Annotated in this window: 113 protein-coding genes, 4 tRNA genes and 3 pseudogenes (2 of these 120 cut by a window edge); 64 read left to right on the top strand and 56 right to left on the bottom strand. The window is 48.3% G+C overall.

Annotated features, from left to right (window positions below):
• Positions 1 to 133 carry the final stretch of an asparagine synthase (glutamine-hydrolyzing) gene (gene asnB, locus HQRW_RS10805; RefSeq protein ID WP_014556612.1) on the top strand. 1763 nt of this gene lie to the left of the window's left edge, so 133 of the gene's 1896 nt are visible here — the last part of the coding sequence; its start codon lies beyond the left edge, outside the window; it ends in the stop codon at positions 131 to 133.
• Between the two features lie 71 nt (positions 134 to 204).
• On the opposite strand, the gene HQRW_RS10800 is transcribed toward asnB, so the two are convergent.
• Positions 205 to 1296, bottom strand: a complete 1092-nt coding sequence (locus HQRW_RS10800) for a glycosyltransferase family 4 protein (protein WP_014556611.1) — start codon at positions 1294 to 1296, stop codon at positions 205 to 207.
• A gap of 1003 nt (positions 1297 to 2299) precedes the next feature.
• Between HQRW_RS10800 and HQRW_RS15310 the strand changes: the two genes are divergently transcribed.
• Positions 2300 to 3320 (top strand): IS630 family transposase gene (locus HQRW_RS15310; RefSeq protein WP_149031554.1). Its coding sequence is split into 2 segments (ribosomal slippage): positions 2300 to 2800 and positions 2802 to 3320, totalling 1020 coding nucleotides; the frame shifts between segments, so codons are not numbered across the junction.
• 107 nt (positions 3321 to 3427) lie between these two features.
• Here the strand turns inward: HQRW_RS15310 and HQRW_RS10785 are convergent.
• Positions 3428 to 4891, bottom strand: coding sequence for a sugar transferase (locus HQRW_RS10785; protein ID WP_014556608.1), 1464 nt, complete (start codon positions 4889 to 4891; stop codon positions 3428 to 3430).
• A gap of 349 nt (positions 4892 to 5240) precedes the next feature.
• On the opposite strand from HQRW_RS10785, the gene HQRW_RS10775 reads away from it, so the two are divergent.
• Positions 5241 to 5324 (top strand) — tRNA-Ser (locus HQRW_RS10775).
• A gap of 211 nt (positions 5325 to 5535) precedes the next feature.
• On the opposite strand, the gene HQRW_RS10770 is transcribed toward HQRW_RS10775, so the two are convergent.
• Positions 5536 to 6072 carry a hypothetical protein gene (locus HQRW_RS10770; RefSeq protein ID WP_231852314.1) on the bottom strand — a complete coding sequence of 179 codons (537 nt, stop codon included), beginning with the start codon at positions 6070 to 6072 and terminating at the stop codon, positions 5536 to 5538.
• 466 nt (positions 6073 to 6538) lie between these two features.
• On the bottom strand, positions 6539 to 7387 hold the full coding sequence (locus tag HQRW_RS10765; protein WP_014556607.1) for a hypothetical protein: 849 nt from the start codon (positions 7385 to 7387) through the stop codon (positions 6539 to 6541).
• Positions 7388 to 8096: 709 nt separating this feature from the next.
• On the opposite strand from HQRW_RS10765, the gene HQRW_RS10760 reads away from it, so the two are divergent.
• Positions 8097 to 8420, top strand: coding sequence for a DUF5785 family protein (locus tag HQRW_RS10760; RefSeq protein WP_014556606.1), 324 nt, complete (start codon positions 8097 to 8099; stop codon positions 8418 to 8420).
• A gap of 755 nt (positions 8421 to 9175) precedes the next feature.
• Here HQRW_RS10760 and HQRW_RS15900 read toward each other — a convergent pair.
• Both HQRW_RS15900 and HQRW_RS10755 read right to left on the bottom strand, forming a co-directional pair.
• Complete coding sequence (locus HQRW_RS15900) at positions 9176 to 9325, bottom strand: hypothetical protein (RefSeq protein ID WP_158307757.1); 150 nt, start codon at positions 9323 to 9325, stop codon at positions 9176 to 9178.
• A gap of 303 nt (positions 9326 to 9628) precedes the next feature.
• On the bottom strand, positions 9629 to 10846 hold the full coding sequence (locus HQRW_RS10755; protein WP_014555765.1) for an IS701-like element ISHwa4 family transposase: 1218 nt from the start codon (positions 10844 to 10846) through the stop codon (positions 9629 to 9631).
• Positions 10847 to 10979: 133 nt separating this feature from the next.
• Between HQRW_RS10755 and HQRW_RS10750 the strand changes: the two genes are divergently transcribed.
• The 3 genes from HQRW_RS10750 (at position 10980) to HQRW_RS10740 (ending at position 13557) form a co-directional block, all read left to right on the top strand.
• Positions 10980 to 11261, top strand: a complete 282-nt coding sequence (locus tag HQRW_RS10750; protein ID WP_394324562.1) for a DUF433 domain-containing protein — start codon at positions 10980 to 10982, stop codon at positions 11259 to 11261.
• Positions 11262 to 11612: a DUF5615 family PIN-like protein gene (locus tag HQRW_RS10745; protein WP_014556604.1), complete on the top strand. Its 351-nt coding sequence runs from the start codon at positions 11262 to 11264 to the stop codon at positions 11610 to 11612.
• Between the two features lie 568 nt (positions 11613 to 12180).
• Positions 12181 to 13557, top strand: a complete 1377-nt coding sequence (locus HQRW_RS10740) for an ABC transporter substrate-binding protein (RefSeq protein WP_014556603.1) — start codon at positions 12181 to 12183, stop codon at positions 13555 to 13557.
• A 263-nt stretch (positions 13558 to 13820) separates the two neighbouring features.
• Here HQRW_RS10740 and HQRW_RS10735 read toward each other — a convergent pair whose 3' ends face one another.
• The 3 genes from HQRW_RS10735 to HQRW_RS10725 all read right to left on the bottom strand — a co-directional run bounded on the left by HQRW_RS10735 (position 13821) and on the right by HQRW_RS10725 (position 16509).
• Entirely contained in the window at positions 13821 to 14807 is a 987-nt protein-coding gene (locus HQRW_RS10735) for an SDR family oxidoreductase (RefSeq protein ID WP_014556602.1), read from the bottom strand.
• Between the two features lie 46 nt (positions 14808 to 14853).
• Positions 14854 to 15636, bottom strand: a complete 783-nt coding sequence (gene aglF, locus HQRW_RS10730) for a UTP--glucose-1-phosphate uridylyltransferase AglF (RefSeq protein WP_014556601.1) — start codon at positions 15634 to 15636, stop codon at positions 14854 to 14856.
• 171 nt (positions 15637 to 15807) lie between these two features.
• Positions 15808 to 16509 carry a nucleotidyltransferase family protein gene (locus HQRW_RS10725; RefSeq protein ID WP_014556600.1) on the bottom strand — a complete coding sequence of 234 codons (702 nt, stop codon included), beginning with the start codon at positions 16507 to 16509 and terminating at the stop codon, positions 15808 to 15810.
• 312 nt (positions 16510 to 16821) lie between these two features.
• Here HQRW_RS10725 and HQRW_RS10720 point away from each other — a divergent pair, with 312 nt between their 5' ends.
• On the top strand, positions 16822 to 17457 hold the full coding sequence (locus HQRW_RS10720) for a uracil-DNA glycosylase (RefSeq protein WP_014556599.1): 636 nt from the start codon (positions 16822 to 16824) through the stop codon (positions 17455 to 17457).
• Positions 17458 to 17556: 99 nt separating this feature from the next.
• Positions 17557 to 18315 (top strand): hypothetical protein, encoded by a 759-nt coding sequence (locus HQRW_RS10715; protein ID WP_014556598.1) that lies wholly within the window; start codon positions 17557 to 17559, stop codon positions 18313 to 18315.
• Positions 18316 to 18664: 349 nt separating this feature from the next.
• On the opposite strand, the gene HQRW_RS10710 is transcribed toward HQRW_RS10715, so the two are convergent.
• The gene (locus HQRW_RS10710) at positions 18665 to 19033 is read right to left on the bottom strand and encodes a hypothetical protein (protein WP_149031553.1); all 369 of its coding nucleotides are present in this window, start codon (positions 19031 to 19033) and stop codon (positions 18665 to 18667) included.
• 252 nt (positions 19034 to 19285) lie between these two features.
• Here HQRW_RS10710 and HQRW_RS10705 point away from each other — a divergent pair, with 252 nt between their 5' ends.
• Entirely contained in the window at positions 19286 to 19576 is a 291-nt protein-coding gene (locus HQRW_RS10705; RefSeq protein WP_014556596.1) for a ribbon-helix-helix domain-containing protein, read from the top strand.
• Complete coding sequence (locus HQRW_RS10700) at positions 19573 to 19836, top strand: type II toxin-antitoxin system RelE family toxin (RefSeq protein ID WP_014556595.1); 264 nt, start codon at positions 19573 to 19575, stop codon at positions 19834 to 19836. Before HQRW_RS10705 ends, HQRW_RS10700 begins: the two co-directional genes overlap by 4 nt.
• Before the next feature lie 194 nt (positions 19837 to 20030).
• Here the strand turns inward: HQRW_RS10700 and HQRW_RS10695 are convergent, their stop codons facing one another.
• The 4 genes from HQRW_RS10695 to HQRW_RS10680 are packed head-to-tail and all read right to left on the bottom strand — an operon-like array spanning position 20031 to position 24256.
• Positions 20031 to 20870, bottom strand: coding sequence for an ABC transporter ATP-binding protein (locus HQRW_RS10695; RefSeq protein ID WP_014556594.1), 840 nt, complete (start codon positions 20868 to 20870; stop codon positions 20031 to 20033).
• On the bottom strand, positions 20867 to 21727 hold the full coding sequence (locus HQRW_RS10690) for an ABC transporter ATP-binding protein (RefSeq protein ID WP_014556593.1): 861 nt from the start codon (positions 21725 to 21727) through the stop codon (positions 20867 to 20869). The genes HQRW_RS10695 and HQRW_RS10690 overlap by 4 nt, the downstream gene beginning before the upstream one ends.
• Complete coding sequence (locus HQRW_RS10685; protein WP_014556592.1) at positions 21720 to 23153, bottom strand: branched-chain amino acid ABC transporter permease; 1434 nt, start codon at positions 23151 to 23153, stop codon at positions 21720 to 21722. Before HQRW_RS10685 ends, HQRW_RS10690 begins: the two co-directional genes overlap by 8 nt.
• Positions 23150 to 24256: a branched-chain amino acid ABC transporter permease gene (locus HQRW_RS10680; protein WP_014556591.1), complete on the bottom strand. Its 1107-nt coding sequence runs from the start codon at positions 24254 to 24256 to the stop codon at positions 23150 to 23152. The genes HQRW_RS10685 and HQRW_RS10680 overlap by 4 nt, the downstream gene beginning before the upstream one ends.
• Before the next feature lie 272 nt (positions 24257 to 24528).
• On the opposite strand from HQRW_RS10680, the gene HQRW_RS10675 reads away from it, so the two are divergent.
• The 3 genes from HQRW_RS10675 (at position 24529) to HQRW_RS10660 (ending at position 28509) form a co-directional block, all read left to right on the top strand.
• Entirely contained in the window at positions 24529 to 25035 is a 507-nt protein-coding gene (locus HQRW_RS10675; protein ID WP_014556590.1) for a GNAT family N-acetyltransferase, read from the top strand.
• A 141-nt stretch (positions 25036 to 25176) separates the two neighbouring features.
• A tRNA-Thr gene (locus tag HQRW_RS10670) sits at positions 25177 to 25250 on the top strand.
• A 1993-nt stretch (positions 25251 to 27243) separates the two neighbouring features.
• Positions 27244 to 28509, top strand: coding sequence for an orc1/cdc6 family replication initiation protein (locus HQRW_RS10660; RefSeq protein WP_231852313.1), 1266 nt, complete (start codon positions 27244 to 27246; stop codon positions 28507 to 28509).
• A 644-nt stretch (positions 28510 to 29153) separates the two neighbouring features.
• Here HQRW_RS10660 and HQRW_RS10650 read toward each other — a convergent pair.
• The 5 genes from HQRW_RS10650 to HQRW_RS10630 all read right to left on the bottom strand — a co-directional run bounded on the left by HQRW_RS10650 (position 29154) and on the right by HQRW_RS10630 (position 33003).
• Complete coding sequence (locus HQRW_RS10650) at positions 29154 to 29459, bottom strand: DUF555 domain-containing protein (protein WP_049891998.1); 306 nt, start codon at positions 29457 to 29459, stop codon at positions 29154 to 29156.
• 45 nt (positions 29460 to 29504) lie between these two features.
• Entirely contained in the window at positions 29505 to 29753 is a 249-nt protein-coding gene (locus tag HQRW_RS10645; protein WP_231852311.1) for a hypothetical protein, read from the bottom strand.
• A gap of 5 nt (positions 29754 to 29758) precedes the next feature.
• A complete protein-coding gene (locus HQRW_RS10640) occupies positions 29759 to 30064 on the bottom strand; it encodes a hypothetical protein (protein WP_049891992.1) in 306 nt (101 codons plus the stop codon).
• Positions 30061 to 30687, bottom strand: coding sequence for a DUF7437 domain-containing protein (locus tag HQRW_RS10635; RefSeq protein ID WP_014556585.1), 627 nt, complete (start codon positions 30685 to 30687; stop codon positions 30061 to 30063). The genes HQRW_RS10640 and HQRW_RS10635 overlap by 4 nt, the downstream gene beginning before the upstream one ends.
• 960 nt (positions 30688 to 31647) lie before the next feature.
• A complete protein-coding gene (locus tag HQRW_RS10630) occupies positions 31648 to 33003 on the bottom strand; it encodes a Cdc6/Cdc18 family protein (RefSeq protein ID WP_014556584.1) in 1356 nt (451 codons plus the stop codon).
• 608 nt (positions 33004 to 33611) lie between these two features.
• On the opposite strand from HQRW_RS10630, the pseudogene HQRW_RS16530 reads away from it, so the two are divergent.
• From HQRW_RS16530 to HQRW_RS15895, 3 genes and pseudogenes are all read left to right on the top strand, one after another.
• A pseudogene (locus tag HQRW_RS16530) lies at positions 33612 to 33806 on the top strand (helix-turn-helix domain-containing protein); the annotation flags it as partial.
• Between the two features lie 701 nt (positions 33807 to 34507).
• Positions 34508 to 36313: an SWIM zinc finger family protein gene (locus HQRW_RS10625; RefSeq protein WP_014556583.1), complete on the top strand. Its 1806-nt coding sequence runs from the start codon at positions 34508 to 34510 to the stop codon at positions 36311 to 36313.
• Between the two features lie 146 nt (positions 36314 to 36459).
• Positions 36460 to 36609 carry a hypothetical protein gene (locus HQRW_RS15895; RefSeq protein WP_158307756.1) on the top strand — a complete coding sequence of 50 codons (150 nt, stop codon included), beginning with the start codon at positions 36460 to 36462 and terminating at the stop codon, positions 36607 to 36609.
• 323 nt (positions 36610 to 36932) lie between these two features.
• Here HQRW_RS15895 and HQRW_RS10620 read toward each other — a convergent pair.
• Both HQRW_RS10620 and HQRW_RS15890 read right to left on the bottom strand, forming a co-directional pair.
• Positions 36933 to 38190, bottom strand: a pseudogene (locus tag HQRW_RS10620) (IS4 family transposase).
• Between the two features lie 18 nt (positions 38191 to 38208).
• Positions 38209 to 38358: a hypothetical protein gene (locus HQRW_RS15890; protein WP_158307755.1), complete on the bottom strand. Its 150-nt coding sequence runs from the start codon at positions 38356 to 38358 to the stop codon at positions 38209 to 38211.
• Positions 38359 to 38780: 422 nt separating this feature from the next.
• On the opposite strand from HQRW_RS15890, the gene HQRW_RS10615 reads away from it, so the two are divergent.
• Positions 38781 to 39518 carry a cytidylyltransferase domain-containing protein gene (locus HQRW_RS10615; RefSeq protein WP_197535312.1) on the top strand — a complete coding sequence of 246 codons (738 nt, stop codon included), beginning with the start codon at positions 38781 to 38783 and terminating at the stop codon, positions 39516 to 39518.
• Between the two features lie 7 nt (positions 39519 to 39525).
• Positions 39526 to 40527 (top strand): UDP-2,4-diacetamido-2,4,6-trideoxy-beta-L-altropyranose hydrolase, encoded by a 1002-nt coding sequence (pseG, locus tag HQRW_RS10610; RefSeq protein ID WP_014556580.1) that lies wholly within the window; start codon positions 39526 to 39528, stop codon positions 40525 to 40527.
• Between the two features lie 648 nt (positions 40528 to 41175).
• Here pseG and HQRW_RS10605 read toward each other — a convergent pair.
• Entirely contained in the window at positions 41176 to 41853 is a 678-nt protein-coding gene (locus HQRW_RS10605; protein WP_014556579.1) for a metallophosphoesterase family protein, read from the bottom strand.
• Between the two features lie 49 nt (positions 41854 to 41902).
• Between HQRW_RS10605 and HQRW_RS10600 the strand changes: the two genes are divergently transcribed.
• From HQRW_RS10600 to HQRW_RS10595, 3 genes and pseudogenes are all read left to right on the top strand, one after another.
• Positions 41903 to 42898: an ATP-grasp domain-containing protein gene (locus HQRW_RS10600; protein ID WP_014556578.1), complete on the top strand. Its 996-nt coding sequence runs from the start codon at positions 41903 to 41905 to the stop codon at positions 42896 to 42898.
• Positions 42783 to 43199, top strand: a pseudogene (locus HQRW_RS16990) (PEP-utilizing enzyme); the annotation flags it as partial. The gene HQRW_RS10600 and the pseudogene HQRW_RS16990, both read left to right, overlap by 116 nt.
• Positions 43200 to 43205: 6 nt before the next feature.
• Positions 43206 to 44168 (top strand): putative PEP-binding protein, encoded by a 963-nt coding sequence (locus HQRW_RS10595; protein WP_049891990.1) that lies wholly within the window; start codon positions 43206 to 43208, stop codon positions 44166 to 44168.
• Between the two features lie 19 nt (positions 44169 to 44187).
• Here the strand turns inward: HQRW_RS10595 and HQRW_RS10590 are convergent, their stop codons facing one another.
• The 5 genes from HQRW_RS10590 to HQRW_RS10565 all read right to left on the bottom strand — a co-directional run bounded on the left by HQRW_RS10590 (position 44188) and on the right by HQRW_RS10565 (position 50616).
• A complete protein-coding gene (locus HQRW_RS10590; protein ID WP_014556576.1) occupies positions 44188 to 45237 on the bottom strand; it encodes an N-acetylneuraminate synthase family protein in 1050 nt (349 codons plus the stop codon).
• A 666-nt stretch (positions 45238 to 45903) separates the two neighbouring features.
• Positions 45904 to 47094 (bottom strand): DegT/DnrJ/EryC1/StrS family aminotransferase, encoded by a 1191-nt coding sequence (locus HQRW_RS10585; RefSeq protein WP_014556575.1) that lies wholly within the window; start codon positions 47092 to 47094, stop codon positions 45904 to 45906.
• Positions 47094 to 48050, bottom strand: a complete 957-nt coding sequence (locus tag HQRW_RS10580) for a dTDP-glucose 4,6-dehydratase (RefSeq protein ID WP_014556574.1) — start codon at positions 48048 to 48050, stop codon at positions 47094 to 47096. Before HQRW_RS10580 ends, HQRW_RS10585 begins: the two co-directional genes overlap by 1 nt.
• The gene (locus HQRW_RS10575) at positions 48050 to 49075 is read right to left on the bottom strand and encodes an SDR family NAD(P)-dependent oxidoreductase (protein ID WP_014556573.1); all 1026 of its coding nucleotides are present in this window, start codon (positions 49073 to 49075) and stop codon (positions 48050 to 48052) included. Before HQRW_RS10575 ends, HQRW_RS10580 begins: the two co-directional genes overlap by 1 nt.
• A gap of 500 nt (positions 49076 to 49575) precedes the next feature.
• Positions 49576 to 50616 (bottom strand): Mrp/NBP35 family ATP-binding protein, encoded by a 1041-nt coding sequence (locus tag HQRW_RS10565; RefSeq protein WP_014556572.1) that lies wholly within the window; start codon positions 50614 to 50616, stop codon positions 49576 to 49578.
• A gap of 144 nt (positions 50617 to 50760) precedes the next feature.
• Between HQRW_RS10565 and moaA the strand changes: the two genes are divergently transcribed.
• From moaA to HQRW_RS10550, 3 genes are all read left to right on the top strand, one after another.
• A complete protein-coding gene (moaA, locus tag HQRW_RS10560) occupies positions 50761 to 51732 on the top strand; it encodes a GTP 3',8-cyclase MoaA (RefSeq protein ID WP_014556571.1) in 972 nt (323 codons plus the stop codon).
• A gap of 154 nt (positions 51733 to 51886) precedes the next feature.
• A complete protein-coding gene (locus tag HQRW_RS10555) occupies positions 51887 to 53104 on the top strand; it encodes an IS701-like element ISHwa4 family transposase (RefSeq protein WP_014555765.1) in 1218 nt (405 codons plus the stop codon).
• Between the two features lie 195 nt (positions 53105 to 53299).
• Entirely contained in the window at positions 53300 to 54004 is a 705-nt protein-coding gene (locus tag HQRW_RS10550; protein WP_014556570.1) for a type 1 glutamine amidotransferase, read from the top strand.
• Positions 54005 to 54055: 51 nt separating this feature from the next.
• On the opposite strand, the gene HQRW_RS10545 is transcribed toward HQRW_RS10550, so the two are convergent.
• The gene (locus HQRW_RS10545; RefSeq protein WP_014556569.1) at positions 54056 to 56542 is read right to left on the bottom strand and encodes an STT3 domain-containing protein; all 2487 of its coding nucleotides are present in this window, start codon (positions 56540 to 56542) and stop codon (positions 54056 to 54058) included.
• A 403-nt stretch (positions 56543 to 56945) separates the two neighbouring features.
• On the opposite strand from HQRW_RS10545, the gene HQRW_RS10540 reads away from it, so the two are divergent.
• From HQRW_RS10540 to HQRW_RS10470, 14 genes are all read left to right on the top strand, one after another.
• A tRNA-Ser gene (locus HQRW_RS10540) sits at positions 56946 to 57030 on the top strand.
• Between the two features lie 58 nt (positions 57031 to 57088).
• Complete coding sequence (locus HQRW_RS10535; RefSeq protein ID WP_014556568.1) at positions 57089 to 57610, top strand: 30S ribosomal protein S13; 522 nt, start codon at positions 57089 to 57091, stop codon at positions 57608 to 57610.
• A gap of 15 nt (positions 57611 to 57625) precedes the next feature.
• A complete protein-coding gene (locus HQRW_RS10530) occupies positions 57626 to 58153 on the top strand; it encodes a 30S ribosomal protein S4 (RefSeq protein WP_011572157.1) in 528 nt (175 codons plus the stop codon).
• 6 nt (positions 58154 to 58159) lie between these two features.
• A complete protein-coding gene (locus HQRW_RS10525) occupies positions 58160 to 58555 on the top strand; it encodes a 30S ribosomal protein S11 (RefSeq protein WP_011572156.1) in 396 nt (131 codons plus the stop codon).
• A gap of 6 nt (positions 58556 to 58561) precedes the next feature.
• Positions 58562 to 59350, top strand: coding sequence for a DNA-directed RNA polymerase subunit D (locus HQRW_RS10520; RefSeq protein WP_014556567.1), 789 nt, complete (start codon positions 58562 to 58564; stop codon positions 59348 to 59350).
• Positions 59351 to 59681: 331 nt separating this feature from the next.
• Positions 59682 to 59766: transfer RNA gene (locus tag HQRW_RS10515), tRNA-Leu, on the top strand.
• A gap of 38 nt (positions 59767 to 59804) precedes the next feature.
• Positions 59805 to 60155, top strand: a complete 351-nt coding sequence (locus HQRW_RS10510; protein ID WP_011572154.1) for a 50S ribosomal protein L18e — start codon at positions 59805 to 59807, stop codon at positions 60153 to 60155.
• Entirely contained in the window at positions 60152 to 60589 is a 438-nt protein-coding gene (locus tag HQRW_RS10505; protein WP_014556566.1) for a 50S ribosomal protein L13, read from the top strand. Before HQRW_RS10510 ends, HQRW_RS10505 begins: the two co-directional genes overlap by 4 nt.
• Positions 60583 to 60981 carry a 30S ribosomal protein S9 gene (locus HQRW_RS10500; protein WP_011572152.1) on the top strand — a complete coding sequence of 133 codons (399 nt, stop codon included), beginning with the start codon at positions 60583 to 60585 and terminating at the stop codon, positions 60979 to 60981. Before HQRW_RS10505 ends, HQRW_RS10500 begins: the two co-directional genes overlap by 7 nt.
• Positions 60982 to 60993: 12 nt before the next feature.
• A complete protein-coding gene (locus tag HQRW_RS10495; protein ID WP_011572151.1) occupies positions 60994 to 61188 on the top strand; it encodes a DNA-directed RNA polymerase subunit N in 195 nt (64 codons plus the stop codon).
• Positions 61189 to 61642: 454 nt separating this feature from the next.
• Positions 61643 to 61840, top strand: a complete 198-nt coding sequence (locus tag HQRW_RS10485; protein WP_011572150.1) for a DNA-directed RNA polymerase subunit K — start codon at positions 61643 to 61645, stop codon at positions 61838 to 61840.
• A gap of 2 nt (positions 61841 to 61842) precedes the next feature.
• On the top strand, positions 61843 to 63048 hold the full coding sequence (gene eno / locus HQRW_RS10480) for a phosphopyruvate hydratase (protein ID WP_014556565.1): 1206 nt from the start codon (positions 61843 to 61845) through the stop codon (positions 63046 to 63048).
• The gene (rpsB, locus tag HQRW_RS10475; RefSeq protein ID WP_011572148.1) at positions 63045 to 63884 is read left to right on the top strand and encodes a 30S ribosomal protein S2; all 840 of its coding nucleotides are present in this window, start codon (positions 63045 to 63047) and stop codon (positions 63882 to 63884) included. The genes eno and rpsB overlap by 4 nt, the downstream gene beginning before the upstream one ends.
• A 219-nt stretch (positions 63885 to 64103) precedes the next feature.
• Positions 64104 to 65111: a zinc-dependent metalloprotease gene (locus HQRW_RS10470; protein ID WP_014556564.1), complete on the top strand. Its 1008-nt coding sequence runs from the start codon at positions 64104 to 64106 to the stop codon at positions 65109 to 65111.
• Positions 65112 to 65284: 173 nt separating this feature from the next.
• On the opposite strand, the gene HQRW_RS10465 is transcribed toward HQRW_RS10470, so the two are convergent.
• The 4 genes from HQRW_RS10465 to HQRW_RS10450 all read right to left on the bottom strand — a co-directional run bounded on the left by HQRW_RS10465 (position 65285) and on the right by HQRW_RS10450 (position 69446).
• Positions 65285 to 67093: an ABC transporter ATP-binding protein gene (locus HQRW_RS10465; protein WP_014556563.1), complete on the bottom strand. Its 1809-nt coding sequence runs from the start codon at positions 67091 to 67093 to the stop codon at positions 65285 to 65287.
• A 169-nt stretch (positions 67094 to 67262) separates the two neighbouring features.
• Positions 67263 to 67511 (bottom strand): hypothetical protein, encoded by a 249-nt coding sequence (locus tag HQRW_RS10460; protein ID WP_231852310.1) that lies wholly within the window; start codon positions 67509 to 67511, stop codon positions 67263 to 67265.
• Between the two features lie 112 nt (positions 67512 to 67623).
• Entirely contained in the window at positions 67624 to 68199 is a 576-nt protein-coding gene (locus HQRW_RS10455; protein ID WP_014556561.1) for a hypothetical protein, read from the bottom strand.
• 29 nt (positions 68200 to 68228) lie between these two features.
• Complete coding sequence (locus HQRW_RS10450) at positions 68229 to 69446, bottom strand: IS701-like element ISHwa4 family transposase (protein WP_014555765.1); 1218 nt, start codon at positions 69444 to 69446, stop codon at positions 68229 to 68231.
• Between the two features lie 184 nt (positions 69447 to 69630).
• Here HQRW_RS10450 and HQRW_RS10445 point away from each other — a divergent pair, with 184 nt between their 5' ends.
• A complete protein-coding gene (locus HQRW_RS10445) occupies positions 69631 to 72453 on the top strand; it encodes an AAA domain-containing protein (protein ID WP_014556560.1) in 2823 nt (940 codons plus the stop codon).
• Between the two features lie 207 nt (positions 72454 to 72660).
• On the opposite strand, the gene HQRW_RS10440 is transcribed toward HQRW_RS10445, so the two are convergent.
• A complete protein-coding gene (locus HQRW_RS10440; protein WP_014556559.1) occupies positions 72661 to 75558 on the bottom strand; it encodes an ATP-dependent helicase in 2898 nt (965 codons plus the stop codon).
• Positions 75559 to 75689: 131 nt separating this feature from the next.
• Between HQRW_RS10440 and HQRW_RS10435 the strand changes: the two genes are divergently transcribed.
• Positions 75690 to 76547, top strand: coding sequence for an MBL fold metallo-hydrolase (locus tag HQRW_RS10435; protein WP_014556558.1), 858 nt, complete (start codon positions 75690 to 75692; stop codon positions 76545 to 76547).
• Positions 76548 to 76612: 65 nt separating this feature from the next.
• On the opposite strand, the gene HQRW_RS10430 is transcribed toward HQRW_RS10435, so the two are convergent.
• On the bottom strand, positions 76613 to 77503 hold the full coding sequence (locus tag HQRW_RS10430) for an isopentenyl phosphate kinase (protein WP_014556557.1): 891 nt from the start codon (positions 77501 to 77503) through the stop codon (positions 76613 to 76615).
• 2 nt (positions 77504 to 77505) lie between these two features.
• Positions 77506 to 78522: a mevalonate kinase gene (mvk, locus tag HQRW_RS10425; protein WP_014556556.1), complete on the bottom strand. Its 1017-nt coding sequence runs from the start codon at positions 78520 to 78522 to the stop codon at positions 77506 to 77508.
• Between the two features lie 231 nt (positions 78523 to 78753).
• Between mvk and HQRW_RS10415 the strand changes: the two genes are divergently transcribed.
• Complete coding sequence (locus HQRW_RS10415) at positions 78754 to 79824, top strand: M20/M25/M40 family metallo-hydrolase (protein WP_014556554.1); 1071 nt, start codon at positions 78754 to 78756, stop codon at positions 79822 to 79824.
• A 135-nt stretch (positions 79825 to 79959) separates the two neighbouring features.
• Positions 79960 to 80433, top strand: a complete 474-nt coding sequence (locus tag HQRW_RS10410; RefSeq protein WP_011572137.1) for a 50S ribosomal protein L11 — start codon at positions 79960 to 79962, stop codon at positions 80431 to 80433.
• A 257-nt stretch (positions 80434 to 80690) separates the two neighbouring features.
• Here HQRW_RS10410 and msrB read toward each other — a convergent pair whose 3' ends face one another.
• Positions 80691 to 81146 carry a peptide-methionine (R)-S-oxide reductase MsrB gene (msrB, locus tag HQRW_RS10405; RefSeq protein ID WP_014556553.1) on the bottom strand — a complete coding sequence of 152 codons (456 nt, stop codon included), beginning with the start codon at positions 81144 to 81146 and terminating at the stop codon, positions 80691 to 80693.
• 221 nt (positions 81147 to 81367) lie between these two features.
• On the opposite strand from msrB, the gene HQRW_RS10400 reads away from it, so the two are divergent.
• The 4 genes from HQRW_RS10400 (at position 81368) to HQRW_RS10385 (ending at position 84127) form a co-directional block, all read left to right on the top strand.
• A complete protein-coding gene (locus tag HQRW_RS10400) occupies positions 81368 to 82477 on the top strand; it encodes a pyridoxal-phosphate-dependent aminotransferase family protein (RefSeq protein WP_014556552.1) in 1110 nt (369 codons plus the stop codon).
• A 320-nt stretch (positions 82478 to 82797) separates the two neighbouring features.
• Complete coding sequence (locus HQRW_RS10395; RefSeq protein WP_014556551.1) at positions 82798 to 83079, top strand: toxin-antitoxin system TumE family protein; 282 nt, start codon at positions 82798 to 82800, stop codon at positions 83077 to 83079.
• The gene (locus tag HQRW_RS10390) at positions 83076 to 83504 is read left to right on the top strand and encodes an HVO_A0114 family putative DNA-binding protein (protein WP_014556550.1); all 429 of its coding nucleotides are present in this window, start codon (positions 83076 to 83078) and stop codon (positions 83502 to 83504) included. The genes HQRW_RS10395 and HQRW_RS10390 overlap by 4 nt, the downstream gene beginning before the upstream one ends.
• Before the next feature lie 125 nt (positions 83505 to 83629).
• Positions 83630 to 84127, top strand: a complete 498-nt coding sequence (locus HQRW_RS10385; protein WP_014556549.1) for a hypothetical protein — start codon at positions 83630 to 83632, stop codon at positions 84125 to 84127.
• 94 nt (positions 84128 to 84221) lie between these two features.
• On the opposite strand, the gene HQRW_RS10380 is transcribed toward HQRW_RS10385, so the two are convergent.
• The gene (locus HQRW_RS10380) at positions 84222 to 84710 is read right to left on the bottom strand and encodes a surface glycoprotein (RefSeq protein ID WP_014556548.1); all 489 of its coding nucleotides are present in this window, start codon (positions 84708 to 84710) and stop codon (positions 84222 to 84224) included.
• A gap of 258 nt (positions 84711 to 84968) precedes the next feature.
• On the opposite strand from HQRW_RS10380, the gene HQRW_RS10375 reads away from it, so the two are divergent.
• Entirely contained in the window at positions 84969 to 85226 is a 258-nt protein-coding gene (locus HQRW_RS10375; RefSeq protein WP_014556547.1) for an AbrB/MazE/SpoVT family DNA-binding domain-containing protein, read from the top strand.
• The gene (locus HQRW_RS10370) at positions 85226 to 85669 is read left to right on the top strand and encodes a type II toxin-antitoxin system VapC family toxin (RefSeq protein ID WP_014556546.1); all 444 of its coding nucleotides are present in this window, start codon (positions 85226 to 85228) and stop codon (positions 85667 to 85669) included. Before HQRW_RS10375 ends, HQRW_RS10370 begins: the two co-directional genes overlap by 1 nt.
• Before the next feature lie 195 nt (positions 85670 to 85864).
• Here HQRW_RS10370 and HQRW_RS10365 read toward each other — a convergent pair whose 3' ends face one another.
• The 3 genes from HQRW_RS10365 to HQRW_RS15885 are packed head-to-tail and all read right to left on the bottom strand — an operon-like array spanning position 85865 to position 86841.
• Positions 85865 to 86323, bottom strand: coding sequence for an HVO_A0114 family putative DNA-binding protein (locus HQRW_RS10365; RefSeq protein ID WP_014556545.1), 459 nt, complete (start codon positions 86321 to 86323; stop codon positions 85865 to 85867).
• Positions 86324 to 86360: 37 nt separating this feature from the next.
• Positions 86361 to 86615, bottom strand: a complete 255-nt coding sequence (locus HQRW_RS10360) for a toxin-antitoxin system TumE family protein (protein ID WP_014556544.1) — start codon at positions 86613 to 86615, stop codon at positions 86361 to 86363.
• A 49-nt stretch (positions 86616 to 86664) separates the two neighbouring features.
• Positions 86665 to 86841, bottom strand: coding sequence for a hypothetical protein (locus HQRW_RS15885; protein ID WP_158307753.1), 177 nt, complete (start codon positions 86839 to 86841; stop codon positions 86665 to 86667).
• Positions 86842 to 86896: 55 nt separating this feature from the next.
• Between HQRW_RS15885 and HQRW_RS10355 the strand changes: the two genes are divergently transcribed.
• Both HQRW_RS10355 and HQRW_RS10350 read left to right on the top strand, forming a co-directional pair.
• The gene (locus tag HQRW_RS10355; protein ID WP_014556543.1) at positions 86897 to 87196 is read left to right on the top strand and encodes a DUF433 domain-containing protein; all 300 of its coding nucleotides are present in this window, start codon (positions 86897 to 86899) and stop codon (positions 87194 to 87196) included.
• A 5-nt stretch (positions 87197 to 87201) separates the two neighbouring features.
• Positions 87202 to 87528 carry a DUF5615 family PIN-like protein gene (locus tag HQRW_RS10350; protein ID WP_014556542.1) on the top strand — a complete coding sequence of 109 codons (327 nt, stop codon included), beginning with the start codon at positions 87202 to 87204 and terminating at the stop codon, positions 87526 to 87528.
• 14 nt (positions 87529 to 87542) lie between these two features.
• On the opposite strand, the gene HQRW_RS10345 is transcribed toward HQRW_RS10350, so the two are convergent.
• The 5 genes from HQRW_RS10345 to HQRW_RS10325 form a co-directional block, all read right to left on the bottom strand.
• Positions 87543 to 88025: a tyrosine-type recombinase/integrase gene (locus HQRW_RS10345; protein ID WP_077260083.1), complete on the bottom strand. Its 483-nt coding sequence runs from the start codon at positions 88023 to 88025 to the stop codon at positions 87543 to 87545.
• Positions 88022 to 88411, bottom strand: coding sequence for a hypothetical protein (locus HQRW_RS10340; protein ID WP_049891977.1), 390 nt, complete (start codon positions 88409 to 88411; stop codon positions 88022 to 88024). Before HQRW_RS10340 ends, HQRW_RS10345 begins: the two co-directional genes overlap by 4 nt.
• Positions 88412 to 89043: 632 nt before the next feature.
• Positions 89044 to 90135, bottom strand: a complete 1092-nt coding sequence (locus HQRW_RS10335) for a hypothetical protein (RefSeq protein WP_149031552.1) — start codon at positions 90133 to 90135, stop codon at positions 89044 to 89046.
• Positions 90098 to 91294 (bottom strand): NAD(P)/FAD-dependent oxidoreductase, encoded by a 1197-nt coding sequence (locus HQRW_RS10330; protein ID WP_014556540.1) that lies wholly within the window; start codon positions 91292 to 91294, stop codon positions 90098 to 90100. Before HQRW_RS10330 ends, HQRW_RS10335 begins: the two co-directional genes overlap by 38 nt.
• A gap of 584 nt (positions 91295 to 91878) precedes the next feature.
• A complete protein-coding gene (locus HQRW_RS10325; protein ID WP_014556539.1) occupies positions 91879 to 93312 on the bottom strand; it encodes an NAD(P)/FAD-dependent oxidoreductase in 1434 nt (477 codons plus the stop codon).
• Positions 93313 to 93466: 154 nt separating this feature from the next.
• On the opposite strand from HQRW_RS10325, the gene HQRW_RS10320 reads away from it, so the two are divergent.
• A complete protein-coding gene (locus HQRW_RS10320; protein ID WP_014556538.1) occupies positions 93467 to 94480 on the top strand; it encodes a D-2-hydroxyacid dehydrogenase in 1014 nt (337 codons plus the stop codon).
• Between the two features lie 321 nt (positions 94481 to 94801).
• Here the strand turns inward: HQRW_RS10320 and HQRW_RS16525 are convergent, their stop codons facing one another.
• The 5 genes from HQRW_RS16525 to asd form a co-directional block, all read right to left on the bottom strand.
• Positions 94802 to 94996: a DUF5615 family PIN-like protein gene (locus tag HQRW_RS16525; protein WP_231852309.1), complete on the bottom strand. Its 195-nt coding sequence runs from the start codon at positions 94994 to 94996 to the stop codon at positions 94802 to 94804.
• Entirely contained in the window at positions 94996 to 95277 is a 282-nt protein-coding gene (locus HQRW_RS10310) for a DUF433 domain-containing protein (RefSeq protein ID WP_014556536.1), read from the bottom strand. Before HQRW_RS10310 ends, HQRW_RS16525 begins: the two co-directional genes overlap by 1 nt.
• Before the next feature lie 342 nt (positions 95278 to 95619).
• Complete coding sequence (locus HQRW_RS10305) at positions 95620 to 96339, bottom strand: hypothetical protein (protein WP_014556535.1); 720 nt, start codon at positions 96337 to 96339, stop codon at positions 95620 to 95622.
• Positions 96340 to 96491: 152 nt separating this feature from the next.
• Positions 96492 to 98855 carry an HsdR family type I site-specific deoxyribonuclease gene (locus HQRW_RS10300; protein WP_197535311.1) on the bottom strand — a complete coding sequence of 788 codons (2364 nt, stop codon included), beginning with the start codon at positions 98853 to 98855 and terminating at the stop codon, positions 96492 to 96494.
• A gap of 152 nt (positions 98856 to 99007) precedes the next feature.
• Complete coding sequence (gene asd / locus HQRW_RS10295) at positions 99008 to 100042, bottom strand: aspartate-semialdehyde dehydrogenase (RefSeq protein ID WP_014556533.1); 1035 nt, start codon at positions 100040 to 100042, stop codon at positions 99008 to 99010.
• Positions 100043 to 100324: 282 nt separating this feature from the next.
• Here asd and HQRW_RS10290 point away from each other — a divergent pair, with 282 nt between their 5' ends.
• Together HQRW_RS10290 and HQRW_RS10285 are read left to right on the top strand one after the other, a co-directional pair.
• Entirely contained in the window at positions 100325 to 102169 is a 1845-nt protein-coding gene (locus HQRW_RS10290) for an acetyl-CoA carboxylase biotin carboxylase subunit (RefSeq protein WP_014556532.1), read from the top strand.
• 182 nt (positions 102170 to 102351) lie between these two features.
• Positions 102352 to 103323, top strand: a complete 972-nt coding sequence (locus HQRW_RS10285) for a biotin--[acetyl-CoA-carboxylase] ligase (protein WP_014556531.1) — start codon at positions 102352 to 102354, stop codon at positions 103321 to 103323.
• A 302-nt stretch (positions 103324 to 103625) separates the two neighbouring features.
• Here HQRW_RS10285 and HQRW_RS10280 read toward each other — a convergent pair whose 3' ends face one another.
• On the bottom strand, positions 103626 to 103907 hold the full coding sequence (locus tag HQRW_RS10280) for a hypothetical protein (RefSeq protein ID WP_049891975.1): 282 nt from the start codon (positions 103905 to 103907) through the stop codon (positions 103626 to 103628).
• 306 nt (positions 103908 to 104213) lie between these two features.
• On the opposite strand from HQRW_RS10280, the gene HQRW_RS10275 reads away from it, so the two are divergent.
• From HQRW_RS10275 to HQRW_RS10255, 6 genes are all read left to right on the top strand, one after another.
• Positions 104214 to 104852, top strand: coding sequence for a 50S ribosomal protein L1 (locus tag HQRW_RS10275; RefSeq protein WP_014556529.1), 639 nt, complete (start codon positions 104214 to 104216; stop codon positions 104850 to 104852).
• Positions 104849 to 105934, top strand: a complete 1086-nt coding sequence (locus HQRW_RS10270) for a 50S ribosomal protein L10 (protein ID WP_014556528.1) — start codon at positions 104849 to 104851, stop codon at positions 105932 to 105934. The genes HQRW_RS10275 and HQRW_RS10270 overlap by 4 nt, the downstream gene beginning before the upstream one ends.
• Positions 105935 to 106045: 111 nt before the next feature.
• A complete protein-coding gene (gene rpl12p, locus HQRW_RS10265; RefSeq protein WP_011572119.1) occupies positions 106046 to 106390 on the top strand; it encodes a 50S ribosomal protein P1 in 345 nt (114 codons plus the stop codon).
• 226 nt (positions 106391 to 106616) lie between these two features.
• On the top strand, positions 106617 to 107978 hold the full coding sequence (locus tag HQRW_RS10260) for a tripartite tricarboxylate transporter permease (protein WP_014556527.1): 1362 nt from the start codon (positions 106617 to 106619) through the stop codon (positions 107976 to 107978).
• Positions 107979 to 108160: 182 nt separating this feature from the next.
• The gene (locus HQRW_RS15140) at positions 108161 to 108340 is read left to right on the top strand and encodes an HVO_2753 family zinc finger protein (protein WP_011572117.1); all 180 of its coding nucleotides are present in this window, start codon (positions 108161 to 108163) and stop codon (positions 108338 to 108340) included.
• Positions 108341 to 108342: 2 nt separating this feature from the next.
• Positions 108343 to 108609 (top strand): elongation factor 1-beta, encoded by a 267-nt coding sequence (locus tag HQRW_RS10255; RefSeq protein ID WP_011572116.1) that lies wholly within the window; start codon positions 108343 to 108345, stop codon positions 108607 to 108609.
• A 180-nt stretch (positions 108610 to 108789) separates the two neighbouring features.
• Here HQRW_RS10255 and HQRW_RS10250 read toward each other — a convergent pair whose 3' ends face one another.
• Positions 108790 to 109065 carry a hypothetical protein gene (locus HQRW_RS10250; protein ID WP_011572115.1) on the bottom strand — a complete coding sequence of 92 codons (276 nt, stop codon included), beginning with the start codon at positions 109063 to 109065 and terminating at the stop codon, positions 108790 to 108792.
• Positions 109066 to 109187: 122 nt separating this feature from the next.
• Between HQRW_RS10250 and HQRW_RS10245 the strand changes: the two genes are divergently transcribed.
• The 3 genes from HQRW_RS10245 to HQRW_RS10235 all read left to right on the top strand — a co-directional run bounded on the left by HQRW_RS10245 (position 109188) and on the right by HQRW_RS10235 (position 110706).
• On the top strand, positions 109188 to 109478 hold the full coding sequence (locus tag HQRW_RS10245) for a 50S ribosomal protein L21e (protein ID WP_014556526.1): 291 nt from the start codon (positions 109188 to 109190) through the stop codon (positions 109476 to 109478).
• Between the two features lie 112 nt (positions 109479 to 109590).
• Positions 109591 to 109947, top strand: a complete 357-nt coding sequence (locus HQRW_RS10240; RefSeq protein WP_011572113.1) for an RNA polymerase Rpb4 family protein — start codon at positions 109591 to 109593, stop codon at positions 109945 to 109947.
• 111 nt (positions 109948 to 110058) lie between these two features.
• On the top strand, positions 110059 to 110706 hold the full coding sequence (locus tag HQRW_RS10235; RefSeq protein ID WP_014556525.1) for a DUF655 domain-containing protein: 648 nt from the start codon (positions 110059 to 110061) through the stop codon (positions 110704 to 110706).
• A 188-nt stretch (positions 110707 to 110894) separates the two neighbouring features.
• Here the strand turns inward: HQRW_RS10235 and purF are convergent, their stop codons facing one another.
• The 4 genes from purF to HQRW_RS10225 form a co-directional block, all read right to left on the bottom strand.
• Complete coding sequence (gene purF, locus HQRW_RS10230) at positions 110895 to 112880, bottom strand: amidophosphoribosyltransferase (RefSeq protein ID WP_014556524.1); 1986 nt, start codon at positions 112878 to 112880, stop codon at positions 110895 to 110897.
• A 130-nt stretch (positions 112881 to 113010) separates the two neighbouring features.
• A complete protein-coding gene (locus HQRW_RS16730; protein WP_269448457.1) occupies positions 113011 to 113139 on the bottom strand; it encodes a hypothetical protein in 129 nt (42 codons plus the stop codon).
• Between the two features lie 448 nt (positions 113140 to 113587).
• Positions 113588 to 113764 carry a 50S ribosomal protein L37e gene (locus tag HQRW_RS15135; protein WP_011572110.1) on the bottom strand — a complete coding sequence of 59 codons (177 nt, stop codon included), beginning with the start codon at positions 113762 to 113764 and terminating at the stop codon, positions 113588 to 113590.
• Positions 113761 to 113994 (bottom strand): LSM domain-containing protein, encoded by a 234-nt coding sequence (locus tag HQRW_RS10225; protein WP_014556523.1) that lies wholly within the window; start codon positions 113992 to 113994, stop codon positions 113761 to 113763. The genes HQRW_RS15135 and HQRW_RS10225 overlap by 4 nt, the downstream gene beginning before the upstream one ends.
• Before the next feature lie 583 nt (positions 113995 to 114577).
• Between HQRW_RS10225 and HQRW_RS10220 the strand changes: the two genes are divergently transcribed.
• Positions 114578 to 115343 carry the 5' portion of a ribonuclease J gene (locus tag HQRW_RS10220; protein WP_011572108.1) on the top strand. The gene runs 587 nt beyond the window's last position, so 766 of the gene's 1353 nt are visible here — the first part of the coding sequence; its start codon is at positions 114578 to 114580; its stop codon lies off the right edge, out of view.

Below are 115343 nucleotides of genomic sequence, written 5' to 3'. Positions count from 1 at the left end.
GTCGATATTGAAAGCGCTTGAAGAACATCAGACAGGCAATTCTGATCACGAAAAATTCCTCTGGAGCGCATATGTTTTCGCTCGTTGGCATAACCGGATGATTGATTCTAAGATGCTTTCGCCTTCGTCGTAGACTATTTTCAAATTCGACACTGAGAGGCTTTACTCTGGCTCCACAGCTATGTACATTCGATACGGAGAGGGCTACGACAATGCAATCCTTTGCAATGCTGCTGTCGTTTCCTCAACCGTCTGTTTCCACTGAAACGCGCTATCTAAGAAACCAACCGTGGATCGATCCAAAACGCTAGATAGCCGATCACCAAATAAAGTACCGTCTCCAGATCCCACATACGCTACAGCCTCACCAAACGCCGATCGAACCTGCGGAAGATCCGAACTCACGACGGGAACGCCCGACGACAGTGCCTCCATGATCGTTCGTGGCACGCCCTCGGCGCGACTTGGCAATACCAACACATCGGCCGACCGATACACGCTGGGCATCTCTTCGTAGGGAACCTGCCCGAGAAACGTCACTCCCTCTCTAACACCCAACTCCGCTGCTCGATGTTCTAACGCCTCGCGTAGTGGCCCCTCTCCACAGAGATACAGTTCTGCATCTGGCTTTGACTCTGTGACCTTCGCAAACGCCTCAACCGCCAGTTGTGGTCGTTTCCCCTCAACGAACCGTCCAACAAATAATACGACTGGTCCATCAGCATCGATCGATTCACTCTCGGCACCATCGGTCGTGAACCGCTCGGTATCGATCCCATTCGAGACAACCGCAATCGGACTCCGAACACCGAGGTCACGCACGCGACATTTATCCTCTTCCGTATAACAAAAGATTTGATCGGCTTGATTGAATGTCCAGCGACCAACTGTCTGCAGATACAATTTAAAAACCCACTCCGGCGCATTTTGACTAAACAACCCGTGGTTTGTGATTGCCAATGGTGTGTGCCCTAGGTGTCGTTTCACTGCCGCTAAATTTGTTGCAAAATATAAATGTGAGTGTGCGTGGATTACATCAAAGTTATCCGCGTTCTGTAGATACTGTGCCAACCCGAGACTAATATGGTTTCCTAGTGGTGAACAGAATGAATCAAACCGAACCACAGTATACCCATCGCGTTCTTCAATGTGTGGCAATGAACTGTCTTGCCGGATCGTGAGTAACGTCACATCGTGACCCATTTTGGTTTGATCCCGACTCAGAGCATGGGTGTGGTAGGACGCACCACCTTTCACCTCAGGATATGTTTTCTGGGTTACCCGGAGAATGCGCATCTTTGTTCCCAATATTTGTCCAGATATAATGAAACTGCTGATAGAGAGACGAGCGTATATCCCCTCTCTCCCTTACGGGAGTAAGTCGCGTCATTGTTCGAGAGGGCTTTGCGGCTTGATTCAAGATGATTCACTCAACATGTATTTGCGGAACAAAAATATTGAGGCTGTCTAGCAGTGAGTGTGGCTACGGCCATTGATATATAAACTAGCCTTTTAAATAACAACATCACTGCAATCCAAAGCCAAGGACTAGAATCAGGATGAAAGCAAAAAAGCTCAGCAACAAAATAAAGTGCCGATCGCATCGTCCACTTCTTCTGACATCTTATCATTGCTCTGAGGTTGGCTCGGGCAAGCTAAATGGCCTAACTGAAACACCTGGGTTTGAGTGTGAGTTTTCGGTAGCAGACCTGAAAGGCGTGACCACCTCATAGGTATTAGTGCGAGTCTTTACCGCCGTGATTATCCGTGCCGTGATATGAGACGCTGAACCCGCGTCATTCGACACCGCCGGTGAAACTATTCGAACTAATCACTATCAGAGCATGTAATTACCGGCAGACCTATAATTCATGACTCGTCAATTCATAACTCGAACCGTTCCCTCATCATTTGCGTGCTTTTTATATCGAGGAAACCATAATAAATATGACTTTTCAAAGATTTCAGGTCATTTATGAATCGCTTCTGAGGTGGGACTCGAATCCCCACGGTGCTGCAGATCCGACTGAGTAAATATCGTCGTATCATTTGAATAATAAATTAGGTCTTATACGCGATGGTGTATTCATATAGATATTTAAACAGATTCATTCTAAGATTATCGAGTCGCGCAGGTAGCACTGGAGCTTTCTCCAGTAAACGATCACGAGAGTCGTGTGTGTGAACCTGATTACACAGCCGAGAGATTGTCAAATACTACTAGTTTAGTGTGCTCAGTCACTGTCTCAACAATACTTGACGCCGAAAGTTTTGATACACGGAGGAACCTTGTTTATGTATGGTCAAGGACGGGAACAAGATTCCCGATCTTTCAGTTGAGCGCGTCCGCGAGCAACTCGCGGACGAGCGTGATCCGAAAGCAATCAAGCGTCTTACTGCTGCACGCGAATATCTCGCTGGGCTATCTCCAGGTGGTATTGAGGAAAAATACGGGTGGCCTCGTCAGACAGTGTACAACTGGTTAGATCGCTTCGAAGAGCGCGACTTTGAAGACGCGCTCTATGACGACGAACGGTCAGGAAGACCACCTGAACTCTCTGACGAACAGTTCCACCAATTTGCTGAAACACTCAACCAATCACCCGAAGAGGCTGGATACGACGTGGCTGCTTGGTCGAGTATACTTGCTCAACAACACCTCATATCTGAGTTTGATGTTGCACATTCCCGGCGTCACGTTCAGCGACTAATGAGAGAGGCCGAGGTTTCCTGGAAGAAACCTCGGCCAGAACCAGCCTCAGCTGATGAGGAAGATCTTGAGCGGTACGACGACGAGCTCAAAAAAAGTCGGGAGACGGGATGAAGACAGGCTGGTCGTAACGATTGATCAGTTCAGGAAATCGGTTGGAGCTGATCTCAGATATGCGTGGTTTCCGATTGACGAGAGGCCGACAGTGAAGGTGTCGGCCTCTCGTGATGGAATCAATTTCTTGGGCGGTCTCACCGAGGACGGTGAGACACTGTTTTTGGAATGCGCTGGTTCGTTCACCAAGGAAACAACGGTTCGATTTCTCAAATCACTTCAGGCAAGATTCGGAGAGAAGCTGCTCGTGGTTCTCGACAAGGGTTCCTATTTCACAGCGAAGAAAGTCAAAGAATTTGCCGAGAAATCGAAGCTAGAGCTTCTATATCTCCCGACTGGGATGGCTAAGCTGAACCCAACCAAAGAGTGTTGGCGGCAACTCAGATCAGCTCTTGGTAATCAGTACTTTGGAGAAATTGACGAACTTCGAAGTGAGATCCGCTCAGCGATGAACGAGATTAATCCGCCCGGAGTGTATCAGTATCTCTGTCGGTGAGTAAAGGTGGCTTCTGATGAATCCCGCCAGCCAAAAGTATCCGCTTATTCTGAACTATCGACGTGTTGACTCCAGTCAGAATGCGTACTCATAGTTCCGCAACAGTTTCAATCGTCTGAATCCTCCCTTGAGCGACCGAGCACAACACTCACTGCATCAAGAATGACTATCCAGATTTGTCGTATCACAATCTTCATATCATAAATGAAAGACTGCTCGCGGACGTACTGGATGTCGTATCGGAGTTTTACCTGCGGTTCGTGACCGGTCGCGTCATTGATCTGTGCCAGCCCAGTCAATCCTGGCTTAATGAACCAGCGCTTACTCCAGTCTACTTCAGTAGTCTGAATTTCCATATCAATCTCCGGTCGCTCCGGTCGCGGCCCGACCACACTCATATCCCCTCGTAAGATCGACCATAACTGTGGAATTTCATCGAGGTGTGTCGCCCGAAGAAATCGACCAACCCGAGTCACCCGAGGATCAATCCCACCCGTATCCTCTTCGCTCAATTTGACACCTGTTTCGGCTTCTGCATCTGGAATCATGCTCCGAAATTTATATATCGGGAACGTCTCGCCAAATGTCGCGGTTCGGTCCTGTTGATATAGCACTGGTCCTAGACTGTCAAGCTTGATCGCCACTGCAATCACCACGATTACTGGCGTCAACACAAAGAGCCCGCTCGCTGCAAAGACCATATCGAAGACTCGCTTAAGTACGTATTCTTGGATATCCCATGGCTCAATCGCAACATCAACCAGTGGCCCCTCGGGTTCTGCTGTCGCAGTCAATACCGTATCTGCACACGCTTGATGCATCTTTACCCTAATCCCATGGTCATAACACCTATCAAGCGCTCCAAAGAACTCCGCTCGGTCGGTCTCTGCGAATGCTAGTACCACGGTGTCGATATCGTATTCAATCAGCGTCTCCTCCAGCCGTGATAACCCACCGAGTCGATCAATTCCAATCGCCTCATAGCCACCATCAGAGACGACCGATGTTTCTGATCCTCTCTTGCTAACCTCACTCCCACTACTGACTGCCAGTGTCGGTGTCGGACACAGATATCCCAACAGCGAGAGATTACTCTCTTGAGTAATACTCGCAATCTGCTCGAAGTCATCACCTACGATAATCGTTCGCTGGCTGTCTGTTTCAGGTCGCCGCAACCACACTAACCAGGTAGGCAGTATCACGAGCAGAATCGGTGTCGCAGCCACAAGCGTGAGCCGCGGGAGTTTATACGTATAATCGAAATATCCGATTGTCGCAAGTGCAAAGACGGCAGCGAACACGCGTTTATGCGCCGACATAACGATGTCAAGGATTCGTCGTGGTCGCGGCTTGTACAATGGGAGAAGCGCTCCAGTGACAGCCAGAACGGTCAATCCGACCTCAATCAGGTACTCCGATCCCCCAGGTGGATCCGGTGGCAATCGCGAGAGCACTGGCATCATTCCGAGCCATGACTGTACCGTCCCGCTATTCACAATAACCACCGCCGCTGCAGTGAGCAACGCAACCCCCACAGTGCTCGCAGCTCGATACTGCCATCCGGAATTCATCTATTCTTGTGTGTCAATCCAATAGAAGTAATAGTTTTGTTTCGCTCATCGGTAGGCATGGTCCGATAAAAGTGTAAGAACATACACTCGCCTGAAATTATCCTGAGTTTCTCTACGAATACCCTCTTGACACAGGTCTGAAAGAGTCCTCTTATACGATGATACACGACTCCACGGAGCTTGCTGATCATGAGTCCATTAGAAAGGTTCACCAACGCAACAAAGTGACTAATCTGATCTCGTGAAAAAAAGAGCAACCACACGAACATCACAATCAATAATAAAACACCGACCGTTCTCGACCGCGACCGACAATCATTAATCATCGGAACATACTATAATAAGCATAGGTGGGATGGCGGAGTGGACTAACGCGCCTGCCTTGAGAGCAGGTGGCCATATGGCCTCCTGGGTTCAAATCCCAGTCCCACCGCATGCGTTTCTTCTCGACGGTCTCTAATACACAATAGAGTATTATGTAGTCTTAATCGACAATACTGTTCATTAGTCTCAAAGCACTACCCACATCCTCACAAACACCAGCACAAATCTACAGAAAAAAGTTGGATTATCACCAGATCATGACATCAAAAATACCGAATATTCGATACTAAACTGTCTCTAGTATTTAATTTCGAATACAGCTAATCAGCATCCGCAGCGACTGGTGTATCGCGATTGAGTTTGTCTCGACGGCTTTCATTGAGCGCATCACAGACACCACCCTGTCCAGTCATATTCGTCTGTGCAAGCCTTCCTCGTCGATGGACGAGCTCAAAGTTCTCAACCGAGACCGGTTCGCCCTCAGGTGTGCGAAACAGCGTGTCATTCTCTGAGGTAATATATTCGACTGTTCGCGCCTTTCGGAGATACCGATCAAGCGGACGCGCTGGAACAGTCACTGCAAATGATTCCGATTCAAGATAGACAGCCGCAAATGCATGCTTAGAGCGGCGATCATCACCAGTGTGAATATCGATATCTGCTGGCGTTAATCCACAGATCTGTGCCGGTGTGATATCAGCCTCAAGCAGTGATTCGACTGCTTCATACTGGCGTGAGAGACGCGCCTTATTATCAAGCGTTGCGCGGACAGAGGCGACCTCACCATCGGCGTCTGGGAATGATGCATCGAATGATTGTCGAGCATTCACGCCCTTATTGATTTCATGTTGATACATACGCTCACGGAGTCGGATGACTGCCCGATTCATGCCAGCAATTGATTTAGCGTGAATGGCATCGGTTAGCTTCAGTGTCCGAGTTCACTGTCGGATCCAGTGTGACATCAGAATTCTCCTTGACCGTGTCTACCTCAAACGCGCGAGTCGTGTTTGAGTCGGCAAAAATCGTATTCTTGTCTCTATTCAGTCACCAACCTGCGAAATATTCTGGTTGAAAACCATTGTATGACACGCTCTCCACATCCAGAGTGAATATAGGATATCGGTTCTGACCGTTTCATTCTTCTGAACATCACCCTTGCCAGCGGGAAAACTTCTTATCTAGGAACCACCTAAATTAAACCAAGACTAACAATGACCTTCCACGAACAACTCCGCTTATTAGAAGAGCGGTATGACGTAACCGAGAGCGAATATGCCCGGGAGCTTGGGCGCACTGTCGCGAATCTTCAAGACTAACGCGTTATTCTGTCTCTTCAAGGAACGAGACGAACTCCGCTTTTCTGATACCTTCGGTACTGGTGAGTTCGTCGTGTCCAGCACGTGTGGCGGATTCGACGAGGAAGTCCGTACAGAGTTCGGTATGCACATCGCCATAGTGCGCGTACGCTTCTGAACGGGTGAAATTGAGGTCGTACTCCGTAAGAACAATCTCGATACCATTCTTCCGTGCGACGGTATCACACCCCCAATCAGAAAGTAACGAGAACGCAGTCGTGTTCCGTCTCACCGTGAGAAGTCGCTTCGATTCGGTAATGTATCCGTTGACCCACGCCTTCCAGTCGTACGCTTCGGTTGCAAAGTCAGGAAATGAAAATCCGGTTTCGATGCTCTCCAGATACCACTGAGCAATACCGATTGAAGTTCGATGATTCGCGTTGGGTAGCGCATATTTCAGAATCAGCGTGGACATAAGTTGCCCTGCGACATCGACAGCGGTACCGTTCCAATCAACGTGTTCGATGGCGTCGGGAATCCGCTCTAATTCGATCTGCTTGTAAATTTCGAGCTTCGCTTCCTCTTCCAACTGCTTTTCATCGACGATCTCCTCGAATATCTGAAGCAACCGCACCGTAATTGTCCGGTCCTGCGGTGACATCTCATCGAGGACATCTTCGAACTCGTCGTCGAGGTCCTCAACCGTACCGCTCGCTCCGTGATTCGTATATAGTACAAAGAACTCCTCATCGAAATCATAGCGCTCAATAATCGCATCTTGCCCGGATATCGTTATTTCATCTCTATCTTGAGTGACATACGCGAGAGAATATTGAGTATCCTCGGGATGATGATAGTAGACGCGGGCAGTCATCTTATTGACATAGGGGACTGACCGAATTAAAACACACTACGTCCACGTCGTTCCGGCCTTGACAGCAAGCGACAGCTTATATATCGGATCTAAATATCTGCAGTATCCCGTCTTCCTGCGGCGTTCCACAAAGAACTCATTATCGACGAAATTACCGATCCTGGGTCATCATCAAATGATTCAATACCCTCCAACGGATCTGCAATTCTTCTTTCACTTCTCTGGCGTGGTGTTCGTCCCGCGGCAGAGCTTGTTGATGTTGTCGTGTGAGACGTTCGCGGTGTTGAGCAGGTCGATGAACACGTCCTCGACGCCGATGTCGCTGACCTCCTAGATGATGCTGTAAATCTCCCAGACGACCTCCCCCGTGGACCATGATCTCACGCGCTGAACCTTCTCGTGGTGGTTGTCGTCTCTCCTAATCTATGATGGGTCGTATTTGTTCCTCAGAAAACGTATATCTCTATGACTATTTGACACTCAGATATACTTACTCACTGTTTATGTGTCTATCTATTATATTTCATGTCACCAATTCATACACTCTGATTGATCCTATTACATATCCGGTATACCCAATCAACATTCCCTCTATATTGACTCATCTATCGCGGTATAGAGCCGATAAAGAACGTGCAGAGATATCGCTGATGTACATATAGCCCAATCATTCCGTAACGGCTTTGTCATAGAGTGCAAACGCGAGTATATGGAGTGGCCACATGATCCCGATGGAGAGCAGGGCTCAGAAGGGCGTCGAAAGTATGGGCATGCCGTGATTGCAAAGAAAGTAAACGAAGATGAGGATTTCCCGCTTGATTGCGACGCATTCGTCAGCGAATACGGCAATCACCCAGTTCGTATTGATAATGAGACCGTTATTTCGGTTGCTGACGTGTTCGAACACGTTGAAGAAGCAGAGTTCGTGGACTTTATCGAATTTCATCAAGCACTTGGACGTGCGATGCGCCAGGGTGACCTTTGGTCGTATGAGGGTGCAGAGGAATTTGTTGGGACCGAAAGCGAGGCTTGAGATCGTCTGCTTCTCTAAATCTATCTTTGCCGGTCGTCACTGTGCTGATCTCACAGCTCAGAGTCATCCCGTATAGACGTAATTGATGGATACCGTCGTGTGCGATGAATAATCAAATCGATTGCTCAGCGGAATCCCAACAGAGTCACCAAAGACACTTGTGCTGTGTATTTCCCAGTAATTGGTTGAATTGTAATTGGTGAATCACCACAGATCGAGTCATGTGTGACGTCCGTGAGCACCGACGTTTGTGACTTCACCTCACCCGAGAGCATCTGCCTTATTACGCTTGAACATATAGGCTTCGAGAGACAGAGACGTTGGGAAGACACCACACTTCTCGGGACTCACTTACCCGGCATTCATGCATATGTATTACCTGACCCGCTGTACCCTGTCTCAAAAAGAGGAAAATTCGGATGACGATGGTGAGCAACGAGTATTATACTCTCACAGACTACACATGAGTACACACAGCAGTTTTCCTGAGTTATTTTGACGTGTATGCTTAGAGATCCGACACAGACACAGCAGTTTTCCCGAGTTATTTCGACGAGTATATCCATGTATCTGACACAGACACAGCGGTTTTCCTGAGTTATTTCGACGAGCATATCCATGTATCTGACACAGACACAGCGGTTTTCCTGAGTTATTTCGACGAGTATATCTGTGTACCTGGCAAAGACACAGCGGTTTTCCTGAGTTATTTCAACGAGTGTGCCCAAGGATCTAACATAGACACAGCAGTTTTGCTAGCTTACCCCACGTGTGCTGACTTGTTTCCACTCAAGCCCATTTGCTTCAATTGCCTCCTTGATTTTCGAGGGATCAATATCATCGCTAAACTCGTGTTCGTTCCACTGTCCGCCAGCAGCACATGCGTTACGGTCAATCGTATTCACAATTCTCGTTTGCCTGTCGTACCTGTTCCTTTTGAATTCTGCTTTGTGAGAGGTGACTACGATCAGTCAGTCAAAAGTGTATACCAACTGATAGAACTCAACAAAACTTGTGTGAGAGATATCTCTATAAATTGCTTCAATCTGAACCATCTTCCAAGCAGCACATATAATCGAACTGAAATAAGCTCGATACTCTGTCGAAGTTTTCAGGCTGGATGCGAAGCGTGTATGCAGCACGTCACGAGCCGAGAATTGAGACTCTTTGATTCGGTCAATGTAGACAGTGAACTCGACTCTGCACGTTTATAAACTACCCTCAGAATGGAGAAAGAGGTGGTCAATGTCTTCCATCAGTCCATCGAGATCGCGGTCTGGTTGATCGCGCACCCAGGAAAACATGTTGTAGATCGTCTCCTTGAGACCGTGTTCGAGTTGTGATCGGAGCGACGAGGCTTTCGAGACAAGTCGCTCCGAGGCGCTCGATTCCGGACCAAGCCGAAGAAGGCTGTAGGCCAGCATCTGAAGGTGCCAGTGACGACTGGCACCGTCAGAATCACGAACCTCGCAGTCTCCTAAGCCAAGATCCTCTTTCGAGTCCTCGAAGAATGTCTCTACTCGCCATCTGTACGAATAGCTCCGAATAATGTGTGCCGAAGGCGCGTCAATCTTGCTCGTCGCAAGATACTTTACTGGATTCTCTTTGTCCTCATCGGTAACCTTCTCTGTGATTACCAGCCGAACTTCACCTAATTTCGAGACAGGGACTGTCTTAGTCCAAATTTTGTACGTTTCACCGTCAACTTCTCGCTCTTCCTTGTCGATGCACTCTTCGAGCGCATCGACGCGTCTCTCTTTGTTCGCGTAGGTCACCTGTCGGTTGCCCCGTAGTGGTCCAATCCAGTCCTTGCCGTGTGATTCGACGTGTTCGATCAGACCGGAGTCATGAGCAAACCATGCATCGAAGAGGTAGGTGCCCGCAGGCACACCTACCTCTTCTTCTAATTCCGTGATTATCTCTCGTGCGAGGTCGTATTTTGTCTCCTGTTCGTCTTCCTCGTCCTCGTCGTCGACCTTCTCGTACTGGCGAAAAGCAAGTGGATAGGACGTTTTATCATCGGTATAGAACGCGTAGACGAGGTTCTGTCCCCAAACAGGCTCACCCTCAGAGTGATCGTAGAACTCTCCAGCACCGGGAAGGGACTTCCCGGTTCGCTGGATGACTGAATCGTCAATAACGATATAGCCGTTTTGTGACCAGCGTGTCTCTCCGTGTTTTTGCAGTTCCTCTAACCGCTCGTGATTGAGCTGATCCTCATCCCAATCGTATTCGGTGATGAACTTGTTGAGTGCTCGGTCACTTCCGGCAGGAAGGACCTCTCGTGCAATTCCGGTTACAGTCTTGCTGCGGCCCGCAGCAAGACCTGTCACGTACGTTTTGGCGTGAGTCGTTTGATGATATGATAGCGAGTCGAATTCATCCAGCACGTCGGTGCACGAGAGGAAATCCGTAATCGGCAGCATCAAGTTTCAATGCTGCCTACATCACGCCCCTATTTAAACGTGCAGAGCCGAGCAGTGAAGTGACCATTCCATTTATCTAAATGTAAGCGCGTATTTTAATCTAATATAGATGTCTCAGCAGGAGACCCGCATTGTGCGGGACATACTCGACGAACCGCACATTAATGGGCGACGTATTCCAGTTCTGACTATCGCCGAGAGAGTCGAAGGTCGTGGACTCAAACCACAAACCGTCGCGGACCGGCACGATCTTACTGTCTCGGAGGTGTACGCTGCGTTGTTATACTACCACGACCATCCCCGAGAGTTCGAGAAGCTCCGGCGGGAACGGGAGCAAATCATGGCTGACGTAGAGGACGAGATAACCCGACCCGAGGGCATCATTCCGGGCTTCACCCCACCGAGAGAGGAGTAGATGCAGTGGGCATTTTTTATTGACGCAAACCTCGAACCGCGCACTGCTGAAATTCTTCGAGAAGAGAACTACCGGGCCGAATACTCTGATTATGTACTTCATGAGGATGCTGACGATTATAATGATATACTTCCCTATGTTCAGCGGGAAGAACTGATGATTGTGACTGCGGATATCAAGAACTTCGCACCACTTGCCAGCTCCCGGCATGAAGGGCTTCTGCTACTGAATAACCAGCGAGCTTCAGCGTACGCGGTTGCGAATGCCATTCTCAACATCATTGATGCTTACAAGTCCCCGAGTAATATGTCTGGGAAAGTCGAAAACCTTGATCCGTGGATTCAGGAATGAGTCAGTAATCCCAATAAATATGTAGGCATACTGAGCAACTGGCTCAATATCTCGTCAAAAAGAAGTCGTCATACTACACGAAATCTCTATGTTTAGGATACTCATAGAAACTTGTCATTTTCGAGAAATTTCAATAGGTCCACCCGAATCAGTCTGCTTGAGTGTCTATTCTAACACATGTATTGTCCTTTAGCTTGGCTTCTGCCCCTTGCATAGATACTCTTCTAACCAGACCCTGACACGAATTGATGTATCAGTTCAATATCAGCACGCAGATGGCTTGCACCGATAGTGGAATATATCCTGATCTGACAATTCTTCTCTCTCAATATAGCACTATCTCATGACTCATCGATATCAAATTACATACTCCACGATTGATATTCAGCATTGAGTGCTTGAACGTATCATTACTGGCTATCCGACGTGTTCCATATTTAGCGGAGACTACGATATATGAATCTCATTAAAAGATTCGTATACATATTCACAACACGTCTACATAATGATCCGTTGATACATACTGACAACGGGCACTTTTATATTCACGACTGACAATTCACGAGATATGGCACGAGATATTGAACGTCGAGCATTCTTGAAACGCGCTGGAGCAGCCGGAGTATTGGGAACTGTTGGTCTCTCAGGTTGTGTCGGCGGCGGAGGAGAAGGCGGTGAAGGTGAGAGTGGTGGCTCTGACTCAACAGAAACTGAGAGTGGTGGATCCACTGGAATGTCTTCCGGATCAAGCGGTCCAGAGGGCGTCGTCGTGATTGGCTATCCAGAAAGTGGAATTCAACTCTTCCGTGATTATTACAGCCAATCTGATGGGAGTGAAGAAATTCTCGTTCCGGACGGGCTTCGTGATGGTGCAATGCCCGGACAGGTTGGTAATGAGATGGCAAACGTCACAGGAACAGCTCCTGCTGCAGGCGGTCCAAGCCAGGAAGCGTTTAATTCACTCTTCCAAGATGAGTACGGCGAAAGTCCCGGTGTCTTCACCTCACAGTCATATGACTCAGTCGCAATTCAGATCCTTGCGAATGCCGCCGCAGGCGAGAACGACGGAACGGCGGTTCGTGACCAGATGCGACGTATCGCGAATCCCGAAGGCACAACGGTCACTCCTGACAACCTCATCGAGGGTGTTGAAGCCGCTGCAAATGGCGAGGACGTGAATTATCAGGGTGCCTCCTCGGCGACAAACTTTGATGAGAACGGCGACCCAGCGTCCGCAGCGTACGCCATCTGGGAGTTTGCAGACGGAGCAACCTCTCAGGTTAATGTGCAGAACTTCGAGGGCGCAAATCCAGAAGGGTCTGGTCCTGCAGCCGATAGCGGACCTGGTGGCACCGACCGTGAGGTATCTGTTGGGATTCTCCTTCCAGAGACAGGCGATCTTGCGTCAGTCGGACAGCCGATGATTCAGGCTGCACAACTCCCAGCAATGCAGGTCAATGAGGCGAATCCTGCAGGCATCTCAGTCAATGCACAAACTGAGGATACACAGACATCTCCGAGTGCTGGTGTCTCCGCTGGTGAATCACTCATCAGCGCTGGTGTCCCGAGTGTCTGTGGGACGGCCTCCTCCGGTGTGAACGTTCCAACCTCACAGCAGGTATTTATTCCAAATGAGGTCGTCGGATGTTCACCATCCTCGACAGCATTGTCTGTTTCAAATCTTGATGATGATGACTATATCTTCCGGACGGCACCGTCTGACTTCCTGCAGGGTCGTGTCATGGCACAGGTGATGTCTGAGCGACTTGAGGTAAGTTCTGTTTCAACACTGTTCGTGAACAACGACTACGGACAGCAGCTTTCAGATCGCTTTACAAGCGTCTTCACCGAGGAATACGATGGTGAGGTCGTCGAGACTGTTGGATTCAATAAGGGCGCGTCGTCGTACTCCTCAGCAATCGAAACGGCTCTTTCCGGAAACTAACGACACTTCTGTTCTCGCGTCGATTTCGCGTTGATCCAGATTTTTGTTTTATTACAATCCAATCAGGCTATTGCTTGGCACTTAGCGCCAATCGTATCTGTATTACCCACTCAGTCACACAGATCTTCGAGTTATATGGGTCAAAATGAGATATTATCATAGTAGTCGTCTCCGCAATTATCCTCCAAAGAAACGTTAGATGACTAAGCAAAGTGATTATCGACTATCCAATCAACTGACTACAGTATAACGATAACATTCAGCTAGCTTTGGAGTACAAGCGGCTCATACCAATCACGATTTTCATAATACCACTCGACGAATTCGTTGACACCTTCTCGAATCGTATGCGTCGGTTCATATCCCAAGACATCTCGTGCCTTTTCAACAGCGGCATGGGTGTGTTCGGCATCGGCATCATGGCGCTCGGAAAACGTGATTTCTTGTTCCGGCGCTAATTGATCGCGAATTTCTTCGGCGAGCGTGAGGATATCGATATTGTCAGTACTTCCGATATTGACCGCTTCGCCATCGGCAGCACTCTCGGTTAGTAATGTGACATTCGCCTCAACAATATCATCAATAAAGGTAAAATCGCGCGTTTGTGTTCCATCGCCATAGACGACTGGTGGTTGCTCATTGAGACACCGTGAGACAAAATTCGAAATCGCCATATTTGGACGCATTCGGGGTCCATAGACGGTAAAGTAACGCAGCGCAACTGCCGGTAAATCATATACCTCGCTGTATGCGCAGGCGTATCGTTCGGCTGCTAACTTCGATGCACCGTACGGGCTTACCGGCGTTGTTGGATGTGATTCATCATATGGGAGATACTCAGGTCTGCCATACACTGATGAGGATGATGCAAGGACGACCCGTTCAGTCTCCGTATCGCGGGCGGCATCAAGTATGTTTAATGTCCCCTCGACGTTGATCTCATCGTATTTCCGTGGATCCGCGACGCTTTGCCGAACGCCAGCCTGTGCGGCTTGATGATACACATACTCAGCGTCAGAAACCAGCTCCGTAACGATATCAACATCTCGAACATCGCCCTCAATAAATCGATATGACCCTGAATCGTCATCAGCACATGTTCGACAGACCTCGATTGTCTGTTGTTTAATTCGGGTATCATAGAACGGCTCAAGATTATCAAGCACAGTGACGTCATGCCCGTCGGCGATGAATCGCTCTGCGAGGTGTCCCCCAATAAATCCAGCACCGCCAGTAACGAGTATTTGCATTAGTATTCATGAGACAATCATTATTGAAAGACCTACTGTATCTACGTCACTCGGTCGAGGTGTTGCCGTCTACCACCGACCCAGTATCGGGAGTCGCCTCGATATCACCCTGTAAAGACTCACCCTGCAGACGGCTTTCAGCACGATCACGGTCCTCAGGATACCCGACATCAACACGCCAGCCATTCATCCGAATTGCATCGATTGTCCGCCCTGATTGCAGTAATAAATCAATCGCGTCACTGATTTCATACTCGCCACGACCAGATGGTTGTACCAGATGACATGCATGAAAGATGGCTGGGGTAAATGTATAGAATCCGGTCATCACGAGGTTTGATGGGGGCTCATCAGGTTTTTCAACGACCTCGACGATCTCGCCATACTTGTTTGTATCACAAACGCCGTATCGACTAGCCTCTTCCCACGGAACCTCCTCAACAAGAAAAGCAGCGTCGGCGCGATCCTCATGCTGACGATTGATCACATCATGCAGATTCGCCTCAAAGATATTATCACCAAGCATCAACATGAAGTCATCATCGATATGCTCTTCGACAGTCAATAGCGCATGTGCAAGACCGGTTTGTTCACGCTGGTGAGCATACGTTATTGGGACATCTTCAAATTCATCGCCATAGTGTTCAATAATAGCTTCTTTTCGATACCCGACAACGACATATAGTTCATCCGCGCCAAGGTCAATCAGCCGTTCAAAACAATGCGTGAGGATTGGCTTGTCTGCGACAGTAACCATTCCCTTTGGCTTATCCTCTGTCAACGGGCGGAGCCGGGTCCCTTCGCCGGCGGCCAGTACAACTGCTTGCATACCATGTAGATGATAATAAGTTAATAAAAAACCGTCGTGTTATCTCATACGTGCGATGCGCTCATCAATCGAAACGACCTCTGGATATTGATCATTGATTCTCATGATGAGCTGATGTGAGTTGCATACATACATACTCAAATCAATGTTATCTCACAACCATTCTAAATATCATCTACGAACCAGATCTTCAGCATCCTCAACATCCCCAGGCGTATTCACGTTGATCCGTTTACCCACCTGGACGGTCCCCACGTCATATCCCGCATGGACTAATAATCCGACAGCCTCGCTCAGTTGATACTCGCCCTCTGCGGATGGCTGGAGTAACTCACACGCCATGAAGATCTCCTCAGGTAACAGATAACAGCCGGTTGTGACAAGCGTCGATGATGGGTCAGCGGGCTTTTCAACGATACTGCTGACATTTCCCGTCTGATCGGTTTGAATAACACCTGTTGTCTGCGCAACTGCGGGTGATACTTTCTCGACACCGAGGACGGCATCGAAGCGCTCAGATGCATCAACGATCGGACGCACACTCCCAGTAAATACATTATCGCCATTTACCAATAAGAAATCTCCATCAATCTGTGATTCAGCCTGTAATACGGCATGTCCAAGCCCTAACTGTTCACGCTGATGGATATATGTAATCGGGACACCATCGAATACGTCGCCGAATCGATCAATAATTTGTGCTGCCTCATACCCAATAATGACAATGAGTTCGTCTGCACCCGCCTCAATAGCGGTATTCAATACATACGCAAGAAGCGACTGTCCACCAATATCGACGAGACCCTTTGGCTGATTATCAGTCAGTTCCCCGAGTCGTGTCCCTTGTCCTGCCGCTGGAACAACCGCATGCATGACTGAGGATTGAATCGGAATCCTCCTGAATCCACCGACACGCTGATTAGTATTTATCTCGCTCTTGTCTCACCCGGGACCCATGACATAGATCGTGGAGCGTTATCATAATCATATTATATCGAATTCTCTGCTAACTCCTGCACAGCGTGCGTGTATCTATCCAAGTAGATCTCTGGTGCTTGTCAGAACATGCTCACGTAACGTTCCCGATTTCGATTGCGGAAAATGCTGTGCTTGAGTGATCGCATAGACGACAAATCCGCTATCCTAAACCGACTGCTTTTGCTCACAGGTAAGCATCGATATGATATGGATGCAAATCATGATTCACTCGCAAATCCGTATGGAATGGACACTGAATGTGAGAACTGTCCAGGGCTTTGTGAGACTCGCGAGAATGTTCTTCACGGATATGGTGATGTTGGTGGTGACTTTCTCTTTGTTGCTGAGCGACCACATGCCGGTGCCGATCAGACAGGTGTCCCCTTCACCGGCGATGATGCCGGTCGTCATCTACAAACGATTCTCGGAGAACTTGGGTTTGCACGAACACCCCCCGATGCGGATGAACCAGATATTCAAAATGCGTTTCTTACGTATGTGACGCGCTGTCGACATCCAGACCGTACTGCGACCGATGAGGAGATCCGCGCTTGTGAGCCATATTTAAACGCTGAAATCCGGATGATTAATCCAGAGATCATTATTCCAATCGGTGAAACAACACTTCGTGAACTCGCAATCGATTATACGACACGACGACCAGACTCATTCGATATTGTTGAGGAGCATGCAACGACAATTCGTGGTCGTGGATTCGAACTTGTGCCGATGATATCACTAACCAAGCAAACTGATGCGCATGCTGATGCATTCGTGACTCATCTCAAAGAGAATATCTTCACACGGGACTACCGACAGACGAAGGGACGACGAAGTCGATGAAGTATAATTTGAGTTAGACTTTATCCTCAAATAAATAAGTAGAACATAGTACAATAATCAGAGCACTGGAATAAAGCGGCTTGACTGCGGAGACCACGTATGACAGTTGTTTGTATCCTCGCCGACCCTCCGCGCCCCGGAGTCGTGTTTGAGACGCTCGCCGAGACGAGTCCACTCTCAGAGTCCGAAACAGCCGAATTATATGACGCTATTTTACGTGACATGCTCATTGCTGTTGATCGCTCTGGCGGTGATTTACTGGTAAATTATCGTTCGGATGATGCACTTCCCGAGAAATATGTCGACACCAATGAGTCGGCTGCAACAACAGTCGGAACAATCGTCAGCGAGACACTTGATGACCCCTCAGTAGCGCGAGTTGAGGTCCAAGTCGGCTCAACATTCGCCGGTCGTGTCGGCAACACGGTGACACACCTTCTTCGTGATGAGGATGCACAATCAGTCGCTGTCATTGAACCCACGACGCCCTTTCTCCTCCGGTCAACAATCGACACTGCTGCGATGCAGTTACGTTCGAACGAGGTTGTCCTCGGACCGTCTGCTGGCGGTCGTGTATATTATGCTGGATTTACCGAGGCGATTGATTTTACTGATGCGTTTGAGACGCCGGCGATTGAGACACTTACCGATTGCGCGAGTGCAGCATCATGTGATGTTGCATTTCTCGACTCACAACCAACAATCAAACATGATTCCGATCTTGCAACTGTCATTGCGAATATCCGCGCTCGCTGGCGTGCTGAACGAGTCGTTCCGAAGCACACTGCAGAATTTATCATCGATACTGGACTGTATGCGACAAGTGAAGATGGTCTCCCACGAATCGTGCGTAACTGAGACTGTAATATAACAGAGTAACCATGCGAGTGTCACTTCCGTTGTGTCGGTAGTACTAGCTATCACACTGAACATATCATAAACGATTCACATACTTTGTTGACTAATCCGTGGATCGCTCAGTAAAGAAGTTCACACACCAGAATCAGTCTATACTTGCTCCACTTCTGTCAGAAACGCCTTGCAAGATACAGAGGTTCAAATCAGCAACCGATAACCGTCGATCTTCACCCGACTTAGATAGGACAGCTGGTCAGTAGCCCTGCCTACTGACTGTCTCAATTTCTATAAACTGTAGCGAATTATGATGATTATCCTGCTGAACGTCAAGGTGGAAGGACCAAAATAGTCATTTTTCAGCCGCTCGTCCCATCTCAACGCCGATCCCTGCCGCGGCGTAACCGACGCCTAACACTAATAGTCGGAGTGCAAAGGCTTGGTCATTAGTCAAAGAGAGCCCATCATGTACGCCAAACAGTCCCGAACCCAACACTGGCACGACCAACAGCACCGCCCAGGTAGTGACGATACTGCCGCCTCTGTCGCGCCAGATGTCCCACTGGCGTGCCATTAGCCATCCGATGAGGGCGTACGTGACCGCTAACGAACCGAGCACACCGAGATCTCGAAAACCAATGAGTATGAAGATCACAACCGGAAGACCTCCTAGTACGAGACCGACTTTTGGGTCAAATCGGTTTGTCATTGTTTTACTCATGACAACTCTCAGCTGAATTCTAAAGAAACGGTTGGAAATAGTCACAATATGTGATCATACTCACCGCCACGCACAATTGCCAGTACGCGGCGTGCTACATTCGCGCTCGCAGTCTTACACACACGTTCTGTGTCAGGAAACGTAGTTTATGTTCTACCTCTTACCGAGTTATCACACAAATTGGCAACGGACCCCTCAATATCGTCTCGAAGAGTCCAATGATTTATTTGTGAGACGTGCGTCTCACAGAGCATGAGCACTGATGCTGACGACACCTCCGAGACCGAACGGATGGAAAAAATCGATGTTCGGGTTCCCTCGACGGTGCTTGATGCCATCGAGTCCGAATATCCGCGTCGAGGCTACTCCTCTCGTTCGGAGGCTGTCCGCGATGCTCTCCGTAACTGGCTGAATCCCTCACCCGAGTTATCAGAGGAGATCTTGGCTGACCTCTTGGAGAGTCGCAAGCAGCGTGAGGCCGGTGAGACGGTGTCAGCCGCTGAAGCCCGAGAACGTCTCGGGCTGGATGACAGTGACGAATGACGAGCGTCGAATACACCGAACAGGCTCTCGAACACCTCAGAGATCTTGAAGACCACGTCGCCGATCGTGTATTGAACAAAGTCGACGAGGCAACCGACTGGACCGACCATCGGTTAGAACGCCTCTCAGGGTATCCATACTATAAGCTTCGCGCTGGCGACTACCGAGCCATCATCACCTGGGATCAGGAAGCCGATCGATTGATTGTTGAAGCAGTCGGTCACCGTCGGAATGTCTACGATCGCCATCTCCCACCCTGACCAGTGGACCCGGGCCCTGCATCTTGCACGAGACATTCTGATAGAATCTTCAGTAGCCGATACGCAGGCTCGTCCTGACAATTAATTTATTAAATCCTGATGAAATCAAGCCTGTGTAAATAGTTCTATGATATCCTCATTACACCAATAAAACCGTGTAAATCAGGTTTTTATACTCTTATTCTCATCGCAGATTATCCACCAAGGAAGTCCTGTCGAACCTGCTCATCATTCAGTAACACGTCACCGTCATCCATATAGCGATTTTCCCCATTGGCGAGCACATAGCCACGATCACATCGCTGAAGCGCCTCTTTGGCGTTTTGTTCAACCATCAGGACAGCAGTCCCATCGCGATTGATTCCGTCGATTCGGTCAAACATATCGTCAACAAGATCAGGTGCTAATCCTGCTGATGGTTCATCTAATAGGAGTAATTCGGGTTCGAGCATGAGCGCGCGACCCATTGCCAGCATTTGTTGTTGCCCGCCGGACATTGTCCCTGCCTTCTGATCTTGACGTTCTCTGAGTATCGGAAAGCGATTAAACACAGCCTCAAGTGCATCGTCTGGAACCGAATCAAGGATATATGCGCCCATCTCGAGATTTTCACGTACACTTAATGTCGAGAATACATTCTCATTTTGTGGCACATAGCCGATTCCTTCTCGAATAATCTCCTCAGGCCGACGACCAGTAATATCGGCATTATCAAACGTGACCGTACCACCCATATGCGCTGTTAATCCAAAAACAGACTTCATGACGGTTGATTTCCCAGCACCGTTTGGTCCAACAATGGTGACATACTCACTAGAACCGACATCCATGTCCACATCAGTAAGAATCTGAAGATCACCGTATCCAGCATCAAGACTACGCACAGAGAGTAACGACTCTTCGGCACGGTCGGGACGAGATGCCTGTGAGACTGATTTGTTATCTGGTGACCCGCTCTCACTTTCAGTATCAGTCTCACCGTCGCTCTTAGTCCGAGTTGATGCTCCGATTGATGATTCACTCGTACTCGTCATACTGTCCCTCCAAGATACGCCTCAATGACGTCTTCATCACCGCGCACTTCATCCGGACTCCCCTCAGTCAGAACGCGACCCTGGTGTAACACAATAACGTGCTCACAGTTCTCCATAATGAGGTCCATATCATGTTCGACAAGCAGGAATGTGTAGCCCTGCTCGCGAAGTTCATGGATGTGTTCAAGTAAACGACGTTCAAGTGATGGATTCACACCGGCGAATGGCTCATCAAGCAGTAACATATCAGGGTCAGTGAGGAGCGCACGAGCCAACTCAAGCAGTTTTCGCTGTCCACCCGAGAGATTTCCGGCATACTCATCAGCAATATGATCAATTTCAAAGAACTCAATTACATCCCAAACACGGTCGAGAAGTTCTGTCTCCTGCTCGGCAACGTCGCTTCGAAATCCGGGGACGACTGATCGCCACAGCGCTTCCCCACGCTGACGCTTGGGAGCAAGCATCATATTCTCAAGTACGGTCATTTCCTCAAGTTCGCGTGCAATCTGGAAGGTTCGAACAAGCCCTCGATTGGCAACGTCATGTGGTGTTGCACCGGTAATATCCTCATCATTAAATCGGACCGTCCCAGAGTCGGGTGTGAGTGTTCCCGTGATGAGATTGAATGTCGTCGATTTCCCAGCACCATTTGGACCAATCAATCCGGTTAGTGTGCCAGCCTCAACCTCAAATGAGGCGTTATCGACAGCCGTGATTCCGCCAAATGATTTCTGGAGATTTTCAACGACAAGTGGATGCGTTGTCGCTGTGTCAATATCGGTGCCATCCGTACCGATACTGAGATCACTACTGAGAGATTGCTCACTTTGTGATCCACTCCCGACGTCACTCATTTGAATTGATACCCCCATTATTGCTATCGGTTGTCGAATTACTCCCACCATCAGGGGCGATATCCTCAGTTGCGTCAGGGTCTGGGTCGGTATCAGCGTCGGCAGTTGTTGATCTGCTTTCGCTTGCAACTGTCTGTGCGATTGGTGCGCTCAGTGTGATTGGTGAGGCGGTTTCTGTTCGATGACCGAGAAGTCCCTCTGGGCGATTATGCATGAGCCAAATAAGAACGACACCCATGAATACCAATTGAAGTTGTCTGATGTTATCAATCGTGTAGAATAGTAGTGGAGTAATATCGAGATTTGAAATCAATGGTGCAATTGCAGGACCAAAGCTCGACGGTGAACTGGCACTCGGCAATACTGTATCGAGAAGATTCTTGAGATATCGTGGACCCTGATATAATAGCGCCGCGAAGATTGCACCACCAAGCACACTTCCGGTATTTGATCCCGCACCCCCAATAATCAGCGCAATCCAAACAAAGAATGTAATGCGTGGACGGAAGGTATTCGGAGTGACAGCCCCGCTTCGCATGAACCAAAGGATTCCAGCAAGACCCATCAACGCGCATCCAAGCATGAACGCCTTTATTTTGAATCCGTTTGTGTCCTTGCCGAGCGAACTTGCTGCTTCTTCATCTTCCCGAATTGCCTTTAGAACTCGACCGAACGGCGACTCACCAGTTCGTTTCAATAACCAGAAATACAGCCCGACAAACGAAAGCAACACAACACCATACACGAGTCCATCAACGACCGGTTTGGGATTATTCGGAATGATAATTCCAACTGTCTCAACAAGTCCGAGATATGCATCCCAGAGCCCAAAGAAACTGAAGAATGACTCGAGTGGGTCAGTGTAATCAAGAATAAGCCCTGAACCACCACCAAAGCCAACACGACGACCAGCAAGATTGAATTGTTGAAATTGTCCAGAAAGAAATGAAAATCGAACAATCTCAGACATTGCAATCGTCACAATCGCGAGATAATCTGCCCGAAGTCTGAGTGCAGGAAGCGCAATCAGGAGCCCAAGAAGACTCGCAGCGATCATGCCGGCAATAATTCCAATGATGACTGGAAGTCCAAGCCCGCCGACCTGTGAGGCGCCACCAGCCTGATACACTGGTTTTGAAACCAGCGCCATCACATAGATTCCGACAGCCATGAATCCAACAATCCCGATATTGAATAATCCAGTGTATCCCCAGTGTAGATTCAATGCAAGCGCAAGCATCGCAAACACGCCAATATAGAAGGTCAAAACTGCGATTGTGTTTAATTGCCCACGGAGTGAGTACCCAAGCCCGATGCCAATAAGCACATATGCGAGGTATGTTGCTGCAAGTGTGGCAATAATAATACCGGCATCACCACCTGGGACTCGTCGAGTCAGACTATCAGGGAGTGTTGTTGTACTCATGCGGTTGACCTCCCGGAGAAAATACCAGATGGTTTCACAAGAAGAATCACAATCATCATAATAAACGCAGTTGCACGGGCGAATGTTGATGGAATCCAAATCACCGAGACAGATGCCGTCAGTCCGATTACTAATCCACCAGTGATTGCACCGTAGATTGAGCCGATCCCACCGAGAATAACGGCTGCGAAGATCAACAGAAGAAGCAACCATCCGTCATTGAATCCAAGTGTTCCCTTCCAGAGAATAAACATATATCCTGCAATCCCAGTTAGTCCCCCACCAATAACCCAGACTGACCGAACGACCTGCTCTGTTGGAATCCCTGTTACACGAGCGAGATCCTCATTATCAGACATCGCTCGCATTGCCTTTCCAAGTTTAGTTCGTTGCAAGAGCAAATGAACGCCAAGCATCAATGCACCACCAATAATTATGAGTGCGGCATCGTGGGTGTTCACGCGAACAACGCCATCAATGAAATACAGTGATAGAGATGCCGGTTGACTTGTCGTTCCACGAACGCTCGGACCGAATACAAACTGCATCAAATATCGAAGAGCGAATGCGACTCCAACACTCGTGATGAGGAGTGCAATACCACTTTCATCCCGGATTGGTTTGTATGCAATCTTATCGACTGCAAGCGTTAATCCGACTGCCGCAATTCCAGCAACAATAATACCTGCAATAATCGCGAACGGCGTTCCAATAACATTGATTCCAAGCGTTCCGCCGAAAACCGATCCGCCAGCACCAACTAATAATAATGCTCCGACATCCGCTCGACCGAGTCCAGCAATGAGATATGTTGTTGCCCATCCAGAAAACGCTCCAGCGGTAATATAATCGCCATGTGCGAAATTGGCGAAGTTCAAAATACTATATGTCATCGAAAGCCCGATTCCGGCAAGTCCAATCACAAGACCACGCATTAATCCATCCCATATGAGCGAGCCAACACTGCTGAATGTTATCTGCCCCGATGTGAGTTGCCCCGCAAGATCAAACAATAAGATGAATCCAACAATTGCGAGGAGAATGGACCCGGGTCGGGTGACCGCAAACCGTCGACCACGTGTGTATGTCTCGGCGATACCCATTGATAATTGTCCTCAAGATAATTCCGGACGCGAAACGGTCATAAGTCTTTCTTCCGAGGGGTTATGACAATGGTAAAAAGTGCTCTCACGGGCTGTGAATTGTATTATACTATCATTCTCAGATAAACTCAAAACAGGTATGCACCCTATCAAATTATTTTATAATAAAAAGATATGAGAGAATGAGAGAGATAATAATGATATAATGAGTGAGGAGAACTCCTCTGGGTCTCGGTCCAACTCAATACTCAATACGACATCAGATTCAATCCATGCAAGATTCGATCACAATTGAACACCCCTCAGTCGGAGCTGTCAATGAAATAACTGATATGTGGGTTGAACTGGCAGCTGATCAGCGTGAGTATGAATCATATATCCAGCCAGAGGAAAGTAAAGAAGCTGTTCGAGAGATGATTGCACATCGTATCGCAAGCGACTGTGTTTATGTTGCATGTGTTGAGACAGACGGGCAAGAACAAGAGCAAACCCAGATCCTTGGCTTCGTGACATATGAGATTGAGCGAGGGGCATACACACTCTCAGAGACTCGGGGTATTATACAAAATCTCTATGTTACTCCATCGAAACGAGGTGCTGGAATTGGAACACAACTGTTGTGTGCTGCTGAGGACAAACTCCACAATCAAGGTGCAACAGTAATCACACTTGAAACGCTCGCAGAGAATACGCGTGCACAAGAGTTCTATCGTCAACAAGGATATGATGCACACCGAGTGCAGTTTGAACGGACTCTTGATTTTACTGAGGAAAATTAGACCACAGGAGAGATTCGAAGTAAAGAATCCATCTCAAATTAAAATCGCAGATGTGAGTATGTGTTGAATAGGTAACTGCTCTCATTAATCGAAAACGACACACACTCAAAGGGGGATTCCCTATATTAATTTGTAATTGGTGCCAGGGGAGCATGGGCGGTGCATGCACTCGACTTGTAATCGAGACTTCGTGGGTTCAAATCCCACCCCTGGCTTCTCTCGGGGGTCAAGTTTCTTCTACGGGTTTGGTTTATACTTCAGCAGTCAGCAACTCGAAAATTCTCGGGTTATATTAATAAATTACTCAATGTATTTGTTCAATAGGTATCGCATGATATTGCAATGATCAACTCTTACGCACACGCAGCATGCTGGGAATGAATCCGATTTAATGCTTCGTCGCAGTGTCTGAGGATACGGAATCATAGTTGTCGGGCATTTCGCAGACTTCACTGACAATTCTTTGAGGTTTATCTCAGGAATACTTCACACCGTGTTCTAGCGTATTGTTCTCTTCACATCCAGGATCCTGATCTGTTTTGTGTAATCCTATCAGACAGACACACCTCTATCGATTTGTTCCAATCAGTCCCATCACACAGACACACCTCTATCGATTTGTTCCAATCAGTCCCATCACACAGACACACCCCTATCGACTTGTTTCGGTCAATTATATCTTACAGACACACCTCTATCGATTTGTTCTGATTAGCCCCATCACACAGACACGCCCCTATCGATTTGTTTCGGTCAGTCCTACCACACAGACGCACCCCTATCGATTTGTTTCGGTCAATCCTACTCTAGCGATTAACTTGTGCGTTCACAACAGTGCGGAGTTCATCGTAGTACACATCGTCCAACTGTGGGTCTTCTCAAACCGTCTCAATGATACTCTCTGTGCTTTCAGCAAACGCGAACTCGAGATACTACTCGAGCGTGGTTCCCGACTCTTTAGCGCTGTTTTGACCGATGAACATGCCGTTAATTTTCACTTTCATCTTATTCATCTATACCTTCCACTGGGTCGGTTCACGTTCATAAAGAAAGCTTAGTGTCTCGTCTTGGGAAAATAAAACGCCGTATACATTTTCCCTGCACTGATGCGCTGTGCTCAAACTGAAGCCACAATTTGAAAACGAACCAACGTCTTCGATAATCTATCATCGTGACTGTCAACTCGTGTCAGCAGGTCTAACAAGCCATTCTGACTGTCTTGATCTTGCTCCTACAACGATGAATGAAGACGCAAAGTCGAGAGTAGCTATATACACATCGACAGTGACCGAGTTTAAAACCGATCGTATATACAATATTCCACTGACACTCAGGGGATGCGCTGATCATGAACTCAAGGTCTGAGCATATAAACTGAACCGACATATCAGATGTCTTTGCTGTCTAATCGTTGAACACACCCACCCCACCACTTCCACTGTTAATCACACTATCGTTTGTAACTGCTCAGTTGTCAGACATACTCGGTTGATTCTATTGGCTGATTAATTATTTTTCAGTAACAGCGGAACCAGTGGGGTATGTTGGAAGTACTGAACTCATGTTAGGACAGATTATTCCGACTACATCATTACTATCGTCAGTAATAATCAGGATACAGTTTCTGTCTAGTTGTACGCCCATTTCAATCTGCTAACAGCGGAACCAGTGGGGTGGGCGTGTTTTCCAGAAGCTCAAACTCCCGGTTCTCACAGATATCATTTCGAACGAATGCGTCTCGTTCGCAATGACGGCGATCCCGTCGAGCGAAATCTCCTCGGTGAGAAGTTCCGAGACTAATATCAACGCTCTTGTGAAGCAGATTGTTGGTGATGACTCTCCGAACTGAGTAAATTCGGTAGATCGGTTCTTTCACGCTGTCTCACTCCCGTTCTGGGAAGCTCAGGTGCCGTAGAGAAATACAAAAAATCGCCCGACTGCTCGCCACCAACAATGTACTTCATAAGATCGAATATCAATGATATTCTCTAAACTAAAAGCTCTGTTTTGTTAATCGCCATCCAGCACACCTCAGTGTGAATGGGGTTCCTGATTTGACCCCCCCTCAGTGTGAATGGGTCCCTTCAGTTTCTAGAATTTATATACATACAGAATTGTACTCTCAGTCGTATTAAAACGTGAATAGGGATTGACCTATCACATTGAGGGTCGGTTACCTTTATGTGAATGGAATCAGATGTCCTCAATGTGACCGATAACAATACAACCCAGACAACTGTTGACGAGATTTTGAGTGTCGACGGTCAGAACGATGAAGATAACTCAAAAATCTTTGAGAAACCGTGGTTGCTCGAAATAGATAATCTCCCAGATGCGAATCGGATTGTTGGACGTGATAATAAAATCAAATCCTTAGCTAAGAATCTCCGTAAGATGAGGACAGACGAGGTTCCGGACAATATCGTGATGTGGGGTGAGACAGGAACCGGAAAGACACTGGTCGCTAGGCACGTCTGTGAACGACTTGAGGTAACGACACAAGGGACTGACGGATCGATTGTTACGGCGTACGTTAATCCAGACCCGATATCGACATACACCTCCACTTTTCGGAAGATAGCAGAACAAGTGAATGCCAAAGCCAACGATCCAGTCGACGTCCCATCTTTAGGTCTCTCGGCGGAACATTATCGTAACAAGAAACTATGGCCTATTGTCAAAAAAGAGTTCCCGGGTGGGCTCGTTGTGATAATTGACGAGATTGATAAACACGACGAGATCAACGAGATTCTCTACACACTGTCAAGGGCTAAATCGAAAGATGATGTTAACTTTCCTGTGGTGACGATCGGCATTTCAAACGATATTGAGTTCAAGGGTGATATTGACTCAAGAGCTCAATCAACGCTTCAGCCAAATCACTGGACGTTCACACCCTATGAGGAGGATCAGCTTGTCTCTATTCTGGATAATCGCCGTGACGCATTTTACCAGGAAGTACTGGAAAACAATGTGATCTCGGAAGTGGCCGAGCTCGCGGCTGATGAACATGGTGACGCCCGCCGTGCAGTTCGGTTGTTACGAAACGCTGGTGAGGTTGCCGATGAAGAGGGTTGCGAGATCGTCACGGCGGACCACGTCTCTGAAGCTGACGAACTCGTTGAAGTAGAACTATTTATGGAAATGGTCAAGGGAACACCATTATCAGGGAAGCTACTCCTGTTTGCACTTACTCGGCTGGACCGGAACAATTCGGAGAAAGAATGGTTTCGAACTTCAGAAATACATCGAGTGTATCAAACAGTCGCGAAAGATGTCCATGTTGAGCCGAAAGGATACAATCGTGCTCTTGAGCTGCTAAATAAACACGTGACAACAGGTGTTCTTGAGTCGAAGAAGAAAGAGGGCGGAGATGATGGGAAGTTCAGATCATACTCGTTACAGGGTGAAGTAGGAAGCACCCGGAGAGGACTGATCAGTTCGACATCAGAACTTCAAGAGCTGATGGGGTGATACCTCCCACACCCCTCGGTGTGAATGGTCCACCATAGGACACAATAATGCTAACTCAACACTCGTACACCGGTTTAACCGAAGAGAGAACACACAGCAGTACTGTCTCGAACATGCTTTTGACTGTCTATACCCAAGGATATCCGTACCATCGGGCGGTATTTGTTGCTGTGTTGTCTGTCCAGTGTGCTCAACTGCACTGGCAACGCCACCGCTACCACACCAGTAGGTAGTTTTATTATACATTATCAAAAACAACTAATCAAGTAAAACATCTCTACAAGACGAGGCGCTTGCGCCGCAGCCGGTCGCTGAGCGAAGTGAAGGAAGGTCACCAGTTGTGACGTACCGACATTGAACAGGAGAGATTGAATCTTGTATGAGCGGTGGTATACCATTCACACTGAGGGGTGTGGGTGTGGTTATCTTAATTCGCTATCTATTCACCCATTCACACCGAGGGGTGTCGTTGACGGATCCCATTCACACTCTGGGGGGTTGTTATAGCAATTATCCTTGCGTTTGCTTTGTTTCGCTTCTGGATTAGACTTCACGACCAAGATCCGCGAAGTTTGTTTCTGGCTTTTCATCCTCCCCCCGTCAACCGATCGCGTCTCCAACACCGTGAGCGGGATGTCCCTCATCTAGACGCACAACTCGCACTTCGCGATACGCTCGCTCTCCTCATGAGACTCTGCCAGCATCTCGACAATAACAGTCAGTGCAACCAGAGCAAGATCCGTCACACAGAGCGCCGGCTTCATTTCATACACATATGAGGGATAGATAACATCTTGGACGAGGATCTCCGACGATCGTGCTTCTGTTGACTTCGTTCGCGTACCGACTTCCGCAACTGCAATGTTGATTGCATCTTGGACGCTCTTCGCGCCGACGATGACCACCGGGACCGACAGCTGAGTTTCGTACCACTGCTCATCGATACTCATCTCACAAGCCGCGCGAGGAGGGTGACCCCAATGAAGAGGGGAACGTTATTGTATCTCTTCTAATACCTCTGGTCCCCTCAGTATCCGGAAGAATTGCTCGTACTCCGTCTCACTGACTACTTGGGACAGTGCGCGCTCTGCGTTCCTGTCGTCGATGATCAACCCCACGGAATCGTGACCCTCAGACACCCGTATTTGAACGAGATTACCGGCGAATTTGGCGTCCGTTTTCGGGAGTTCATCTTCTCGCTCCTGTTCGAGCTTGGCTAATTCTCTGTGTGCTTCCTCAATCATCTCGCTCACGGTAGGGTCGTCACGGATTCCCGTACCGTAATCCGGCTCTGGAAGGCAGCAATCCAGTCCTCGTTACGTATTGGATCAAGCCAATCATTGACACCGTAGGGACCAGCACATTTCTTGTTCAACTCCTTGACCACTTCAGTAGAGACGTACAACTGCTTATCATTCGACTGAATGTAGTTGATTAGCTGTCGTCGTTCTGGAGTAGATCGCCCGATTCCACCCAAGACGCTCGAGTCAACGAGGAGTGCATCCGGGATCGGGTAGAGGGGTGAAGAGTCAATTAATTTCGGCCGATCGCTCATTCCTGCTCAAACACGTACGGAGTGTTTCGAATCTTCCGATCATGTACGTCGTGCTCGAAGGAATCATCGATGAGCCCTGCTTTGACAAACAGGGCAATGATTGGCTCTAGCGCCTGCGTGATGCTGATAGCCTCGATCTCATCAACATTGAGGCGGTCTGCTGCTCCACGACGAGTCACCTCGCCACTGAGATATGCCCGTGTCTGCTCAACCGCCATCAGCAGCTTCGCCTTGCCGTGCCGATCAACGAAGAGTTCGATCTCACTGACCTCGCCGCTTGCACCGTAAGCGGCGATCGTAAGCGGGTCAAACAGTATCCGCGTCTCTTCCTCCCCAACGGGGAGAAATAGTGAATCAGTCCGGAGCTGGCTCTCTTTCCCGCTACTGACATCCTCGACAATGTCTAAGTTTTTGAGCTTTCCAACCCGCATTGAGGTTGTACTTCCGGCAAGATCGAGTCTACGCTCGATACTGCTGTTCGTAGTAGGCTGATTCAGCAGGATGTCAGTATAGACTCTGGCGATGTTGGGATTCACCAGTATCTCTGAGGCTGCAATAAAGGAGCGTGCGGTGCCCTCTTTCGAGCCGTTCTCGTTCGCAGCCGGGACATTTGTTACCACCATCGTAATTCATGATACGTGAATCAAGAACTAATATCTTGTGGCAGTTGTGTCGGACTGTATGGAGGCTCCTAGAGATTGTTCCTAGATAATTAATTTCGAGATGAAATTCTTTGATGAAACAGTAGTATAATTATGGTAGATCTTCGAAACCGAGTTTGACTGTATTTTTCACTGAGAGAACCGATTTCATTTCGAAGATGGTGTGTGTCACCCACCGATATGAACACCGTGTGAGGATTCGAGTGAGTACCCACTATCTCATAACTTGTTGTTATTTTTACAAATATTATACATACTTGTCACTTTCTCGTTGGCAGCCTTCATATGACTCTGACACTTGGACACCTAGACACACGGGACAATCTCCCCTCTCCCGAACCGGCTCTTTGACTCTGCCCCAGCGTTCTTTCAGTGAGCTTTCTGATAGGGACAAAGGAAGCCTATCGTCCAATCAAGATACCTCGACGATCTCGACAACGTCTCCAAGTAAGCACACGTTGTTAGCGACGACACACGGAGATTACAGACGAAAACGTGAGTCAGACCGAGATTGTTCCTATCTTATTCAATATCTTGAATGTAGTTGATGAATAGTTCGCGTATAATGAACGCCACAGTATTGAAATATCACGTTCCGAGACTAATGTCGATGATATCCTCTAAACTAAAAGCTCTGTTCTGTTAATCGCTATCCAGCACCCCTCAGTGTGAATGGGGCTCTTGATTTGACCCCCTCGGTGTGAATGGGTGCTAACGTATGATATACTCCGGTAGCTGTTGGTTAATCGCTATGAAAACATCAACTCAGGATATTTCGTGTCGTTGGGAAAAAATCCGTCCTCAAGAAATCGAGTGGCGCCGCTGAATAGGTCAATCGATCGCCATTTAAGATTGCTTTCTCTTAGTTGTGGTTCTGGTCGCGTGACAACCTCACCATCGTTTGTCTGAAACTCGTGAATACTAATCTCGAAGGCGTCTCTTCACTACCTTTCCAAGCTCTTCGGTCGGAATATCCTGAAGCCGGCTATCTTCATTCAATGTTTCCAAGACAGCCTCAACGGGCTCGGTGAATGTAAAGACGAGATGGACTCCTGATTTAAACCCGGAACTTGATCGCTCACTCTCCAGAACACCGTATGTTTCAGCTTTGTTGATGTGACTATTTACCGTTTCCTGCGTGTACATTTTCATGTTGTTCCCCTCACAGAGAATTTTGTAGATATCATACACTACAGGACTCGGAGCCACTCGCTCATTCTCTTTTGCGACAAGCGCAGCCGCGCACAGAGACAACTTCTTTTGAACAGATATCCCGCCAACAATCTCGAGAACCCGATTCTTCATTACAGACTGGTTTGCTGACCTGACGTGGTCTTGAGTGACCGTGGAATCGCCCGCTTGGTTCGCAATCTCACCAGCATCCCGGAGTAGATCGATTGCTCGACGTGCATCACCTTCGTTTTGGGAACCATACGCAGCCACAATCTCGATGACGCCATCCTCGAGGGCGTCGTCTCTGAACGCATCTCGACGTCGTTCAAGGATTTCGACGAGCTCGTTAGCGTCGTAGTCAGAGAAGTGAATCCCGTTCGGGTTGTAGGAGCTGTCTGTCCGACTGTCCAGATTCTCGCGGAACTTCGGGTAGTTAGTTATAACTACTGTCGATAGTTGCGTATCAACATGTTGTTCGGACATGACCCGACTCAGACTGTAGAGAAGCCGGGAGTAGGCCGGTTCGTCTGCGCCCGTGCTACCGGTCAGCGCGTCGATCTCGTCGAGGATGAATACGAGCGAGTCAAAGTGCTCGTTGACAATCTCGTAGCGTCGAGTGTATTTCATATCTGTCGAGACACCTGATCGAGGCACATCCCAACCCACGCCTGCTTTCTGTGCCGTCTGATGACCCAACTTCCACACTGCCCTGTCGAGTGTGTGAGATTCCATCGTCTTGAAATTGACCGCGACGAAGTCGAACGCGATACCACTCTCTTGGGTCCGTTCTTTTACTTTGCTCGCGACGGCTTTGACAGTCAGCGTCTTGCCTGTTCCACTGGGACTGTAGAGAAGCAGATCTGGTGGTCGCTCACCATCGAGAGTATCCCGAAACGCCCGCGCCTCAGCAGCGAGTTGCTCATTGCGACCGTAGATCCTGTCTTGATCAACAATCGTACTCGAGTCCACGAGGTCCTTATTTTCGAACACAGTCTGTGCGTCACCATCGAGGATGCTATCCACCACAGACGATTCGGACTCCTGTGTCCAACCAGAACCAGACTCGGCATTTGGCTGCCGCAAGTCAGAGTCATTATCTTTCATATGATCTCTTGGGACCCCTTCTGTGAGAACCTTTGTCGAAATGAAGGGGTCGACATCGAAATGAAACGGGCGGAGTCGATATGAAAACCCCTTAATCGATATGAAATGGTGAACATCAGCTCAGACACCCCTCAATCGATATGAAATCTCATCAGAGTTCATATCATGGTGAACTATCGATGAAATGAACACCCCTCTGTCGAAATGAAATTGACAAACTTGAGAAACAACCCGCCCTTCATACCCCTTCATCGAGATGAAACACAATATTGCCGTGTGTCGAGTTGAACACGAGACCCCTCATGAGAGATAAAAGTGGATTTTTTGAGATGAAATTCTTTGATGAAACAGTGGTGTAACTACAGTAGATCTTCGAAATCGGGTTTGACTGTATTTTTCACTGAGAGAACCGATTTCATTTCGAAGATGGTGTGTGAGTGATATCTTTATTATGTTAGTTATATCTTGGATTTCATTTCGAAGATGGTGTGTGAGTGCTATCTCTATAATGTTACCTATGTTTCGAATTTCATTTCGAAAGTGGGGTGTGTCACCTACCGATATGAACACTGTGTGAGAATCCCAGTGAGTACCCACTATCTCATAACTCATTGTCATTATCCCCGACGAGTGGGGGGATCACTCGCGAGTGGATCGACGGCAATTCGGTCATTCCGTTGGACGAGGCAATCGAGCACATATTGGAGTACCGGGTAAACTATGAGCCGGCGTTGGAGATGATCGCCGATGAGTATGACCGCGATATCGACGCGTCCCACGAGGATCTGCGTTTGAACTCATGAGCCTCGGTGAACGCGAAGACGAATTGCTGGACACTCTGGAGCGGTCATTGACACTGACCTGCCGTACGTATTCCGGTGGTGGGATGGGCAGTCGGGCATTCGGAGATTGGGGTTCTCGATCAGATCGTTGACCGAACCGATACGGATCGTGAATCTTGGGCCATTGGGAAAGCTAAAACACGTCGTGTTCGCTGATCCCGAGGCTGCCCTGACGCTTCTCAAACGACTGCTTCAGTCGCCCGATACCAGAGAAGACTTGATGTTTCTCAGATCACCGGAACCAGCCTTTGAACAGGACTTCCCCGATTTCCCCAGCACTGGGAACCACAGACCGAAGTTGACTATTCATAGTGATTAGTGCAAGTCTTTACCGCCGTGATTATCCGTGTCGGTGATGAGAGCCGCTGAACCCGCGTCATTCGACATCGTCAGTGAAACTATTCGAACTAATCACTATCAGTCACGATCACAGACGCCCAGCGCGAGAGATTGATGACAGTTCTCGGACAGACCGTTCATCCCAAGCGACTCGAAAAATCCGACGAGCGATTCCAATTCGACCTCAAGCGAGCAGCCGAGAGATACGACCCCGACTCCACTAGTTGAGCAACTCCTGAAACCGTTCGACACCCGGTATCCACACTGCTCACGGACGACACAGAAAAGAACATAATACTGCCTCCCTCGTAGCAGTCACCAGCATGAATGATGACGAGTGGCCACCCCTGACGGAAGCAACGATCAGGGAACTGGCCAGATCCAACTCCTACCAGCGGGGACAGTCGTACTACGAGCAGGAAGCAGTCAGTGACGTGGTGCGACGCGGAGACAGAGTCAGGGCTGATGTCGAGGGAAGCCAGTACCAGCCCTACACAATCACAATTAATTTCGACGACATCGGCGTTGCTCACACGGACTGTTCCTGTCCCTACGACCACGGTGGAATCTGCAAACACCGGGTTGCCGTGCTGTTGACGTGTCTTCGCAACCCCGAGCGTGTGCGTGCCCAGCCTCCGCTGTCAGACCTGCTCGCTGATGCGGATCGAGAGACTCTCGAAGAGTTGCTCGTCGAATTCGCTGCGGAGCGGTCAGACGTGGCTGACTGGTTTGAAACCCGTCTCGAACCCAGTGAGATCGCCGATGAGGTAGCCACTGACGAGTCAATCTCGGTCAACTTGGAGTCGATTCGGCGGCAGGCCGAGCATGCATTGCCAAAGCCGAGCCAGCGCGGTCATAACGATGCCCATGCAGAAGCACAGCGGATGTCCGGGGAACTGGACGAACTTCTCGAACAGGCACGGCTGGCCATTGAGGCTGGTGACGGCAAGACGGCACTCGACATTCTCGAAGCCACCACAGAGGTCCTCGTGACCAACAGATGGACCGGGCTGCTGCCACATGATGTCCCGGACCTCTTCGAGACGATCGGCGATCTTGGTACGTTGTTCGTCGAGGCAGTCCTCATAGCCGATCTACCCGAAGAGAAGCGAGCTGACTGGGAGCAGCAACTGAGAGAATGGGACGAGAGTACGACGTTCGCGCATCTCATGAGCGGCACGGTCCTGGGTGCTGCTGCCGACGCGGTAATAGAGGGGTGGGACAACGACCGTGTCCAGCATGCATTGGAGGGCGACCTCAATCATGGGGAATTCGAAGAAGACAAGCGGAGTTGGTACGCACCCGACGTGATTGATGTCCGTCTGCGTATCCTCGCCCGTCAGGACCGTCCTAACGCGTATCTCAACTTCTCGCGAGCAGCAGGAGCCGACCTCGCTCACGCGGAGATGCTGGTCGGGATGGGACGAATCGAGGAGGCGGTCGAGTATGGAATCGAACACCTGTCGGACCCCAACTCACTTTTATCGCTGGCACAGACGCTCAGAGAACATGGCCACACGGATGCGGCCTTCACTGTCGCCGAACACGGACTGACAGTCGAGGAATACGGAAAAGACGCGCTGGCGGAATGGCTCCGTGATCGGGCAGCCAGCGCTGGTGAAGACAGCCTCGCACTTGAAGCAGCCATCACTGCGTTCGAGACGAGTCCGTCAGTGAGTGCCTTCGAGGCGGTCGAAGAACTCGCTGCCGACAACTGGGAGACGATCAAGACCGACTTGCTGGAATATCTCCGCACTGAACAGCTCGGTGGCGAGACTGCTGCTCGGGCAGCAGAGGTGTTCATCCGTGAGAACGAGTACGACGACGCAATCACCCTTGCGAAGCGAAGCGGTCGGACCAGTGTCATCGAACCCGTCGTCCAGGCGGTGATTGCGGAGCGACCGGACTGGGTAATTAGCACGTGCAAAGCCCAGGCTGAACCGATTGTCGAACAGGGCAAACACGATAGCTACGAGACAGCCGTCCGGTGGCTCAGGCGCGCGGGCGAAGCGGCACAGGCGGCTGGTGAACTAGAGGAGTGGCGTGAATATGTTGAGACGATGCGGGACGAACACTATCAGAAGTACAAACTGCGGCCGATGCTGGACGACCTGTTAGAGGAGTTCTGAAGTGAGCAGTGCCCGTTGGGTCGATATGCGCTCGATTGAATATGCGTCGGCACTCGATCCATTACTGGAGTTGTCAAGAGAGAATTGATTATTATCCGGGTGGTGATAGTGGAGTACCTCGGGGTCAAGCCCCGAGGCTTCACCGTTTGGGGTCTGCACAGCACCCGCAGGCGAATTTAATTCCCTCCGACCTTCCCCGTGAGGGGTCGGCTGGAATTACACCCGAACTCCGCGAGGAGTCCGTGGAGGTCGGCGGCTTCACTCCGCCCGTTGAAGCCCCCGTCGCACCACCATAGTAGCGGATTTTGAGAGGGACCACATTTCCAAACTGTCAAACGACCAGCGAAGGAAATGAGATCTTCATTTCCATACTTTGATGGGTTGTTTCTGGTCGTTGCCACGTTCTGTCGCGTTCTGGGTTCATAAAGCCCGGCGAAATTCTCTCCCAACGAACTGCTGGGTAAGAATCGTATGGGAGTTCACTCATCGAACAGTTGTCGGTGACATCCGTGTTGAGCCAAGAGAAATAGCAGTTCAAGGAAAGAAACGATGAATGATCGCGGCACAGGCGACAGCCGTCGCTGGTGGGTGACGGCTGTCGCCGGAAAGTGAAGGTTGATTAGCCGAATGAATCCAGCGTCTCATTCCAGAAGGTGCGAACTTTCTGGATAGCACGCGCCACGCCACCCTTGACTGGGTGGCGTTGGCGAAACCATACGACCAGCATATATCCAATCAATGCACAGAACAGCTCGAATAACACGCCGTTCAGCGATTTCGAGTGAAAGTTCTCGATGTTGAGGTACTGTTTCCACTCTCGGAAGAGGATCTCAATCACTGTCCGTAGTGTGTAGATGTTGATCACGTCGATTGGATCGTACTCTGACGACGCCAGCGTCGTCAGGGACTCAATCTCTTCTCCATCGGGCGTTTCTAGCACAATCCTGCGGAACTCTTCGCCAGTCTCAGCTCACTCAATTCGTTCATCACGAACCTGTACCCGTCGTGTTGATTCCTCATCTGAGTGAGTCGGCTGAGCGGTGTTGTTCCCTGAGACGGTGACCTCGAACTCTTCGAGTGTCTCACTGAGTTCAAATCAAGCGTCTGAGTACATCAGTGTGACAAAATCATTGTCACTATGCTTGATCTCACAGAACCGTAGATATCGCGTGTATGTGCGGTCAAAGACCCAGATTACCGAGTCGAGGTCTGCAAAGACCTCGACATCTTCCTTGAGGAGATCGAACTGCGGGCTTTCGTGGGTGTCGCCCTCTGTAACAGTAGCGTCGAGTGGATGTTTGTTTTCTCCATCCACACGTGCTGCGCAGTGAAGTTCGAGACCACCATCGTCTGTGTCGATCTTGTAGACCTTGTCGTCGTCTCCGACGAACTCGTCTGAGACGACAACAGAGCGCGTAAGTTCGAGGTTTGTGGCATCAACAGCGACAACACCTCGTGTCATCCACTCCAGTCGTTTTCGTTGAACTCCACGTTGATGATACAACTGTGGTGTGTGTAGTACTTCGAAGAGGAGTTGAACGACCGCGCAGTAGTCGCGGTCGTTCGTGAGTTCTGAAAACCGTGATTTAGGCATGTGTTCGAGTGAGTCGTCGACAATGGTCTTATCCTCAAGTTCAGCGAGTGAGCTGGAGGGGTCAAGACCCTCACGAACAGCCGTCTTGACGTGGTTTGTGAAGTCGTGTTTGTCGGAATGGAGCCCAATCTTGAATTCATCGGCAATCGACTCGCTGTCGACTTCGTCAAGCAGCGAGTACAGTTCGTCAGCGACGAGATCAGTAGAATTGATGTTAGAGGCGTCCGTTACGTCTTCTGACGGCCTTGCTGAATCAAATTGCATAGACATTACGGGCCGTCACTAACGGCTCACGCCGTTTTTATATACTCAGAACGCGACAGGCGACAAATACATCACTGTCATGTGTATCAAGAAACTCCCATGTGATGTCTCGATAGTCCGCGGCACCGATACCCACGCGGGAAATATTTGTTTGATCATCAACTGCATCTGAAAGTTGTCTCGCCATTTCCCGACTTGCCTTAGCGTCCGACTGGGAATCCGAGCAATCTACATACGCAAATCGGAAGTCGATGATGTGAGACTCAGCCTATCTCTGTGCCTGTGGAGACACACACCTCGCACCGAGTGATTTTCCGGTCCCAGTTTTCCTGCATATGATTGTTGGAGATTTTCGGTCCCTCTTGTTCCAGTTTCATTACGGGATAGAGGACCCAATCTACTGATGTGTAAAGCATCTCGCTGGTGACCTCCTTGATCTGGATTTAATTTCAAATTGCTCGGGTTTAAATCTATTATATCCGATTGGTACGCTCACCATATGAACGGAGATGAGATCGGAGTAATCGAACCGTTTCCTTCTATCTATAAGACAAACATCATCGAAATAAATGAGCAAACTGTTTGAGGGTGCCGCGAGATTGAGTATCCGTGAAAACTGTTGCAATTATTCAAGCTCGGATGGGATCAACGAGGCTACCAGGAAAGATGATGTTGCCACTTGAGCGGTCTCACGTGCTAACACATGATATACAGAGAGTACAAGAGGCGGATACGATAGACGAAGTCGTCGTTGCTACCTCAACGAAAACAGCTGACGATATTATTGCTCGGTATGCTAATCGCGCTGGCGCAACAGTGTTCCGTGGGAGTGAAGATGATGTGCTTGATCGAATGCTCTCTGCGGCTACAGGAGCGAATGCAGAGACAGTAGTACGAATTACCGGTGATTGTCCGTTGATCGATTGGGATGTGATTGATGCTGTGGTTGACCGCCTCGCTACAGAGAATGTGGATTATTGCTCAAATACCGTTGAGCGTACTTTCCCTCGTGGTCTTGATGTCGAGGCATTCAGTTATGAGAGTTTCAAACACATACATGAAAACGCGAAAGAGCCACATCACCGCGAACACGTCACCACATATTATCGGGAAAACGATGATCAGTTCAATCTTGCTTCTGTGACTTCTGAAGAGATATTTAATAGATCCTGGATGCAGGATCGAACCGATCTCCGGATAACCTTGGATGAAGCCGATGATTATGAACTGCTTCGAGAGATTTATAACCGAGTTGAGTATGAGGATACGCTCCCGATAAGAGACGCAGTCTCGGTGATTGATGATCGAGATTTACACAAACTGAATGCTGATGTGACACAAAAGTAGATCACTCATGCATCTCACAATCCGAGCTGACGGTGGATCAGAAATAGGATACGGTCATCTCGTGAGAACAGCAGCCATTGCACGTGAGTTTCTTGATGAAGATCATACGGTCACATACGCAACAACAACGCCAGAGACTGCCGAGGAAGTATGTCCGGGGGAAGTCGAAGTCACTACCCTCGATTCAAGATCAAATCCAAGTCGATTGCTTGAATGGATACAAGTAAACCAACCAGATGCCGTTCTTATCGATGCATATCCCGCTGATACAGAATATCAACAACGAATACGCGAACACGTCCCGCTCGCGGTGTATATAGATGATGCTCGCTATCCGATTTGTGCAGATATCCTGATCAATGGTAATCTCTACGCGTCAGATCTTACATATGATTTCGTTGGCAATCCCCCAAAGCAACTTCTCGGACCTGACTTTGTCCCGCTTCGAGAAGAAGTTCGACTGCTCGCTGATCAAGACCCGCCGTGGCGAGACTCCCCTCGTCGCGCTCTCATTACAATGGGGGGAAGTGACATACAGAATCGAACGCCAACAGTTATCAGATTATTCGAAGAATTCAATCTGCACGTGGACGCGATTGTTGGACCTGGGTTTTCTGAACAACAAGAACGTGCCGCTCGTGCCGCCGCTGAAGCCGTGACTCCCGATGTATCAGTAAGCCGTGATCCTGAGAATCTCGTGGAGCGGATGTTTCAAGCAGATATCGCCGTCAGTACGGCGAGCAGCACAACATATGAACTCCTCGCAGTTGGTACCCCTATTGTGTGCCAACCAGTAGCCGAGAATCAACAGATAATAGCAGAAACTCTCGAAAATAGAAATATGGCGAGTGTGGTCAACGCGGGCGAAGGGAATCCGGGATTTCGCCGGAGTATAGACCGATACATGTCAGATGCATCGCTCCGAAAAAGATACTCTGAGGCTGGGCGTGAATTGGTTGATGCATACGGAACGGATCGAATTTATCATAAAATAACAAACATAAACTAGTCAGACCAACTACTGTTTGTTCTGAGCAAATGAACGATATTTTTAAAATATGTATCAATTCATATCCAGAAAAAAGTCCTGAAAAGACAAAGTCTGTAGCATACCCCGTCCTACTACCCGAAACATGGTTAACAGAGAATTGTGATTATAGGTTAGAAACTAGACCATTACTTGATATGACAAGTACTACGACAAAAGTAAGAAAAGAGTTTGCGAGATAGTTAACGGGGTCCTTAATGATGGATTAAATTAAGAAACATTCGGAAATGTGTAAATTGTCGATTTGATGATCGAACAATTGCGATTACTCTTTCAACGATTCAGTATCCCAAACTGATGCCCTCTGATATTGTTTTGGTTTACTTAGGTGGGAATGTTGTCGAATCAAATCACGAGATTTCGATCGAATGAGAAATTGGCACAGGTTGCCCTGAATATTTTTAATTATCGGTGGACCTGTCTACTCCACAATCACGGAGTATAGTCATGAATGGATCCCTTTGTGATACAAAACATGTTGTATATACAGTCGGATTCTGTGCGAAAATTCAATCATTTTCGGGTTTGATCGGCGATCCTGAAACAGTACCAGATCCTGAACTTTCTGAGTTAGGCAATCGTCATCAATCTCAGCTTCAAAAGTAGAATTTAATTTGACTGGCGGAATGAATTGATGATCTGCTGTGGAAAAGACTCTATTTTAGCCTTTTCAATTGTTTTATCAACATTGTATTCTTGTCGTCTAAGCTCTACTGTTCCAGTATGAGTATCAAAGACCGCGTAGCTTGTACGCCAATCACCGTCGCGCGGTTGTCCAACACTCCCTGGATTCACTAGTAGAACACCGCTTAGCTTAGTGACAATTGGATAGTGTGTATGCCCCAAGATTAGTACATCTATTGTCTCATCCAGACCTTCGACTAATTCCAATGTTAAATCTGTAGGATAGATATACTCATTCGGTTCATACGGAGATCCGTGAACTACCAGAATCGTGTAACCATCTATTTCTAATCGCAATTCTGTTGGGAGTCGGTTGATGAATTCCTTATTTTCTATCGTGAGCTCGCCCATAGTCCAGTTTATGACTTCTAGTGCAGGTCTAGGGAAATCAAAATCATCACTATCAGAGATACCTCTATCATGATTCCCAGCGATCGAATCAATATTTTGCTCTTGAAAACACTCGATTACCTCTCTTGGAAATGCATTATATCCGACTATGTCTCCCGCATGAACAATCTTATCCATATGTTGCAAATCATTTAATATAGCATCTAAAGCCGGAAGATTAGCGTGAACATCACTAATGAACCCTATTTTCATATATTATTGAGAGTGTGGGAATTAAGTATATCTGTGGGAAGATAATGATATGGCTCGCGTATTAATTACGGCTGCTGGCGGTGATATCGGAATCGGTGCAATTCAATCGCTTCAGAAAGCGTCTCATGAAACGATAGCAGTGGATATGAACCCTCATGGAGCAGGTCTTTATATCGCAGATCATGGTGTTTGTGTTCCTGCTGCCTCAGATAACGAGTGGCCAACTGCTATGGCACGAGTAGTAAATGAGTACAATGTGGATATAGTTATACCTCTTATTGATCAGGAATTGCAAGAAATTGACCGTCTCCAATCCGCTCTTCCAAACGATATCCCAGTAATTGTTCCCCGACGGGGTTTAATCGAAAAAACGGTAGATAAGAAGGAAATGTACGAGTATTTTCGTAAACATGGATTGCGAATACCTGAAACCTCGGTCGCTGACACCCATAGTGGATTGTTTGAGTCACAGAGCAAGGAGCCCGCAAAAATTGTAAAGCCTCGATATGGACAAGGAAGTCGAGGAGTTCAACTAATACATACCTCTGATGATCTTCGAGAATATATTGATGAAAATGAAGTTGATCAGAGTAATCTTTTAGTTCAAGAATTTATCAACGGTCCTGAATATACTTCGAATGTTACTGTGACCAACGACAATCGCCTTCTGTCAATAGTGACAAAGGAAGTTCCAGAGCGTAATAACTACACAGCCCTAGGGATAACGAGAGATAATCCAACTGTTTACGAGGCTTGTATAGAGGCTTTTGAAGCTCTTGAACCAGCCGGTCCAATGAATGTTCAGCACATGCTTGATGAAGATGGTATACCGTATCTAATTGAAATTAATCCTCGGTTTTCCGGATCTTCCTGCCTTACTGTAGAGGCAGGTGTCAATGAGTTCGATCTATTGGTTCGTAATGCGCTTGATGAAGAGATTGAACCAGTTGATGAGTATGAGACTGGTTTGGGTATTATTCGGTACACGGATCAAGTATATATTGATGAAAGCAATCTCTTATCCCAAGCAAATGACTGTCAGTGAGCCGATTCAGGTGGGCACTTCACTAGGTCCACAGAGAAGGGTGTCAGGACCTCTCAAAATTATATCAAGCAGCGATCATACTACGCAAGTTGCTGAAGGAAATATAGTATATGTCCCTTCTTCTGTGTCAACGACAAATAATGTGACACTATTTTATGACTTGGCAAAATCAGATGTACGCGCAATCCTGTGTGAGAGGATAGAGCGCACTGATCACGGTGTTCTGTTAGCAAACGAACTCGGTATCCCCTGCATTTCTGGAATATCTAATACATTGTGTGATTATAATGGAGAACGTTTGACTATAATGGGTAATGAAATTTACCTTGGGGATGTTTTTAATTCAAATTCATATCAAAAGTCATATAATAACCTGCCGTTCCCAGATTGTGATACAGAAATTAAACTGAATCTGGGGTTTCCAGAAGTCCTTGAGAAGCATCCGAAACTGTCTGGAGTAACTGAGGGAGTCGGATTTATGAGACTTGAATTTCTTCTATTGGATCTGCTGGACGACACGCACCCAAAAGAATATACTGAACGACATGGACGTGAGGCATTAGAAAACCAACTTGCGAACCGTATCGAATCTGTCGTTAGCACATATTCTGATCCTGTGTGGATCAGAACTGATGACTTCGCTGTCTCGCATCTTAGACAGATGGAGTGTGGTAAGAGACATGAAAATAAAGAAGATAATTCAATGTTAGGATGGAGAGGAATTTCCAGATCAACCGAGGATCCTGGCTTATATGATATTCAAATCGAGTCTATCAAAAAGTTAGTCGATAGAGGGTATGAAAATATCGGTCTATTTCCACCGATGACGCGGTTACAATCAGAGTTCCTTGAATGGAAGTCATATGCCAAAGATGCTGGACTAACGGATATCTCGTTCGGATTAATGGTTGAGACGCCCGCTGTGGCTCTCACTTTTGAACAATTTATTGAACATATCGATTTTGTTGTCTTTGGAAGTAATGACCTCACTCAATTCACTTTAGCTATTGACCGCAACAACGAGAAACTTCAGTCAAAATTCGATGAAAAGGAAGACGCTGTGCTCAAGTTATTCGAACGTGTCATATCTATCTCCAATAATAATGAGATTGAAACATGTATCGGCGGACAAGCCGCATCAGATGAACAGTTAGCACGTAAATTGATTGAATTCGGAATTGATGCGCTATCTGTTAACCCTGATTTTGAGACAGTCTCTGAGATTCGGAAATCTGCTACAGAAATTGAAACCTCTCGTCTCAACAACTGATAAACAGAATCAGATATAATTAGTCTTCTATGTATTCCCACCGGATGCCTTCACCTTTCTGTATCTTTTGTGAAACAGTTTCATCAAGTATTTCATCATAAAATTTAGGATGCATTCCTGTTTCCCGCTCGCCGGGTCGAAGTACGCTCACATTTTCTGAACTCAACTCCTCACCAGCTTCAATACTAGTAGTAGCCTGAATTGCTCTTCGTCCCTTCTCATACAGTTCGTCTTCGACCCCAAGCACTCGTTTTTGTCCGGTGCCGAGCGCTGTCTCGGTATCTCGGATCGCAGAGATCATCTTGTTCAGTTTATCTGGTTCTAATGCGAACTCGTGATCTGGTCCTTCCATGTCGTTATCAAGTGTAAAGTGTTTCTCAACGACACTTCCACCCAGTGCGACAGCAGTGGTCGGAGCTGTAACCGGGTCCAACGTATGATCCGAAAGTCCTGTGAGTGCATTGAACTCTTTGCGAAGTGTCTCAATGACACGGAGATTGATCTCTGAGAGTGGGGTTGGATACGCAGCTACGCATTGAAGTAACACAAGACCTGAAACAGAGGCGTTTTTGAGAGCAGTCACCGACTCTTCGATTTCTTCGAGATTATGTGCTCCTGTAGACATAATGATTGGTTTGTCTGTCCCTGCAAGATATTTCAAAAATGGTATATGACTACTTGTGTACGATGCGACTTTCCATGCTGGGACATATTCTGCAAGCTCTGTTGCAGAGCGCTCATCAAACGGTGTAGACAGAAATTGAACGCCCTGCTCGTGGCAGTAATCGTGAAGTTCTGGTATCCAGTCATAGGGCATTTCCATTGATTCAATAATTTCGTATATGCTTCTGTCATCGTCTAGGTACTCGACATCGCCGCTCTCCTCGACATAGAGATCCTCTGCACGAAACGTCTGGAACTTTACTGCATCTGCCCCCGCGTCTGCAGCAACCTCAATCAGTTCCTTTGCTATACTAAGATCACCATTATGATTTGATCCCGCTTCAGCGATCACAAACGTCGGTTCGTCGGGTCCAACTAGCCGGTCCCCGATCTTGAGCTCGTTCATAGATGAATAGAGCGCAAACAACCTAATAAACCCACCTCAACCACTCAAATGAAGACACTGAGACGTGAGTTGGGCTCTTATCTGACTAAGATCCACGCTATTTTGGAGGGTACGTATAGCTACGCTAGCATAACCTGCTAAAATAGCAGCGACGCAGCAGAACGGTGGGATGGAGAAGACGAAGCTCTCCATCGATATTGTAGGGATGACAGCAGCCGCAGGGTATGAGACGCCACTCATTGAGCATAACCACAAGGATACCTGATGAGCGGGTTGGTTTGAGGCTGAATTCATGGCTGAGTCCACCCATGCTGAATGACGCACGACAATCACCGACAGAGTGCAATCTTCCCGCTCTCGCGGTATCGCATCTGGAGTTCGACGTTTTCCATATAACATCCTATTCAACTATACTGACACCCTCAAAGATAATTTCGGTGTCTCTACTCGAAAACTGGACTACCCAATATGTAACTACAGTCTATTCATCATAGAGCATAATCCGGAAGGCCCAGAAAAGACAATTGTCGACAGAGTCGTGAATTGCTATTATATTATCCGAACGAGTTCTCATCGATACCTATGAATAGTTGACATATAGATCCACAATTTATACCCAAAATGATATGAACTGTTAGTATCGGTCAAAAAGTATATAATTTTCGCTTAATTATGATACCGGTGAAGCCGCTCAACTGCCTGGGTCACTTTTCCAATATCATCTTGGTTCATCTCAGCATGTAACGGCATACTCACTAACTTATCATACACCTCTTCAGCCACGGGAAACATCCCCTCTTCATATCCAAATTCCTCTTGGAAGTACGGGTGATAATGCAATGGCACATAGTGTACCTGTACACCGAGATTCTCAGCATGCATAGCGTTAATAAACTCTTTTCTGTCACATCCAAACTCCTCGTTGACCTCAATCGCGTACAAATGACGCATCGGATCGGATTCGACAGGATCCGGTGGCGTACGGATTCCTGGCACCTCCTCAAACGCCGCATTGTATGATTCGATGATCATATCTCGCTGAGCTTTGAACTCTTCAATTCGATCGAGCTGTGCTAAGCCTAATGCAGCCTGAATATCAGTAAAGTTATAATTATACCCAACTCCCTCGGTGACCTGATACCATGGTTCATCTTCATACCCCGCTGGAGCATAGTCCATGTCAAACGAGCGGAATCTGCGTAATCGCTTCGCCAATTCATCATCATCGGTAACGACCATTCCCCCTTCCCCAGTCGTGATGTTCTTGACTGGATGAAAGCTGAACATTACCATATCCCGCTGTGCACCAATCAGTTCGTCTCGCCACTCGCCGCCAAACGCATGACAGGCGTCCCAGATAACAGTGAGATCATGTTCATCGGCAATTGTAAGCAATTCTTCAATATCGGCTGGCAATCCATCATAATGCATCGGAACGATTCCAGCCGTATCGTCTGTGATTTGCTCGCGGACTGCGTCAGGATCAAGTGAGCGCCGATGTGGGTCAATATCAGCGAACACTGGGGTTGCTCCAGTATATGTGGCGACGTGAGCAGTCGAGACGAATGTGAGTGGTGTCGTGATTACTTCGTCTCCCGATTCGAACCCGGCAGCCTCACCAGCGAGATGCAGTGCAGTCGTTCCTGAAGTGCTCGCAACCGCATGGTCAACGCCAACGAAATCCGCAACTCGCTGTTCAAACTCCTCGACGGCTGGACCGCGCGTAATATAGTCGCCCTCAAGCGCCTCTGTGATCGCTTTTTTATCTGCCTCAGAGATACTCTGCGAACCGTATCCAAGGACCTCATCACGAATGGGCTTGCCTCCATAGTGTGCTGGGGTGCTACTACTATTCATCAGGCTGATACCTCCTCGTGGGATTTCAGCCACTCTCGAAGGCGTGAGACGCCCTCCGCAAGCGAGACAGTTGGTTCCCAATCTATCATTGAACGTGCTTTTGCTGGGTCACATAAGAGTTTTTCAACCTCACTCTGTGGATGATGATGCTCAACATGCTCAATTTCAGTATCCTCACTTGCGATGAGCTCCGCAAGCTCGTTAATCGAAATATCAGTTCCAGTTCCAGCATTCAGTATTTCGCCGGTAGTCTCGTCTGACAGCGTTGCTTCGATAATAAACTCCGCACAATCAGTCACATATAATAAATCGCGCGTTTGTGTCCCGTCACCGTATATTGTGAGTGACTTGCCTGCAATATCGCGATTTGTAAAAATCGACACAACACCACCTGCCATACCGGTCTTCTGGAATGGTCCGTACGTATTGAACGGTCGCATGATCGTCACTGGCAGTCCATAGCCGTGATAATAACTCTCTGCAAGATTCTCTGCAGCAAGCTTCGAGCCAGCGTATGGAGATGCTGGCTTCACTGGGTGGGATTCATCAATCCCCGCCTCAGACTCGACCATATCGTATACCATACACGTCCCGACCAGCCCGAGTGCAATCTCATTCTCCCGACAGAATTCAAGAACATGCTTTGTTCCCACGATGTTCGCCTCAAAGTGCGAGTCTGGATCATCGAGACTTTCTTGAACATCAATCTCGGCTGCCAGGTGAATACAGAAATCTACCTCCTCAGTCAGAACTGCCTCAACATCGTCACGAGTCGTTACGCTTCCAGTAGTAAACTCGAATGCATCCTCGGTATCAAACGCGGCAATATTGCGTTGAGACCCATTCCGCAGGTCATCTATCCCATGGACGGTAAATCCACGCTCAAGTAGCTCATGGACCACCCATCGACCGATAAAACCAGCTGCTCCAGTGACGACAACTGTGTCCGAGGTCATTATGCGAGCACCCCAGCAAACTCAGATCGGAGGAGGTGACGAATGTCTGGTTGAGATAATTTATTTGCGCGTTCTGATGATCGGACAACCGTCTCAACGGGATCGAATCCATCGAGAGTCGAGTGATCGAGATAATCGTCTCCCTCACTCTGCTCAGGCAGAATTGCATATAGCGAGTCGTTCTCAACTGTTCGTAACTCCTCCTGTTTCGTGAGTATCTTTTCATCGAGTGTCTCTCCGATACGACTCCCGGTTTCCTCAATCTTAATTTCAGTTGGTGGGTGATCGTATGCCGGCGCAAACACATCGATCATTGCTTCAGCCAAGTCCTCAATTGCAATTGCGTCCATCTTCTGTATAAAAATCTCTCCGGCTTTTGTATGGTTCATCGCATCAATAACCAACTCGGTTACATCATTGTATGTGAGAAAGAACCGACTCATCTGTGGATCAGTTAATGTCACTGGACCGCCGGTCTCAATCTGTCGTTTGAATATCGGAATCACCGATTGTGATGAATTAATTACGTTTCCGAACCGGACTGAACACAACTGAATATCGTGTCCGCCAGTATATTTGTTCGCTGCCGTAACCAGTTTCTCACCCAATAATTTGGTCGTTCCCATCGTATTCGCAGGATGAGCTGCTTTATCACTGCTAGTGAATACAAATCGGTTCACGTCCGCATCAATTGCAGCATCAACTACATTCTGCAATCCCATCACATTAGTTTTGACTGCCTCGAACGGATTATACTCGCTAATGTCGACATGCTTCATTGCCGCAGTGTGAATGACGATATCGACACCATTCATAGCTCGAGCAAGTCTATCCTTATCGCGAACATTCCCCATAAGAAACCGACATCGTTCGTCGTCAATCTGAGATTTGAGTCTCGATAATCCCGGCTCGCTCTGATCGAGAATACGAATTACCTCCGGGTTTCGATCAAGTAGCTGACGAACGAGAATCCGACCGACCGACCCCGCGCCACCGGTCACTAACACTGTTTTATTAGCAATCATCTGGTGATATGGTTACTGGCATGTGAAATGAATTAGTCCTTGTGTCTGTGGTTGAGTGTCCACTGATATACGGTTATTCCCAAATTGGTGTGATACATCGTTTGAGAACATCGATTGGCGACACACCGGATACGACGACATTCTTTTAATTCCTGTCCTCCAATATGATTCACTTATTTTTGCCCCCAATATCGATAGGGAAAGCGAGCATATCGTGTCAAAGTCGATTGCGCGGGACTCGTCACGAATAAACTCGTTACTTCAAATCTTAATTGCTGGACCATCTGTCGATTGAGTAAATACTTCCTTGTCCTGAATTTCAACTTTGTTTTCAGATATTATCTCAAGACGCCCTCGAAATAATAAATTGACAATCAGTCCTCCTAGGTTCACTTTGTGAATGCTCACGAATTATATTAATACGAGTATCATTTTTCTGATGAATCTACTGCCTCACGCTTCTAAGCCTCATAAAGAAACTAATCACTCAGAGAAGCGTATCACCGATTCATGACATCACGCCGTCGGGTCACTCCAACCATATCCGCGACATTCGCCGTCATTGCCTCAAACGCATCAGCAGTCCCCCCGGATCCGAGCACGGCAGGGTCGCCATCATCACTGCCAGTGCGAACCTGTGGATCAAGCGGCAGGGATCCCAAGAATGGAAGATCGTTATTCGCAGCAAACACTTGTCCGCCGCCTTCACCGAAGATATCATGAATCGATTCACAGTCAGGACAGGTGAATGACGCCATATTTTCGACAATCCCGAGTACATTTGTGTCATGTTCACCAAACATTCGGAGTCCCTTGCGGGCGTCATCAACAGCAACATCCTGCGGTGTCGTCACAACGACTGCCCCCGTCAATGGAAGTGTCTGAAGAATTGTCAGTTGTGTATCGCCAGTCCCTGGTGGAAGATCTAATACAAGATAATCGAGATCGCCCCATCGAACATCCTCGACAAGCTGGGTAAGAATTTGATGTACCATTGGTCCACGCCAAATCACCGGGTCATCCTCTCCGACGAGAAACGCCATTGACATCAATTTCATGCCATACTTCTCAGGCGGAACGATTGTTTGTTCGTCCTCAGTCTCTGGTGGGACACCTGCATCAACCATTCGCGGCACGTTTGGTCCATAAATATCCGCATCAAACAATCCAACCCGTGCACCAAGATCTGATAATCCAGTCGCAAGATTCACTGCGACCGTTGACTTTCCAACGCCACCTTTCCCAGAGGCAACAGCAATCACGTTTGTGACACCGGGAAGCACCTCATCTTCACTCTCGACTGATGGGATTGTCGCTGCGAGATCAAGATCATATTCAACATCCCCAAGCACCTCACGAACCTGTGCGGCGATTTTACTCTCAGCGGGAGAATACGGAGCACCAAGTGCTAATGAAATACGGATGGTATTATTCGACTCATCAATATCAATGGCGTTGACAAGCCCAAGCGACACGATATCGTCTTCTAAATCGGGGTCTGTGACATCTCTCAGTCGGTCACGGACCGTCGCAGTGTGCATATGCATCGTCACTCCGAGCAAGCGATAAGCGTTTTGCACACCGACACTCGAGTCGACTCAAATTATCAGAATGTAATGAGTATCAGTTACATCTAACCCGTGGGTGACAGCGAATTTATCATCATTGACAACAACCATTGGTTTATGCTCGAAGATGAATTCGGGCGCGAGGTGTCTGGCGTCCGTGTCTCTTTGACCGATCGTTGTAATTTCGATTGTGTCTACTGTCATAATGAGGGACTTGGTGATACCCGCGGTCCGATGGACCCACAGGACGACGAGATGAGCACCGACGATGTCGTCCGTTTTCTTGAAGTTGTCTCGGAATTCGACATTGGAAAGGTGAAATTCACCGGTGGTGAGCCGATGCTTCGTGATGATCTCATAGAAATCATCCGACGCACACCATCATCGATGGAAGTTTCGATGACGACGAACGGGACATTTCTCCCAGGTCGAGCGGGCGCTCTCAAAGAGGCTGGACTCGAACGTGTAAATGTCTCACAGGATGCACTCGATCCTGATGAGTTCGCCGAAATCACAAAATCCGGTGCGTATGACAGGGTCCTCGAAGGCGTTGAGGCTGCGGTTGATGCTGGTCTTGCTCCAGTGAAATTGAATATGGTTGTGTTTGAACACACTGCTGAATACGTTGAAGACATGGTCAATCATGTCTCCGAGAACACTGGATTACAATTACAACTCATCGAATACATGCCCGAGCTCACTGGTCATCCCGAGTGGAATATTGATATCCAACGTGTCCATGACTGGCTTGCAGATATTGCTGACCGTGTCGAGACGCGTGAGATGCATGACCGAAATCGATATTTCGTCGGCGATGGGATGGTTGAAATCGTCGATCCTGTTGAGAACCCAACGTTCTGTGCGAATTGCCATCGCGTTCGTGTGACACATGAAGGTTACCTCAAGGGTTGTCTAAATCGAAATGATGATCTCCGCTCGATGGGTGAGATGACACGCGAAGAAATTCGTGAGACATTCCGTGAGACTGTTGCAAATCGCGTCCCGTATTATGGCGAGTATCTAATAAAAGAAAACGACGAGTGGGTGCTTAATGACAAATATCTCGATGCACCGACAACACACTCGTAATACTCATATACAAATACAACGGCTCATACCGATATACGAGCATTATCCCTAGATAACCAAATCGATATGAATAGCTTCATGACTTCTATGACATCTCCCGTACTCGGCTCTGCACGTTTAAATAGGGGCGTGATGTAGGCAGCATTGAAACTTGATGCTGCCGATTACGGATTTCCTCTCGTGCACCGACGTGCTGGATGAATTCGACTCGCTATCATATCATCAAACGACTCACGCCAAAACGTACGTGACAGGTCTTGCTGCGGGCCGCAGCAAGACTGTAACCGGAATTGCACGAGAGGTCCTTCCTGCCGGAAGTGACCGAGCACTCAACAAGTTCATCACCGAATACGATTGGGATGAGGATCAGCTCAATCACGAGCGGTTAGAGGAACTGCAAAAACACGGAGAGACACGCTGGTCACAAAACGGCTATATCGTTATTGACGATTCAGTCATCCAGCGAACCGGGAAGTCCCTTCCCGGTGCTGGAGAGTTCTACGATCACTCTGAGGGTGAGCCTGTTTGGGGACAGAACCTCGTCTACGCGTTCTATACCGATGATAAAACGTCCTATCCACTTGCTTTTCGCCAGTACGAGAAGGTCGACGACGAGGACGAGGAAGACGAACAGGAGACAAAATACGACCTCGCACGAGAGATAATCACGGAATTAGAAGAAGAGGTAGGTGTGCCTGCGGGCACCTACCTCTTCGATGCATGGTTTGCTCATGACTCCGGTCTGATCGAACACGTCGAATCACACGGCAAGGACTGGATTGGACCACTACGGGGCAACCGACAGGTGACCTACGCGAACAAAGAGAGACGCGTCGATGCGCTCGAAGAGTGCATCGACAAGGAAGAGCGAGAAGTTGACGGTGAAACGTACAAAATTTGGACTAAGACAGTCCCTGTCTCGAAATTAGGTGAAGTTCGGCTGGTAATCACAGAGAAGGTTACCGATGAGGACAAAGAGAATCCAGTAAAGTATCTTGCGACGAGCAAGATTGACGCGCCTTCGGCACACATTATTCGGAGCTATTCGTACAGATGGCGAGTAGAGACATTCTTCGAGGACTCGAAAGAGGATCTTGGCTTAGGAGACTGCGAGGTTCGTGATTCTGACGGTGCCAGTCGTCACTGGCACCTTCAGATGCTGGCCTACAGCCTTCTTCGGCTTGGTCCGGAATCGAGCGCCTCGGAGCGACTTGTCTCGAAAGCCTCGTCGCTCCGATCACAACTCGAACACGGTCTCAAGGAGACGATCTACAACATGTTTTCCTGGGTGCGCGATCAACCAGACCGCGATCTCGATGGACTGATGGAAGACATTGACCACCTCTTTCTCCATTCTGAGGGTAGTTTATAAACGTGCAGAGTCGAGTCCCGTAGTTAACCTCCCCCGAAAATAAACATCCTTGGGTCACTAGGAAACGACAGTTCACTCCTGTTCATTATAGGATGCCCAATTCTCACTCGTGTATATATCGGAAATTGGTTGTGCACGAACGTGGACACATCGAACAATACTCATAGCATTTGATATACTATATTGCATTGTCATATGAGTGATCTTGACATTGCACTGTGTGATGCATCAATTGGCGATACGCCTGCAGAGCGAAACTTCCGACGCGAGGTTGATGCATCATTAACAGCGTTCAAACTCAGTGCAGACGAGCAACCACCATGGCCAACTGCTGATGGTGAATGGGCGTATGATGCTGCTGTTATTACCGGATCACAGACTGCGGTATACGATCATGAAACCTGGATGGAGACGCTCGCTGAGTTGCTTCGAGATCTCCATGAACTCGATATTCCACTGCTTGGTGTCTGCTGGGGGCATCAATTCATCGCACAGACGTTTGGTGGATGCGTCTCCGCGATGGACGAGTATGAACTCGGGTATCAACGAATTGAGCGATATGACTCCTCGCCATTATTCGCTGATTTCCCTGCTGAATTCATCGCGTTTGAGACACACTCTGATGAGGTCGTTCGTCTTCCGCCAAATGCAACTGAACTTGCAGGAAACAGTCGCTCTTGTCAAGCATTTTCACTTGGAACCGTATATGGCGTGCAGTTCCATCCTGAATACGACCTGAAGACTGTCAAGATGGTCACGGATGGAAAGCGTGAGGAAGGAGTGTCTGAATCGGTTGTTGAGACAGTCCTCACATCAGCAACCCCATCACAACACGCAAAAACACAAACTGCAAAAAGAGTCTTTGAAAACTTCCTCTCAATCGTTGAACAGCACCAGTAAATACCTGTGTGGTGATATGTCTGAGTATACACATACAGCAATCACCGACTCTTATCCAGCTACCACATCCTCTTGTGTCACCTCGACCGTTCGATTCCCGATTGTGTAGGTTCCAGGCGTTGCAATACGGATTGTGTATGACCCATCTTTAGTTGGTATTTCACGTTGAGTGATCATTGTGTGTGACCCAACATCCATTCTACCAGAGATAGTGACACTTGTTTTCGTCTCATTAACGGTTCCATTCACCATCGTCCCGGGGACAACAGCGTATGCTTTCTTTTCATCACCTGCATACAGTAGTTGATAATGTGTTCCGAGTCCCTGTCGGTCATGCAATCGGGCATACATCGTTTCGGAGTCAAGTTCTGAAAACTCAGGTATCTCCGAGATAATAATAAATCCAACACGACCCTGTATCTGCTGATACCATTCCTCACTCTCATCAGATCGAAGGAAATCAAGATAATTACTCCGAGCATATCCATAGCTCTGTGAATTGCCGTTGAGATGTGCGTTATACGCTCGATTGTCTCCCCAGCGACTGAGGACATATGTCTCCGGCCAGCTTCGATTCTCAGCAGTAGCGAAGGCATCCATCTCATCAATCGCGCTGGCAGTATCATCACCATATGTCAGTGTAGCTGTCCGAACCGGCGTCATGACAGCCCCAAGTCCCCCGACCAACAGGAAAAGTACAATCACGGCAGTGAAGATTTGTCGTCGACTTGTTCCATCCCTCGAATCTCTACTTCTTTCACGAGTTGATGAGCCGGTTGTGTCTGTGTTCGTGTCTGTATCTGTACTCGTCGCATGACGACGCCATGCAACGCGCTGTTCACTTGTTGACTGTGTGCCGACTCCGACCGGTCGGACAGTTGGAGGGGATATGTCGGTCACCTTTGCGACGAGCCACACGAAACTAATGCCAGTAAGGATCGCCACCGGCAGTGCAAGATGACCAGCGAATCTGACCTGTAACAATGAGAGAATGAATAATGTACCACCATACACACAGACAAGTAGTAAATCACCACGATCACGTGTCCATCCAGTCCAACTGGCCCAGATGAATACAATTATACTCACGAAAATCGCGAGTCCGAAGAAAATGACTGGTGCAAGAATAAATCCAAAGTCAGCGCTGAATAATGACTGTGCCTCAAAGATATTCTCCGTGCCCGGACCTGAAATTAGTCTGTCAGTCTGACTCCGAAACTCATCCCCAAACCGAGGAATCAGCTCAATACTACCGAGTAACACGGCTGCACCACTGAGTACGACCCCGATAGCTGTTATGCGATAATCGAGTCCGACACGTCTGCATCCCTCAGCAACAATCGCGAGCGTGAACAGTGCAATCGCAAGGAGCGTTGGAGGGATGATCATCGTTGTTGATTGCCACCCAAGCGCTTCATGTCCAAGAACTCCGATACCACCACCAATCGCCATGCTCGCAGTCAGTGGTGTTAATCGATATAAGACCGACACATCATGACGAACGCTTGCGAGCGCCCGAATAACGCCATATACTCCAAGTGGCGTTAATAAAAGAGCACCTGCATTCCATGCAAGCGTATGAGCACCAATCCCAACTCCAGCTAAGATAATCCATGGTGTGAGTTCTAGAAGCTGAGATATCGATGTCGGCGATGTCCGCTCATACGCTGCGACTGTCATAAAGACGACAGCGAGAATGGCTACATCGAACGCATGGTGATCGGCAAACCCGATACTCGTTCGGTACGCATGAACGGGCAATGTCGCAAGAATGGCAGTGCTTGCCAGACCAACACGCCGGTCATCACTCAGCCGGGTTCCGATAAGATACACACTCACACCACAGACAACGGCAGCGGCAACCGGATACCACGCCAGTACTTGCTCCGCAGCAGCAGGACCGCCACCGAAAAGTGCTGTTACGATTTGAAGTGTTGCAACGAGGAGTGGTTCACCCTGCTCGATTCCATTAGCGACGGTGAGCGGGCTTCGATTCGCTGTGACAAAATCAAATACCCAATATCGATAGAAGTAGGGATCATTGCCAAGCAAAAGCACATAGCCTTCTTGAAAAACACTCCTGACAGCAACAAGTCGAAACACAACGACCAACGCAAACACTCCAACAACGGAGAGTATACGATCGCGATTATTGGAGATTATCTCTATAACTCGATCTACCGACATATCGATTTGATCACTTAATTGACGTCGACCATGATCATCATCCGATTCTATTTCTGATACATCTGAGCGTGATCCGTCTGTGGCTAGCTCAGTGTTCTCTGCATAATTTAGATCATCTCGATTAGCTAATGCCGCATCAACCGCAGTTGGGTCTGCAAGCGAATATCCATCATCCTGTTTTTCAACAATCCCACGGGAGACTAATTCGCCAAATAATCCAGTATCGGCTTTAATATCCTCGAATGTCCAGACGCTGTGTTCAGTATCAATCTGTAGAATCTCAGTAAAAACACGGTGTGTCTCGGGACGGTCATCGATAATCGCGTCTACCTCATCCCGAATATCGGACATATAACATCTAATTTCTGTGTGTCGGCGTAAAAATATCGTTCGCTATCATTCAACACGACACTGCTACATCAGTAATTATCATGTGTTCTAGTATCTGTCGTCACCGTAGCATTGGGTTACATCACCTATGTAGTGTGCTGTATCAGAGAAACAAAGCGAGATACTGCTGGTGAGGACCACAATCTACTGAGACTCATCGAGGATCCGATTCAATTGATGAGCTTTCACGATATCAACACAACAGCTCTTTTGAACGCTCTTTGCTGATGTATACCCCTTAGACGTGTATAATCGGAGATATACTTTCGTGAGTCTTAAATAGCGACCTCGCTTTGCAATTGATACAATATGATGTAGGGGGATCGACTCCCGAGTCCAAGCGGGCGACAGTATAAATCAGTGTGTTGCGGTAGCCAAGTCTGGCCCAAGGCGCTGGATTGCTAATTCAGTGGCGTAATGCCTCCGGGGTTCGAATCCCCGCCGCAACGCTCATCGAAATCAAAGTTAAGATGAGATACAAATAATCACCGTAATCAACTCTAAGTCATGAGTGCAAATAATACACAAGACGACGCCGCCGAGGAGGAAGATGATGACCTCCAATATTTCGTCCGAATCGGGACGACAGATCTCGATGGGACGAAAGCGGTTGAGCGGAGTCTCACGGACATGAAAGGTATTGGAAAGCGTACCGCACGCATTATTACCGACGTGGCATCCGTCGACCGGCATGCAACGTTTGGTCTTCTTGAAGAGGACGAGATCGACTCAATCACCGATGCTGTGGAAAACCTCGACGACCACATCCCTGGATGGATGACAAACCGTCGTGAGGATTTCTTCAGCGGTGATACCGATCACAAAACTGGAGCAGATCTCGAAGAAAAGCGCCGCCACGACGTTAACCGGATGAAAATGATTGATTCATACAAAGGTGTCCGACACAAGCGTGGTCAGAAAGTCCGTGGTCAGCGCACAAAGTCCACAGGGCGTACTGAGGGAACGATTGGCGTGAATGTCGAAGCAATCAAAGAAGAAGCCGCCGAGGCTGCGGAAGAAGAGGAGTAATCACAGCGATATCATATGTCGACTGGAAGTAATACAAAACGATATGAGACCCCGAATCACCCATATCAGGGTGAGCGTATCGCTCAGGAAGGCGATCTCCTTGGTCGATATGGGCTGAAGAATAAAGAAGAACTCTGGCGAACACAATCCGAACTCCGTGAATATCGGCGTGAGGCTCGCCGACTCATTGGTGAGGCACAGGGTGACGTTTCGGTTGCCGAAGCACTTGGTGAGGAGTTCCTTGACCGACTCCGTCGGTACGGCATCCTCTCAGCGGATGACGATATCAGCAAGGTGCTCGGACTTGATGTTTCTGACATTCTTGAACGCCGACTACAGACAATTGTCTATCGACAAGGGCTTGCAAGCACGCCCAAACAGGCACGTCAGTTCATCGTTCATGAGCATATTACCGTCAATGGCGCGCGTGTTACCCGTCCATCAAAAATGGTCGAAGAGACTGAAGCAAACGCCATTGCGTTCGATGAAAACAGCCCACTCGCAGACAGTCTTCACCCGGCTCGCGCCGAGGGACAGGAGTAATAACACATGAGTGAATCTGAAAATACTGAAAAACGATGGGGAGTCGCACACGTTCACGCATCATTCAACAATACTCTCATCACCGTAACCGATCTGACAGGTGCTGAGACGATTGTGAAGTCATCTGGTGGTGCAGTCGTGAAACAGAATCGCGATGAGGCATCACCATATGCAGCCATGCAGATGGCTGAGTCTGTTGCTGAGGATATCAAAGCAGCAGGCATTGACGGTCTTCATGTCCGTGTCCGCGGTCCTGGCGGAAACGGGAATAAAAGCCCTGGACCAGGTGCACAGGCGACAATCCGTGCACTTGCTCGTGCCGGTCTTGAGATCGGTCGAATCGAAGACGTCACACCAATTCCACACGATGGAACACGTGCACCAAAGAACAGCCGGCTTTAATCACTGATGACAGACGACTTTGACATTGAGTTCATCGAACGCGATACCGATGACCGAAGTGCACGCTTTCTTGTTCGGGGTGTCACCCCTGCAGTCGCAAATGGTATTCGGCGCGCGATGGTTGCCGACATTCCGACATTCAGTATTGAAGACGTTCGCTTTGTCGAGAATTCATCGGTGATGTTTGATGAGATGATCGGGCTTCGATTAGGGCTAGTTCCATTAACAACACCTGTTGATGACTTCGATATCGGTGACACAGTGACGCTTTCGCTTGATATAACGGGTCCACAAACAGCGTACTCCGGGGATATTGTCTCATCCGACCGGCTTGTTGAGCCTGCTGATGAAAACATCCCGATTATTGAACTCAAGGAGAATCACCGACTTGAGCTTGAGGCTGATGCGGTTCTTGACACCGGGAAGTCTCATGCCAAACAACAGGGTGGTGTTGCTGTTGGATATAGGCACCTCCAGCGTATCGAGGTCATCGGTGATGCTGATGAGTTTGCCGATGAGGACCCGCATATCCTCCGAGGTGTTATCGAAGAGGGCGCAGCCGCGCATGCTGTTGATGAGACAGCAACAAATGGGGATTTGATTCCCACGACAGAATTCGATAATGACCTCACGAACCGGTATCCTGGAAAGGAACTCACCGTCTCAGATGTTCCAAATGCCGTTGTCTTTCATGTCGAGACAGATGGATCCTTCAGCGTTCCCGAACTTGTTGAACGAGCAGCGCGCTCACTCGGTGACCGTGCAGCTGAACTTGAGACAAAGGTTGCCATCTGAGAATCAGATTGTCGTATCGTCATAGAATTACACTATATACACGACACACCACACAAATTGAATCGTATGACTGACCCTTCATCTCACTATCGACGCGCCTGTGCTCGCTTGCGAAGCCACGAGCATGTCGATGAATGTGGAGATGACTATTATTCGACCCTGAATTCGACGGCATCCTCTCCACAGTTATCGATACCTGCGGTTGCAGTCATAGACATATCCCAGAGCGTCGAATGTCCGGATTCTGAGGATTATACAGTCGATTCGCGGTCGGTTGGTGTGTATCGGATCGAAAGGAGTATGAAGGGGCATCGAAAAATTCGGAGTGCACGCAGGGATAGCCAAGTTTGGTCAACGGCGCAGCGTTCAGGGCGCTGTCCCGTAGGGGTCCGCAGGTTCAAATCCTGCTCTCTGCACTCCAGTACTGCGGTTTCTCAATACGGAGTTGATATTAATGAGTAAAACAAATCCGAGACTTGATAGTCTCATCGCCGAATTGAAGGCGAAATCCCGTGGGTCTGATGCCAATGTCTGGCAGGACATCGCGGATCGCCTCGAAAAGCCACGGCGCACCCATGCAGAGGTCAATCTTGGGCGTATTGAACGATACGCACGCGAAGATGAGACCGTTGTTGTTCCTGGCAAGGTGCTGGGAAGCGGTGTGCTGCAGAAAAACATCACTGTTGCTGCAGTTGATTTTTCATCGACTGCACAAACAAAGATCGAACAAGTCGGAGATGCTGAGTATCTTCGTGAATATGTCAAAGAAAATCCTGAAGGAAGTAACGTACGGGTGATTCGATGAGTCTTGCAGAATTCGACGCTGATGTTGTCATCAACGCACAAAACTGCATTGTTGGTCGCGTTGCAAGTGAGGTTGCACAACGCGCACTCGAGGGCGAGACGGTCGCAATCGTCAATGTTGAGGATGCTGTCATCACAGGATCCGAAGAAGATGTCATGAGTGTGTATGAGACCCGATCAGAGCTTGGTTCTGATCAGGGACCTGCATATCCATCACGTCCGGATGGAATCTTCAAGCGAGCTGTTCGTGGAATGCTTCCATACAAGAGCGACCGCGGACGCGAGGCACTCTCGAATGTTCGTACATATGTCGGAAATCCATACGACGATGATGGTGAGGCAATCGATGGAACGACGTTGGATCGACTTTCAAATATCAAATTCCTCTCACTCGGAGAGGTATCTGCAAACCTTGGAGCGACAGTCACATGGTAACGAATACATCCGGTAAGAAGAAGACGGCAATCGCTCGCGCAACTGTTCGCGAGGGGAAAGGCCGTGTCCGTATCGATTCCCAGCCAGTCGAGCTTGTTGAACCAGAGATGTCTCGTCTCAAGATGCTTGAGCCATTCCGCATTGCCGGCGAGGATCTTCGATCACAGGTCGACATTGATGTCTCCGTTTCTGGTGGTGGCTTTGCTGGGCAAGCAGACGCAACACGAACGGCAATCGCCCGTGGATTGGTTCAATATCTCAATGATGCAGAACTGCGTGATGCATACATGGACTTTGATCGATCACTGCTCGTCAACGACGTGCGACAGTCTGAACCGAAAAAATGGGGCGGTCCAGGTGCCCGTGCCCGATATCAGAAATCATACCGCTGAGGTGAGCATATCATGATGATACCTGTCCGATGTTTCACCTGCGGTACTGTTATTGGTGAACACTGGGATGAATTTAAACAGCGAGCGCGTGATGGCAACGAAGACCCAGGGGAAGTGCTTGATGACCTTGGCATCAAACGTCACTGCTGTCGTCGAATGATGGTTTCACATCGGGATCTTGTCGACGTCGTTGCCCCATACCAGTGACCCGAATTCACTATCGAGGTCACGCTCGAAATCAACCCGATTCGCAGCAGTTGAGTACACAAAGAAGCGTTCGATCTAGACCCTATACACGCTTCTCCCCGGGTGGATGGGACATATCTGTGGCGTTTTCCACATCGCTTTCAGGCGAGTTATGCTCAGGACTAGCGACAACACTCAATCAGCGGGTAGAACTCAACACTGGCACTGATTTTGATACTGGAACTAGTGACAGCATATCGGTGAGTAGACACTCACATCAAGCGGTCAAAACCGGTACTGATACTAATCTGGGCGTTCGCTCAAACAATATTAGCAAATATATCGATATATGCCCGGTAAACGACCGTCGAGATAGACAAATCAGTACTCATCATAACCGATATCAATATGCTTGCGGTCGCAATGACGCACAGATGTTCGGTTCAATCATATCAATGGAGACGAGGATCATCACATGAGTCACTCACAAACCCATACACAACCAACGTATAATCGGTATGAGAAAGCCCGGATCCTCGGTGCACGCGCACTCCAGATTTCGTATGGTGCTCCTGTGCTCGTCGACACTGAACAATCCGAGCCGATTCTCGTTGCTGCGGAGGAATATGATGCCGGTGTTCTGCCGTTCACGGTCAAACAGGAGGATAGCTGAGAATGACGCAGATAACGAACGTTTCACTGCGTCGTATTCTTGACTCACGAGGGAATCCAACTGTCGAAGCTGATGTCTTGACACAATCCGGCGGGTTTGGACGAGCAGCAGCGCCCAGTGGGGCAAGCACCGGCGAGTATGAGGCAATTGAACTTGACCCTGCTGAGGCAATTGCAAGCGCTCGCGATCATGTAGTTCCCCGACTTATCGATACGGTGCACGCTGGAAATCAACGCGAAGTTGATGCTGCATTGCACGCAGCAGATGGAACAGACAACTTCTCTCAGATTGGAGCAAACAGCGCTGTTGCAATCTCGATGGCTGCTGCAAAAGCCGGAGCAGACGTCCTCGGTGCACCTGTATATCAACATCTTGGCGGGACATTCCGCGGGGAGTCATTCCCGACCCCGCTCGGCAACGTTGTTGGTGGTGGCGAGCATGCCAAAGAGGCAACACACATTCAAGAGTTCCTCTCAGCACCAATTGGTGCGCCGAACGTTTCGGAGGCCGTCTTCGCCAACGCCGCCGTCCATGCACGAGTGTCTGAGATCCTTGATGAGCGCGGTATCCCTGCGGCAAAAGGTGATGAAGGCGCATGGGCACCACCCATTTCTGACGCTGAGGCGTTTAGCCTCGTTAATGATGCAGTCGCCGATGTTGAGGATGACCTTGGCTTTGAAATTCGGTTTGGGCTTGATATGGCTGCTGCAGAGTTATATGACGATGATGTGGGTGGATACGTCTATGGTGATGAGGTCAAATCAACCACAGGGCAAGTCGAATACGTCGCTGAGATGATCGCAGAGTACAATCTCGTCTATGTCGAGGACCCGCTTGATGAGAACGACTATGACGGCTTTGCGACGCTCACTGAGCGAGTTGGTGATCAGACGTTAATCTGCGGGGATGACCTCTTTGTGACAAGCGTTGAACGATTACAAACGGGCATCGATGCTGATGCTGCAAACTCGATTTTAATCAAGCCAAATCAGATCGGTACCCTCACCGATGCATTTGATGCGATTGAATTGGCTCGTGAACATGGATATGAAACAGTTGTCTCACACCGCTCAGGTGAAACTGAGGATGTGACAATTGCACACCTCGCTGTTGCGACTGACGCTGGATTTATTAAGACCGGTACGGTCCAAGGCGAGCGAACTGCCAAACTAAATGAACTTATCCGCATTGCGGAGGATGCAGTATGACAGAAAACGATAACGAAGTGGTCGAGGTCGTGGATGACGACGAAGCAGTGGTCAGCGAGTCCCCTGTTGATGTTGACACAGCGACTGAGGCCGAGGCTGATACCGAGACCGATGAATCGAATGAGACTACCCCGACTGCAAGCGACGCTGCTGGGGACGAGACAACTACCCAGACAGGCAACGAAAGCGCTGATGCTGAGCCTGATGATGAACTTGAAGGACCAACCTTCGATGAGGATGTGATGCCAGATGAAGAGGCAGATCTTCTCATTCCTGTTGAGGATTATCTCTCCGCTGGTGTCCACATTGGGACCCAACAGAAAACAAGTGACATGGAGCGCTTCATTCACCGTGTTCGTGATGACGGGCTTTATGTTCTTGACGTCAGCCAGACGGATTCGCGAATTCGAACGGCTGCGAATTTCCTTGCGAATTACAATCCTGACCAGATGCTCGTCACAAGTTCACGACAGTATGGACGCTTCCCTGCAAAGAAGTTTGCAGACGCTGTCGGTGCACGGGCACGCACTGGACGATTCATCCCCGGCACGCTCACAAATCCTGATTATGCAGGATATATCGAACCTGATGTTGTGGTTGTTACTGACCCAATCGGCGATGCACAAGCGGTGAAAGAAGCAATCACTGTTGGGATCCCGGTCATTGCAATGTGTGATTCGAATAATCAAACGAGCAATACTGACCTTGTTGTACCAACGAATAACAAGGGTCGACGTGCACTTTCTGTCGTTTATTGGCTTCTTGCCAATGAGACGCTTGACCGTCGTGGTGCTGACTCACTGTACGCACTCGACGAATTCGAAGCCGAGATCTGAACGCGAAAAGATACAACCGATACAGCTGATATGTTTATTCGAGTATATATGATAGATGAGCTGTGCGTCTCTGGAAACTGAATTCGTGTATTTGTATAATGGGTTGGTGTAAGATCGTGAGCGTATGCACTGTCGTATGTGCAGCAAATCTAGAGAGATTTGAGTAGAGCCGACACATTCGCGGATAAGGGTTTTGCGCCTTCCGGTCTATATTAGTGTATGAGTCTCTATCAGAGTGTCCGTGCTGTTGCTAACGCCCGTGGTGGCGAGACAGAATGGATTGACTGGCGTGCAACTGCGGAAGCGGCAAAGCAAGCGCGCGATCAGGGAATGCTCACGCTTGATGATGCAGAGCGTCGTGCATACGCAACCGATGTTCGAGATGCCCGGTCTCGACTCCGAACTGTTGGTGGGCTTGAATTTGATATCCCACAGACAATTGAGGTGCAGAACCGACATCACTGGATTGACGCAAATATCAAAACGTTTGAACGAATGCTGGATCCGATTGATATTGCGACACTGATTGACGATACCAATGCGCTGAATGGTCCCTCTGGATATGCAACTCGGATGGTCAACACTGGCTCAATGGCAGCCGCATTGGCATTTCTCTCAGGAAACGTTCTTGGGCAGTATGACCCACAACTCCTCTCGCAAACAACTGATACAATCGAGACAAACGAGAATAACCATGAGCTGTATTTCGTTCATCCAAATATCGTTGATGTTGCCGCAGAATTAGATGTTGAGTATCCACGCTTTCGCCGATGGATTGCATTTCATGAAGTAGCACATGCAGCTGAGTTTGGAGCTGCTCCGTGGCTACGGACACATATTGAAGATCGTATTGAATCTGGACTTGAAGCCCTCACGGGTGGTCGACTCGATCGATCTGCATTCAGTGATGTTGATATTGTCATGACTGCTGTTGAGGGATATGCAGAGCTACTGATGGATCGAGCATTTGATGAGGAGTATGCAGATCTCCGTGCAAAACTCGACGCTCGTCGCGGTGGTGGCGGACCAGTCGCCCAGTTATTCCGACGACTACTTGGGCTTGGTGTGAAGGAACGACAGTATGAGCGCGGAGCACAGTTCTTCGAAACAATTGCTGATCAACGTGGGGTCAAGGCTGCAGCAACTGTCTGGGAGGATCCACGCTACTTACCAGATGAGTCTGAACTTGATAATCCACAATACTGGATTGACCGCGTTAATCCCTGAATTGTATGTCTAACTAGAATTAAGTAATTTAGCGAAATGACGTAGATTATCGTTGAGATATATGCGGCATGGGCTACTTGTAACAGAGTAGATAGTTATATGAGTTATCTGAGAGAAAAAATTCTGTGCTCTCGTTCAATAACCGGTAGTGGATATTCCTTAATTTTTATTCTCTATCCGCTTACCTGGGTAGCATACAATTCTGCATACGTTCCATCCTGACTGATTAATTCATCATGCTGTCCAAATTCAGAGACATTTCCATCCTCGATTGTGTATATCCGATCAGCATTCTTGACGGTTGACAGTCGGTGTGCAATCGTCACGATACTGTATTCGCGATCCATCTGCTCGATTGCTTCTTGTACATCTTTCTCTAGATTGGTATCTAGATCGCTCGTCGCTTCGTCCAGAACCAATATTTCAGCGTCAGCAAGAAGTGCTCGTGCGAGTGCTACACGTTGCTTTTGTCCACCGGATAATCGGATACCATCGTCGCCTAATAGAGAATCATACCCGTTCGGCAATTCATCAAAGAACTCATCGACCCTTGCGATTTCACAGACACGGTCAATCTCTGCCCGCGATGCATCTCGATTGGCGATTGTGAGATTGTATCGAAGTGTATCATCGAAAATAAATGGCTGCTGACGAACAACGGCAAGCCGATTTCTCCATGCATCAATATTCATCTCCTCAATCGATGCTCCATTTGCCGTAATTTCACCATTGTCTGGTTCGTACATCCGCGCGAGTAATGCCGCAATCGTTGATTTGCCTGCTCCAGACTGTCCAACGAATGCAATGAAATCCCCACGATTGAGTGTGAAATTGATTCCTGTCAACACTTGTTCTTCGTCCGTGTAAGAGAACCAAACATCGTTGAAATCAACCCGACGAATTTTATCCGGTGCTTCGTGTGTTGCATCAGTCGGTTCCTCGTATTGATCCAGTTTCTCAATGAACTGCTGTGTTCGAACCAGGTGTGGAAGCTTATTTTCGACACTGTATAATAATTGATTCAGCCGACTTGCTTTCGGACCGGCACGGAACATTGCAAAGAGGAAGACAGCGAGTGACCCAAGTGACAAATCCGCGAAACGCAGTGCGAAAAATATCAACACAAACACAGACACAGCAACAGCAAAATTATATCCACTTTGAAGAGCAGCCTCATTCCGCCGTAACTTGATCTGAGACGTCGTGAACTTGTCTACGGCGCGTGCAAAATCCTCCCGAAGCTCATCGGCGATTCCAAAGATTCGAATATCACGAATTCCCTGTGTGCCGGCTTGTGCGGCTTCTTGTCGTTGTTCGTTCGCATCAGCGACTTTATCACCAATATCATATCCTGAATCGAGAACATTTCTGAGTAAATAAGTCAGCCCTCCAAGGAATACGATGGTAAATGTGGTGAGGGTTGGAGAAAGAACAAACGCGATAGAGAGATAGACAAGCGTAAGTAAAGCTGTCTTAACTAGATTAATTGTATCACTAATTACTTGTCCAGCAAATTTTGTCTGCGTAACAATCGCATTCAGGATATCATCAGATCCTTCCTCATCATAATAGGATATCTTCGCATCGAGTGCATGATCAAATGCTTCCTTTTGCAAATAGCGAACGTAATATGTTCGAATAGTCGCCTTGAGCCACGCTATTGAAAAACTTCCTGTATAGCGGATGGCCATAGCGACTGCAACCCCGACGACAACCGTTCCGAGTGTAAATGGAATATTCAGAATCTGATACCCCGTCACGAATATTCCCATTATTCCGTCTGCCTCAGCAACTGGATCACCGCTCGTTTGCACCAACTCAACGACAGGAAGAATAAATCCAAGACCAATTCCCTCAAATCCGGCGACAATAACCCCGAGTATGATGATTCCTGCAGTCAATCGTGGGGCAAATTGTGCGACTTGCCAGAGTGCGCGGAGTTTTTCACGCCAAGAAGGTGCACCGGTATCAAAATCACTCATGTGATAGTTCGTGTCTTGTTAATGTGTCAAGCGCGAGTATTTAATCCCACCTAACTCTCTTCGAATTAGTGATATACTCTCCGGGTGATGTGATTACAACATTACAATACCCACCCGGTGGACCCATCGATCAATATGTCCGTCGAGAAGCGATGACACGCTCTGACGATTAGCGACTAGTCTTCACAAACAGCGACTGCCACCACTGAACTAAGAACCATAATAACGCGCTTCCAAGCGCCAATCCACCAATAAGACCAGCAGCAATAATAGTAATTCCTCCACCAGCCTGTAGAGCGGTGAGCCCGCCAGATGCGCTGACGAGCGCAACAAATCCAATCTTTAGATTCCGACCGGCGATTGTCCGCTCGTCATCGGTCATGCTTGGTCCGACCATTACACTGCTACCATACGTCACATCATATTTCAAATAATATGATACTGGTGATTGCAGCGAATTATCCTCACTATCGCCAATTCGTCAGCATCTCAAAACGAAGACGATGAAATCAATAATGCTCTCTCTATCCTCACTGGAATCCACGACTTACCTCGTCACTCTCAACGAGGTCATCAAGATCCTTTGCAAGTAAGTCATCAGTATCTTCAAACGTCTCAGTAAGCTTATCTAGCTCCTCTGGTCGACCATCGAATTCATATTTCATTGGACCAAACGCCGGGCTTTCAAGCGCGTCCATTACGTCGGTGAAGAAATCATCAGGTGAGGTCGGTGCTTCAGAGTGAACGCGAACGGTCTCCTCAAGACGCTTTGCCATCGACTCTGCATGTTCTTCATCACTTGGTGGTGACTGTACTGCAAACCGACCTTGCTCCTCAGATTCAGTATCTTGTTGTCGGTTTTGCTGTGGGAGCAGTGGGTCAAGTTCATCATCAATCCGTCGTGCAACCTGAGTCCCGACACCTCGGAGTTCTCGCGGGTTTTTTGCATACGTCTTCAGTTCATATACTCCGGCATTTGGATGCCCTAAGAAGAGGTCCTCACCAAGACCTTCCTGTCGCGTTCCAGCAACGGCTCGCCATCCATCCGGGTCGACATCCGCCTCTGTTACGTCCGTTAGAATATCTTGCCAATCTCTGATATGCATAGATATATGTAATACTCGACTCTGCACGTTTATAAACTACCCTCAGAATGGAGAAAGAGGTGGTCAATGTCTTCCATCAGTCCATCGAGATCGCGGTCTGGTTGATCGCGCACCCAGGAAAACATGTTGTAGATCGTCTCCTTGAGACCGTGTTCGAGTTGTGATCGGAGCGACGAGGCTTTCGAGACAAGTCGCTCCGAGGCGCTCGATTCCGGACCAAGCCGAAGAAGGCTGTAGGCCAGCATCTGAAGGTGCCAGTGACGACTGGCACCGTCAGAATCACGAACCTCGCAGTCTCCTAAGCCAAGATCCTCTTTCGAGTCCTCGAAGAATGTCTCTACTCGCCATCTGTACGAATAGCTCCGAATAATGTGTGCCGAAGGCGCGTCAATCTTGCTCGTCGCAAGATACTTTACTGGATTCTCTTTGTCCTCATCGGTAACCTTCTCTGTGATTACCAGCCGAACTTCACCTAATTTCGAGACAGGGACTGTCTTAGTCCAAATTTTGTACGTTTCACCGTCAACTTCTCGCTCTTCCTTGTCGATGCACTCTTCGAGCGCATCGACGCGTCTCTCTTTGTTCGCGTAGGTCACCTGTCGGTTGCCCCGTAGTGGTCCAATCCAGTCCTTGCCGTGTGATTCGACGTGTTCGATCAGACCGGAGTCATGAGCAAACCATGCATCGAAGAGGTAGGTGCCCGCAGGCACACCTACCTCTTCTTCTAATTCCGTGATTATCTCTCGTGCGAGGTCGTATTTTGTCTCCTGTTCGTCTTCCTCGTCCTCGTCGTCGACCTTCTCGTACTGGCGAAAAGCAAGTGGATAGGACGTTTTATCATCGGTATAGAACGCGTAGACGAGGTTCTGTCCCCAAACAGGCTCACCCTCAGAGTGATCGTAGAACTCTCCAGCACCGGGAAGGGACTTCCCGGTTCGCTGGATGACTGAATCGTCAATAACGATATAGCCGTTTTGTGACCAGCGTGTCTCTCCGTGTTTTTGCAGTTCCTCTAACCGCTCGTGATTGAGCTGATCCTCATCCCAATCGTATTCGGTGATGAACTTGTTGAGTGCTCGGTCACTTCCGGCAGGAAGGACCTCTCGTGCAATTCCGGTTACAGTCTTGCTGCGGCCCGCAGCAAGACCTGTCACGTACGTTTTGGCGTGAGTCGTTTGATGATATGATAGCGAGTCGAATTCATCCAGCACGTCGGTGCACGAGAGGAAATCCGTAATCGGCAGCATCAAGTTTCAATGCTGCCTACATCACGCCCCTATTTAAACGTGCAGAGCCGAGTGTAATATATGGAGTCCCGAGTGAAAGAGGATAACGGCTATCTCCATGTCACATGCGCAATTGAATCATTTTTAATTCAACTATAATAATACGACCGATAGCGTCTTACTCGTCCACCCGGAGATATGCGATGTGCGAATCCGTGGACAAATCATCAGGATTGATGACGAGCGTGAGGTCACCACAAACCAAGGATCGCGGACGCTTGTTGAGGTAACTCTCCGTGTAGATGACCTTCCGGCAAATGAAACTGCCGAACTCGATATTCCTGATTCATCTCTCACAGAGGATCCAATCCGAACGCTCACACTATGGGGTGACTGGGCAGAGACGATGACATATGCTGAACCCGAGATGGAGTTGCTTGTGACCAATGTTGATCTCGATGAATATCGCGGGGATCCACGATACTCAACGACGAGTGACTCGTATGTCATTCTTGAGCCCTCGTTCATTGTTGATGTCACAGATATCCGATCATGGGTGCAATGTCCACGGATGTATTATTTGAACAAGCTCTCTGGCATTCCACTGAAATATCCCGTGGTGAAGGGAACAATTGTCCATGAGGTCTTTGGGGATCTTCTTCGTGGTCGTGACCTTTCCTCCTCGATTGATGACCGTGTTGATGAGGCTGGACTTGAGTTGGGTCTGCTTGGTCGCGATGCCGATGCTGTTCGCGAGGAAGTCAGACAGAATGCAACTGCGATTGAGGGCTGGCTTGACCAGGGAACGCTTGGTCGATCTGAAGATACATGGCGCTCAGAGCAAACACTCATTTCACCGACGTTTGGAATCAAAGGGCGTGCTGATGCACTCCGCCGAGGTATCCCTGTTGAGCTCAAAACCGGGAAGAACACAGATCATGACCCTCGATTCCAGGATAAAATTCAGGCGGCTGCGTATGCGCTCATTCTTGTCAATCGCGGTATCGATGTGAATACAGGGACCCTACTTTATACAAAAAACACGGCTGTCGACCGGAATGAAGAAACGGGTGATCTCTCTCCAGCAAAGGATTTCTCGATTGCTCCCGGGTTACTGAAATTCGTTGTCCGCAAGCGAAATGAGATTGCTGCGATGGAACACGACATGTCTATTCCAACCGGATATGAAGCAGATGCAATCTGTGAATATTGTTTCGAGCAGGACACATGCCGTGTCGTTGCCGGACGACTTGATCAAGAATCAAAAGCCGGGCAAGTTGGGCAGACACTCCCTGCTGATGAACGAGAGTATCTTGAGCAGTTCTATCACGCGATTGAGCGTGAACGTCGTGCTGTTCACGATGAATACCGAAAGTTATGGACACAATCCCCAAGTGAACGGGCGAGTGATGACAGAGCACTCATCAATCTGACACCAGCAGGAGCCACACAACTCGACACTGGAAGATGGGAAATTCGTGCAACTCGTGATGACGATGCTGTCTCAAAACTTCGAAGTGGGGACACTGCCCTTGGGAGTAATGGGAATCCAATCACAGGACAGTCAGAGGTGTGTCGAATACAGACACTTGATGCAGATAATAACGGTGATGGAACGATTGTTGTCACCGCAGATGAGAAAATCACACTGAAGCGACTTGATGTCTATCCATCTGAGATTGGTATTGATCGGATGTTAACGGCGCTTGATGATTTCATTCTTCGCGGTGATGACACACAGAAGGCTGTCTTCTTCAATCGCCGTGAGCCAACATTTAGTAATCGTGCGGATGAGACATACATTCCGAGTAACGACGCACAGAACCGTGCTGTAAAACGTGCGGTCAATGCTGAGGACTTTGCACTTATTCATGGTCCTCCTGGCACCGGCAAGACGTATACGATTGCACAACTGCTGTCAGTTCTTGTTGCCCGTGGTGATCGTGTACTTCTCTCAGCGTTCACGAATCGTGCGGTCGATAATGCACTTACAGCTGTCCGTGATCCGGATGTTGATGTTTCCGATGAGAGCATTGTTCGTGTCGGGACGAACGCCGGGATTGATGATTCGATGCAGGATGTCAAACTTGATGACACCGGCTCCCCGGCGGCATGCGCAACAGCACTTCAATCGGCGTCAGTTGTTGCTGCGACGACAGCAACGTGTGGGTCGCGAGTTATGCGTGAGCAGTCGTTTGATATTGCCGTCATCGATGAAGCGTCACAACTGACCGAGCCAAATACACTTGCTGCAGTTGCTCTTGCAGACCGCGTCGTTCTTGTTGGTGATCATCAACAACTTCCGCCGGTTGTTCGCGCTGATACTGATCTTCAGACGTCACTATTCGAGCGACTTATCGACACGCATCCTGAAGCATCAGTCCTGTTGGATCGACAATATCGGATGGCACAGCGGATTCAGGCCTTTTCGTCACAGAAGTTCTATGATGGTGAATTACGACCAGCGACACGAACGGTCGCAACGCAGCGACCAACTGACCTGCTTGATGAGACACCTACTGGTCCTGCAACAGATGGCGGCGATAGCTATCGACAACAAAAACAACAGCGATTGGACGCACATCAAAATGATCAAACAGAAACCCACACGCTTCCAGCACATCTTCGGGATCCAGTCGTCTTTATTGATCCAGACGGGACCCGAGATGGCAACACAAATCTAACTGAAGCTGACCGTATTGCAGATATTGTCACGACATACATCGATGCGGGTGTTGACCCATCTGACATTGGTGTTATTGCCCCGTTTCGGGCACAGGTCGCTGCGATTAGTCAACGAACATCAGTAACAGTCGACACCGTGGATCGATTCCAGGGGTCAGCAAAGGAGATTATCATTATCTCATTTGTCGCCACCAACTCACTTGAGGAGCCGATCTTTGAGGATACCCGCCGCGTCAATGTTGCAATTACGCGCGCTCGAAAGGGACTTGTTCTTGTCGGGGATACGGCGGCACTCTCATCAGATCCCTTCTATGCAACACTGCTCGAATGGGCGAAGCAATAGCACGTTTGTCTCATATTGTCTGTCTATTATTTGTCACCATTGCCAATACCGGTGAGACTTGTATTTTCCATATTGCAATGATTCAACGCATCCCCGACATGATTACGCTAGCTATTAGTGAGAGTCTAAATAGACTCTCATCAGTTTAATATCAGTCTCCAACTCTATTCGCCCATAGGTCGCACGTCGGGTTCCGATTCGTGATGGTCAGCTTGATGATGTTTGTGTTTCCGTCTCAGATGCTGTTTCTTCATCACCGATTTCTGCTTGCACACGAGCATGGAACTCTTGTAACACAGCGCTTTCGTCTTCTGCAAGCACAACATCGCTCGCCGCAAGCGTTGCGAGTCCGAATGCCCGCGGTGATGGTGAATCAACTTGGACAGTCTCGACAATCAATTCATCATCTTGGATATTCCTGAGTGCATCCTCAATTGCATCGACATTCAGTTTATCCTCAAGAATTTCCCTATATGTCTCATCAATCACCGCAAATGAATCAAGTTCTTCCGCGAATGATAATAACATCTCTGAGGAGACCTGTTGTTGTGCAGCGGATTTTTCATATCCTTTGTACCGCTTCAAAATCATGAGCGACCGTGTTGCGTTGATTCGGAAGTATCGCTTCAGAAGATCAGTTCCATCAAGCGCTGATCGGAGGTCTGACCGCACTGCCGCTGGCTCGATTGATTCAAGTACTGCGCCAACGTCCACCTTGCGATTCAGCGGCATTACAAGTGTGAATCCATTATCGGCGACAGCAATCTTCACATTTGCATTCGTCTGTTGTGCGCAGTGATACGCCAATAATCGTGAGAGTCCATCATTGAATCGACGGCCGTACGTTGAGTGAATATAAAATCGCCGTCGGTATGAATCTCGATCGAGCTCTTCCTCAACAACAAGACGATCATCCGTTGAAACGCTTGTCGCTCCGGTATACTGTCGCTGTTGGTCATAGATCCGAGTGATTGCGCGAGCACTATTCGCATCAATAGGAAATTCATCAAGCCATTGGCGAGTTGCGGTCACCCCATCAGCTTCCAATCGGTTGATTACCTCACCCTGGAACGAAGCAATCTCACGACCAAGGTCATATGATAATGGAAGTCGCTCAGAAAACCACGACGGGACAGTTGGACGCTCACTCGTCCGATCAACATACACCTTTGATCCGCGTCGATATCGATATTCGAATCGGTCTCCACCAAGGACGAATACATCACCCGTTTCGAGTGTGTCAAGATAATCCTCATCGAGTGTGCCGACCTGTTTATCCTCACTCCGAGTCAGGACTGTACACGAGAATGAATCAGGAATCGTCCCGATGTTTGTCATATAAATAACTCTTGCAAGTCGCCCTCGCTTACCAATCAAAGGAGTACCGACAGGGAACTCGTCATAATGATGTTCACCGGATGGGGCGTCATTTGTATCGCGCCAGATCTTTGGATAAACGTTCTTTTCATCGAGTCCATCATAATCCGCGGTCAGATATCGAAGTAATTCCTCCCAGTCATCGTCATCGTAATTGCGATATGGATATGCGCGCGTCAGTATCTGCCGAAAGGTCGCCTCTCGTCTAATTTCGTTAATTGCCATCCCATAAATCTGCTGTGAAGCGACATCATGGGCACCCTCAGGAATAAACACCCGATCAACAAATCCCGACTCGGCTTTCTGTAACATTACCGCACATTCAACGAGTTCGTCTCTATCAAGTGCAATCACCCGTCCCTCAACGGTTTCACCAAGTTGATGTCCTGCACGACCAACCCGCTGTAGTAACGCAGCAACGGACTTTGGCGATCCAACCTGGACAACAAGATCGACATGCGGCATATCAATCCCGAGTTCAAGACTTGTCGAGGTTGTTACAACATCAAGTGTTCCTGCCTTCAATTCTGATTCAATTTCTTGTCGCCGAGTCTTTGAGAGACTCCCGTGATGACAGCCAGAATTTGATTCATCGAATGTGTCTGAACGATCTCGCAGTGTCGAGAGCACTCGCTCGGCACCTGAACGCGTATTGGTGAATACGATTGTGTTTTTGTGATTATCAATGAGTTGCTCAAGCCGGTCATAAAACCGTGCTTGTACCTTCCCACGTGGCGTGTGAATCAAATCATCAGTCGGGCACTCAACACTCAAATCAAATTCACGAACGAATCGTGTATCAACGAGTTCGTACTCACGCGGGGTGCCATCATTGTTATATCCAACAAGGAATTTCCCAACCGTCGAAAGTGGCTCGACCGTCGCTGAACAGCCAATTCGCGTTGGTGATGTCTCTGTCAGTTCCTCAAGCCGTTCCAGTGAGACTGATAGATGCGTGCCACGTTTATTGGCAGCAAGGCTATGAATTTCATCGACGATGACATATTCAATCCCACGAAGTTTTTCGCGGAATTTTGGGGCATTCAGTAAGATTGCGAGTGTCTCTGGTGTTGTATTCAGAATATGCGGGGTTTCCTCAAGCATTCGCTGTCGTTCCGCTGAATCGGTATCGCCGTGACGAATTGCGTGTCTCACGTTGATACTCGAATCGACATCCTCTTTACTACCTGAACTTCCGTCTGTGGCTGCTGTATTTGTCGATTGAGTATTGGCTTCGGACTCGGACTCGGATTTGGACTCGGATTTGGCGTCAGCGATAATTCGCTCGCGAATCCCCGATAACGGCACACCGAGATTTCGATGAATGTCGTTTGCAAGCGACTTCAGCGGTGAGATATACAAACAGTATACCTGGTTTTCAAGTCCGTCGTCGCGTCTACGAGCACGCTTGAAGAGATCATTCAATACCGCGGTGAACGATGCAAGTGTTTTCCCGGATCCCGTCGGTGCACAAACAAGTGCGTTCTCTTGATTATCAACGAGAGGAATCGCTTCTCGTTGTGGCGGTGTAAAGAATCCATCATTCTCAGCAACATATCGACCGAATTGGCTGACCCACCATTCCTGGACAGCCGGATCAAGTCGGGTCAGCACATCTGCGTCATTAATCTCGACGGTTTCTGGGTCGAACGTAAATGATGTTTTATCCGCATCAGTGCGTGCCTGCTCTGCGGCTTCGCGAAGTAACGCTCGCCCACGCTGAGACATTGTAAACCACTTGTGCTACGAATGTAAGTCGGTTCTGTTCGAGTTGAGTTTGCAATTAGCCGTAATCTCATCGTTGCAGTCTTTGCTATTGTATTCCGAATACATTTGCAGCCCGTCACACTAGAATATATATGCGTTTGACCTTTCTTGGGACAGGTAGTCCAATGCCGGTTGCTGACCGTGCACAGACAGGGTCATTACTTACAACAGATAACAACAGTCGAGCGCTGCTCGTTGACTGTGGCAGTGGTGTTCTTCAACGCCTTGCCGCGACTGAGGTCGGCTATGAAGATATTTCGTCGGTGCTTTTGACGCATCATCATATTGACCATGTGACAGATTTACTCCCATTATTGAAAGCCCGGTGGCTGGCTGGTGAGACCTATCTTGAAATTGTCGGACCTGCTGGAACAAAGAGACTTATCGATGATTTACTTGAGATACACGAGTATCTTTCAGATCAGATTGAATTACGTATCCGTGAGGTTGGACCAACTGAATTCACTGTTGCAGATTTCGATATCGAAGCCAGACGAACTGAGCACTCAGTTGATGGACTTGCATATCGAATCACTGAGCCAACACAGGAACAGGATATTAGTGCTGATGCACAATCAGAAGCATCAGATGCAGATGAATCAGCGACCGTTGTTTTCTCCGGCGATACAGAGGCAACAAATAGAATCGCCCGCCTTGCCGATGGGGCTGCAGTCCTTGTTCATGACTGCTCATTCCCTGATGGGGTTGACGTCTCAGGACACCCAACGCCATCTCAACTCGCGAATGTACTCAATGGAATTACAGTCGGTCGTGTGTATCTGACACATCTCTTTCCACATACAGAAGGCAACCATGAGACGATGCGTGAGCGTATTCAGAAAAAATACGATGGAGAGGTTAGATTTGCACGCGATGGGCTCACTGTTACTATTGATGTGGGTGGGGGCGGGGATGGCTCCAAGAACGCTGATGACACGACAACTGAGTGATAATGATACGATGTTATCATTACTGCATGCGAGTTATCCGACATCAATCACATGAAATCGAGGTATTACTGAATGCTCGTTCCAACTTGTTTATGAGCAAAAAACTCAGCAAGTGCTGTTGGTCCAAAGATATGTGCGGGCATCTCAAGATTCAATAATGTGCGAACTTTCCCTGCCATCCCACCGGTGACATCAGTCGTCTCTGAATCTCCAAGCACATCTGTAACTGACTCATACGTCGTAATCTCCGGGATAACACTCCCATCGTCATCATAGACACCCGAAACCGTCGAGCACAGTCCAACGCGATCAGCTGTAAGTCCCTCTGCGACGCTCACGACAATTTCATCGCCACTCAGAATGGTTGCCCCAGAGTGAGAATCGATGATGATATCGCCGTGTGTGACCGGTACATATCCCTGTGCGAGCATTCGTGAGAAGGGGTCGATCGGAATCTCAAGGGTGGAATTCTCGTCTCGAACCGCAACCGATAGCGGGTGAACCGGGATTGCAGGGACACCAACTGCATGCAGTGCTTCGATAACAGTATCATTCAGTCGTCGCATCGCGTCATGAATCTCCCAGATAGCTGCTGCGTCACTCGTCCCTGTTGTTGTACTTACGTTATGCCGCTCTGCATGATGATGTCCAAAACTCCCTCCACCATGGACGATAATCAATCCCTCATGCTCAGCGTGCGAGTGATGATTTGAGTTACCAATATCTTTTTGTGATCTCTCAGTCGACGTCTGTCGTTCATGACCTGTGGTAGATGCTGATTCCCCCGACGTCACTGCTGAACCGATCGTCTCAACCACCGTCTCAAGCGTATCGGTGTCAACTGCTTCTGGCGTTGTTTTATCGGTAATGACACTTCCGCCAAGTTTGAGCACACTTAGACCCTTCATACTCGTATTCGGGTTTACTGGCACAGATGAGTTAGTTTCTCTTGACATACTCAGTTTTCCTCGACACGCACACCAATACGATCAAGTTCTGCCCGAAAGACGTCATGACACTCTGCGGTATACTCTAATGCTGTTTCTGTCTCTGGTGTTTCATCAAGTGCGACAATACATCCACCACCACCCGCACCGGTTAGTTTTGCACCATACGCACCGGCTTCGCGTGCAGCCCAGACCATATTATCGAGTGTCCGCGATGACACGCCAAGTGCCTCAAGCAGTCCATGATCAAAGTCCATGAACTGACCAAGCTCCGTGAGTAGTGCTTGCCCAGGGGTGGTCTCTGGGTTGGCATTTTGTAATAACGTTTCACCCTGTCGAACAATCTCACCAATACTTCCGACTGTCTTTGCCGCGAAATCATATTCCGAGCGTAGTCTCCGCACTCCGGCAACAAGTTCGCCTGTATCGCCTGCACCGCCATCGAATCCAATGACAAACGGGAGATTTGGGGCTGTCATTCGCCGGCACTCATCGCCTTCAATATAAACAACACCGCCCATTGCCGAACAGAATGTGTCTGCTCGTGAAGCCTGTCCATCTTGGACATCATATTCTGCGTTATACGCACGTCGTGCAACTTCACGACAATCGAGTGGTGTATTAAGTTCACGTGTCGCAGCATCGATACCAGCAACAACAACAGCAGCAGACGAGCCAAGACCCGCACCAAGTGGGATATCACTCTCAACGATAATGTCAAACCCTGCGTCCGGCATGTCTGCGGCATCACGTGCCTGTTCGACAGCAGCGTCAACGTATCCCATCGCGGCGTCGACAAGTGCGGTTGGAACATCAACATCAGGGCGGTATTCAGTATCACCGGTGTACTCAACAGTGAATCCATCTAAGCTGAGATCGCGTGCTTCAACCCGAATATGATTATCAGAACGACGCTCAACTGTGACCGTTGCACGTCGTTCAATTGCACAAGGAACTGCTGGTTCCCCATAGACAACCGCATGCTCGCCAAAGAGATACACTTTCCCGGGAGCACTTGAAATAGTCATATCGTATTCACACGCAGTTGCTATTTAATGATTATCGGTCAGCAACATGAGATTCATCATGTCGGACATGTAATCGTCGTGACCTTCCTCAGAATTACATCCGATCCACAAGACACTCGTCTTGATCAATCTGAAAACATGCTTATCGACGAGATGTCTTATCCGGAAATTTTGAGTGATTACACAATATCGAACGGTACATTCAGGAGCCTTTCGACCGAATAAGAAAATATGGATGATACCAGACGTGAATTCTTGACGGATTTATTGACGACACCAAGTCCATCAGGATTCGAAACAGTTGGTCAACGAGTATGGGTGAACTACGTTCAACAGTTCGCCGATGAAGTGAATACCGATGCCTATGGCAATGCTGTTGCAGTTTATCACGGCGACCCTGCTTGCGATGTCTCCATTGCCTTTGCCGGTCATGCAGACGAAATCGGATATATCATTCGTGACATCACTGATGATGGATATCTTCGTATCAATCGCATTGGTGGTGCTGACCGAACCGTCTCAAAAGGACAACATGTAACGGTTCACTCTGAAACCCCCGTTGCTGGCGTCATTGGTCAGACTGCAATCCACCTTCGTGATACTGGTAATGAGTCATATGACGATATTGATGAGCAATTCATCGACATCGGTGCTGAGGACGGTGATGCAGCACGTGAGCGTGTCGAAGTCGGCGATCCAGTCACCGTTGAAACTCGGGTTCGACCGCTTGCTGATACACGGCTTGCAGCGCGTGCGCTTGATAATCGCGTTGGTATCTGGGCTGCCGCTGAGGCGCTTCGGGCTGCTGCAACACGCACGCAGTCTGTCGATGCAACGGTCTATGCTGTCAGTACCGTCCAGGAGGAGGTTGGCGTTCAAGGAGCGAAGATGGTTGGATTTGATCTTGACCCCGATGCAGCAGTTGCAATTGATGTGACTCACGCGACCGATAATCCTGATCTTCCAGGAAATAGTGTTGGTCCAGTTGAGCTTGGATCCGGACCTGTCGTCACCCGTGGCAGCGTGAACCACCCGACGTTGGTGACACTTGCACGTGATGCAGCAGAAACAGCAGAGGTTGATGTCCAACTACAAGCAGCAGGATCCCGAACCGGGACTGATGCTGACGCATTTTATACGAGTCGAAGCGGCATTCCAGCACTGAATATCGGTATTCCGAATCGGTATATGCACACACCGGTCGAGGTTATTGATACAACTGATCTTGATGCTATTGCATCGCTTACTGGTGCGATGGCTGCGGGTGCTGATGATATTGCACCATTTACCCTCGACGTCTAGGACCCTCACCACACTTTCGTGAACCGCCTCGGGATCAAGCCCTGTGGCACCTGTCTTGTAACTCTGTAAAACCGCCTAACACGGCTGCTCGGGCAAAAGAAAACGGTTAAAAGTCACCATAGGGTGCAATAATGTATGGCTGGAACTATTGAAGTACTCATTCCCGGTGGGGAGGCAAACCCAGGTCCACCACTCGGTCCGGAACTCGGACCAACTCCGGTGGATGTACAGGATGTCGTCCAGACAATCAACGATGAGACAGATGCATTCGATGGGATGGAAGTGCCTGTCACCGTTGAGTATGAAGATACTGGTGACTTCTCAATCTCCGTTGGTGTCCCACCAACCGCAGAATTAATCAAAGATGAAGCCGGCTTTGAGTCAGGATCTGGTGAACCGCAGGAGAACTTTGTTGCGAATATGAGCGTTGATCAAGTTCAAAAAATCGCCGAGCAGAAGTCATCGGATTTACTCTCATATGATACATTCAATGCCGCAAAAGAGGTCGTTGGAACCTGCACCTCACTTGGTGTCACAATTGATGGCAACAACCCGCGTGAGTTTAAATCACGAATGGAAGATGGCGAATACGACGATATTCTCAAATAATGTCGAATTAGACATTTCATATACTCCTTGTCGAACAAATTAATTCATCCTGTTGTCATGTACTGACTCCAGATTATTCTCTCTTGTATCCCTATCATAAATCCCGATAATAATTGATTTAAGACGACTATTATGGTATCTGGCGTAGCATGAGTAGCATACGTCTCGTCGTTTCTCAGATATAATTACTGGGCGCTTCCGTCCTCAATTCTACTCCATATCGGCGTATCAATCACACTGCTAGAGAAGATTGGTCGTTATCGATCTGGATCCGCGTCCGCGTCTGCGTTGGAGTCATTATCGAGTGCAACAGCATTGATACAGTATCGTTGACCCGTTGGTTCTGGTCCATCCTCAAAGACGTGTCCAAGATGACCACCACACCGACGACAAACTACCTCAATTCGCTCCATTCCATGTCGCGTATCAACCTTTGTTTCGACTCCCTTCTCATTTGCATCGAAGAATGACGGCCATCCTGTCCCAGAGTCAAACTTTGTCTCACTGTTGAATAATGGGGCATCACATCCCGCACATCGATACTGTCCATCATCATCTGGTTCGATATCCGGTCCACCGAATCGCGGTTCTGTCCCACGCTCTCTGAGGATTTCATATTGCTCATCGGTGAGTATCTCTCGCCACTCTGACTCAGTCGATGGAAGTGTGTCTTCGTTTGAATTCGTGTTTGTCTCTGACTCGCTTTCTGACATACTAGAATATACATGCTACATACTCATGAATCCGCGCTTCAATCCGCCAAATAAGTGAAATAGTGTAATCAAAGTCGTCACTCAGAGCACTCCGAAACAAAAACACATGAGTGAGTACACATGTTTAATGAGTATTGTGGATACCATTACCATCACCATCCTCAAATCAAAAGTACCATTCCATCTCCGTCCGCAGCAAAGAGTAGCTAGGTGATTATCTAATGGAAAAACACGAGTATACTGATGATTATCAGGATAAGACGCTGTATATCCCTGGACCAACCGAGGTGCGTGACGATGTTCTTGAGGCGATGAGCCAGCCAATGTTTGGTCATCGAATGGATCAGATGACCGATCTATATACAACGATTGTCGAAGATACGAAGACATTTCTTGAAACTGATAATGATATCATTATTCTCACTGCCTCAGGGACTGAGTTTTGGGAGACTTCAACGCTCAATCTTGTTGATGAGCACATGTTGTGTACCACCTGTGGGAGTTTTGGTGAGCGCCATGCAAATGTTGCTGACCGGCTTGGAAAGAATGTTGATCGGCTTGAATATGAGTGGGGTAATGCGGTCAAGCCTGCGGACGTCCGTGAGGCACTCGAATCGAGCACGGTTGAGTATGATGTTGTGACGTGTGTTATGAACGAGAGTTCAACCGGTGTTCGCAATCCAATCGAGGAAATCGGTGATGTTGTCGCCGAGTATCCGGATACGTACTTTGTTGTTGATGCAGTTTCATGTCTCGGCGGCGATTATATCGATATTGAAAAACATAATATCGATGTTATTTTCACTTCCTCACAGAAGGCATTTGCAATGCCACCAGGATTGGCGATTTGTGCCGTCAGTGATGATGCATACGAACGTGAACTTGAGAATGACTCAGCATCATGGTATGGCGGCTTTCAGCGGTGTCTTGACTATTATGATCGGAAGGGTCAGACACACTCAACACCGGCAATCCCTGTGATGTTAGCCTATCGAAAACAAATGAAGTACATGCTCGAAGAAGGACATGATACGCGGGATCAGCGCCACCGCGAGATGGCGGAGTACACTCGGTCATGGGCGCGTGAACACTTCGAGATGTTCCCTGAGGACGGATATGAATCGCGGACTGTAGCTTGTATTGAAAATACCCAGGATATCGATGTTGCTGCCACAATCGATGCCGTTTCTGAGAAATACGATATGGCATTCTCGAATGGATATGGCTCAACGCTTGGTGAGACAACCTTCCGGATTGGACACATGGGTGAACACGATATCGAATCGATCAAGATGCTTACAGACGCTATCGAGGACGTAGCTGACCTGTAACCTCTGATTGGTCTCTTACGACTAAGATAATATTCCAATCAGCATGGATGAGTATTGCATGCGACCTCAAACTCAGGTTCATGCATGAGGTATTATCTTTGATGCTTACTGGATCAAAGCCAGTGTTGCCTCGGCATCACCGTGTTTGAATTACCACAGTCCGTCGATTCTGCCGATAGAATATTACGCTGATGCTTTCTCAACAATTGCTGGAGTTTGATGATAGCACTGATAGCAATCGACTCCACTGTTTAGTGAAATGATAGTATGGGATTTTTCCCATATGTTTATCATAACAGGATTTGTATTATGCTGTATTAATGGGTCATACGGTCATCGAAGACGTTGAAGACCGTGTTGACGACCGTGTTATCTATCGGAAGATAATCAAGACCGATGACCCACAATACCCCAGTGGCTACCGCTATGCGCTCCACTATGGTTATACGGATGACCGAGGCACCATTCTCCGGTACGACAACGAGAACGAGACTATCGATCGGCACGAGCGTCACACGCCCGAAGGCGTCACCGAAATCGAATTTCCGGGTATGATAGACCTCCGCACTCGGTTCCTCAACAAGATCGAACACAAACCATGACCGAAAACACACTCAAAATCACGTTCCAGCAGGCTGAATCGCATCGCCAAGCGGCACATGAACGCTTGCAACAGACTGAAACAGCTGACACTGGCGAGGTGGTTGAGCAAGACGTGCGGTTCATCCTTAATTTCGAGGAGTTCGACGATATTGCCCAGCTTATGCGCACTTCAAACCTCGAACTGATTGAGACGATTGTCTCCAAGAAACCAGAGAGTATCCGTCAACTGACCGAGACTGTTGATCGTGATTACCGCGAAGTCCATCGCAACCTGACTGAGCTCGAATCACTCGGCGTAATTGAGTTCGAAAACAATGGTTCCAGTAAGAAACCAATTCTCCGCGGCGGAGCCGACAACATTGATTTCTCGATTCGTCTCCCACAATCCTCTGACCGTGGAGAGGCACCGGGCACATCAGCGTAATTCACAATCGTAGATAACATATCTGAGATAACAGGCGTATACTGTCTCTCGATTCTTGCTTTTTCTGCCTCGTGAAATATCACCCTCCCAAACGTATTTGACCGATATCGGGAGAAACGGTCGATATGCGTGAAACAATAGAAAATCGAAGTATCAACGGGTGCAAAGCTACACTAGTATTCGATACCGGTGGTCCGGTCGGTAGTGATCATGTGATGATTGTCAAACCAACCGATACCGAATCGGAATGGCTCATAAATCGGTGGTTCTATTTCGACGAGCAAGTCGAGGCATACATGTGGAACTTCGCTGAGAAGATTTGCACTGACGCAAAGTATCGACAGCAATCACTCGAAGAAACGGAAGAGTGGAAACGCGTTGCCAACCTGTACGAGCCGTTGGCTCGCAGACTCTATCAGGAATTATCTTACTCCGAGCGAAGTGAATTCCCAATCATGAATGACCGCTCTCGAGACGATTCGAAGAAATTGAAATCACTCTCTGAAGAGTTGTTTGAGGAGATCAGAGCAATCGTGCGACAAGGAGCGGACCACGATCCGGAAGCAATATATAATCAAAAGAAAACCGAGTTGCAGCAGTGGCTTACTGATGAATCTGAGTGATACAATTTAGCCGAGGAGTTGCTCGAAGAAATGGAAAACTGGGTTGCGACAACCAAACGAGAGCGGAAGTTAACCATGCACTGCCTGGTATATATCAGTCATCTCTTGTAACAGCAACTCTGAGTCGGTCGTCTGCAGAGAAGTCGAACTCGGTGAAACTGGCATCTATATCGAACTGTAATTTACTGCTATCAGCGGTGACCGAACTGACACTACTCGAGGTATATTTCGCCTTCGTATTCCCACTGGCATCATACACCCCAACGACAATTTCAGATGCTGTAACGCCACTCCGATCAAACTGACTACCATTACTATTACTGATGGTAATCGTATCAGTACCCGTTCCGTCACCGAGTGTATCTGAGAAGTCAGTTCCAGTCGCTGAGAGATTCAACACATAGGTGTGATCGGCATCATTGATACTCGTGTCTGCGTCCGCGGGATTCGCCGCGGCGAAGCCCGTAGACGTGTCGGCGACCACCGAAGAGCCAGTAAACGCCACGCTTGCGGTCATCACGGACGTGACCATGATGAGCGCGAGGAACGCTGCCTGCACCTTCTCGCGTCTGTCACCCGTCATGCTGGCACCTCCGTATGATGCGGGATCGCTGCGCCCGAGTAACTACTTAGAAAAGGAGTAGTCACTCCGGGTGGGCTAGCCGCGCCCACATAGCTACTTGATTGGGCTGTGCGTTTCGTGCCGGATCAAAAGGGAATAGCTAGATATCTTATATTGTCAGTTTAACCATTACTAAGCAAATATTCCACAACTGAGAGTGGCAGTTCGGATCGCCAATTAGCCGCCCAATTTATCTCACTTGGAGTGCAATAACTGCGTATGTCAAGTGACTCAGACCCACGCGTGGAGGCGGAATCCACAATCAACGACAGTTATGGAACGACGATCCCAGCACCGATCCGACACGCACTTGATGACACGCTTGAGCCGGGAGATACCGTTCGGTGGGTTATCTCAGATGGAGAACTTTCAGTTGAAATCACCCACGAAGAATACGGTGCGTTCGAAGACGCCGAACCGTTCGACGGGCCGGCATGGGAGAGCGACACTGCAGCTGAGAGTGCTTGGAGCGAGTGATGCAGGTAGTCTGTATTGATTCAAATATTGTTCTCGCCGCTCGAAATGCGAATGCGAAACGTCACGACGATGCGACGGCGATATTCAACGCGGTCGATACCGGGGAGTTGCCCCGTGGGAGACTGACAAACTACGTTATCCCAGAAATTCTCCACCCGCTCCAGAAACGCATCAGCAAGGCGGCTGCATCCGATACTCTTGATCGTCTGCAATCGAGTCGCGGGTTCGAATTTGTCTACGTCTCGAAAGCCGTTCACCTATACGGCGAACAGTTGTTCCGAACCTATGAGGCGTCATCAGGGCCAGAGTGGGTCGATTCGATCCTCGCTGCGTACATGCAGAGTGAAGATATCGAATACATATACTCGTTTGACGATGATTTCGACGTGTTTGATAATGTGACCCGACTCACGACTGCGACAAACCCATTCAAGCCAGACTGAGAGCTTTCGACTGAATTAATCGCCAGCTCGACAGTCTTCAGGATCGCCATCAAAGTCAGCTGCGAGATCTTCGCGTTCCTCTTTCCGCACCTCTTCGATATTCTCCCGAAGTAATTCAATATCCTCCCTAGTCATCGGCGCCGGTTCGTCTCATGTCATGCTTGTTCCAAACTAATCAATATGTCAGAATATACGTTAGGCAAGAGCAGAACTTTCTCCAGCCGAGAGTCCAGCAAGCTCCACATAAAGATGAATCCGCTCATATGGGACATACGGGCGTTTTGACTTGCCTTCGTCGATGATGAGCAGAAGACCATGATCGGCGAGGAGGCTGACATCGTCGTGAACCGTACGGTAGCCTCGTTCAAGCTCGTTGGCTACTGCAGTAATGCTTTCAGCCGCACCATCGATATCGATGAGGTACTGTAGCAGTTCGATTCGGCGATTGGTGAGGATTTTGCGTAGGTTGCCAACAGTAGCGAAAGAGACCAAAGCTGGTTGTGATTCCCCGTCAGCAATCTTCTCTACGGCGTCAAGGGTGTCCTCTTGCATGGTCTCAAAGCTCTCAACAGTTACGCGAAGGAGAGCTGGGTAAGGACGATCACGGGGATCGCTGTACTTGTCAGGCCAACCGTTGTCGATTGAATTAGTCATGGTCTGTGTTTTCGATGCTGGTTAGATGATTGACTTCTTAGAGAAATCGAGCAGCATGAGCAGTGATACTCTGGAAATTAATTTCGGAGTCCGTACCGAAATTGATGTGTCGGTGGTGCCATCCGATGTCATCTGTACCATGTGCGTTGTCATATCGGAGTATTTCTCCAGTCTCTGGATGATAGAACTGGAACCGATAAAACCAGTCTCCGGGATAGTCTTTATCCGGAACGGCAGATATCTCAACCCTACCACCGGGGACAGCACGGTTCAGCTCCAGCGCATCTATCATCTGTTATGTGGTATGAGGTAATAAAATACAAATGATTCACTGGTCAGTATCAGTCAAGCACGGTGAGGCCAGCGTCATCGTAAATCTGCTTCAACTTTCGAGGGGAGTAATCGAGGTAATGTTTGTCCAAGACGGATTCGGGAACTCGACCAGCAAAGGCATCGATGTAGCTTGAGTCAACGCCGAGAGAAGCCATCTCGGTGTCTTCAGATGTCTCTGTACTCATATAATGTGGTACATCAGCCGAATGTTTATTCTCGTTCGGAAGAGAGTCTACGCTAATGTGTACCACTATCCGGATTATAGAAACACCAGACGTGCTTAACGGAAAACCACGAATAGAGGGAACACGAATCGGCGTGTTTTCGATCGGTATCAGAGCTCGAGAACAGGGAGCGACTGTCGAGGAATTGCTCGATGACCATCCGGATCTCGATTGCGCACAGGTCCAAGCAGCTCTCGACTACTACGACGAACATCCGGAGTTGATAGAATATATTCAAACTCAAAAGGAGGCCACCAAAACGGCTCTCTCCGAGCAGAGCCGTGCACCTGCGGCGGGATCTAACGGTGACTCCTAACGCCGATGCGGATTCTCTGTGATCAGGTGGTCGAAGAGCGATATGTGTCCGTTTTGAGCAACGAAGCGCAGCATATCGTTTCACGTGTTCGGACTGAGCTCTCTCCTGACGCTGATGACAACGCAATCGCTGACTATGATACCCGTAATGGCTGGGTTGTCCTGACGTCTGATGATGACTTCTTCCGAGACGAGATCAACCACGGGTTGCTGTACTACGACCAAGTCCGTAAGCCGACGCCGCGAGAACTCTATGAGGTGATTAATAAAATCGACCGAGTGTACGACGATCACGCGGTGATCCTCGAATCAATCCCCGGTGAGTGGATCTGATCACTCAAGAATGGTTAATCCAGCGTCATGGTGAAGTACCTCGGGGTCAAGCCCCGAGACACTCTGCCTGTTAATCTGTAGATCTGTTTGAATTTACGTGGCGAGTAGTCCAGATAGTGTTGTTCCAGTACAGAGGTCGGCGTGCGCCCACAAAAGGCATCGACGTAGCTGGCGTCCACACCGAGCGAGGCCATCTCAGAGGCGAACCATCGTCGAAGCACCTGCGGCGTTACCTTCACACCGGATTTTTCAGAGAGATCACGAAACGTCTTGTTCATCGTCGGCTTGCTAACCTGAAAGATTCGTTCGTCGTCGGGGTCACAATGGGATTTGAACGCCTCGAAAGCGGCTTCGTCCTCCTCGTTATGGAATGGTGCCCACGTTTTCTTGACCTCGGATTGCTTGTTGGGCACGAGCATCCGCATCTCCTCGTTGATGTCCTCCATGATGAGCTCTAACAGCTCGGTCGAGCGGAGCCCTGACGTAGCATAGATCAAAAAATCGCTCGGTACTTAGGTCGTTCAATAGCCGCGTAGAAAGTCTGAAACTCATTTTTCGTCGGTACGTGGGTTAGGCTGGGACCCGTCGTTGGCATCTCGAACTCGTCAGCTACGTCACGGTCAAGATACTCGCGGAAAAACACGCGCAACGCCGAGAGGATGTTGTTCTTTTTCAAGTCGCTCATGGGCTGTTCGGACTCCAGGTATCCGATGATGTCCGCTTCGGCGATCAAGTGGGATGATTCTTCAGCGTGGCGCAGGAGCCGACCGATGTACCGACGGTGCTGGTTGAGCGTCGTGTCGCCGCGATTCAGGACGGTTCTCGCGCAATTCTCGTAGTCGGTTAGGATCTCCTCGACAGATGACTCTGCATGTTGGACCATATTGGGGGGTGGGAGATTCGTCACCAGTAGAGTCAGGCGGTGTGGTTATTACGGGTGAGGATGGGGACTGGTCGCTGTGCTGAAGCGTCTAGACGTCGTCCTGCGCTGTAGCTAGGACTCAAGTACATCAACTGCCTCGTTGTCAATCAGCTTTCAAAACGATTGCTGATTGCTATGATTTTTATTTTGTTGATATCTATCGGGCAGTTAGATATTGTATCCAACATTGAAGATCAATAAAGAAGCGCAGGAAATAAGAAATAAGAATTTAGAACGATTGAAAACTATGTATCGATAGATTCAGTCCAAGATGTCATGCCGAATTGGAAATTCGTTTGATTTTATTTCTCTGAAAGCAGTTACTCATCATATACAGTAATCGGAGACTCAATTCCCCGCCTCAAATACCTGAATGATAATTAGGCATATCAACGCTTATTCATAGTATACAGAGAATTCACGCTACTGCTTCCTCCCTACGAGCTATCTCAGCATAATCTTAGCCGAGGATTTCTATGCATGGAATACTTGTTGATTGAAGTATCTCATAATTCAGTATCAAGTATCACAATTGCATAGTGTACGAATTCCAATACAGTTTACACCTATTTACCGTATTATTGTCAATGTATTTATATTATGTCAGGCAAATATATTTCAATTAACATGAAGAGAATTGGAAGGATAATTGACCCCGCAAGTCGAGTGAGGACACTCAGTTGGAATGGATATAGATTGACAGAATCATAGTTTTCATACTTTTTTTGAAGACGTTGTAATTCAAGCCGTCTGTTTAATTCTGTGACATCATCAACCTGGGGCACATCCATATTCTCTTCAATTTCAATATATTGCTGGCGAAGGTCCTCAAGAATCGAGTCTCGATATTCTTGAGCCCGACGATTGACAATAGCTGTTGGGTATATGAAAGAGATGAGAATTGAGAGAACGTATATTCCTGCAATTACGAATATGACCGATGACATACCTCCAGCCGATGAAAAGTAAAACAATAATGGAAGGAATAACGAACCAGATGAATATAGGAGCGTAGTCCGCACTGAGACGTAGCCAACAGTACTGAGACCACCTAGACCGTCTGGATGCAGCGGATCAATCTCCAGTTTGTATTGCGTAACTTCTCGGATAAGAAGAATAGTAGTTATTGGTCCGATAAATCCATGACCCAGCACACCACCGACATAGCCCGCATAAGCATAAGTTATCCATAAAAATATCTCTCCACTCCCGGACATACCTTGTGCTCGAAGAGCAGACTCGCTTACGAACACGATTACTATCGCAGCACCACCCCAGAGAAGTGAGACTGAGGCTCGATGTTGAGCAAAGAAGTTGTTATACTTTTTAGCAAGATACTGGCGTTCCTCTAAGTCTGAGATTATCTCAAACAGATCGTCAAAAAACCCTGGTAGCACCCGTTCATCATAGTACCAAATTAGAAACGGCGCGATATTAACCCAAAATAGTCCAAGTGCAGAAGCATACACAAACGAAAGTGACATTGACTCCCAATGTAGAAATGTAAATATGAGTGCAATGATATCCCAGACAAGAGTGAATTTTAGAATACTGGCAATAATCGGGCGTTCAATCCCTAGTAATCCATCCTCAACATGTCTACTCACCCAATGAGTATTATAATCAAACTTCATGTTTGATGTAGTATCATGCTTGCGAATACTCCCAAGAATCTGTATACGCATTGAGGACTCGTCCAACCATCCCACGGTCTGCGATTAATCCTGCAGCAGTGCGTGGATGTTTCAACAATCTCATAACAACACGGTGAGGTTGCCGAGTAATGTCATCAATCGTGAGCCCTTCAATAGCCTCTGCAACACTAGCCAGAAGCTCAGGATTTTCATGCTCAACCCAAGCGCCGCGCATAAGATGCGCGAGGCAGTATTCTGATTTCATGCTATTGAATAACTGCGTGGTATATTTTTCTTCCTCTCCATTTATGATAAGATCACTAAGTAAATACGCTGACCGAACTCCTTGACAAATTCCTTCTCCCTGATATCGGTTTGCGATGCCAGCCGCATCACCGACTAAGAAGACACTGTCTTCGGGTATGTGCGTATCCTCAGGATCCAAACTTGGTCCACGAGGAATTGTGTATATATTTACATCATCCTGATCAGGAACCGGAAACCCATTACGCTGAGCTGCAGCCTCTAAGGCGGACATATAATCGTCTGGTCGTTCGTCACCAGCCCATCCAATGCCAACGTTTGCGCTATGATCAGACTTTGGGAATGACCATGAATACCCTACATAACCCTCAAAGAATATTCGCGGATAGTCAAGATATTCGTCAAAGTCGCCTTCGACAGTCGCATTTAGTGCAATCATATCACCCGTGTAATCACCAGTCATATCTCGAATCTTATGTGTTAGCGAGGGTTGACCGGTTGCATCAATCACATAGTCATATTCATCTATAATGTCCCAATATTCGGACGTGGTTACGGACGATCCGGTTTTAAATGAAACATCTTGATTGCTGAGTTTGTCTGCCCATTGAGCTTCTATTGTATCGCGATCACAAATGTAGCCAGCGTCACATTGTAGATTCGAGATACCGAGTGGTGACTCATTACTATCTCGCCTCGTTCCTGTATATACTTGAAGTTGAAACCCGTCGACATTATTTAGAAAGCCATTCTCTTTTGTTTTCTCTAGAGGGATCAGCGTAGAATCATTGATTGCCTCACCACAGTCGACACGTTTCTCACTATATTTTTGACGTTCGAATATCCTGATATCACCGATACAATCAGATTCAGCTAGTCCTGTGGCTGCTGCAAGTCCAGAGACAGCTCCACCTAGGATCGCTACATCCTGTTTATTGGACTCCATTCTATGCATAATGTTGGATACCATGAGTTTATATTTGGTGGTGGATATAATTTCAGATATATAACATTTGTACAACAAATATAATTAATCTCCGATATTTTCAATCGCAGAAATATATTTACTATTCGATAAAATCATATAACCACATGTACCAGCAACTTAGAGTCAGTATGAAGATCAAGGATCGATTAACTCTAATGTGGGATTTAGCATCTCCCCGCAAATACAATACTTGTAATTGATAATCAAGATATCTCAAATTTTCATATAATATTGTTTGTGTCGCCCGAGACACTAACGACCGGCATCATCTTTGGGCGGCATGCCACATCAGCCGGGAAACCCTCGTGTCAGGCGGTCCGTTTGGGGTACAGACAAACCCATGTATGTTACACACCCGGGTTCGCCGTCTGTTCATCGCTCCTGTAATAGGAATACTCGGACGGGGACAAAGGGTGCGTATTATCAATAGATATTCACTGCTAATGGTCGTTGTGTCTTATCTCTCAGATCACTCGACAGATGCATATCGCATGTGAAGCACTCCGATCACGGTGGCGCGGAGAACTCGCGCTGCTTTCCATTTAGACTACGTACTCCGATTCGCGGATTTGAACGTATCTATCATTTCGATAGCGGAATTTCGTTCGTTTATATCTGGTTAGAAGCCGGGCAGCACCAATCCCCGCAGTGAGATTATTAATATCCAGTAATTTATATTTCGTAGAGTCATCGAGCAGTGATTGTGCTGTTTTGAACGCCCAATCCCAGTCGTCTGGCTCATACTCACGGACAATATCAGCCATTGCAACATTTCGAAGAATCTCATCACCAATAGCGTCCTTCCACCGATCATTGTATGATTCGAGCTCGCCTGTCGCAGCGACTTCACCTGCAATAGCACCTGTTCGCATCGCTGTATGATCGCCACCCTCGTGAAATGCCGACGTCGTTCCCATTGCTCCACCGACAACTAGAATACCTGCTTCTGCTGGTGAATCAATTGGGCGTGTTGATGAAATCGCATATGTTTCAGTCCCATTATCTTTGCCACGACTTTCGACGAGGGGGAAATCCTCAGGGATATCATATCGGTCACCATATTCCTGTTTAAGAAGGCGTTCGATATACTCACTTCCACGCGGAAGTTGCTCATCATCAGCATTGAGTAATGGATATGAATCCGGGTCAGAAACCTCATCAAGTGTCAGCCCAATCGGCATTGTCAACCCAATTCGTGCAATGTTTCCATCATTCGGGAAGATCCATGGATACGCTGTGTGTCCGGGCATATGTCCCCACCAAAACAGAATCGAGCGTGAAACCTCCTCAGCAACCGCAGCAGGCAACTCACGATGTTCTTGATATGCAATATGATTTGCATCACGGGTCGAGAGTCGGTCGGTCACATCAAATGAGAGATATGTATCGAGAACGCGATTCGTCACCTGTCGCTGTGGTCCATCAGCGAGAATAACGACTGAGGCACCAATATTGGTATTATCAGCAAGTTGAATTGTATGTCGTGGTCCTGCGTTCGTGGCATGGGAAACATCGGCTGCGACACCACCATCTGTCGCGGTAACTTGATTCGCGCTTGTCTCGACATCTCGGACGGCGGTCCCAACACGATAGGTAGCACCGGCATCCTCAGCGCGCTCACGAAGGAAATCATCGAATCGTGCACGATGCATGCAAAATCCAAAATTATCATATGAGGAGTCAATTCCCGTTGACTCAAGGGTCAGAGACTCCGTCGGTCCGATAAATGTCGCCTGATCAAGTTCATCAAGAATTACATCATCAGGAAACTCCTCGGGGTCAATATCCATAATATCCACCCAATAATCAAGAATTCCCGCGGCATCAGTCGAATCTGGACCGAGTTGACCTGGTCGGTCTGCACGTGGGACACCGCGCTCAAGGACCACCGCAGAGGCTCCATTCACAGCAGCCGCACGCGCAGCCGCTGCGCCCGCTGGACCTCCCCCGATAACAGCAACGTCGAATCGCTCCATATACATATTATAGCGTCTGGACGGATATTAAACACCGTGACTGTAAGCCTGTGTCTACCCATCGAGTGAACGTCTTATGATACGATGCAAGATCATTCACAGAGCCGATGAGCAATAACTGATATATTCTGGTCACGAGTACGCCTGTATGTTGATGACAGATGTAATCGATACGAACACCTCTAATCCGGGCATTGTTGTACTCAAACAGAAAATACATGGGCTCCCTGCTGAAGAGTACGCTGAGTGTTTACGCGAGCGCTTGCCTGATCGAACAGTCACGCTCGCTCAGACTCCCGTCGAGGAGCGGGAATTACTCGCGAATGCGGAGATTGTTACTGGATATTCACTTCCAACAGGCGTTTCTCTCGGACCAGATCATGATGTATCAACAGACGACCCAGTTGTTGCAAATAATCTCTCACTTTTCGGCTGCGTATACGCTGGGACAGGTCATCTCCAGACAGAGGCATTTGAGACTGCAGATATTGCCGTCACAAATGCCTCGGGTGTCCACGGTCCGAATATTTCTGAGCATGTTATTGGCGGTATTCTCTCATTTGCTCGACAATTCCACCTTGCATGGCACCGCGGTGAACGCAGCGAATGGCGGTCATTTCAGTCATATGAACTCAAGGGATCAACCGTTTGTATACTCGGTCTTGGAACAATCGGAATGGCAGTGACGAAGCGATTAAAACCGTTTGATGTGCATACCATTGGGGTTCGCTACTCGCCTGAAAAGGGTGGTCCAACAGACGAAGTTGTCAGCTTTTCAGATGCTGCGGTATATGACGCACTTGCACGTTCGGAATACGTTGTTGTTGCTTGCCCACTTTCAGATCTGACGGCTGGATTGTTTGATGCAGAAGCATTTCGCACAATGCCACCGGAGGCTGTATTAATCAATATTGCCCGTGGTCCGATTGTTGATACCGATGCACTTGTCAGAGCAATTCAAACAAGTGAAATCCGTGGTGCATTACTTGATGTGACGGATCCAGAACCGCTTCCATCATCACACCCGCTGTGGGACTTTGAGAATGTTCTTATCACGCCACACAACTCAGGTCATACACCACAGTATTGGGAGCGACTCGCAGATATTGTTGCAGAAAATGTCCGCAGATTTGATACCGACGACCCACTGCAAAACCGCGTCATCTAAAAACCAGCGTACAACTTGCGTTAAACAAATGCGCCTTCTCCCGAGGCCTCGCCATCACCGTTCCTCGGGAATTAACTACCACCAGACCTTCTAATGGCTATTCTATGTCTGAATTTGGACCGCAGGAGAATCAAGTGTCACTTTCAGCCGTGAACTGCATGTCTTCTCCCTTCGTCACAGCCAATTCCTGCTGACGTATTCGAGGGTCACGTCGGACTGGTCGAGGTACTGCGACATCTCGTGAACGGCGTTCCCCACCTCGCGCGTAGACAGCGTCTGGTCCCGTTGAAAGAGGACACCTGCCGTGTCCTCGATGTCCAGTTAGGTGAAGAAGTCGTCGTCCTGCGTGAGGATCAGACGGTCGTGACCGCGGGCGTACCGAGCGATCGGTCCGTCGTCGGTACCTAATCCGAGTTCGGCGACATCGTCGAGTCGTTCGACGTCGTGACCGAGTTTTCGCAGATAATTGACTGTCGCCCGCTCAACGTTCTCGTCTGCGAGGATTCGATACGCCATCAGTCGCGGACGTCGTCAGGGTCGGTGGTGAGATGCTTGTGGTCCTCGACTGCCTCCTCGCGCTGGCGTTCGACGGCGCGCATCTCTTCCGGGTGGTCGTGGTAGTACGTGAGTGCCCTGTAAACATCCGCCACATCGATATCGTGACGGTCGGCTACCGTCCGCGGTTCGAGGCCGCGGTCCTCGACCTGCGTTTTGATGAACTGGACGGTGATCCGTCGGCCTTCGAGGTGTGGCTCGTCGTGTAGTTCCTGCACGATCCGCCTCGAAACCTGGCTCATACGATTCATATGCCGGCATCGTACTTGAACGTCGGGTTCGGGGTGGCTTCGGACCTACTTGAGCAGCGAGATCGAGTGCACAGGTGAGGTTGAGATGATTCCCGGCGAGAGCGTCGTGGAGACGCTCGTGAAGCTGACAGGTGAGAATAATGTAATTGTGTTGGGGCCCACAGTGGATTCTACTCTCACGCAACTTCTGTCGGGCATGGTTCCAGCCGACCTCGCAGAACGGGGTGACTGCCGAAGACGAGATCGGTTTCGGCTTGCGGTCGTTAAGGAAAGGGTGGGCATTTACTGTTGTTCGTGACCTCGTTCAAAGTTTAGTTGCCAACAACGACCGTATCAGCGGCGAAGACCTCCAGACACTGTATCACCTGTGCCAGAATACGGATGATGGCAAATCAATCGACGAGCGCGAAACTCAATCACGTCTTGAACCAGGCCCACAAGTTGACCAACATCAACCGCGTTGATCGGGAGCAGGACATCAACTACCTGATCATGTCGTAGCCCTGAATCCTCTTGGATTTCAAGCAAATCAAGCAGACGCTGTGCAGTTATTACCCGCATTCGATCACGGTACTGCGACCCAAGCACTGTCTGTGATACCGTCTCTACATCCCCTTCTCCGATTACATAGAGTCCGTAGACTTGCTCACGATTAACCTCATGCTCATCAACGAATTGTGCCATGTACTCACCTGCTTGCCCGGGATCGATCGAATAGGCAGTGTTCGTCTTTGTTTCCACCACCAGGTGCGTATCATCATCAGTCGCTGTCGAAATCCAGTGTCCATCATATCCAATCGTGTCACTCCGACCCTGATACACACCGTACTCAATTTCAAACCCGAGTCGGCGTCCGAAATTGTTGACGAGGTCCTGTAACGCTTTGTTGTGGTACGGTTCGCTCCCGTTGATTGCTTCCTGCAGATACGCTTCGATCTCTTCAGTCGTGGTTTGTTCGTCCTCGATTATTTCCCGGAATTGCTCACTGGCCCGAGACCCATCTGTCCAGTCGCCAGCGAGGTTCACAATCCGATCCAACGTGAGTTCAACCATGCTCTACCGTTTCAAAGGTCACACATATAGGAGTTCATCTGTATTCAAATCGATCTATGCTGTAACTCCACTCTAGAACTCGTATGGTGTAGATGTTAGCAGACCGGAGTGCGATGGTCGGGGCGTCTTCAATTGAGGGTTCAGAGACCTGTCTACGAATGTGATACTGTCGATATATCCCCGTAAAGCGCCTCAGCTTGGTGGACAATCGGTTCTACGAGAGGATTGTATTCACTATGAGAGAGTCCGTTTTTCCGGAGCAGCCCTTTTACTCGCGTCTTCAGCTTCGATCGCATTGCTTTGCGGTTCGTCCAGTCGATATTTACATTCTCTTTCAGGAGTTCACACACCTCTTGGGCGATCTCCTGAAGTTGTTCATCTTCAATTTTTGTCTCAGTATTTGTCGCTATCGCATCATAGAACGCTAACTCCTCTGCTGAGAGTCCTAACCGTTCTTTCCGACGGTCCTCCTGTTGAAGCTCGTCCGCGTAATTCCGAAGCTCTTCGATCACTTCCTCTGTCGTCAAGAACTGGTTGTTGTATTCGTTGAGTGTCTCCTCCAGTTCCTCCTCGAAGGACTCGTACTTCGCCAGATTCTGCTGCTTCCGAGTTGAGATCTCGTTCCGGAGCAACTTCTCAAGCATCTTCACCTGTAGCTCGGGTTCCTCCACACGCTCAACGTCGGAGAGGAACTCATCACTAACAATCGGTTCCTCTGACTTCCACTTATCGAAGCCCGCGATGGACACCACATCATCAGCAGTCACTCCCTCTGCGATCAACTTCTTCATCGCTGAGTCTAATTCATCATCTCCAGTAGAGCCCCCACCCCCTATGGATCGGATACTGTCTCGTACTGCCTCGAAGAATAGTACGTCAGACCGGATCTCGCTAGCTGCGTTATGGGGCGTTGCCAACGCAAAGGCCCGCTTGAGTTCCGCGACAGCCTGCATGAATTCCTCTTGCTTCTCTTCGGTAGCAATAACCTCACTCTCAGCACGATGGATGAGGCGAGACAGTTCGAGTTCGCTGAGTTCCTGCCAGCCCTCGTAATCAACCCGTGAGAGGTATCGAGAGACCTTGTGATGCTTCTGTTGCATCACTTCCACAGCAGTTTCGACATCGACCATCGCCATCTCCTGAATGTCGGACGTGTACTTGTCCAGTGCTTTGCGTAAGTCCTCAGCAATCCCGATGTAGTCAACCACGAGCCCCCCTGGCTTGTCCTTGTAGACTCGGTTCACTCTCCCTATCGTCTGAAGCAGGTTGTGATTCTTCATCGGCCGGTCGATGTAGAGAGTATGCAGCGGTGGGCAGTCGAAGCCAGTCGTCCACTTATCGCAGACAACGATGATTTTGAGCGGATCGTCCGGATCTTTGAACCGACGTTTGAGTTTCCCCTCGTTCGGCGGATCGTCGATGTATTCTTCGGGCTCCGAGATGACCACCCCCACTTCGGGAGAGTCAGGCTGCTGTTCGATGTAGCGCTTGTATTTCACCGCAGCCTTCCGGCTAATGGACACAACCATTGCCTTCCCCTCGATTTCACGGTCGTTGTAGTGTTCAACTATGTCGCCGGCGATTTTTTCGAGACGATCATCAGCAGTCTCGATGATCCGACGAAGGGTAGTCCACTTCTCAACGAGCTGATTCTCAAGTTCCTCGTCACCCGAATCGAGCAACTCTCGTACTGATTCGCTGATCGCCTCCTTATTGAGCTGGAGTTTCGCAAACCTGGATTCGTAGTAAATCGGGACGGTAGAACCGTCTTCTTCAGAGCGATCGATAGTGTACTGGCTGACGTACTCACCGAACGTCATCCGGGTTGCATTGTCCCCATCGTGAATCGGAGTGGCAGTGAAGCCGATGAAGGAGGCATTAGGGAGTGCATCCCGGAGGTTCTCCCTCAATTCTTTCGTCTGTGACCGATGGGCCTCGTCTGCCATCACAATCACGTCCTCACGCTCGTTGACGACCGGATGCTGGCGTTCGTCGTCTTGAGTCTGGAATTTCTGTATGGTGGTGAAAATCAGACCGCCAGCCTGGCGATCCAGTTTGTCGCGCAGGTCGGGGATAGTATCAGCCCAACTCACGTTGTATCCCGCATCGCTGAATGTGTGTGTGATCTGCTCATCCAGCTCGTTCCGGTCTGTAACAACCACGAACGTCGGGTTGCCGAAGTCGCTGCTCCGACGTATCTTCCGAACGAAATAGACCATCGAGAGCGATTTTCCAGAGCCCTGTGTATGCCAGTAGACACCGATACGGCCCAAGTCGTCTCCTTGGGTTTCCTTCGCGCTTTCGACCGCTTCACGGACTCCATAGAACTGATGATACCCTGCCAGCATCTTCACCGGCTGGCCATCTTTCTCGCTGAAGACGATGAAGTTCTCTATGAGATCCAGAAGACGCTCTTTGTCGAATACACCCCTGAGAAGAACCGCGTCATATGATATTTTAGATATTTTAGCCGCACTAGTTCTATATCTTTCCCTGAGCCAGTGAATAGAACCCACACTCGTCGCTTATTGAGTAGAAATAGAAAATATCTTCAGATATGCTTATTTTTGATGTGAGCACTCAGAAAGGGTCTATTCAACCGATGATGAATAACCACTCTTTGGAGTTCATATCACATCCGGTGAAATTCCCCGATTAATACGCTATTTTACACCCATCCGGCGTCGACCAATAATTCACCATTAAGCAGTGACGCACCCGCGGCTCCGCGGATAGTATTGTGTGCAAGACAATTGTATTTCAATCCAGCATCCGTCACCGTCACCCCTCCAGCAGATATCTGCATACCATTACCCCGCTCACGATCAAGTCGTGGCTGCGGTCGACTTGGGTCATCAAATACATGGATTAACTGATCAGGCGAGGACGGGAGATCTGCGCCAGGAACTGACTCCATCGCATCGATGGCTTCCTCAGCACTCACATCTGCTGTTGTCTCCGCGAAAACATTCTCGAGATGTCCATCAAGCGTTGGAATCCGATTACAGGACGCCGCGACATCCATCTCATGTAGCGAAACTGAGGCGCCGTCAAACTCACCAAGCAATTTCCGAGATTCTTGTTGCATCTTCGGTTCCTCACCACCGATGTATGGGATTGTGTTATCGATAATCTCCATTGATGTCACCCCAGAGTATCCTGCTCCCGATACCGCTTGAAGTGTTGAAACACTCACTGATTCGAGTCCAAATTGATCAAGCGCAGCAAGTGTTGGTACCATCGTAATCGTCGAACAGTTTGGGTTCTTCACAAGAGCCCCATCCCATCCTCGATTATCACGTTGTACCTCAATGAGATCCAGATGTCCAGGGTTGATTTCTGGAATTGTCAATGGAATATCCGCTGACATCCGGTCATTTGAGGAATTCGACGAAACAACATATCCCGCCTCAAGAAACGCTGGTTCAACATCAGCAGCAACGTCAGATGGTAGTGATGAAAACAGGAGATCAATATCGTCAGAAATGGCACCTGGTGTTGTCGATTTGACTGTCATTGACCCGATATTCTCGGGGATCGGTGTATTGATTCGCCATTTTGCCGCATTAGAGTATTGTTTTCCAACACTCGACTCTGAGGCAGTGAGTGCTGCAAGCTCGAATGTATCGTGGTTGGTAAGTAATTTGATGAACCGCTGTCCGACTGCACCTGTTGCACCAAGGATTCCAACGCGAACTGTCATACTGAGAGTCTGGGTGTCACTTACATAAGGCGGTTTGGATTTCTCTGCACTGAGTTGGCTGAATACATTCTAGCGGTCTATGACGGGTTTTCATTGATGTAACAACTGAGATGATTGATGACGGATATACACGTGAACACTGGTGAATGCAATAATATAATACTGATATTACGAATCGTCTCAAAGAAAATAAAAAACAAGCAATCTGGAATCACTAATTAATCTCTTTTGCTAATATAAAATCGATACATAAAGGTAACCACTGCGGATAATCTGGCGTATATGTTCAATAAGGTTCTCGTTGCTAATCGGGGAGAGATTGCCGTACGGGTGATGCGTGCCTGTGATGAATTAGGTGTTCAGACAGTCGCTGTCTACAGCGAGGCTGACCGAAACGCCGGACATGTTCAATATGCAGATGAAGCATACAACATTGGTCCAGCACGGGCAGCTGACTCATATTTAAATCATGATGCGGTTATTGCCGCCGGTAATCAGGCGGGCGCAGACGCAATTCATCCAGGATATGGGTTTTTAGCGGAGAATGCAACGTTCGCTGCGGCTGTTGAGTCAACTGATATGACGTGGATTGGTCCAAGTTCGGATGCAATGGCACAACTCGGTGAGAAGACGAAAGCCCGATCACTCATGCAATCTGCGGATGTGCCTGTTGTCCCAGGAACCACGGATCCAGTTAAATCAGCCTCTGAGGTGGAATCAATTGCGGCGGAATATGGGTATCCAGTCGCAATCAAAGCAGAGGGTGGTGGCGGGGGGCGTGGACTGCAAGTTGTTCGTGAGACTGATGATGTCGAATCACAGCTAGAGACAGCCCAACGAGAAGGTGAGGCGTATTTTGATAATGACTCTGTGTATGTTGAGAAGTACTTAGATGAACCTCGACATATCGAAGTGCAAATCATTGCTGATCATCACGGCAATGTTCGACATCTTGGCGAACGTGATTGTTCGCTGCAGCGGCGTCATCAGAAGGTCATTGAGGAAGCACCTTCACCTGCATTGTCACCGGATTTACGCGATGAAATCGGCGAAGCAGCTCGTCGCGGCGTTCAAGCGGCGGCGTACACCAACGCTGGAACAGTTGAGTTCCTCGTTGAGGATGGGGAGTTTTATTTTATGGAGGTCAACACGCGTATTCAGGTTGAACACACCGTTACTGAAGCAATCACAGGTATCGATATCGTGAAATGGCAACTGCGCGTTGCCGCGGGTGAACCGCTTTCTTTTGAGCAATCCGATGTGATAACTGACGGTCACGCTATCGAGTATCGAATTAACGCTGAGAGACCTGACGCAGATTTCACACCAACCACAGGCACGCTCACAACATATGACCCACCAGGTGGAATTGGTGTCCGAGTTGATGATGCCGTTCGACAAGGTGATAGTATCGGTGGTGATTATGATTCGATGATTGCAAAAGTTATTGTTAGCGCTAATAACCGGGCAGAGTGTCTTGCCCGCTCTGAGCGTGCACTCGCCGAGTTCGACATTGACGGCATTGAAACAATCATTCCGTTTCATCAATTCATGCTTACCGATGAGCGGTTCTGCAACGGAGAGCATACAACAAAATATCTTGATCACGAACTTGATCCTGAACGCATCAAGCGTGCTGTCGAACAACGAGGTGGTTCGACGTCAGATGAGCTATCGAGTGATGATGTAGGATCGAATGATACGATTGAACGTGCATTTACTGTTGAGGTGAATAATAAACGATTTGACGTGACGCTCACTGAGGAGACAGCCCCGGAAGTTCCACTGCCGGATCTGGAGAGTGACGCGTTTGAAGCTGCAAGTAGCGATTCGAACTCCCGCTCAACACGCTCTCGCCCAGACGAGGCGTTGACCGATACCGAAAATGATGCCTCTACCGTCGCCGCCGGTGATGGTGAGGAAGTGAGTGCAGATATGCAGGGGACAATTCTCTCAGTTGAAGTCACTGAAGATGACACAATCGAGGCTGGTGATGTCGTTTGTGTGCTCGAAGCAATGAAGATGGAAAATGATATTACCTGTGAGCGTGGTGGAACTGTCTCACAAGTGTGTGTCTCAGCGGGCGACAGTGTCGATACCGGGGATCCAATTGTTATACTTGAGTGAATTGTATATGAATCTCTCCACCCAATCCACACTTCAAATACTGAGAGATACTGACAACAACGGTAACGGAGTTAATTTTACTCTGGATGTAATAATGGCATCTATTACGGCTATCGTTTCGCTCACTAGTGTGATAAGTAATTGAACTAAAATAAACACCGAGTCTCGAAACATATCAATCAATGAATAAAACACGATCTCGCCTTATTGAGATGCTACATGATAGCTCCGCTCCTATGAGTGGACCAACACTCGCAACTCGTCTCAATATATCGCGGGCAGCTATCTGGAAGCATATTGAGGCGCTTCGTGATGCTGGCTTTGAGATTGACAGCGGTCCTGATGGCTATTATGTAGCCAGTGTAACAGGATATAATGGACCAGCAATCACATTTGGACTTGAGGCATCATATCGGATTGAGTATGCTGACCAATATGAGAGTACAAATGACCGCGCTCGAGAACTCGCCAAAATGGGTACCACCGATGACGTTGCTGTTGTTGCTGATGCCCAAACGGGTGGTCGCGGTCGTCTTGATCGACAATGGTCATCTCCGAGCGGTGGTATCTGGGTGAGTCTTCTTCTTCACCCTCACTGCTCACCAGCGGAACTCCCGGTCTATACATTTGCCGCTGCCGTTGCTGTTGTCCGTGCAGTCCAACAGTGTGGAATCGATGTGAACATCAAATGGCCAAATGATGTACTTCTCTCCCGTGATACTCCAGGCATAGATCCGTCTGATGGCCGAAAAATCGCCGGGATTCTGACGGAAACCGCAGGCGAAGCAGATCAAGTCTCATGGCTTATCGTCGGCATTGGCTTAAACGCTAATGTCGATTCGACAGCGCTCCCTCCTGAAGCGACAAGTCTTCAATCAGTCATTGGGGCGGTTGACCGGCGGGCACTTCTCCAACGATTACTCAACTCATTTGCCGAACTCACAAATCCAATTGATTTAGACAATATCATACATGCATGGCGAACACACAGCACAACGCTTAATCAGCGAGTACGCATCACAACCCCCAGAGAGACTATTGAAGGAATTGCTGTTGATATCCAGACTCCTGGTGCGCTTATTGTACAGACCAATAATGGAATAAAAACCATTCATGCAGGTGACTGCGAACATCTCAGATCCACGGACAAATGAGGAGCCAGTTACGATACCAAGATCCACATCCAAGTAATATCGGGGACATTCCAAAACAAGGATACCACTGCTGATTCTCCGTTGAATAAGTATATATCATAGTATCAATGGACGCTAGAGAGAACAATATAAACCCCCTCGTAGAAACCTCATCAGAAATATCCATAGATAGATACCACGAATATCCTCCGGCACTTTGTGATTGCTAGCAAACTGGTATAGTCTGCTACTATCCGCTACCCGAGAATGTCGGATTACCCGTCATGTATGGGATAATACGTATGTGCGCTGAGTGATCGTTTTCAGTTTGTGTCGCCACCATCGGTTAGTGGTCGTCCACCTGCTGTGAGAACACCGTCTGCGAGTTCACGTGCTTCTGCCACAGAGGGTCGAGTACCATTATCAAATTCAGCACTGAGTCGCTTAACGACAGACATTACATCTGAGAGGTCGCCGCTATCAATCACATCAGCAAAGACGTCTTCATACGCGTTTGCCTCCCAATGACTAATCGCATAATCGTATTGATCCGTCTGTGTGGTAACCGCATACCGAAGTTGCCGTGTTGCATCGGACGGGTGCATGATTATTATCATAATCCACTCATACTAAAAGGTACTCGGACTCGGAATCGAGTTAATTGCCTCAATTTTAATCTTGTAGCGGGGTGTCACCGTTCTTAGCTCAAGGAGCGTATGTATACCAACCCCGTATGGACGTCGGATAATATCCCAGAAATATCATAATCAAGCGTCTCTAGGCTCGATACGTCATATCTCGTGCGCGCTTCGACGGACTTAAAAAGCAGATGTTCCTTCATCTTAATGAGACAGGCAGATGCCTGTTTCACTGACCCGTAGCAGCAATCCTGCGTACTACGGAGGTGAATAATGGCAGATACGATAACTGATGCAGTCTCTCGCGCGATTGATGAGGCACCGACACGGAACTTCCGTGAAACGGTTGACCTCGCTGTCAATCTTCGCGATCTTGACTTAAACGATCCGTCGAACCGTGTTGATGAGTCTGTGGTCCTGCCCGCTGGAACCGGTCAGGAAACACAAATTGTTGTCTTTGCAAGTGGCGAAACCGCCCTTCGAGCTGAGGATGTCGCTGATCAGGTACTCAGCGGAGACGAACTCGAAGAGTTAGGTGATGATGACGACGCTGCAAAGGACCTCGCAGACGAGATTGATTTCTTTGTTGCTGAGGCAGGCATGATGCAAGATATCGGTCGATTCCTTGGGACCATTCTTGGTCCACGTGGAAAGATGCCAACCCCTTTGCAGCCCGATGATGATGTTGTTGAGACGGTTAACCGAATGCAAAATACCGTCCAGATTCGCTCACGCGAGCGTCGAACATTCCACACCCGTGTCGGTGCTCAGGACATGGACTCTGAGGAGATCGCTGACAATGTCGATGTTATTATCCGTCGACTTGAGGCGACTCTTGAAAAAGGTCCATTAAATATCGACTCAATGTATATTAAAACGACAATGGGACCGGCTGTCGAGGTGCCTGCATGAGCAATAGTGCTACCGCAGCCGCGCGCAGAACCGATACAATTCCTGAGTGGAAACGTGAGGAAGTTGATGAACTCGTTTCTTTCATTGACCAGTATGATTCCATTGGGATTGTCAATGTCGCTGGAATACCAAGTCGGCAACTTCAGAGTATGCGCCGTGACCTCTATGGAAGCGCCGCAATACGGATGAGCCGAAACACACTCACTACCCGTGCGCTCGAAGAGGTTGCTGATGGCTGTGAGGAACTTACTACGTTCGTTGCTGGACAAGTTGCGCTTGTCGGCACGAATGACAATCCATTTGGATTGTACAAGCAACTTGAGGCATCAAAGACACCAGCACCAATCAGTGCTGGTGAGGTCGCACCAAATGATATCGTTATTCCTGAAGGCGATACAGGTGTTGACCCTGGACCATTTGTTGGGGAACTTCAGCAAGTTGGCGCATCTGCACGGATTATGGATGGGTCAATCAAGGTCACTGAGGAATCACAGGTGCTTGATTCCGGAGAAGAAGTCTCCAGTGAGCTTTCAGGTGTTCTTGCTGAACTTGGAATCGAACCAAAAGAGGTCGGTCTTGATCTTCGCGGTGTCTTTGCTGATGATGTTCTTTTCGAGCCGGATGAGCTTGAATTAGACATTGACGCATATCAAAGCGACATTCAATCGGCTGCTGCAGGAGCACGCAATCTTTCGGTCAATGCGAGTTATCCGACCGCACAAACAACACCGACATTGCTCGCAAACGCCGTAAGCGATGCAAAAGCACTCGGTGTATCTGCTAGTATTGAGGATCCAGCAGTATTACCGGATCTCATTGCAAAGGCAGACGCACAAGTGCAGTCAATCGCAGCGAATATCGATGATGAGGATGCGCTCCCAGAGGAGCTACAGGATATTGAAACGCCTGTTCAGCCGGATGCATCATCAACGACTGATCAAGATGTAGATCAAGAAACGAATGCGGGCTCTGATGCTGATAGTGATGAGTCTGCAGATGGTGATGATGAGGCGGCTGATACTGACGACGATGATGACGATGACGATGACGGTGCTGAAGGTCTTGGTGCGATGTTCGGCTGAATCCACAGATAGACAAACAGCCACTTATCTCATCACACGTCGTGCCGGCACACAGACATCACACAGAAGATAAAATAAAATCACGAATATCACAAAACGAGGAATACGAAAATGGAATACATTTACGCAGCTCTTACACTGAATGAATCAGGCGAATCGATTACCGAAGATGCCGTCACAGAAGTGCTTGAAGCAGCTGGAGTCGATGTTGAGGACTCCCGCGTCAAAGCGCTTGTCGCCGCACTTGAAGATGTCGACATTGAGGAAGCCATTGACACGGCTGCCGCAGCCCCCGCTCCTGCAGCAGGTGCTGGTGCTGCAAGTGAAGCTGAAGTTGAGGATGAAGCTGATACCGACGAGGAAGAACCAGACGAGACAGAGGAAGAAGAAGCCGATGAAGCAGATGATGAAGATGATGAAGCCTCTGGCGAAGGGCTTGGTAACCTCTTCGGCTAATAAAACCTGGTAACAGTCATTTCTGGTTGTAAACCGAGCTAACCGCTGTCAATCGCCGTGATGGCATGTGCAGTATATACAACAGGTATCTCGGGGCTTGATGATGTGCAGTCGATATCTACACCCACGCTTATTTTAATAATATCACAGACCGTTAGATCCTGACATATCCTAATGAGTGGATAGAATAGGTTGATGTAGTAATCCGTCAGCAATCCTCATTACTGTGACAGTTATACCCGCTGTAGAATCATCATTAATATCAATATCAATATCAGCCTCAACCTCAGCCTCGACAGCGACGTTACCAATATTTCTGCCACTGGCAATTGAGGGGTCTCACATCACCGCAGCAGCGGCGATTCTTGGATATGCATGTCTTGGTGCAACACTTGGCACTTGTACAGGGCTTGTTCCAGGATTCCATGTTAACAGCGTTGCATTTTTACTTGTTGGGATTGCGCCAACACTTCCAGGCTCACCCGTCGCTGTCGGTGCAGCTGTTCTTGCAGGCGGTATTGTACATACATTTCTTTCTGTTGTCCCCGGGCTTGTTCTTGGTGTCCCTGAGGCGGCGACTGCACCCGGTGTTCTCCCTGGACATCGGCTTGTACTCAATGGCTGTGGGCATGAAGCAATTCGATTATCAGCGCTTGGAAGTGCAATTGCTTTGATTGTTGCAGTAACCCTTGCACTTCCACTGTCATGGATAATCTCCGCTGGAGAGCAGCATCTGCGATCGGTTCTTCCGGCGCTCTTGATTGGCGTTGCGCTTGCGCTTGCTGGGACTGAATCGACATGGAAAGCTCGTATTGGTGGTCTTTGTTGTGCTGTTCTTGCAACGGGATTCGGCATTCTCACGCTTGATTTGCCTGCTGCAGGACCAATTGCCCCACCTGGAGCTGAGTCAATGCTTGGACCAATCTTTGCAGGATTGTTTGGCACGCCAGTACTATTAGATGCACTTGGGAGCGATGGAGAAATCCCCCCACAACAACGAAGTGCTGTCGGACTTTCAGGGAAAAAAACAGTGCGAGCAGCACTTGCTGGTGCTGGAGGTGGAGCACTTGTTGGGTATCTTCCAGGGGTTTCAGCCGGAGTGGCAGCGACACTTGCACTTGGGGGAGCAGGCGGTGAGACTGATGCAGATGAGACAGATCGACCATATGTTGTTGCAACAAGCGGGGCTGATACCGCGACAGCTGTCTTCGCCGTTGCATCATTAGTTGTGTTGGGGTCACCACGTAGTGGCGTAACGGTGGCGCTTTCAACACTTGGAGAAGTGAGTGGTGAGGCACCAGCCGGTCTTCTCACACTACTGTTGATTGTTATCTTTGCCGCATCACTCGGTATCGTGCTGTTAGTGACTGTTGGTGAATGGTATCTCACCGTTGTTCGACGTCTACCACGTCAGCCGCTCGTCGGCTGTGTATTGATATTTATTACCGGGCTTGCAGTCGGATTTGGTGGTCTTCTTGGTGGTGCTGTGTTTTCTCTCTCAACGCTTATTGGGCTCATTCCACCACGTATTGGCGTCCGTCGTGTCCATCTCATGGGTGTTTTGCTGGGGCCCGTTGCACTCATGTGATTATCCATTGTTGATATCGAACAGTCGTTTTGATGAATTCCTTGATAACGATGATATCTCATCTATTTCCTCATTACTTTCTCACGAAGTGCAGCTGTTGGCTTTATGAACTGCGAGCTGTGAGTGTTTCAGGAGTGATGAAAAGAAACGGTTAAACCTCACTGGCTGGTCTATAGGAGTATATGAGTCAGTCCGACCAGCGACACGCCAGACAGTGTGTGTCCTGCGGTATCAACATTTCTGGGATGAGTGCTGCTACGTTCGATTGCCCAGAGTGTGGGTGTGATATTTCACGATGCTCGAAGTGTCGAAAGCAAAGCAATCTGTATGAATGTCCTGATTGTGGATTCAGAGGACCCTAGCAATGGGAAAGGTAGCTGCAAAGATCAAGGTCATGCCAGACAGCCCTGATATTGATCTTGATGAACTCCAAGAACGACTTGAACAATCGCTACCAGAAGGCGCGAAAATAAATGGGTTTGAACGAGATGACGTAGCGTTTGGGCTCGTTGCACTTCTTCCGACAGTCATTGTCCCGGATGACGCCGGTGGGACCGAGGCTGTTGAGGAGTCATTCGGCGACGTCACTGGTGTCGAAAGCGTTGCCGTTGAGAATGTCGGTCGCATCTGATGCAATGATGTGCGCGCAGCACTGTAGTGGACACTGAACTCTACGCAATTAGCCACTCACCAGTTTCACGTTCGCTCCTTTTTCATCTTTCTTCTTTCTTGTTTTCACTTCTCATGCGCACTGAATCGAATGTGTGTATAGGAATTCATATTTAATGTGCTCAGAGCCAGGTTTGATCTATTAGCCTTGACGCCACAACATCCCCAAGCCAACGACTGGTGATAGAATAAACCCGACTCCGAGTCCGACGAATAACGGCACAGCTCCGTCGACTGGGAACGCCCACATTCCAATGACTCCACCGACTGCGCCAATTAGGAGTGCTGCTGAGACGCCGAGTCCAAATGTTTCAACTTTTGAACTTGAATCATCGTGCATTGCTTCTCCGGTATCTTCAGTATGTACAACGGTCTCGCCAGGAAGTTGCTCGGTCCCGCCTGCGTAATCTTGCGCCATGGTTACGTTATATTACAGCGGATGGCTTAATTTTTGCTTGCGGTTTCCCCACATTCAACATGCTATTAGATTAGCCACGGAACGTGCGTTTTATACATTTGTCGAGGATAGAACCAACAATAATGCCAAGTTCGAACGGTCCAATGACTGGAACTCGCGATAAACTTTCGAACTCCCCGCGCGAACGAGGGATGTCACCACCTCAGCGAGCGATTCAAGAATATGATGAAGGACAAAAAGTCCACCTTCGAATTGACCCAAGCGTTCGTGAAGGTCGATTCCATCCCCGGTTTAACGGTCATACTGGAGAGGTAACTGGAAAACAAGGACGAGCATTCAAAGTTAAGATTATTGACGGTGGAAAAGAAAAAACGCTCATCGCGCGCCCAGCACATCTCCGCGCTCAAGAATAAGACATGAGCGTGCGACGATACGAATGTTCACTCCGCTCTCACACTGATCTCATAAATCCTGATCATACCATAGCCTTCGCTGCCATCAATATCACAGCTACCCTCAATACACATGACAATTTTTAAAGAAAAACTCGATGATGACTATCAGACCGTTTCAGAAGTCAAACTATTACTTCAAAATATTGAGGCCGAACGTGCTGCTGAGGCTGACCGTGACCTTCGATATGAACTCGCGCGTGCCATCGAACATGTAAATAGATTTGCTGATCTTGATCCGTCAGATTCACGCGAACTTGTTGATGAACTACTCACTGAGGAGAAAGTCGATGAACCGACAGCAATCAAAATTGCTGATCTCCTTCCACAGGATCGCGATGAACTTCGCGCCGTCTTTGCTCAAGAACGATATGCGCTTAATGGCGACGAACTAGATGCAATCCTCAACACTGTCAAGAAGTACGCCTAAAATAATCAGCATAACGACATATTACGATACTGAGTGGATGATGTTGGTGCATCCAATCTGCTTCCTGCCTCATTATTTAAGTGTACACTCGGCGTACATATTGTTATAATCATGACCGAGAGCCAGGACGCCGACGCTAATTCCGTCGATAAGTCGGATCAAAGTGACGGTCGTAATACGAGTGCGGACGCTGAGACAGATATCCGGCATGCGGTTATTCTTGATCATCTGCCACATGGGCGCGCTGACAATAATCGTCCGCGACATCAGCGTGACCCACTGGCATATGGCCTTGGAGAACGCGATTTCCGGTTATATGAGTTGACGCTTGATGCAGACGCAGATATCGATATCTCAATTGGTGATCGTGTTGTTGTTGGTCCGACTGAAGCCCGTGAGTTGGTCGATGAGTTTCGACAAATAAGCTATGCAGACCTATCCAACACCGCACAGAACGAGGTTGAGTACGCGGTTGAGGACATTATCAAAACAAACGAACGTCGATTTGTCGACTTCTATAACGATGCTCAACCAATCACGCTTCGACTTCATCAATTGAACCTACTTCCAGGGATTGGCAAGAAACTTCGAAACAATATCCTTGATCAGCGAAAGCGTGGACCGTTTGAAAGCTTCGATGAAATAGAAGAACGGGTAGCAGGGCTTCATCATCCGTCTTCTGTACTCAAGGATCGAATTCTTGAGGAGCTGCACGAGGACGATTTGAAATATAATGTTTTTGTCGCACCAAGTGAATAAACTATTTCACCCTACTCGCTCCCTCATGCGGTGCGCTCGGTCGCTCCTTGAGGACTCCTCTTTCAGCCTGTTAAATTACAGATTAATGATATAATATAGTCCAATTTCCGATACGAAAGAATTCATCATAGTATGTATGAGTCTATTTCTATCGAAGAATACGAAATAACTCATGCATCTGTTATTTATTAATCATCAGCGCGCGCTGGCTCACCATCGGATGCAGTTTCCTGTTTTGATTCATTTCCTTGATTTGTTGCGTCTGCCCCTGTATCGGGTCCAGCGATGACTGGTCGCGTGACATCGCGGTCACTATCCTCATTATCAATATCGTATGGATATGAGCCTGTGACACATCCAAGACAAAGATCCGAGCGATGTTCACCAAGCACGTCTGCAACCGCATCAACAGAGAGATATCCCAAGCTGTCAGCATCAATTTCTGCGCGAATCTCCTCAGTCGATTTATCAGCAGCAATGAGTTCATCACGTGAGGCCATATCAATTCCCATATAACAGGGAGCAATAATCTGTGGAGCGCCAATCCGAACATGGACCTCAGACGCACCAGCATCGCGGAGAAGTTGAACAAGTTGCCGTGATGTTGTTCCTCGGACGATACTATCATCGATAATTGTCACTGATCGACCTTCAACAGTGCTTTTGATTGGATTCAGCTTTAGCCGGACAGCGCGTTCACGCTCATCCTGCGTTGGCATAATAAATGTCCGACCGACATACCGATTTTTCATTAATCCCTCAGCAAACTCAATCGCATCGTCATTTGTACTGGTTGTCTCTCGAATATCACCATCAGCAGTCGTTTCATTCGCCGCATCGGCATATCCTGAGGCAAACGCACGACCTGAATCGGGGACAGGCATAACAACGTCTGTCTCAACTCCTTGTTCAGCCCATAGTTTTCGACCAAGATTCCGTCGCGCTTCATACACAAGTGTCTCATTGATTACTGAATCTGGTCGGGCAAAATAAACATGCTCAAAGAAGCAGTGTGCCGTATTTTGACGATCAGTGAGTTGATATGACTCAAATCCAGAGCCGTCAGCATCAAGTACAACAAGCTCGCCCGGTCGGACATCCCTAACAAGCTCACCATCAAGCGTGTCAATCGCAGCAGACTCTGAGGCAACAACATATCCATCCTCAACCTCACCAATACAAAGCGGGCGGTTCCCTTCGGGGTCACGGACAGCAAGCACAGTCTCATCATGCATAATAGTCAGTGCATATGACCCGTGAATTCGCTCCATGGTTTGCTTGACAGCACGAACGAGATCTGCCTCAAGCAGGTTGCGAGCAAGTTCGTGCGCAATGACCTCGGTATCACCATCTGAGGTAAATGCGTGACCGAGTGACTCGAGTTCATCGCGAATCTCATCCGCATTAACAAGATTCCCATTATGCGAAAGCCCAAGCGAGCCAGATTTGAATGAAACAGAAAATGGCTGTGCACAACAGGCGTTGACACCGCCAGAGGTTGGATACCGAACATGCCCAATCCCCGTTCCGCCTGCGAGCGTGTTGAGATCTGACTCATCAAACGCATCACCGACGAGCCCCATCTCTACGTGGCTGTGTTGTTGGAATCCATCGTGCGTGACAATCCCTGCAGACTCCTGTCCACGGTGTTGTAACGCGTATAATGAGTAATATAGGGGTCGTGCAGCACGACGGTCCGTGAGTGCAACACCAACAACACCACATTTCTCGGTTGGTCCGGACCCCGAATTTGTCTGTCTCTGTGTTTGTTGCTTATCTTCTGAAGAGCTAATTTTCGACGGTTGTGAAATCGGGACTGACGTCCCCGAATTAAGTGATGATGCTGATTTTAGATCGGTCGTTTGATCGATTGCATTGCTGTGGTTATTATCCGCATTATGATCACTTTCATTCCCAGTCTTAATTTTAGTCTTAATCTCAGTCTTAGTCTCAATCTTATCGTCTGTACTAATATCGTCACGATCTGCTGATAGTTGAGATAGTACTTCAGAATCTAGTTCTTTGGTTTTATGTGCGCCTGCGTCTGCGCCTGCGTCTGCGTCTCCGCCTGTCTCCGCGTCTGGATTAGCGTCCGGTTTTGTTTCGGATTTCGATTCCGTTCCTGACTCTATCGCACGTCCGGGTGTGGGGGTCACGTCCCGCCCGTCAGACATACATAATTGTACAATCGCTAGGGGCTAAAAACCCGTTCATATGCTGTCTTCGACCATCAGATGAGGATAATATATGCATGATCATGCATATGTATAGTCAATCAGTATTATAGCGTGGTTTATTCATGATTCAATTGAATATACCAGGGATATGATGAGTCACGATGGTGTAATCGACTTTCATCTTCGATATGGTACAGACCACAACGGCATACACATTCGGCGTCTCTGTCTGCTCTTGAATCGTCCATGTACGCATATCATGTATCTCGGCAATAGGTGTACCGTTCAAAAAAGTCAATTTACGGAAGTATAAGAAGAAGACCCCGCTGTGGGGACGAATCCAACAGTCGATGACATAACCCACTGAGCTTGGAATCCTCGCGTTTTCGCGCCGGGAGGATGTCAATACTCATCCGATTATGAGACTAGCGGCAAATACAATATGGCATGATATTGATTCGAGTTTTAATCATCGAATCGTACCCGATGAGCTGGGATGTGGACGCCTACCTCAATCCAATGAGTAGTTCAGCATATTCCCAATATCCCCGAATTTGATCTCCAGATACGATCAGGGATGACGGCACATCAAATTATTTCAGTATAATTACAAATAGATTTCTCTACTTATTAGGAGAGTATACATATTCAACCTCTCAGTTAGTTATTGAATGTCCTTTGAAGGCGTCACAGAAAAAGTGTATTCAGTTATCGCCAGTCTTTGAACTCCACTCATAATCACGTCGTTTTGCGGATTTCCCAAAGCCACAGGACGAGCAGACCTTCTTTTTAGTATGGTAGGATTTCTCCCCACATCGACGACACTTCACATGCGTTGTCGTGTTTTTCTTCCCTTGACTTGGAGTACCAGCACCAGTCATACGTTAATTGTAACGATGTTATCGCCGCGTATAATCGTTGTGTCTTCAACTTCTGTGACATCTAACGCACCGGGATCCACAGTCTCAGACGCCATCGCCGGGTCAAGCACAGCGTTCATATGCTGATCATATCCCGCAAGTGTGCCATAATAAGCACTTCCGTCTTTAAGTGTGATAGTGACAGTATCATCAAGCGCAGCTTCAAGAACGTCAAGAGGTCGTCCGCTCATACCTGATGCCGTTCAGTATCGATAATAAATGTGCCGAAGGAACCTGAGCGTCTTATATATACATATTAATTAGCTATGTCGTAGTATATTCAATATTAACAGTGGAGTTGACCCACGTAGTTTTTACCATGTGGTCAAATATATACTACTACCAACGCTCCCGCGGGTAAGTGCGCTAGAACGGTTTAGTGCACGCGGGACCGACGACCAACGTGCTGTAAGACGCCGGGGCCGATCGATCCCACATCGTGCCGTAATGCAGTATCACAGTATCGCGTGGCGTGTAGTGTCGAGATGAACCATCAGTTGTCAAACTCATGCATATGCTTCGGATGACTTCATATCAACACATGTCCGTATTTGATCCTGCCACTGCAGACCAGTGGGCTATCTTCGATTATCATCGAGATGGAACATGTGGTATACTGAATATACTGCTGCAGATTATAATCACGACCACGAGTATGAGTACGAGTATGAACACAAATACGAACACGAACAGATAATTAGACGATAACGAAGACGGGAGCATTTCAGTGAGCACTTTCGCCACAATAGTGGCTTTCGATGCTCGGATTCAATTATGGAAATCGAAATTGCAACAATCGGCGGATATGAAGAAGTCGGTCGACAGATGACGGCTGTCCGAACAGGCGACGATATCGTCATCTTTGATATGGGGCTGAATCTTAGTCAGGTCCTCATCCACGATAATGTGGAGACCGAAACGATGCATAGTCTTGATCTAATTGACATGGGCGCAATTCCAGATGATCGGATTATGTCCGATCTTGAGGGTGATGTGCAAGCAATCGTCCCAACTCATGGTCATCTTGACCATATTGGCGCGCTTTCAAAGCTTGCCCATCGATATGACGCTCCAATTGTCGGCTCACCATTCACGATCGAGTTAGTAAAACAACAAATTGACAGTGAAAATAAATTTAATGTTAATAATGACCTGCTGAAAATGTCCGCAGGCGAAGCAATGTCGATTGGTGAGAGTGGGAATGTTGAACTTGAATTTGTTCATGTCACACATTCGATTATTGATGCGATCAATCCAGTCATTCACACACCTGAGGGAGCCATTGTCTATGGTCTTGATAAACGCATCGATCACTCACCAGTCTTAGAGGATCCTATAGATATGAAACGGTTCCGCGAGATTGGACGTGAGGATAATGGTGTTCTTTGTTATATTGAGGATTGTACGAACGCGGGTCGAAAGGGACGCACTCCGTCTGAGTCACATGCTCGGTCTCATCTTGAGGACACAATCAGATCAATCGAAGATTATGATGGCGGAATCGTTGCAACGACGTTCTCATCACATGTGTCTCGTGTCT

It is taken from the genome of Haloquadratum walsbyi C23, assembly GCF_000237865.1.
GTDB classification, from domain to species: Archaea; Halobacteriota; Halobacteria; order Halobacteriales; family Haloferacaceae; genus Haloquadratum; species Haloquadratum walsbyi.
The sequence above is the reverse complement of the archived record's forward strand: the minus strand, read 5'-3'. Positions and strand labels throughout refer to the sequence as shown.

Coding starts and splice junctions, on each gene's coding strand:
- HQRW_RS10800 (WP_014556611.1), bottom strand. CDS start 1,296: ATGCGCATTCTCCGGGTAACCCAGAAAACATATCCTGAGGTGAAAGGT.
- HQRW_RS10785 (WP_014556608.1), bottom strand. CDS start 4,891: ATGAATTCCGGATGGCAGTATCGAGCTGCGAGCACTGTGGGGGTTGCG.
- HQRW_RS10770 (WP_231852314.1), bottom strand. CDS start 6,072: ATGTATCAACATGAAATCAATAAGGGCGTGAATGCTCGACAATCATTC.
- HQRW_RS10765 (WP_014556607.1), bottom strand. CDS start 7,387: ATGACTGCCCGCGTCTACTATCATCATCCCGAGGATACTCAATATTCT.
- HQRW_RS10760 (WP_014556606.1), top strand. CDS start 8,097: ATGGAGTGGCCACATGATCCCGATGGAGAGCAGGGCTCAGAAGGGCGT.
- HQRW_RS10755 (WP_014555765.1), bottom strand. CDS start 10,846: ATGCTGCCGATTACGGATTTCCTCTCGTGCACCGACGTGCTGGATGAA.
- HQRW_RS10745 (WP_014556604.1), top strand. CDS start 11,262: ATGCAGTGGGCATTTTTTATTGACGCAAACCTCGAACCGCGCACTGCT.
- HQRW_RS10740 (WP_014556603.1), top strand. CDS start 12,181: ATGGCACGAGATATTGAACGTCGAGCATTCTTGAAACGCGCTGGAGCA.
- HQRW_RS10735 (WP_014556602.1), bottom strand. CDS start 14,807: ATGCAAATACTCGTTACTGGCGGTGCTGGATTTATTGGGGGACACCTC.
- aglF (WP_014556601.1), bottom strand. CDS start 15,636: ATGCAAGCAGTTGTACTGGCCGCCGGCGAAGGGACCCGGCTCCGCCCG.
- HQRW_RS10725 (WP_014556600.1), bottom strand. CDS start 16,509: ATGCATGCGGTTGTTCCAGCGGCAGGACAAGGGACACGACTCGGGGAA.
- HQRW_RS10720 (WP_014556599.1), top strand. CDS start 16,822: ATGGATGCAAATCATGATTCACTCGCAAATCCGTATGGAATGGACACT.
- HQRW_RS10715 (WP_014556598.1), top strand. CDS start 17,557: ATGACAGTTGTTTGTATCCTCGCCGACCCTCCGCGCCCCGGAGTCGTG.
- HQRW_RS10710 (WP_149031553.1), bottom strand. CDS start 19,033: ATGAGTAAAACAATGACAAACCGATTTGACCCAAAAGTCGGTCTCGTA.
- HQRW_RS10705 (WP_014556596.1), top strand. CDS start 19,286: ATGAGCACTGATGCTGACGACACCTCCGAGACCGAACGGATGGAAAAA.
- HQRW_RS10700 (WP_014556595.1), top strand. CDS start 19,573: ATGACGAGCGTCGAATACACCGAACAGGCTCTCGAACACCTCAGAGAT.
- HQRW_RS10695 (WP_014556594.1), bottom strand. CDS start 20,870: ATGACGAGTACGAGTGAATCATCAATCGGAGCATCAACTCGGACTAAG.
- HQRW_RS10690 (WP_014556593.1), bottom strand. CDS start 21,727: ATGAGTGACGTCGGGAGTGGATCACAAAGTGAGCAATCTCTCAGTAGT.
- HQRW_RS10685 (WP_014556592.1), bottom strand. CDS start 23,153: ATGAGTACAACAACACTCCCTGATAGTCTGACTCGACGAGTCCCAGGT.
- HQRW_RS10680 (WP_014556591.1), bottom strand. CDS start 24,256: ATGGGTATCGCCGAGACATACACACGTGGTCGACGGTTTGCGGTCACC.
- HQRW_RS10675 (WP_014556590.1), top strand. CDS start 24,529: ATGCAAGATTCGATCACAATTGAACACCCCTCAGTCGGAGCTGTCAAT.
- HQRW_RS10650 (WP_049891998.1), bottom strand. CDS start 29,459: ATGAGTATCGATGAGCAGTGGTACGAAACTCAGCTGTCGGTCCCGGTG.
- HQRW_RS10645 (WP_231852311.1), bottom strand. CDS start 29,753: ATGATTGAGGAAGCACACAGAGAATTAGCCAAGCTCGAACAGGAGCGA.
- HQRW_RS10640 (WP_049891992.1), bottom strand. CDS start 30,064: ATGAGCGATCGGCCGAAATTAATTGACTCTTCACCCCTCTACCCGATC.
- HQRW_RS10635 (WP_014556585.1), bottom strand. CDS start 30,687: ATGGTGGTAACAAATGTCCCGGCTGCGAACGAGAACGGCTCGAAAGAG.
- HQRW_RS10630 (WP_014556584.1), bottom strand. CDS start 33,003: ATGAAAGATAATGACTCTGACTTGCGGCAGCCAAATGCCGAGTCTGGT.
- HQRW_RS10625 (WP_014556583.1), top strand. CDS start 34,508: ATGAATGATGACGAGTGGCCACCCCTGACGGAAGCAACGATCAGGGAA.
- HQRW_RS15890 (WP_158307755.1), bottom strand. CDS start 38,358: ATGGCGAGACAACTTTCAGATGCAGTTGATGATCAAACAAATATTTCC.
- pseG (WP_014556580.1), top strand. CDS start 39,526: ATGCATCTCACAATCCGAGCTGACGGTGGATCAGAAATAGGATACGGT.
- HQRW_RS10605 (WP_014556579.1), bottom strand. CDS start 41,853: ATGAAAATAGGGTTCATTAGTGATGTTCACGCTAATCTTCCGGCTTTA.
- HQRW_RS10600 (WP_014556578.1), top strand. CDS start 41,903: ATGGCTCGCGTATTAATTACGGCTGCTGGCGGTGATATCGGAATCGGT.
- HQRW_RS10595 (WP_049891990.1), top strand. CDS start 43,206: ATGGGTAATGAAATTTACCTTGGGGATGTTTTTAATTCAAATTCATAT.
- HQRW_RS10590 (WP_014556576.1), bottom strand. CDS start 45,237: ATGAACGAGCTCAAGATCGGGGACCGGCTAGTTGGACCCGACGAACCG.
- HQRW_RS10585 (WP_014556575.1), bottom strand. CDS start 47,094: ATGAATAGTAGTAGCACCCCAGCACACTATGGAGGCAAGCCCATTCGT.
- HQRW_RS10580 (WP_014556574.1), bottom strand. CDS start 48,050: ATGACCTCGGACACAGTTGTCGTCACTGGAGCAGCTGGTTTTATCGGT.
- HQRW_RS10575 (WP_014556573.1), bottom strand. CDS start 49,075: ATGATTGCTAATAAAACAGTGTTAGTGACCGGTGGCGCGGGGTCGGTC.
- HQRW_RS10565 (WP_014556572.1), bottom strand. CDS start 50,616: ATGCACACTGCGACGGTCCGTGACCGACTGAGAGATGTCACAGACCCC.
- moaA (WP_014556571.1), top strand. CDS start 50,761: ATGCTCGAAGATGAATTCGGGCGCGAGGTGTCTGGCGTCCGTGTCTCT.
- HQRW_RS10555 (WP_014555765.1), top strand. CDS start 51,887: ATGCTGCCGATTACGGATTTCCTCTCGTGCACCGACGTGCTGGATGAA.
- HQRW_RS10550 (WP_014556570.1), top strand. CDS start 53,300: ATGAGTGATCTTGACATTGCACTGTGTGATGCATCAATTGGCGATACG.
- HQRW_RS10545 (WP_014556569.1), bottom strand. CDS start 56,542: ATGTCCGATATTCGGGATGAGGTAGACGCGATTATCGATGACCGTCCC.
- HQRW_RS10535 (WP_014556568.1), top strand. CDS start 57,089: ATGAGTGCAAATAATACACAAGACGACGCCGCCGAGGAGGAAGATGAT.
- HQRW_RS10530 (WP_011572157.1), top strand. CDS start 57,626: ATGTCGACTGGAAGTAATACAAAACGATATGAGACCCCGAATCACCCA.
- HQRW_RS10525 (WP_011572156.1), top strand. CDS start 58,160: ATGAGTGAATCTGAAAATACTGAAAAACGATGGGGAGTCGCACACGTT.
- HQRW_RS10520 (WP_014556567.1), top strand. CDS start 58,562: ATGACAGACGACTTTGACATTGAGTTCATCGAACGCGATACCGATGAC.
- HQRW_RS10510 (WP_011572154.1), top strand. CDS start 59,805: ATGAGTAAAACAAATCCGAGACTTGATAGTCTCATCGCCGAATTGAAG.
- HQRW_RS10505 (WP_014556566.1), top strand. CDS start 60,152: ATGAGTCTTGCAGAATTCGACGCTGATGTTGTCATCAACGCACAAAAC.
- HQRW_RS10500 (WP_011572152.1), top strand. CDS start 60,583: ATGGTAACGAATACATCCGGTAAGAAGAAGACGGCAATCGCTCGCGCA.
- HQRW_RS10495 (WP_011572151.1), top strand. CDS start 60,994: ATGATGATACCTGTCCGATGTTTCACCTGCGGTACTGTTATTGGTGAA.
- HQRW_RS10485 (WP_011572150.1), top strand. CDS start 61,643: ATGAGTCACTCACAAACCCATACACAACCAACGTATAATCGGTATGAG.
- eno (WP_014556565.1), top strand. CDS start 61,843: ATGACGCAGATAACGAACGTTTCACTGCGTCGTATTCTTGACTCACGA.
- rpsB (WP_011572148.1), top strand. CDS start 63,045: ATGACAGAAAACGATAACGAAGTGGTCGAGGTCGTGGATGACGACGAA.
- HQRW_RS10470 (WP_014556564.1), top strand. CDS start 64,104: ATGAGTCTCTATCAGAGTGTCCGTGCTGTTGCTAACGCCCGTGGTGGC.
- HQRW_RS10465 (WP_014556563.1), bottom strand. CDS start 67,093: ATGAGTGATTTTGATACCGGTGCACCTTCTTGGCGTGAAAAACTCCGC.
- HQRW_RS10455 (WP_014556561.1), bottom strand. CDS start 68,199: ATGCATATCAGAGATTGGCAAGATATTCTAACGGACGTAACAGAGGCG.
- HQRW_RS10450 (WP_014555765.1), bottom strand. CDS start 69,446: ATGCTGCCGATTACGGATTTCCTCTCGTGCACCGACGTGCTGGATGAA.
- HQRW_RS10440 (WP_014556559.1), bottom strand. CDS start 75,558: ATGTCTCAGCGTGGGCGAGCGTTACTTCGCGAAGCCGCAGAGCAGGCA.
- HQRW_RS10435 (WP_014556558.1), top strand. CDS start 75,690: ATGCGTTTGACCTTTCTTGGGACAGGTAGTCCAATGCCGGTTGCTGAC.
- HQRW_RS10430 (WP_014556557.1), bottom strand. CDS start 77,503: ATGTCAAGAGAAACTAACTCATCTGTGCCAGTAAACCCGAATACGAGT.
- mvk (WP_014556556.1), bottom strand. CDS start 78,522: ATGACTATTTCAAGTGCTCCCGGGAAAGTGTATCTCTTTGGCGAGCAT.
- HQRW_RS10415 (WP_014556554.1), top strand. CDS start 78,754: ATGGATGATACCAGACGTGAATTCTTGACGGATTTATTGACGACACCA.
- HQRW_RS10410 (WP_011572137.1), top strand. CDS start 79,960: ATGGCTGGAACTATTGAAGTACTCATTCCCGGTGGGGAGGCAAACCCA.
- msrB (WP_014556553.1), bottom strand. CDS start 81,146: ATGTCAGAAAGCGAGTCAGAGACAAACACGAATTCAAACGAAGACACA.
- HQRW_RS10400 (WP_014556552.1), top strand. CDS start 81,368: ATGGAAAAACACGAGTATACTGATGATTATCAGGATAAGACGCTGTAT.
- HQRW_RS10395 (WP_014556551.1), top strand. CDS start 82,798: ATGGGTCATACGGTCATCGAAGACGTTGAAGACCGTGTTGACGACCGT.
- HQRW_RS10390 (WP_014556550.1), top strand. CDS start 83,076: ATGACCGAAAACACACTCAAAATCACGTTCCAGCAGGCTGAATCGCAT.
- HQRW_RS10385 (WP_014556549.1), top strand. CDS start 83,630: ATGCGTGAAACAATAGAAAATCGAAGTATCAACGGGTGCAAAGCTACA.
- HQRW_RS10380 (WP_014556548.1), bottom strand. CDS start 84,710: ATGACGGGTGACAGACGCGAGAAGGTGCAGGCAGCGTTCCTCGCGCTC.
- HQRW_RS10375 (WP_014556547.1), top strand. CDS start 84,969: ATGTCAAGTGACTCAGACCCACGCGTGGAGGCGGAATCCACAATCAAC.
- HQRW_RS10370 (WP_014556546.1), top strand. CDS start 85,226: ATGCAGGTAGTCTGTATTGATTCAAATATTGTTCTCGCCGCTCGAAAT.
- HQRW_RS10365 (WP_014556545.1), bottom strand. CDS start 86,323: ATGACTAATTCAATCGACAACGGTTGGCCTGACAAGTACAGCGATCCC.
- HQRW_RS10360 (WP_014556544.1), bottom strand. CDS start 86,615: ATGATAGATGCGCTGGAGCTGAACCGTGCTGTCCCCGGTGGTAGGGTT.
- HQRW_RS15885 (WP_158307753.1), bottom strand. CDS start 86,841: ATGAGTACAGAGACATCTGAAGACACCGAGATGGCTTCTCTCGGCGTT.
- HQRW_RS10355 (WP_014556543.1), top strand. CDS start 86,897: ATGTGTACCACTATCCGGATTATAGAAACACCAGACGTGCTTAACGGA.
- HQRW_RS10350 (WP_014556542.1), top strand. CDS start 87,202: ATGCGGATTCTCTGTGATCAGGTGGTCGAAGAGCGATATGTGTCCGTT.
- HQRW_RS10340 (WP_049891977.1), bottom strand. CDS start 88,411: ATGGTCCAACATGCAGAGTCATCTGTCGAGGAGATCCTAACCGACTAC.
- HQRW_RS10335 (WP_149031552.1), bottom strand. CDS start 90,135: ATGCGTATACAGATTCTTGGGAGTATTCGCAAGCATGATACTACATCA.
- HQRW_RS10330 (WP_014556540.1), bottom strand. CDS start 91,294: ATGGAGTCCAATAAACAGGATGTAGCGATCCTAGGTGGAGCTGTCTCT.
- HQRW_RS10325 (WP_014556539.1), bottom strand. CDS start 93,312: ATGGAGCGATTCGACGTTGCTGTTATCGGGGGAGGTCCAGCGGGCGCA.
- HQRW_RS10320 (WP_014556538.1), top strand. CDS start 93,467: ATGACAGATGTAATCGATACGAACACCTCTAATCCGGGCATTGTTGTA.
- HQRW_RS16525 (WP_231852309.1), bottom strand. CDS start 94,996: ATGGCGTATCGAATCCTCGCAGACGAGAACGTTGAGCGGGCGACAGTC.
- HQRW_RS10310 (WP_014556536.1), bottom strand. CDS start 95,277: ATGAGCCAGGTTTCGAGGCGGATCGTGCAGGAACTACACGACGAGCCA.
- HQRW_RS10305 (WP_014556535.1), bottom strand. CDS start 96,339: ATGGTTGAACTCACGTTGGATCGGATTGTGAACCTCGCTGGCGACTGG.
- asd (WP_014556533.1), bottom strand. CDS start 100,042: ATGACAGTTCGCGTTGGAATCCTTGGTGCAACAGGTGCAGTCGGACAG.
- HQRW_RS10290 (WP_014556532.1), top strand. CDS start 100,325: ATGTTCAATAAGGTTCTCGTTGCTAATCGGGGAGAGATTGCCGTACGG.
- HQRW_RS10285 (WP_014556531.1), top strand. CDS start 102,352: ATGAATAAAACACGATCTCGCCTTATTGAGATGCTACATGATAGCTCC.
- HQRW_RS10280 (WP_049891975.1), bottom strand. CDS start 103,907: ATGCACCCGTCCGATGCAACACGGCAACTTCGGTATGCGGTTACCACA.
- HQRW_RS10275 (WP_014556529.1), top strand. CDS start 104,214: ATGGCAGATACGATAACTGATGCAGTCTCTCGCGCGATTGATGAGGCA.
- HQRW_RS10270 (WP_014556528.1), top strand. CDS start 104,849: ATGAGCAATAGTGCTACCGCAGCCGCGCGCAGAACCGATACAATTCCT.
- rpl12p (WP_011572119.1), top strand. CDS start 106,046: ATGGAATACATTTACGCAGCTCTTACACTGAATGAATCAGGCGAATCG.
- HQRW_RS15140 (WP_011572117.1), top strand. CDS start 108,161: ATGAGTCAGTCCGACCAGCGACACGCCAGACAGTGTGTGTCCTGCGGT.
- HQRW_RS10255 (WP_011572116.1), top strand. CDS start 108,343: ATGGGAAAGGTAGCTGCAAAGATCAAGGTCATGCCAGACAGCCCTGAT.
- HQRW_RS10250 (WP_011572115.1), bottom strand. CDS start 109,065: ATGGCGCAAGATTACGCAGGCGGGACCGAGCAACTTCCTGGCGAGACC.
- HQRW_RS10245 (WP_014556526.1), top strand. CDS start 109,188: ATGCCAAGTTCGAACGGTCCAATGACTGGAACTCGCGATAAACTTTCG.
- HQRW_RS10240 (WP_011572113.1), top strand. CDS start 109,591: ATGACAATTTTTAAAGAAAAACTCGATGATGACTATCAGACCGTTTCA.
- HQRW_RS10235 (WP_014556525.1), top strand. CDS start 110,059: ATGACCGAGAGCCAGGACGCCGACGCTAATTCCGTCGATAAGTCGGAT.
- purF (WP_014556524.1), bottom strand. CDS start 112,880: ATGTCTGACGGGCGGGACGTGACCCCCACACCCGGACGTGCGATAGAG.
- HQRW_RS16730 (WP_269448457.1), bottom strand. CDS start 113,139: ATGCGTACATGGACGATTCAAGAGCAGACAGAGACGCCGAATGTGTAT.
- HQRW_RS15135 (WP_011572110.1), bottom strand. CDS start 113,764: ATGACTGGTGCTGGTACTCCAAGTCAAGGGAAGAAAAACACGACAACG.
- HQRW_RS10225 (WP_014556523.1), bottom strand. CDS start 113,994: ATGAGCGGACGACCTCTTGACGTTCTTGAAGCTGCGCTTGATGATACT.